Raw genomic sequence first — 115,343 nt, forward strand, 5'->3', positions numbered from 1 at the left:
TTTTCAGCGTAATTATTTTGCCCGGGGGAATTAGGTAGATACAGTTGGGCCTGATAGCCATTCGCTCTTGCGCCTCGTAAACCTGCATCTCGGTATGTTTAGCCAGCAATTCGTTCATCAGGCTCTTGTGCTCGGGAGACAGGTGCTGGATAATGACAAATGAAAATCCGGTACTTACCGGCATGTTATCAAATAATTCATTGATAGCTTCCAGTCCACCTGCCGAGGCGCCTATACCTACTACATAATTGTTTTGGGGTGTATGGTCGGGGTTATTTATTATGGATTTATTCTTCATCCGGGTATTCATTTTAAAATTTGCCGCAAAAATTCTTTCTTTACTTCTTAATTTTGGCAATAATGATCAAAATACTACTGATTGAGGACGATCTTGACGACGTCGAATTGCTGGAGGATACATTGCAAAGCAACAATGTAGCTTACATAGTTAATGTGAAGAACGATGGCAATGCCGCCATTGAATACATTAAAACGTGCGTCGACTGTCCTGATATCATCATTCTCGATTTTAATTTGCCCAAAGTACACGGAAGAGAAGTGATCAAAGAAATAAAATCATTGCCTTCATTCAGAGATATACCCCTCCTCATACTCACTACTTCTTCTGCTAAAGAAGATATGGATTATGCCTATAAACACGGGGCTGATAAATACCTGATAAAGCCAACCAGCCTGCAGCAGATAAAGGAAATGTGTGGTGTAATTGTAGATCTGGCTAAAAAATAAGATCGATCTGCAGCCGCCTAAACATGCGATTATTGCTATCCGTTTTTTGTTCAAAAAAATACCGATAAAAAACTGTGCCAACTTAAATCCATCTGAAATGCAGAGCTTTTGGATGTTTTAGGTACTTTTTTAATAAATAACAAAAGGGTGCATTCTCAACGAATGCACCCTTTTAAATTAATTGACAAATCGAATTATTTAACTGCCGAGTTTTTATATAGCACAACTCCCGCTAGTATCTTTCTGCACATTTGTTCTAGCTGTTGGTCATTTTGCAAGACAGCAAGATTTTTTGCATCTTCTATATTCCCACATTCTATGAGCACTGCTGGTACGGTGTTGTCCTTAAGTACCACCAGGTTCTTTTCTTTCAGAGATGGATTTTCGGTTGTAAATTTCCCCATAATAGCAGATGCCAATAGTCTGCTATTGTTATACCTTGGGTTGTTTTTACATACGGTTAGTTCATAGCCATTATGTGTGGGATCGTTAGAGATATATTTATTGACGTGTACGGATATAAACATGCTCGCAGTAGTGCCCACAGCAGCTTTGGCTCTGGTAGCTAAAGTCGGGTAGTTTTCCTCACGCGTTTGTATCACCTCTATGTTGTACTCCGGCGCTATGCGGGCTATAACCTTGCTTATTCGTAGGGTAAGGTCTTTCTCTTTAATACCAGCGGCATTGCTTCCACCGGCATCAGGACCACCATGCCCCGCATCTACGATGATGACTGTTTTTTCTGTTGCTTTCTGCATCGTTTTTTCCTTTACAGAAAAAGAAAGCAGGAATACTGTTGCCGCTAATACCGGCACTACTAATAGCCTGCGCATGGCGGCATATCTTGTTGGCGTTGTTTTGTGTAACATGGCTAATCTTCGTTTTATGGGTGAATGAAAAAATGGTTGAATAATTCCCGGGAACTTATTGCCAAAGTGCGATCGCAGTAACATCTCTGCAAATGCCGAAGTGTTGTTACCATCTATGCAATCCTCATCTGCCAGAAATTCATGCACCATTGACAGCTCTTTGTTGAATAGCCAATAGAATGGATTCATCCAAAAGAATGCGAGCAGAATTTGAATACATAACTTATCTACGGTGTGGTATTGTCTGATGTGAGCCAATTCATGCCGCAGAATGCTTTTGCCTGCTTCACTATTAATGTCTATTCCGTTTTTCCAGAAGATCGTATTAAGAAAGGAGAACGGTGCTGCTTGTTCTTCTGTCTCTATTATGCAAATGCCGTCTCCCCTCATCAGGACAGAGTTTCTCCTCAGCCTTTTTAAATACACAATTTTGGTTATCATCAGGTAGACCATTACTAATGCAGTTGCAAAGTATGCAGCCCATAATACGTCGCTCAAGGCAAAATGATAAGTTGTGGCTATTATCGGCTCACGCTCAGCACCAGTAGCCGAAACCACATTAAGTAGTTGAATAACGGCAGGTGTAGTTACAGCAACGTTTGTTGTCCATTCTAAATGGATGAATGGGACAATCAGGCTCACCATCATCGATGCCAGGATGTAGAATCGATTGAAAGAGTGCATCTTCTTATTGCGCAGCATTAGCTGGTAATAGCCATAGCATATACCTGCTACAACGATCGACTTGATGATGTATATAATGAATGGGTACATGCTGTTTATTTTTTCTTCATTTCATTGAGCAGTAGCTCTACGTCAGCTATCGACAACTTCTTTTCATCTACCAGGAACGACACAATGTTGCTGTACGACCCCTGAAAATATCCCCTTGCTATTTCTGACAGGGTAGAAGTGGAATAAGCATCTTTAGATACCAACGGGTGATACCTATGTATGCGCCCCAGATTCTCTATCGATACAAACTGTTTATCCACCAGTATCTTCAGCATTGTAGCTACTGTGTTTTTATGAGGCTTAGGTTCCGGCATCTTTTCCACTATCTCCATCAGTAATCCTTTGCCCAGTTGCCACAGTGTCATCATTACCTGTTCTTCTGCTTTTGTCAGCGTTTTCATCTAAAACTAATTCTTTAGTTCAAAACTAAAACTAAATATTTAGTTCAGCAAATTTTTGTTGAATATTTTTTCTGAATCAAGATAGATATCGATGCTTTTGGGTTTTCACTTTTGACTTTTAACTTCTTGTCCAGGCTTATCTTTGCGCTATGGCCGAACCACTAAAATACATGTACAATGACCGCTTTTTCAAGCAGTTGACGCGTCATTGTACAGACATGATACCGGGCTTTAATGCAGCGAAGTTCAATGCTAACTTTTCTACACCCGAGTGGGATGCCCTTGAATTGAAACAAAGGGTAAGGCACGTTGCCAATGCAATGGCTGCACAACTCACAGGCAAGTATAAGCAAGACATTAAAGCAGTTACTTTCCTCATTAAACACATACAAAAAGAGCTGGGCGATGTCAGCACTTTTCAGCACATTTTCCTGGCTGATTACATTGAGCAATATGGTATAGACCAACCTGTGGAATCACTGAAGGCAATGGAATACGCCACCATACTCAGTAGTTGCGAATTTGCTATTCGTCCGTTTATAGTTAAGTACCCCGAACAAGTAATGGCGCAGATGCTGGAATGGACCAGACATAAGCACGCATCTATTCGGCGCCTTGCCAGCGAGGGTTGTAGGCCACGGTTGCCTTGGGGTATGGCACTGGTTGCCTTTAAGAAAGATCCTACACCAATTCTACCCATACTGGAAGCGCTGAAAGCCGATCCATCAGAATACGTGCGCAAAAGCGTAGCCAACAACCTTAACGATATTGCCAAAGACAACCCCGATGTAGTTAAAGATATCATCAGGAGATGGCAGGGTAGTAGTAAAGAAACAGACTGGATACTAAAACACGGCAGTCGCACCATGTTGAAGAAAGCTGATGAACACACCCTGTCACTCTTCGGTGTAAGCGCAGTAAAGAGCGTGCAGGTAAAAGATCTTGCTGTTAAGAATGTCTCTATCGATATCGGAGGAGAGCTCAATTTTTCATTCACGCTTGCACATAAAGAACCCACGCCAACACTACTAAGAGTAGAGTATATGATCTATTACATGAAGGCCAGCGGTACACCTACAAAAAAGATCTTCAAGGTAACGGAAAATACCTTTGAGCTCAACCGCTCATACGCCATCACCCGCAAGCAATCATTCAAAGACATGACCACCCGCAAGCACTATCCCGGCATCCATCACATAGCTATTGTCGTTAATGGGGTAGAGTATGAGAAAATAGATTTTGCGGTAAAATAAGGACAACGCACTGGTCGAAGCGTCTCGCTTCGTCCTTCTTGTTGTATGCGTCTCGCTTGCGTTGTAGATTTTCTAGAATAAAATAGAATATTACGACGGATGGATATTGAGCTATTGAGCAATTAAGCCATTGAGCCATTCATTCGCTCCAGCTTCTTTATCCAACCTCTCACAACTATCAACGGAATGATCCCTATCATACCAAACATACAATCAATAACAATGTGGAACCAAGGTATGTGCCTTATCGGGCCTGCTATAAAAGCTAATGGTAGTACCGCAACACAAGCCAGCATAGCCCATTCCACTATCCAAATATTTCGCACCGGGTCGCGAAATGGCCCTATAAATGCCATGCCTATAACTATGTGCGCAAACGCCATCCAGTCATAACCATAAAACATAAAATCGTATTGTGCATTGGTAGCCTCAACACCTATCCATACCTTATAAAGCCATGCACCAAGCGCAGTGTTAGTACTGAAAAGATGCATATCCATCATCCATTTCATTTCAGTGTATACAGGGAATGCTGTAATGCCGCTCAGCATCAGCAGTACCACAAAAATCATCATCAATACCCGAATGCGGAGTAACAAACTTTTGGCTGTCATAGTGGTGGTTCTATTTTCTTGCATCGTATCCTTTGTTGATATTGATTACTGATTTATGAATGATTTGATAGGATGTGATCCCACCGCAAACCATGAACAAAATGAAAACTGCAACCGCTGTTATGAACAGATTCAGTTTCTTTTTGGAGATGCCAACCCCAGCCAGTGCTAAAGATGCAACCAGTAATATAGCAGAGAGTATGATCCAGTTTATTAACTCATTCACGATTTCAATTTTAGGGCAATATAGTAATAGGTGTTCTCATTTTCACATGTGCAAACAGTTCGTCTATCTGGCTATCCGTTACAGAGATACATCCTGCCGTCCAGTCGATTCCCACATAATCCGGTACTTTACCTTTATAACCATTAGGTATGCCATGTATCATTACATCGCCACCTGTTAGCCTATTATTCTTTTTGGCAAGCCTGCGGTCGCTTTCATTAGGGTAAGATATGCCTAGCGATTTATGGTATTTGCTGCCGGCATTTTTTACACTTATATAATAGTTCCCTTCGGGTGTTTTATTATCCCCCTCAAAATGCTTGGCACCCACCGGCTGCGCACCCAGCGATATTTTATATTTTTTCAGGAGTTTTCCTTTGTTATACACCATCATGTCTCTTGCCTTTTTGTTGACAGCAAGGCTGTCTACATCGGCAGTAAGCGCAACATTATATAGCGGATCGGAAGTGATTTTATTGTGTTGGTGTGTGTTAATATACTTGTAAACAAATACTGCGCCTGTGGTTATGCATATGCAGAAAGCAATAAGAACAAGCATGGGGAGATATCTTTTTTTGCCTTTTGCCGTCATATAGTAATGGTTATCTAAATGTACTGATGAAAAGTGTGAAATTGGTTTTACAGAAATGATAAAAAGCGTTTAATTTTATAGACCAATGTCAACTAATAAAGAACATAAGCCTGACGTTTCTCCTGTGGTAGTAGAAACAGATCTCGATCGTCTCCGTAGAGACGTCTACCGATCCGATATGGAGAAATTTAAGTTGCTAATGGATATGTTCAGGAAAAATGCATTGTTAAAGAAGGCTAAAATCACACACAAGTAACCATGGATGTACAGGATGAAGAATTGCTGCATTTCTGGAAGTGCCTTGCCCGGCATAGTGTAAGGTACATTATGATCGGCGGCTTTGCCACCCGTTTCCATGGGTTCAACAGAAGCACAGAAGATTTAGACATTTGGTTGGAAGATACAATAGTAAACAGACAACAGCTCAGAACAGCATTTATTGAAATCGGTTATGGTGATGTTCCGCAGCTGGAGACTATGGAATTTATTCCCGGTTGGACAAATTTTTACATAGCCGGGGTAGAATTGGATATCATGACCAGTATGAAAGGCTTGGAGAATATGACATTCGACGAATGTTTGCAGCAAGCCTCCATTGCAGAATTAGACGAGGTCAAAATCCCCTTTCTACACATCAACCAGCTTATCCAAAATAAAAGGACAATTAATCGTCCCAAAGACCAGATCGATGTTATAGAATTGGAACGAATAAGAGACATACGAGAGCAAAAACAATAGGAGCCGCTTTTGCGGCTCTTAAAATGCGTTTTTTCAATAATTAATCTTTCGTACTCACACCCTTAAACTGGTGTATCGTCTCCTTAAACAGTACATTAAATGTTGTCAGCGATCCATACACAGCGGTAATATATTGTTGCAACTCCACCTTATCTGCATCATCGAGTCCCTTATGGGCGTTTATCTTTTGCTCCATTACGCGTAGCTTGTCACGCACCATTACTATTTTGTGGAAAAACGTTTCGATAGGTATTTCTTTCGCCTGCATGGTAGGGTCATTAGGCTTCAATATCATATTGCCACGTTTCCATTTTAGTGCTATGGGCACCACCTGCGTATCGTGCAGGCGCTGGTCCAGTATGTTGTGCAGTGCCTGTTCTATGTCGGCAATTGTTATCGGGCCATCTGTAGGTGCACCATCTACGCCATCTACAACCTTCAGTCCTTCATAATCTTTGCTGATGCTCTTGGTGTCTTGCTGCGATTTGAACCAGATAATGTAAAACTCAGAAGCCGTATCTACTATTACGCCTTTGCCAAAGTGCATGTGGTCTACTCTCGATCCTATTCCTAGTGGTGTGCTCATGTGTATTTATTGTGGCTCCTAAAATAGCCAACTATTGGTAAAGAGCAAAATCAACAAAACGAGGCACCGAACGATAAAATTTATTGGGAGGATCATTGAGCCATTAAGCCATTACGCAACTGAGCCATTTTTTACTCATTTCCTGTCCATGGTCCTGCGCCTGCTCTCACTAACTCAGGTTGTCCACTGGTACAATCTATGACGGTTGAAGAAAGTATCTCGCCCGGTCCGCCATCGATCACAATATCTACCAGGTTCTCAAAAATATCATGCATTGTTTCCGGGTCGGTGTAATATTCCACCTCAGCATCCATAGGTAGCGATGCGCTCATCAGCGGGTTGCCCAATGCTTTTACTATCTCGTGGCATATTTTATTGTCGGGTATGCGTATGCCCACCGTATCCTTCTTTGTCTTCAGCATTTTGGGCACTTGTTTGCTTGCCTGCAGTATGAATGTATAAGGGCCGGGCAGCAGTTGCTTCAATATTCTGAATACAGGTGTGTCTACGCTTTTGGCATAATCACTCAGGTGGCTCAGATCGCAGCAGATAAACGAAAACTGCGCTTTCTTTAGTTCTATTCCCTTTATGCGGGCAATCTTGGCTATGGCCTCGGGATGAGTAATATCACAACCCAGTCCATAAATAGTGTCAGTAGGGTATATGATCACGCCACCCCGTTTCAGGCACTCTACTACCGTCTTAATATTTCTTTCCTGTGGATTGTCGGGATGTATATGTAGCAGCATGGTTGCAATATTGGTGAGGGTACATGCAATTTACGAAAAATTTATGCCAATGAATCTTTCGGCTATAATCAGCAAGTACACGCCCCTTGTCGTTCAGAGGCCTATGCCAACTACATGTCTGAAGGTGGGGGAAATGCGCTAATATCACACTCACCTCCTTTTGAAGGACGAGTACCCGCCTTTTCGGCGGGGGAGGTGGTTGCTCTACACCTGGACGTATTCGCCTTGTACTGTTAGATGCATCAAAAGCATTGCGACTTCTTGCTTTTCACCTCCCCCTCTTTTTACATATATATTAATATAGCCTCACTCTATATAATACATCCCATAAAAATGCATAATTTTGCACCACAAAAATAAAACAGGTATGAAAATAGATAAAATGCTCAGCAAACTGGGTATTGAAAAAATAAACGAAGGCGCTTCAACAGGTACAAAATGGCTTAAAGCAGGTGGCGAGATCATTGAGTCTCATTCTCCGGTAGATGGCAAAAAGATAGCATCGGTAACTACGGTTACCCGCAAAACATACGACGATGTAGTGGCTAAGTCTCACGCGGCATTTGCTGAGTGGCGCACATGGCCGGCGCCAAAGCGTGGCGAAGTAGTTCGCCAGGTAGGTGAGGCTTTAAGGAAAAATAAAGAAGCTCTGGGTACACTCGTTTCTTACGAGATGGGTAAGAGCTTGCAGGAAGGCCTGGGAGAAGTACAGGAAATGATCGATATCTGTGATTTCGCTGTAGGTATGAGCCGTCAGTTATATGGTCTTACTATGCACAGCGAAAGGCCTCGTCACCGTATCTACGAGCAGTACCATCCATATGGTGTTGTTGGTATCATCAGCGCATTCAACTTCCCTGTTGCAGTATGGGCATGGAACAGTGCTTTGGCATGGATCTGTGGCGATACCTGCGTTTGGAAGCCATCTGAAAAAACACCTTTGACAGCTATTGCTTGTCAGAATATCATATCTGAAGTATTTAAGGAAAACAACGTACCTGAGGGTGTGTGCAGCATAGTGGTGGGCAATCGCGACTGTGGTGAGTGGATGAGCCACGATACACGCATACCATTGGTATCTGCTACCGGTTCTACACGCATGGGTAAGGCTGTAGGTATTGCAGTTGCAGAGCGTCTGGGTCGTTCTTTGCTGGAATTGGGCGGTAACAATGCCATCATCGTTACAGAAAATGCTGATCTGCATATTGCTATGACAGCGGCCATCTTCGGTGCCGTTGGTACGGCCGGTCAGCGTTGTACAACTACACGTCGTCTTATCATTCACGAAAGCATCTACGATGCATTCAAGAAGAAGATAGTAAATGCTTACAAGCAATTGTCTATCGGCGACCCATTAGATCAGACCAACCACGTTGGTCCATTGATCGATCAGGATGCCGTTACAGCTTATACTAATGCGATAGTAGAAGTAAAGAAAGCAGGTGGTAAGGAAGTTGTAAAGGGTGGCATACTGACAGGTAAAGGCTACGAAAGCGGTTGCTACGTTAAGCCATGTGTGTTTGAGGCAGACAACAGCTGGCCAATTGTACAGCATGAAACCTTTGCGCCTATCTTGTACATCATGAAGTACAGCACGCTCGATGAGGCAATTGCTATGCAGAACGGTGTTCCTCAGGGCTTGTCTTCATCTATAATGACGCTCAACATGCGCGAAGCTGAAGCATTCTTGTCAGCCGCGGGTAGCGATTGTGGTATTGCTAATGTAAACATTGGTACCAGCGGTGCTGAGATCGGTGGTGCATTTGGTGGTGAAAAAGAAACAGGTGGTGGCCGCGAAAGTGGTAGCGATGCATGGAAAGCATACATGCGCCGTCAGACAAATACCATCAACTATAGCGATCAGTTACCACTGGCGCAGGGTATCAAGTTCAATATCTAATTATAATGCAATAATTTTGGTGCAGGAGAGTTTATACTTTCCTGCACTTTTTTGTTATTGCAAGCAAACATAGCACAAGCCCTGAAAAGCCTGCCTGCCGGTAGGCAGGGGCGGCATAAATAGCAAGGGGTTTCAACCCCTCGAATTAAAATGCCCCAAGTCACTAGCCCTGTAAGGGCGACATAATTTATAGTACATACTCTATTTGTCATTTTATGAATAATACACGAAAAATATTCTTGTTGCTCGCCTTCATTACTTTGTTTAATGACAGCTCCTCCGCCCAGATCAAAGATCCGCAGGTAGAGGCCATGATGACCCACCGGGTCCTTACCTGCGATGACATCTACTACAACTCCATCACACTTATTCCCCAGCTGTACCGCGCTAAAAAAGCCGATACGGCCGATGCCGTAAACGAATACTGGCAGAAAAACTGCGGCATGACCGAGGCGTCCGTAGCATTTGCAATTTTACATGCTATAGAAAAGCGAACATTCTGGGAAGGCTTGAACAATGTATACAAAAGTCCGGGTAGAGGTAGCAAGCCGGTACAGGAGGAATACTATAAGAGCAATATAATTAGCTACCTCAATTCCAACTACGATTTCTTCAATATCCAATACGAACCGTGGCAATACAAGACTTTCTATTACAGTGCTTACGTTGAATACAGCAACTTTATTCGGTCTATGGCAGGCAGCCTGCTCGATATGAAAGGTCTTTCCCCTGTAGAGCGTTTCCTGGTAGATTATTATGCCGACCCATCTCCGTTCAAACTTACTCGTCTGACAGATTCGGTTTACAATGGTACATTGATACAACACGCCTATAAAAAGGGTAGGGAATTCGGTGGCTTTAGTTATGGTATGAGTGTAGGTCAATGGCATCCATTGGGCAATCTGAGTATTCTGGGCGATCATGTTACAACCGGTTGTTTTATTGGTGGCAGAAGTAAAGGGTTTTGGTTCAATATCCCGGTCGGCCTCAGTTTTGGCAACGCTCCCAACTACTATTACACTAAAAACGGAGATTCGGTCTACAATACAAATCACTTCTTCGGTTACCTCATAGGACTAGACTTTGGTCAGGCTCTTTATAGAACCAGGCGCACAGAACTGGCGGTGATAGCAGGTATGGCATATGAAGGTGCAGAAGTGCTGTATATACAAGATGAAACAGGAGATAAAAAAGATATACTCAAAAATATAAATACACTAAACCTGAACGGTGGGTTGGAGTATAAGCTTTACCTGCGCCACGTAAGGAAAACAGATAAGTACCTCGATTCTTACCTCGCCCTGCAGGCAAGATATAATCTGGTAAATTATAAGAACACCGGCGGCACCGACCTTTCAGGCAACACACTGACGTTTTCGTTGATATGGGGTGGTTATTCCCGTAGCTATCAGAAAAAGAAGTTTGGGCAATAATGTATTCACCGATATTATTAACGTTTTAACCTTTACAGCTTCTTATCTTAATTGTAATCTATTACTTTTGACCAATCTTAATATCATACACATGAATAATAGAAAATCTATATTTGGTGCACTGGCACTTGCCGGCGTAATATTGTTTGCTACAAGTTGTAATAACCCGGGTAATTCTGCGTCCTCAGCGGTGCCTGCTGCTGTTGGTGGTGCCAAGATCGCATATGTCAATATCGATACTTTAGAAGAGCATTACGAATTACTGAAGCAGCATCGCGACGAGTTCAAGAAACGTAAGGACCAGATGGAAGGTGAACTGCAACAGAGCGCACAGCAGATGCAGGCCAAAGCTCAGGACATTCAGAAAAAGGCACAGGCACAAACACTTTCTCAGAGCGAATACGAAGCTGCTCAGAAGCAGTATATGAATATGCAGCAGAGCCTCGAAAGCCGCAACCAGGCGCTTACAGAGCAGCTGATGAAAGAGCAGGAAGAAATGAACAAAGATCTCAAGAAGAAGTTAGATGCCTATTTGGAGACGTACAATAAAGACAAACATTACGATTTCATTCTGTCTTATTCAGCTGGTGGTGGCTCTCCTATAATGTACGCCAACAAAGCGTTTGAGATCACTAAAGATGTTATTGCAGGCATGAACGCAACATCAAAAGATGAAGTGAGCAAGGGTACAAAGAAGTAATTGCCATCTTTTCTGTAAATTACCGGAGCTTACTTAATCAACTTCATACATTTGGAAAACAGCTCATCTTTTCGCCGTTCGCTTACCTTGCTCGACGGGGCACTTCTTGTTATCGGCTCCATGATCGGATCCGGCATATTTATAGTAAGTGCCGACATAGCGCGCTCGGTAGGTAGTGCCGGTTGGCTCATAGTTGTTTGGCTTATTTCCGGATTTATAACCCTGACTGCGGCATTGAGCTATGGTGAGTTAAGTGGGATGTATCCGCATGCCGGTGGCCAATATGTCTATCTCAAGGAGGCGTATGGCAAGCTTTATGGTTTCCTATATGGCTGGTCATTTTTTGCAGTTATACAAACCGGAACAATCGCGGCTGTTGGCGTAGCCTTCGGCAAGTTCGCCGGTTATCTCAACCCTGCTTTGGGCGATGAGAATATCTTAATAGGAACGGCCGCAGGTTATCACGTCAGTGCTGCTCAGCTCATAGGCATAGGCACAATTGTATTTCTAACCTTCATCAACACAGGTGGCGTTAAGAGTGGTAAGTGGATACAATTTGTTTTCACATTTGCCAAGATAGCTGCTATGGCAGGCCTTATAGTATTTGGTTTCTTCTTCTTCAAAGACCATGCTATCTGGAACATGAATTGGAGCGAAGCCTGGAACGCTAAGGTTATTGGTGGTAGTGCTACAGTAATTACCCATCAAAGCCTGGCAAACGGTGCATTGATCGTTGCTATTTGTACGGCCATGGTCGGAGCCATATTCTCCAGCGATGCATGGAATAGCGTAACCTTCATTGCCGGTGAGATCAAGCGCCCGGAACGCAATATCGGCCTTAGCCTGTTTATAGGTACACTGGTTGTTACTGTTCTTTATGTAAGTATGAATCTCATGTACCTCAATGTGATGAGTGTGTCTGAGATCGCCGGTGCTCCATCCGATAGGGTGGCCACTGCCGCAGCATTAAAGATATGGGGTGCCGATGGTGCTAAGATAATTGCTTTACTCATTATGGTTTCTACATTTGGGTGTAACAATGGTTTGATATTGTCGGGTGCACGTGTATACTTCACCATGGCAAAAGACGGCTTGTTTCTACCTGCCGCTAAGAAGCTCAACAATAAAGGTGTTCCTTCCATTGCATTATGGATGCAGTGCATCTGGGCATCTGCGCTCTGCCTCAGTGGCAAGTATGGTGCGCTGCTCGATTTCATTGTATTTACAGTATTAGTGTTTTACATACTTACTATAGGTGGCATCTTTAAGTTGCGTATGACCAAGCCCGATCATCCAAGGCCCTATAAAGCATTCGGTTATCCGTTTATACCTGCTTTGTACATTGCCATGGCAGCATTCATATGCATAGTATTACTGAAAGAAAAGCCTGAAACTACATGGCCGGGACTTATCATTACATTGATAGGCTTGCCTATATATTATTTTTTACAAAAGAGTGGTGTTAAAGGAGATGAACAAAGCTGACCTCAACAAGATTTTCAATGATATGAGTAACCTCCACGTAATGGTGGTAGGAGATGTGATGCTCGATAACTACTGGTGGGGAAATGTAGACAGGATCTCCCCCGAAGCACCGGTGCCTATAGTGTCGCTCGATAGGCGTGAGAGTCGCTTGGGTGGCGCTGCTAATGTGGCGATCAACTGCCGCGCATTAGGAGCTACTGTTACCCTTGCGAGCGTAGTGGGCGACGATGCCGAAGGAGACTCCTTGATCCGAATGGCAGAAGATGCCGGCATCGAGACCGATCTCATTATGAAGAGTTTCAGAAGGCCAACTACCACCAAGGTAAGGATACTCAGTCGCAACCAGCAAATGATGCGCCTGGATGATGAAACTACCGATGATCTTTATACTGAAGAAGAGCATCCGTTCATAGATATGGTACTGCGCTACCTGCAGAGGGTAAAACCACAGGTCCTCATTTTTGAAGACTACAATAAGGGTGTGCTTAAGGAGAATGTCATCAAGCGTATCACCGATCATTGTAACGAGATCGGCATCATCACAGCCGTAGACCCTAAGAAGAAGAACTTCCTGTCTTATAAGAATGTTACCCTATTTAAGCCCAATCTGAAAGAAGTGCGGGAGGGGTTAAATATGCCATTAGAAAATACCGGTCTCAATGAACTGAATGCGGTGCATAATAAACTCAACGAAGTGCTGGATCATAAGATCACCTTTATCACCTTATCTGAAAAAGGGGTATTCTACAACGACGGCCACACCTCGGGTATTATCCCATCTCATATCCGCGATATAGCCGATGTTTCCGGGGCAGGTGACACAGTAATCGCCACAGCCGCAATGGTCTACGCCCTTACAAAGAATGTCCACCTTATGGCCGAAGTTTCCAACCTTGCCGGTGGCTTGGTATGTGAAGATGTAGGTGTAGTATCCATTAAAAAAGATAAGTTGCTTAAGGAAAGTGAGTTGGTGTTGTGTAAGTAATTTGAACACAACAATACTCCGAATGTCACCCTGAGGCCCTCGAAGGGCTTCGCACGTGACGTACTTCTTTGAGACTCACTAAGCCAGTCATCATTGCAAGCAATGATGCAATTGACGTATCAGGACTCATTCGTTTATATCTCCATCTCTTTCCAAACACATAACAAAAAAGGATGTTCACCCGGACATCCTTTTTTATATAACAGATCATTGTTTATTTCGATAGTCTGTATCCGAGCGTCAGTCTGAAATAGCTTGTTGATAATCCCTTATTCACGTCATAGCCACCCTGTACATTCGTCTTGGTTGGGGCTTTGGTCCAGAGGGCATCTACCAGCCACCTCTTCCTTATCTCATAGCTTACGCCCAGCATACAGCCTAGTCTGAACAAACCTCCGCTCTGTACAGGGTACAACGGACCGGAATAGCTGTTGATGTTATTGCCCGCATATTGCAATACAGAACTAATTGGCGCAGGTGCTGTAGGGTATATGGTAAATGACGTGTCATTTCTTACTATAGGCCTGCTGGTGTAGGTATGTTCCTGTACTTGAATATACTTGCTGTAGTTAAGGCTTAAACCACCGTAAACAGAAAGCTTATTATTGATAGCATATTTCAGCATTATCGGTAATTCAAATTCCATATAATTGCCGCCGGTGGCATAAGACTTTACAATAGAATCGTGCGTCTCGTGATACGCAACATTTATCCTCAGCAGGTATCCTGTTGTCTGGTTATTCTGTATCACCGGTATCAGGAAGCTGTCTACATTGGTTACAGTGCCATTAGGATCTGTTCTGTAAAATGTTTGCGTTCCGCTTAGACCATTAGTTCTTGCTGCAGACGACTTGATAGAAGGCTGTGCCATTAAAGAGAACTTAGATGAGATCTGGCGTTCAATGAACGGCGAGATCACAAACTTTCTCGAAGCATCACTAGTTACACCACCTTCATAACCCACCTTTACACCATAGGTGAATCCACCAAACTTATGCTTTTGGGTGGGCGAATCTACACCCGCTGTAGCAGCGGCAGGTACCGGTAATGCCACTGTTTCTGCTGGCTTTATAGATGGGGTCTGCGCATCTTTAAATGTACTCATTACCTTTTGTGTTTCCGGTGTTACCAGCGGTTTTGTTTGTGCCACGGTAGTTGGTTCCGGCAGTTTGTTAGCCGTAGAAGTTGCGCTCAGTACATTTGGTGGTTCAGGCTTGTTATTGTTTTTGTGTTTTTTATTGTTCTGCGCGAGTGCTTTATTTGTAGCAGTCTGGGCTGTTTTAGGGGCCTGCTTTTTATTCTTGGCAACCCTGCCTACTGTTAGCTCCCCATTATCTGCCACATCATCTTTTGTATTCTTGGCTACCGCAGTCTTTACATTCTTTTTTACAACTGTGCTTGTAGTCGCCGATGCATCTTTAGAAGCAATAGTTGTTGCTCCAGATTGCGTGCCGATTACTGGAGTAGTTGCAGCTATGTACTTACCACCATGTTTCTTTTTATTGTTAACCGATGGGGTAGGTGTTACTGCAGCTATTTCATTATTGTTTACAGCTTTCTTGCCCGATGCAAGTTGTGCAACGGTAGCGGCAGTAGTAGCTTTATGTTGAGTTGTTTTGTACTCCTGCTTAGTTACTACGTCGGTAGGCTTCGTTGCTACTTGGCTCTGCTTAACAGATGCGGTGGTTGAAGTTTTGGCTACCGTCTTAACGGCAGGCACTGTTGCAGCAACTACTGGTTTTGTTTCAGTGGTTGTAGTAACTTTCTTCTTAGCTGTTTTCTTTACAGGCACATTGACTGCCACAACAGCTGTAGACTTCGTGGCAGTTGTTTTTACGACTGCTTTTTTCAGGTGGGTAGTAGTCACAGTGCTTGCAGTAGTTTGCTCAGTTTTGGTAGCTACTGGATTTGTGTTTTGTACTGGCTTGGCCGACGCAGTCTCTACATCAGTTGTTCTTGTTGCAGGTTCTGCTTTTACCGTTTTTTGCTCAGTCTTTATCGGTTTGTTAACTGTTACAGTTTTTGCTGTCGTAGCAGCCGTATTAATCCCTGCAGCTGGTTTCGTTGCAGCAGGTGTATGCGCAATTGCACTCATTGTGCCGGTGTTATTAGTAATGGAGTAGGGGTTGCTGTTCGATCCGCCATTACTTCTGCGACTGTTTCTTTTACGCGGGTTAGTGGTAACAACTTGGTTCGATGTTGAGCTTGGAGCTGGCAAAACTGATCGTCTGTTCGCGGTATGTTTTGTTGGTATACTGGTTATGCTGGTTCTGTTGCCATAATGATTACCGGCAACAACCGGGCGGCCCTCATAGCTTGCAGATGCAGCATACGTATTACGCGGTGCAGGTTCATTGTTCTCTACTCTTGGTTTTCTGCCAAAGGTTACGTTATCTTCTTCGCCATCCTCGGCGGTGTTATAAGTAGTGTTGTTGTATGCAGGTTCTGTTTCAGTTGCAACTATATTGTTACGGCTCTTGTTGTTGGTAACGTACCTTATGGGTGCATGTTCTGTGCCGGGTGTTGGTTCTACATTAACCATGGCAACTGTGGTATTGTCCAGTAGATCGGTCTTTGTAGTTCTGTTGGCCGATCCCGTTATATTACTGTTGCTGTTGTTGACGGCTACATTAGTACTTTGAGATTGCTCATTGCCAGAATTATTTTTGGTACTGTTTATATCATTGGTGCGCTTTACGTGTTTTTTGTGCGTAATTGATGTTGTTGAAGCGTTGCTCCCGGCAGATGTGTTACCCGGAGTTGTTGCCTGCTTTTCCACAGGCGGCTGCTGAATTGATGCGATGCCGGAAGCCTCCGCAACACCAGGTGTTGTACCCGAATGTCCGTTCATCTTCCAGGCGAAGAGAGAACCAAAAAGGCCTACCCCGCACAACATCACAAAAAACCATCTCCACGCGAAGGGCCGTTTTTTCTTATCATTGTCTAACCTCCGTTCCAGAGCATCCCACACATCGGGAGGCGGTACCTCGGTGTACCCACCAAGGCCTTCTCTGAAGAGGTTATCAATATTGTTTACATCTTGTTTCATCGCTATTCCTATTGCTGCATTAATAAATTTATCTTGTCTTTCAATCTTCGCCGGGCATCATTCAAATACCATCGGCTGTTATTTTCTGTTATGTCTAGTAGTCCTGCTATTTCTTTGTGCGGGTAGTTTTCAAATACAAATAAGTTGAAAACCGCCAGCTGTGCTTCCGGCAGCGTCTGTACTACCTGCATCAATTCTTTAAACGAAAGATTGCCTAGTGAGCCGCTATCTGTAAAGCCATCTTCCGGTTGCACTTCCTTGGTTACCTGGTCATTTTTCAGGTTCTTTCTTAAGTAGTCGGTGACGGTATTCACCACTATTCGCCTTATCCACCCTTCAAACGCACCCTGGAAGGAGTACTGGTCAAGCTTGGTGAAAATTTTATAGAACGAATCGTTGAGTATTTCTTTGGCCGCATCTTCATTGCCAAACATGTACCTTTTTATTATCCCATATGCTGCCGGAGAGTATAGGTCATATAGTTTTTTCTGCGCACTTCTCGACTGGGCAATACACTCTTTCACAAGTACATAAAGGTCGTGCTGATCTGCAGCCACCTTTTCTGTTGCCTGTAAAGGAATGTTTATATTTAATTGTCCGGTCAACGACTGATGTTTATTTTCTATGTTTTATTGCTAATCTATTGTACACCTACCCACTATGACGAGTGGCAGAAAGAAAATGTTAGGAAAAAGCACAAATATTATTAGCACGTGCCAGTTTTGTAAATTTTCACCTAATTATTTTTCTAAGTTACTAACAATTGCGCTTATATGAACGTCATTTATACCGGAGAAAGTGTATCTGGTAATTACGGAAAAAAAGCAGGATTTTGATTTAATACTACAATACCTGTTCTTTCTGCTTGCGCTAAACACCTATTTAAATACATTTGCCAATCAAATATTCACCTATGAAGAAACTTTGCCTGCTCATCATTTCGGCTTTTTCCTTGCTCTCCGCTGAGGCTCAAACAGTTACGTCGCTGGGACAAGATTTTAATGTTACCTGTGCTTCAGGTGGTACGCTTTACCCGCTCTACTGGTCTGAGTGGAATGTAATTGCACCTACCGCCGCCCTCGCATGGCAGTGTACCCAATTGGGCGGACGAGCCGGCACCCCCGGTATGCAGTGTAATAGTTTTTTTAGTGGCATACATTACCTGGATACAGCATGGTTGTTTACGCCTCGTCTTGATCTTACCGGTTTTACAGATAGCGTTTACCTCCGTTTCGATTCTCGTTACAACATTAGCGGCGCCCGCATGCAGGTGCTCATCAATCACATGTACAACACGGGCAATCCTCCCGATACTACCACCTGGACGGACATGGATAGTGCAAGCCGGCTTAGCCCTGTTATTGGCCCCGATGATTCTGCAGGTTGGGTTACCCATTATGTAAATCTTACTTCCTACAAGAATATTCCTTTGTATGTTGCCTTTAGGTACGCCTCTACGGCCACTACCGGCGGTTCATGGACTATCGACAACGTTTTCCTTACGCCATGGGGCTTAAGTGTAGGTGATGAAGTCAAGAAGAACATTGCCCTTACAATTCTGGGTAATAGCACTGCCGACAAAATCACCTTCTCAGGCACCTTTACTACCCCCGGCGACTATGATGTAGAGATCTATGACAACATGGGGAGAGTAGTGCACAAACAAACGATCTATGCCGCTACCGGTACTCAATCTCAAACCATTCGCAGTCTCAATCTTCATAGTGGTATGTACTTCATAAAAGTTGGCAACAGCATCAGCTACCAGGTAGCAAAGACTGTAGTAGAATAATCAAGCTTATACAATCAATTTCCAATGCTCAATGGCCCAACGGTTGTTGCGCATTGTTATTTGACTATGTCACCTCAATACCCCTGGCAACACACTTAAATACTGCCCATTATCTGTTATCCCGTTATGGCCTTGCCCGTTAAGTGTTATAAGGGTGTCTCCAGGCTTCAGCTTTTCCCTAAGCTTCACCGATGAATTATAATAGATCACTTCATCCCTATTACCATGAAAAAGAACCACCGGCATTTTGCATTGCGCCACATATTGGCACGTTGAGAATTTGTATTCTAACAGGAAGGTTGGTACGATGGGGTAGGTGTGCTGCATCATGTCGGTAAGGCTGTAATAAGGTCCCTGCAGTATCAGTTTTCTCGGATGATTTATAGAAGCCACCCATGCCGCAGGGCCGGTGCCAATAGAGTAGCCGAGTACTACTATTTTATCCTCCCTGTATCTTTTCTTTAACTCATCATATACCGTCTGTAGGTCGCTATATATTTGTTCCTGTCCACTTATTGCACCCTCACTTTTGCCATAGCCTCTGTAGTCAGTGATTACAATATCATAACCCAATGATGTATATGTTTTAGCTACCTTGCCCCACGTTCTTGCCGAGCCACCGTTACCATGCAGGTAAAAGATCACACCCTTACTGCTATCTGCTTTAAATAGTACCGAATTGATAACTGTGCCATCCTGCGTCTTTAAATTCAGTTCTTCATATTTCTCTGCAAAGCTGAACTTAAATTTTTTATCCAGTTGCTCCGGAAAGAAGATCATTTTCTCCTGAAAGAAATATAGCAGCCCACATATTAAAATGTAGATGACGCAAATAACTTTTAGGGTGTTAAACAGGAATTTTTTCATGACGTTCTCGGATTTAACTACAAGCTATCTAATGTAACCCACAAAACAAACTGCAAAATGTATTTGTCCTGTTTTTCGAATGTCATGGTGAGCCGCGCCGAAACACGACATTCGCATCGGGACGTATTCGTTTTCAGGTACATCGCGCATTATCTTATTGCATCCTGACCATCCTGATTCAGACTAACACGCAGCCATTAAAAATAACTTGAAAACCCGGCTTGGAAACCCGCCGTCTTTATCAACGGATTATTCAGTACATCAACAGTTCCGCTATACCTGTAGTTAACCCGTATAACAGTTTGTGGAGTAGGCCGCCAGCTAATTGCTGGAACCACAGCCGCATAGTAATCACCAATATCACTCCCGGTTGATTTGAACTTACCCAAATTCCAATCTACATACTCCAGTCTACATGCCACATTGATCACAGACCTGTCAAAACCAAACAAGGGCTTTTTATAAACCGGCTGCACTATGTCAATAAATCCACCTTGTTGCTTACTGGCATACTGTTCCGTATAAGTTGCAGGTACATCCACATGTACCCATGCCCATTCTGCAGTAACTGCTGTCTTGCTGCCGGGTATTGTTGTATTCATGTCTATTGCCACCACATCCACTCTTCTTTGTTTATCCAACTTTACACCATCGTCTTCAAATTTGTTGTACACGCCACCCATGTATGATAGCCCTATTTCTGCTATCTTATTGTTTCTTATAGCTGCTTTCGCGGTCAGCAAGGGCACACCATTAAAGCTCTCTTCAAATCGCTCCCTGTTTTGTTTGGCAGCAGGTAGATTGGTTCTGCCAATGTTGTTATCAATGATCTTATCATCAAATCCATTGGTCAGGTATAGCTCATAAGCCATCAGCCAGTTTTTACTGTACTTTTTACCGTACACGCCAAAGCCCACATTGCTCCACGTAGCCGGTAGCATCTGTGTAGCAGACACTGGCCGGTCTATAAATTCCCACTTCGGTCCATCATGGTTCTGATTAAAAGCTCCTATGGGGTTCATTATAACACCGCCTCTTAAATTGAACATGGGATGCAGTGTCATATCTACAGCTGCAAACTCCAGACTTATTTCTTTTGTGCCGTCTTCAAACTCTATTTCAGAGAGAAACTTTATATTTTTATAAAGGCTCGATGAGACGAACAGCGTCATTCTTCTCATCTGGAACTGGTGCCCCTCCGTTATGCCATTTGTGCCCAGGTGCTGCCAGTTAGCTTCTACATAACCGCCCAATGCCACGGGTATTTTAGTGAAAGACAAAAACGGACGGTTATACACAGCATCCATATTCATCATTGTCTTTGTTGTATCCTTCGCCGTTCTTCGCAGTAATGTGCTATCTATTTGTGCGGTTGTTGTACCTATCACAAACATTGTTGTTACTATCAAAAATAATTTCTTCATGATGCCTTCTTTCTTAGATCAATGAATAGCCTGTTGTTAGCAACAACAGCCACAGGAAACGAGCGCAGATCTTCGCCTGCAGGCGCCTGCATCACTTTCCCTTTGTTGTCAAATTCACTACCGTGCGCCGGACAAGTAAGCCTGTTGCCCGATACCTGTAGCTCCACTCCCTGATGTGTACACTGCATCAGCAATGCAGTATAATTGTCGTCAGCAGTTCTGTAAACACATATCGGGAATTTCAGGTCTTCATGCCGTACTATCACATACTCCCTGTGCCCATTCTTATTAGATTCGAATGCCAGTACATCAAGTGATATACCATTACTTTCCAGGTTGCCCGTCACATACTTCACCGATACACAACTCTGTATCAACGTCGTTAGCAACGTCACACTGGTACATGCCAGGCAGCTCGTTTTTATAAATGCCTTACGATCCATTTTTATAAAGTGCTTTCTAAAAGTTATCAACTAATAAGCCCTGTAAGGGCGGCATAAATAGCGAGGGGTTTTAACCCCTCGTACTAAATTATATCGAATACTAGCCCTGTAAGGGCGACATAATAAAATAAGCTTACAGGAAAAGTAAAATGTGCATTTGCCAAGACCTACAAACTCTCCAAAAACTTAATCAACAACTCCTTATCCCCACTCTGTAAAACCTTGTAACTATCCTTGCTTTGCAGCGCCTCACCACCATGCAACAATATGGCTGCTTCTATGCTTCTTGCCCTGCCATCGTGCAACAAATAATAACTTCCTCCCTGCGATTGCTTTGACAGCCCAAGCCCCCACAATGCAGGCGTGCGCCACTCTGCTGGTTTCGCATTGCCTTCGGTATAACCATCATTCAATCCGTCCCCCATATCATGCAGCAATAGATCGGTATAAGGATAAAAGGTAACATTGCTCAATGCTGTTATTGTAGAATATGCGGTCTTCAATATAGGTACATGGCACTTGCCGCAATTGATCTGCATAAACAACTCCTTGCCCTTCACAACATCCTTGTCCGTAGCATTTCTTTGCACAGGCGCCTTTAATGTCTTCAGGTAAAACACCACATCCAGTAGTGTCTGGTTAGTTACCTCTGGGTCAATTTCCGCGCCGCTATAAGTATCATAAGGCTCGTAGCTCGATGTTATACCCATGTCCTGATTATACGCCCCTGCTGTTTGTTGCAGCAGATCATATGCGCCCGCCTTTTTCCCAAAGCGACCTATATGTCTTCCTCCATTTTTAATACTCCCTTCTCTTGGCGTCAGGTAAGGCTTCAGTGGTGTCCAGTTGACCACACCACTTATGCCATCACCGTCAGCATCATTGGGGTCAGCCATGGCTATTATGTCCGCATCGCTTACCGCATCAAGAAAGCCCATGCCGGTATTGGCTGGGGGAGTAAACTTTGCGAATGCAGCACCAGTAGGTACCTGCTCAGGTTCATGTCCGGGTATTGCTCTGTCTTGTAGTTGTGGCGCACCCTGTTGCAGGAAATGATTGCCGGTGCTGTCTGTTTGCCCGAACCGGGTGAGGGTAGTGAAGGGGTGCCCCTTGCCGTCACCTGCATGACAACTACCGCAAGATGTGGCAACAAACAAGGGGCCAAGTCCTGTTTCTTTAGTAAAGATCTCGCCATTAAAAGCTGCATCACCTCTCAGGAACTGTTGCTTCTGTGCTGCCGTCAATCCCGCTACTGGCCCATCAAGCGTCTGGTCTTCACCAGGACCGGCTGGCTCCATTTTCTGGCACGACATCGCCAGCACAAACACGCTTACACTAAATATTATTTGCCACTTCATATTATTATTTGAAGGGCAAAGGTAAAAATAAAATTAGTCCAGACTAATTTTATTTAATTAGGTGGACAAAATGTAAGTGGCAATAGCGTAAAAGCAAAAATCCCACCAGACATTGTCTGATGGGATCTTGTAGCATGTACGGGAGTCGAACCCGTCATTCCTCCGTGAAAGGGAGGCGTCTTAACCGATTGACCAACACGCCATTTCCCGCTTTTGGGAGTGCAAAGATACGTAAGTATTTTACTCTGCCAAATTATTTCGGGAGAATCCTAAATATTTTTCATCGCCTCTATTATTCCCAGGAATTCATCGGCCTTAAGTGATGCTCCGCCTATCAAGCCACCATCTACATCGGGGCAGGCAAACAGCTCAGCAGCATTAGATGGCTTGCAGCTGCCACCATATAGTATAGGTACGTTGTTGGCTACATCTGCACCGTATTGTGCAGCAACTACGCTGCGTATATGTGCGTGTATCTCCTGTGCCTGTGCCGATGTGGCTGTGCGGCCTGTACCTATTGCCCATATTGGCTCGTAGGCTATAGTTATGTCCTTCATCTGCTCAGCAGAGAGGTGGAAGATGCCTTCCTTTATCTGCTGTTCAACATGCGCGTTCTGTGTGCCGGCATCGCGTACTTCAAGTGCTTCACCGCAGCAAAATAGTATGTGCAAACCATTGGCAAGAGCCTGGTTTACTTTCTTTGCCAGCATAGCATTGGTCTCATTAAAATACTCCCTGCGCTCAGAGTGGCCTATGATCACATAGCTCACGCCAGCATCTTTCAGCATAGCAGCAGATACTTCACCGGTATACGCGCCCGATGTTTCAGTAGAGCAGTTTTGTGCACCTGTGTGTATGTTGCTCTTGCCCGCAAGCTGTGCTGCAGTCTGTGCTATGTGCACGAACGAAGACGCAATTACCACATGTTTGTGAACTTCCAATGCAGGTAAACCGGCAAGAATGCCTTCTACAAGCTGCTTGCCTTCAGCAAGATTCAGGTTCATTTTCCAGTTGGCTGCTACTATTTTGTTACGCATAATTGAGTGTTTTATATAGTTAGTTTAAGTTTCTTTTTATTAAGTAAGGTGACATGGCATCCATGCAACAGTTGCAAGATAATTGTGCGATCCCACACTTTTTACTTTTCAGTTTTTACTTCTTATTTATTTTCAAACAGGTGCTTGTACATGGTCATTTCAGCATCGCTTAATTTGGTGCTACGGCGCGCCATCATGCGGTTGGCAGTATCCATGGCCTTGGTAAAGTCATAAATTACAATGCCCTCACTGCCGCCCCAGCTAAATGATGGTACAAACTTTTCAGGGAAATTGCCGCCATATATATTGCAAGACACGCCTACTACAGTACCCGTGTTGAACATTGTATTGATACCGCATTTAGAGTGGTCGCCCATCAGTAATCCGCAGAAGGTAAGCCCGGTTCTTATCAGCTTATTTTCCTGTTCACTCCATATCTTCACTTCATCATAATTGTTCTTCAGATTAGAGCAGTTGGTGTCTGCACCCAGGTTGCACCATTCGCCTATTACAGCATTACCTACAAACCCATCATGCCCCTTATTGCTGTTGGCAAAGAAGATCACATTGCTTACTTCTCCACCTACCTTACATCCAGGACCTATTGTAGTGGCGCTGTATACCTTTGTGCCCATTTTCAGGGTTGCATGGTCGCACAGGGTTATTGGTCCGCGGAGCATAGAGCCTTCCATTATTTCAGCATCCTTGCCTACATATACCGGGCCACCGGTAGCATTGATAATAACCCCTGCTGCTATTTTAGCTCCTTCTTCAATAAACAGATTCTCCTTTCCTGTTACTGTTACATACTCAGGTATAGGCTCGCTGGTGCGGCCATTGGTGAGTAGTTTGTAGTCTTCACGTATAGCACGGTCATTATGAGAGAAGATATCCCATACATTTTGCAGGCCAAAGCAATGGCCATCGAATTCTATGGAGGATAGGGTAGTGAGCGTAGAATAAAGATCTGCCAACGTGTTCATTGCTGCTGTGCGGGCAGCTACTACTATGGTCCCTATCACCAGCTTCTGACCTGATTGTAGTTTGTTGATAGCCTCGACCAATGAGCAGTTGCCTGCTATGCCACCATTTATATAGATGTTGTCATCCAAAATGGTACCGTTGTGCAATGGCTGCAGATAGGTAGCTGTAAGGGTGCCTGTTTTATCTTCCAGGTACTTTTCCCAACGCTCACGCATAGTAAGTATCCCGCAGCGGATATCTGCTACAGGGCGCGTATGTGTGAAGGGGAACAGCTTTTCTCTATCCTGATCAAAGAGTATATAATTCATATATAATTCGCTTGTTGCAATGTAGTTGGCAGTAACGATGAGCTCGCTGAGCTAACATTAAAAAATCCCGACAAAAGTCGGGATTTTTTGTGCTTTATGCAAGTAATGTATTGTATTACTATGATTATGCTTTCTTTGCGTAACGCTGTTTGAACTTTTCGATACGACCTGCTGTATCGATGAACATTGACTTACCGGTGTAGAAAGGATGCGAAGTATTAGATATTTCGACCTTGATTACAGGGTATTCGTTACCGTCTTCCCACATGATCGTTTCCTTGCTGTTAGCAGTAGAACGAGTTAAAAATGTTGTTTCGTTAGATGTATCCTTGAATACTACTAAACGGTAACCCTGAGGATGAATGCCTTTTTTCATTGTTGTTGTTTTTAAAACATGGGTTTTGCCATGTGTTGATTAAGAGGTGCAAAAGTAAGGGAAAAACCTATATCAACCAAACAAAATCTGATTTAGTTGGTTGCGCTGTGCTCAAAGAGCGAATTTCCTACAAAGATAGCGAACTCAAACCGCTTCAAGATTAGCCTTTATCGATCAACATCCGATACCTTCGGCATCGTTCCGCAATTTGTATGTGAATTTCTATAGACATCAGATACCTTCAGCATCATTACGGGGGTATTCTAATTCGCTACTTTACACTTTCTACCGCGCTAAGCACATGAGCTCCCGCAAACTCCACACACTTATCGGGGTTGGCGGTGGCGTGTTTGTATACGAGGTTGCGGATAAAGTCATTGTCTTGCAGGGGCTCCAGGTGGCTCTTTAAAATTTCAAGTGTTTCCATCTGTTGCTTTTTGTCGGAGAGGTAGCCCATGCCCACAAAATTGCCTTCCATTATCAGTATGCAGCTATGTTCATTTTCCTCAATGCCTTTATCTATGTAGGCAAAAGTGGGCAGCAGTTTACGCATCCACTCCATGGCTTCTTCTACGCGGGCATTGTATTCATCGGCATCGGCATGCATGCTGCACTCACAATCGGGAGAGATATTGCAGAGACGGTTACAGAGGTTGAATTCGCTGATCAGTTCGCGCAGGCGCATTTGCCCCTCTACTGCCGTATTAAATGTATAGAGCGGTTTGGCGGCCTGTCGGTTCTTTTCAATGGCCAGTCGCATAAACCCGTTGCGGTCTTCATAAGAGAAGAGTCCAAACTGCGGCAGGTAACCTCTCTGACTGCGGTTGTGTATGGGCCACAACCTGCGGATCTCGGTGCTTTCCAATATGTGTGCCATCAACTCGGTAGCGCATTGTTTGTAGCTGATACGGGCGGTTTCGCGCAGAAAATCCTGCTTCTGGCGGTTGACCTTATTATTGGAGAAGTGGCTTTTTACCCGCTTACGCAAGTTGATGGCCTTACCCACATAGATCACTTTACCCTCGGCATTGTAGAAATAGTAAACACCCGGTGTGCCCGGTAGCTGTGCTATCTGCTCTACAGGCAGGTGGGGTGGTATATAAGATTCGGCTGTGTTGCCTTTTAGTGCTGCAGCTATTGCGCCATTGGTATCTCGGGCAACTATCATAGCCAGCAGATCGGCAGTGGCCAGGGCATCGCCACCTGCGCGGTGGCGGGCACCATGGTGGATACCCAGTTGTTGGGTCAGTTTACCAAGGCTATAGCCGTTTAACCCCGGTATTACTTTACGCGCCAGGCGCACGGTGCAGAGCTTCTTTTCATCGATCTCATAACCTGCAGCATCGAGGTGGTATTTTACAAAAGAGTAATCGAAATTAACATTGTGGGCTACAAATATCTTGTCCTGCAGCAGTTCATACACCTGTCCGGCTATCTCTTCAAACGATGGCGCATTGGCTACCATGTTGTTATCTATACCAGTTAGCCGCTCTATAAAGTAGGGGATAGGCACATGCGGATTGACCAGGCTTTCATAAAAATTAAGCACTTTTTCACCATCGTGTATGACAATGGCGATCTCCGTAATGCCATTGGCTGCGGCAAAACTTCCTGTTGTTTCAATATCTACTACGGCATAAAGCATCTTCACTACAACTTGTGCTTAAAATTAAGGTTTATTAGTTGAATTCGGCAATTTGATAATTCGGTAATGTGGCAATCTGCCTACCGGCAGACAGGTTCGGCAATGAAGGGTTGTTATACATTTCAACTCTCGTGTTGCTTTACAACATATGTCTTTGCGCTGACTATTATCACAGTTTATCTTGTTGCCGTTCCCTAACTTTGCGCCCTGTTATACAAAGCCGGAAAATGAATATTAAGACTATTGCCGCAGGACTGCTCACCGTTGGTACTTTGTTTGCCCTCAATGCAACTGCACAAACCGCCGATCAACCGGCAAAAAAGAAGAAACATAGAACAGGTTCCATCTATTTCAGCTGGGGATACAACACTGAGTGGTATACCCGCAGCACGGTACATGTTACCCAGCGCGAGTTGCAGAACGATTATGACCTGGTGCAGGTAAAAGCGCACGACCACAAGGGCTGGAACGATAAGAGCATCTTTAAGCAACCCATAACCATTCCGCAGTACAACTACCGCCTGGGTTATTACTTTAACGATAAGCAAGATCTTGCTTTTGAGATCAACTTCGACCATACCAAGTATATTATTGCCAATAACCAGCAGATACGTGTAAAGGGTATAAGGAACAATGCACCGGTAGATCAAGATATCCTTTTCTCTGAGAACAACGGCTTTTACTACTTCCTTAACAATGGCGCCAACTTCCTGCTGTTCAACATTGTAAAGCGTTATGGACTGTATCATACCCCCAACCGCAGTATAGCTATAGACCTTACCGGTAAGGCGGGCATAGGCCCTGTGATACCGCACGTAGAGAACAAGCTGTTTGGTGCTACCAACGATATGGGCTTTCAGCTGGGTGGCTGGAACACCGGCTTGGAAACGGCGCTACGCGTAATGGTGATGAAGTATGGCTTCCTCGAATTTTCTCAGAAAGTAGATTATGCACGCTACAGCCATCTGAAGGTAGCCAGCGGTACCGCAAAGCAGAACTTTGGTACTTATGAGCTGATACTGAGTGCCGGTTTCATATTGCCGACTACAAAGCACAATCCTATGTTTGAAAAGAAGCATTTGGCGGATAACGCTGCAAAATAGTCAACAACGATATTTGTTTTATTTAAGGCACCCGGATCTTCGGGTGCTTTTTTATTGCGGGTAGTGGCTGAAAAAAAAGAGTGGCTTACGAGAGACGTAAGCCATTTGTTTTGATGGTGGTAAGACAAATAAGGGACGGATCATCTTACTATCAGCATGTGAAACTGATAAACCTATCTGAAAGCCAGATAAATTCGATACAATATTAGCGAAACGGAAGTGCATAAAGAACAGGTGATATAGCGGTTACGGTGGTAGGTGGCAGATGGTGAGCCGGTGACACCATCGGTTAATTATCTATATTTTTATTTGTTGTTGTTAAAGTGATGTGTAATCAACGGGTTATAAAAGTATAGTGCGTTGTAAGGTGCGTGCCTCACATGGGTTTGTATATGGTTTATATTTTTACTGGGTGGTTTTATTTAGATAACATTAACAATAACATAATGATGCAGTGGGCAATTCGATAATATGGCAATTTTGACAATTCGGCAATGGGATATTGAGGTTTTTTTGCTGATACCCGATTGAGAATTTAATTTTAATCGGGCATGGTTTGGTTGTAGTTGTTTGGTTTTCATGGTGTTGTGTTTTTGGGTGATGCCCGATTATGCCCGATATTCATTATAATCGGATGAGTTAGGGTTGCATATCCTACCTCTTGTTTACTTTCTTTACAACAGTCCCGCAATAAGCGGGATAAACTACAAGAAAGTAACAAAGAAAGCGCCGCCGCAAAAAATCGCCCTATCGCCACAAGGCTATGCGAGCTGCCGTTTTTTCGGTTAGCCAGGCTTCTTCTCATGTTGTTGTTGAAATGCCCGATGGTTTTGAGATTCTAATCGGGCATGGGGCGGTTGTAGTTGTTTGATTTTCATTGTGTTGTGGTTTTGGGTGATGCCCGATTGTGCCCGACCAGCGTGGCGGTTTCTTTGTCCAGTCGCATATTTTCTTTCTTTGTGCTGCCGCAAAGAAAGAAACAAAGAAAACGGCACTTTTGCGAATCGCTCCGCGCGCAAAAGGAGCTATGCTGCGTGTTGTTGTGGTTGGCCACACCGCTCTTCGCAAGCTCAGCCAACGCTGCCTGACCTTTGATTATTTTGTTGTAATTGTAGGTAATACCCGATGAAAATAAAATTGTAATCGGGCATGGTTTGATTGTAGTTGTTTGGTTTTCATGGTTTTGTGTTTTTGGGTGATGCCCGATTGTGCCCGATGTTTGTGTTGTGTCGGGTGGGTCTTTGCGAGCTTTTCGCGAAGCCCGCCTTAACGGCCGGCAGGCAATCTAGTATCGGGAAATGTTCGTTGTTTGATTCAGGAAAATACGGAAATTCAGGATTCCCAGCCGGTTGAGCTAAATCAGGAGTCTAGCTCAGTAGCTTAAAATGGTGGTTTTTTCGTGTTTCCGGCAGTTTTTTTTGGTGCGTTTCCATTGTATGTATTTGTGGGTAAGGTTTTTGGCGTTTCTTGAAAACCACCAGTTTCCGCAGTTTTCCGCAGTTTTTCTGCAGTTTTCCGCAGTTTTTTCCGCCAATTTCCGCCATTTTTTTAGGAGCCTCACCCCGACTCTCTCCAAAGGAGAGGGAGGTATTACCGTGGTAAACGAGTTACACATTTATACGATAATACCGGGTGTTGTTTGCAGTTTTCATGTTGATGGAGGTTTATGGTATGGGGTTATAAATCTCACAAAGGTGGGGCCGCTTTTTGATGTGCGCAAATTGAATTTACATGGTGGGACGGAAAGTGTACCATGATGGTACGAAAAGTGTACCATCATAAAAAAAAGTTGTGTGGATAACCCGGGCGCTAACATACCTCTTTACACCAAATAAATGAATCTATTTAGTATTTATATATTATATTTATACTCGTAAGATTAAAAGTTTAAAAGTTCCGATAAACTTATTCCTAACTCACTGCTTATCTTCCTTAGCAATAACACCGAAGGGTTTGTATTGCCCGCTTCAATCCTATTCATATTTGATTTATCTAAATCGCAGATATACCCTAAATCAACTTGCTTTATACCTTTCTCCTTACGTATTGTTTTAATACGCTGACCCAGTTGTTTTAAATAAATCTCATCTTCTTTTACCCGCTTATTCATTCCGAGCAAATTCAAAAAAATTACACTCAATAAGTTATCAATATTGACAACGTTTTTTTACATTAGCCGCAAATCATACAACATGAAAAAAATTGTTTGTCTTGCTGCTTTATTACTCCCTTTCCTCCTTTTCAAACGCTCAAATAGGTAGTACTTATCATAGCACATATTTTGACGGAACAACAGGCATACGGTTAGTTACTAACTACATGACTTTTACAAGCAATGCTATACCGCAACTAACTATTGAAGTGTGGCTAAAACGAGATACCGCTATTAGTAGTTACGGTGGTGGCCGTACGGAAACAATTGCTCAATTTCCTAAGTTCGGTGGCCCTGCACAAGATGTACTAAACATATCATTAATAGACGATAGTGTGGTTGCTACATACGGTCAAAACGTTAAGGTATCATGCTTATATCCTGCTGATACGGAATGGCATCACATAGCATTTGTAAGCGATACGGTTACACACATATTATCTTTCGTTCCGACAATATTTGATACGGCATTTCTTTATTTAGACGGTGTAAAAATGTCACATGGTGTAGGCAATAGAGCTCCTTTAATGGGTGCTGGAGCGGGCAGTACGATTAATATAGGGTATTCTCATTTTTCAAGTGGCTCTGACGGAAATTATTATAGCGGCAACCTAACAATGTTAGCGGTTTATGATACTGCTTTGTATGCTAATAATTTCACGCCTTCATGTGTATTTGATACGGTTAGATTTTTCAGGAATGACAGTTTATTAATGCCGTGTGACTATATGGCTCCGTTAAATGGTAATGATACGGGGTATTACAGTTTGAATCAGGTAAAGGTTAATAATGCGGTTGTTAGTGAATTAAGTTCTCCCTGTGATACGGTTGTAACAACTACGTCAATAGGTACTATTCAAAAGGACTTGATAAGCATATACCCTAATCCTGGTCACGGTACAATGTCTATTAGTAGTGATTTGCTGCTTGAAAAGATTGAGGTAATAAACTTGTTAGGGCAAACGGTATTGAGCGAGAAAACAACGGGAAATACTATGCAAATAGATTTATCAGCATTGCAAAATGGAATTTATTTGTTGCGAGTTAATGAGGGTATTATTTATAAAATCATAAAGGATTAAGGCATTTTCAAATCACAATATAAAATCAACAAAATGGCTACGTATCAATGTCAAAAATGCGGCACGAAATCAAGCAACATTTCAACAAGTATTAATTGCCCTAAAGGTGGCTCACACATTTGGAGCAACCTCGGAAGATTTATTAAACAAGTGTTTAACTGGTAAGGCAAAAGAAGTAGCGATTAATCGCTACTTCTTTATTTATAGTAAATACTTTGTGCTATAAAAAACAAAATGGATATATGATGTTATAATAGGCATGAAAAAGATTAAATGTTGGATACAGAAATTATTACTTTATTTGCTTAAAAAATTAAATATGCCGAAACCTTTTGCCGAATTTAAAAGGCGCAATATGCTTGACGTTTATCTTTTCATAGAAAAATCCTTGGTTTTTGGAGAGTTGGGATTTGAATTATACAACATACCTCATTTGTATGGTGAAAATATGACGTTCGTAACTGATAAAACAAACGATTATGGAACATTACAATACACAAATACAAAAACGGACGCTAAAGCATCAATTAACATAGACAAGGATTACAATGTATTTATTGAAGGTGTTGATAACGACACTAAAAATCGTATGGAACAATTCGTAACACAGTATTTACAGCAGGCAAAATTCCTACCTTAATAATTGCGGATAAGTATTTTTAATATTCTTTGTTTTGGTGTAAAATTCTCCTTATCTTTGGTTCATGTTTGAACTGAAACCTTTTAAGAGCATTTTAGACCTTCTCAAAGCATTTCCGACTGAACAAGTTTGTATTGCTCACCTTGAAACATTGCGCTGGAACGGCAATGTTATATCCCCGTTTGACCCTAATTCTAAAGTCTATAAGTGCGCTGGCATTAAATACAAATGCAAGAATACTGGCAAATATTTCAACGTCCTTACAGGTACTATATTTGAAAATACTAAAATCCCTTTGCAGACTTGGTTTCTCGCAATCTATCTTTTTACTACACACAAAAAAGGTATCAGTAGCTACATTATGGCTACTGAATTAAATATTACTCAAAAATCAAGTTGGTTCCTCTTATCCCGCATACGCTATGCAATGGAACACGAAAACTTTTTAAACAACTTTGACGGCACTATTGAAGTTGATGAAACCTATGTAGGTGGCAAAAATAAGAATAGGCATGACGATAAGAAGAAAGAATATTCACAAGGTGGAAAGCAAATGCAGCCTGTATTTGGTATGTTTAAAGAGGAAGTTTCAGAAGTAATTTACAGACCGAATAAAAAGAATAACGAATTAGCAGTTAGAGAGAAAGTTATTCATCAACATGCAGTAGTAAGGACGGAAGTGGTAGATAATGTTCAGAGTAAAACACTATTGCCTATGATCGCGGAGAAAGTAGAATTTGGTTCTACTATTGTTTCAGATGAGTATCATGTGTATAAGAATTTAAAGAACGCATACTATCACGAGGTTGTACAGCATAGATTGAAGAACTACGTAAATTGGGATGGATATACAACTAACAGGTTAGAGGGCTATTGGAATATCTTAAAGAAGACGTGGGGTACTACTTACATGGGTCGTGTAACAGTAAAGCATTTACATAGGTATTGCAGGGAAACGGAGTACAGATTTAATACAAGGCATTTAAACACTTCGGACACATTTAATCTGTTGTTGACAGGTTGCGAAAAGCGTTTAAGATACGTAGATTTGAAAAACAACAAATAACTCATAAACTTTTATTGCTTTCACGATATGAATAGAGGTCGCTTTCAAGCACAAGCAAAAAATATGCCTGTAAAATCTTCGGTTTGGACAACGGTAGATACAATATATAAACAGACAGGGCATAATCACATTGATAATGTTGTAGGGTCATTAACAAGAGGGGAATATGAGGAACGAAATTTAGCGATTCAGCAAGCAAGAGAGTTTGTTGATAATGCACCTGCAGAAGGCGTATTTTCTTTTATAAAGAAATCGTTTAGAAATTCTCCGCAACATCGCTCGGTACGCTTTGATGTAGATATTCTTGAAGGAGCTGCATTTGTAACATTAATAGAAGAGGAATAAGAACATGGACGATCGTAAAATATTATATAAAGACTTTTTAAACAACAAGGATGTCTATAACCTGAATGTAGGTTATTGGAGAAGGAAACTTGAAAAGTCTTTGGAGGAGAAAATCTCTTTTGATAATAAAAATCAAATAATTACTAACAAGAATAAACACGGCAAAAATTTCTATGATGGTAATCCTATTTTCAGTTATATAAATATTACTAAAGGAAAGGCAATCCGAATCATTCAAGAAAATCCTGATGATATACAACACTATTCAGACATTAAATTAATTGAAGGATGGTTTGATAATATACTCTTAGACATTGAAGTTTTAGAGTTGGTTATCTCTCTCTATATGACACAAGATACGGTTCAAAAGTGTATAAATATGGTGGGTGCGTGGTTAGCAGGAGACCTGAATGATAATAACATTGACAGGTATATTGAATAGAAATTAGAGTATAACTAAACAACTTGTAAGCAGCTTCATGCTATAATAAGGCATGAGGAGATTATTATTTAGAGTTCTTTTATTTTTTAAACTTATAAAGGTGAGATACAGTTTATTTAGAAATAATAATGGTGAGTGGACATACTTTACTTACACAGAAATTAACAGAAATATTGGTATCGGTGATGCTGTAAACGTAATATTTGAAGGTGAGGAACGACAGTATATTGTGGCATTTAGATTGCGGTTATCTAATAATGATAGTCCGCTACTTCTTGTGGAAGAAAATATAAATGTTGCACCCCGAATAGTTGAAGATAATGCAGTGGATGTGGGTAAAATTAGTTTTGCAGTAAAAGTTAGAAATTGGTTTAATAATCTATCGTCAAAAAAGAAATAATGCACAACATAAAGCGAAATAAAAAGGTATTTGATTATCTGGTACAACAAGTAAAAAGATTGAACTGGAATATGGACATAACAGACATATTCAGTCAATTTATTTTTTCAAATTTATCTGTTACTGATAGTAAGGAAGTTTTAAATTTAGTCGGAGACGGTATTAATTCAACTGTATTAGATAATGATACTTTACTTATAGAGGTTGTAAAAATGATTGGTCTAATGGAAGTATGTGCAACGGAAGATGAATTAAGGCTGCTATTGAAAAGACGTAATGAGATAAAGTACGGCAGTGATTTAACGGACTTTGATAAAATATTAAAGGCTATAATGACAGTGCCGAATAAGGAATGATAGGTAAATCTGAGAAGTTATGCACTTTTTACGCACATTTTATTATTATTGGAATAAAATATGTTATGGATGCGTAATTTTGAGAAAATAATATATTATGTCATTATCATTTAGAGGAGGTGTACTCATTCAACACGATGCAGATAACTATCTGGCAGTAGGTTACGATTACTTAGAAGAATACAATCATTTTGTAATAGAATATTCGTTGCATAATAAGAAGTTTTTTCAGCAGGAAGTAGAATATAACTATTTATGCATAAAGAAACAAGCAAACGGTGAATGGAAAATCGGTTCTGTAATTAATGATTGTTTCTACAAAACAAATGTAGAAAGTCTAAAGGAATTAGAAAAGTATATTGTTTTAGAACATTGTCGTTTTGGACGAGTTAATGCTGGTAATAAAGCAATGTTTCACAACTATATGAAAGATTTCAGGAAAATAGCATAATAGCTTTCTGAAAAGGTATTTTTGAAATAATACAACTTTCTATTTATCGTATATATAATAATTAAAATATTTTATATATGGTAAATGACATCTGCTTTATTGCAACAATTAATGCCTTAATTCAACAAGGGTTTGAATTATCAAATGATAATGTACTGAATAAGTACAATGAAATAAAAGAGGCTTATAACACACTTCTTAAGAAAAAAAGTGGTGGTCGCCCGAACACTAAAAAGGTTCAGAAAGGGATTTAAAAAAATGCACCATTGATATCAATGGTGCATTTTTTTGGTGTAAAGTGGTATGTTAGTGCCATAACCCGGGTTATGTGGTTAGTTTTGTGACGGGTATGTATGGTGTTTTTAGTGTTTTGAAAAAATGTGTGGGAGGGGATGAAAATGGGGTGTCATGCAAGGGTTTATATGGCAATCTGAAGATGGGAGACTTCTACAGTATAGCAGGGAAGACAGCGAAAAACAAAGAACTAAATAAACTTGAATGCTAGGGATGATGTTACAAGGTTATTGCATTTTTCTGTAATTGTATAATCACATTTTGCTGTTGTGGTTACCCAAAGATGGTCTAATAAATACCCTATGAACCTATTTGGATTGTATATGTGACAACAGATTTTACTGCCATTCTCTAGCTCAATTACCGCGCCTTTTGTTCCTGTAGAGGGTGTATTCCATGATTCAATGGTTGAAAGGTTGTAGATAAGGCAAGATAACAAGTGCCTGATCTTGTATTCATACATAGGGTGGCCATATGAAAGATCATATCTCAATGGATTGGTAGTTGTCAAAATATTTAGTGCATCTAGAAGACGCAATTCATTATTGGCATCATGCACACAGAGTAGAAGTGCTGATAAGATCTGTGGCAAATAGGTGTCTATAATGCTTAAGTTTATTTGACTGGCTTCTGATTCGATTTTCAAAAATGAAAAGTCCGCAATGCTATCCACATGTTTTTCAAAAATGAAGTTTGTTGGTGGTAATATAAAACCATTAATAAAGTTGATGTATTCTGATGGTATTGTTGAAGATGATACTTCATGGATTCCTCTATCGTCAAAGAGCAAATGTTCGGTGTTAGTGCTCATTACTAATTTGCTTTAGAAAGTCGCTAATGTCACCTTGTGTTGGTTGCTCTTCAGTTTCTTCAATGCCAGAATACTCGTGGTAATCATGGTCAATCTCGTTGTCCCATTTATCAAAATGGAGATCAGGAAGATTCCATTTTTTAGCATAAAACCATTCGCCTTCGATTAGCGAGGCGATAATAGCTGTCCCGATTTTATGCAGCGGTAATAGAGAAGTATTTTCAAAAACGACCTTTCCGTAGCGTTTGTAGTTAGCACCGTCACGGTAGAGGTAGCATAGCTTGATGTTCATATAGTAAATGTACCAAGTGATGATTGTGGCACATTTGCTTATAAGTCACGTTACGACGATTTGTAAACCTTAACATTTCAGAGGAGTAATGACACTCATAGTCCGTTGACTTAAATGCCACATAGGACTACCTTGTCTGCCCATGGACATCAAACTTAAGGTCGGTCAAAGAATTAAAGAATTGCGGCTTCAGCTTGGCTTATCGCAAGAAGCCTTAGCTAATAAAGCCGATGTTGACAGGACTTATATGACAGATGTCGAGAATGGTCGGAGGAATATTTCTGTAGAAGTTTTGGAAAGGATAATAATGGCTCTTGAAATTTCATATGCTGATTTCTTTAACGCTAAAGAATTTATGAAATGAGTCAAGCATACTATGGCGACAACATTAAGAATTTGTTGTTGACTGAAACAAATTCTATAAAAGGTTTATTGCATACAGGTGCTACCGAACACCCTCAAATGTGGACAATCCAGTCAACTTCTTGGGAGAGTTCTATAGATATTCTTAAAAAACAGCTTTCAGTTGTTTGTTCGCAGAATAGAGAAGCAGAAAATTGGGCTATATTTTTAGAATATGAAGTACCTCGTCTTTTGTCGCGAATTGATGCTGTGATTATAGCTCGGGATTTGATTTTTGTTATTGAATTTAAATATGATAGAAAGACGTATGAACTAGCTGATGTTAGACAAGTCGAGGATTATTCGCTCGATCTAAAAGATTTTCATCTTCAAAGTAGAAATAGAATAATTGTTCCAATCTTATTATGTCCATTAGCAAAAGGCGTTAGTCAAAAGTTGAAGAAAGACGTTGATAATCTTGTACAGCCCGTAGTTAAGGCCAACGCACAAAATTTAGCTGAGTTAATTATTTCATCCTTTAATGCAAATATTGATTCTGGTACTGTCGCTATAAACGCAAATGAATGGGGAAATAGTGTTTATAGCCCAACACCTACAATTATTCAGGCAGCACAGGCTTTATTTGCAGGACAAAAAGTTGAGGCAATTACCAACAGGGGGGCTGAGAATTTGTCCTACACGACTGACTACATAGTTGAAGTAATTAAGGCTGCGCAAATTAATAAAAACAAGATTGTATGTTTTGTAACTGGCGTGCCAGGAGCAGGAAAGACTCTTGTCGGATTAAATGTAATTCACAAAGAAGAATTCATTGAAAGCAACAAGGCAAATGCCGCATATTTTTCTGGTAACGGTCCTCTAGTGAGTGTATTGAGAGAAGCTCTGACGAGAGATGAACTTGAAAGAGAATCTGTGAAATTTAAGAACAAATTAATTGCCGCTAAACCATCTAAATCCGTAACAGAAACGAAAGTTGGATCAAAGATTCAAAATTTGCACCAATTTATTAAAGCCTGTTCAAAAAATGCATTACCTCCTGATGAGCACATAGTAGTATTTGACGAAGCACAACGTTGTTGGAATGCTGAAAATGTCTTTAGACAAGCCAGAAGAAGTAGAGTAGATGAAGATAGGAAAAATGCTGTACAAATATCAGAGGCTGAAACTATTTTTGAAATAATGGATCGCCATAGCGACTGGTCTGTTATAATTGCTTTGGTCGGGAATGGGCAGGAAATTAATACTGGAGAAGCTGGAATTGGCGAGTGGGGGGACGTATTGAAAAATAAATATACTCATTGGCATGTCCATATTTCTCCCGAATTGCTTTCTGGAAAGTCTCTAAATGCTATCAATAAATTATTTGATACAGCTCCCGATAATTTGAAAATTATAGAAAGTAACTGTTTGCACCTTTCTGTTAGCCAAAGATCATTTAAGGCAAATAATTTGAATGATTGGGTGAATGCAGTTTTAGATAATAATCCTGTTTATGCAAAAGAACTATATTCGTCTATAAATGAAAATTATCCAATCGCCATCACTCGGGATTTGGATAAAGCAAAGGCATGGTTGAAAGGCAAAAAACAAGGAAATAAGAGAACTGGGCTAGTTGCAAGTTCTGGTGCCATGCGATTACGTTCTTACGGTATTAATACGAGAGAGGAAATCGATGTGCCTTATTGGTTTCTAAATGACGAAGGTGACGTGAGATCGTCTTATTATCTCGAAGTTATTGCCACCGAATACAAAATCCAAGGTTTAGAGATTGACTGGATTGGCGTTTGTTGGGATGGCGACTTAAGACGAGATGGAGATAGGTGGGATTATAGAAAATTCAAAGGTACAAATTGGGAAAATGTACATGAGCAGAGTGATCGACAGTTTTTGTTGAATAAGTATCGTGTTTTGCTGACCAGAGCGCGAGAGGGGATGGTGATATGGATACCTCTTGGCGTTGATGATGATGTTACAAGATTGCCCACGATTTACAACCCGATTTTTGCATATTTTAAGAGTTGCGGTGTGGAAGAAATCTAATCTTCCATTGCTATAAACATAAAGCCACATTTTTGATTGTTGCAAGTATTTATCTGGTATTCTCCGTGCTCATCATTAAAGTCATCCCATTCTGTTCGCCAGCTACACATAGGGCACATCATTGGTTGATCGTGGAAAAGGTATATTGGGAGGTCTGGCATTGAGCAAAGGTATTGGGTTGTTATGCTTTTGCATTGGCTTATTAGTCACGTTGTGGTTGGGCATTTCAAAGCGAGTACGTCCGGATGTGAGATTGCTTCGTTCCTCGCAAAGACCGACCTGGCGTAGATTTTTGCAATCAATAATGTGCATGGAGATAACGACGCACAAGCATTTCGGGCTTAGTGTCCTTACTCTTTATTCGGCTCATGTTGTAGCTAAGTGTTGCTTTGCTGTGTACGTCGGCCATTGTTTAAGTTGGCAGTTGGTATTTGCAAGGTAGAGAGAAAAACGATGCCAGGTGGGGTTCGCGGGTTCGCGTGAGGGATAGTAGCGAATACCCCGCAGCGTAGCGAGGAGTAGCAGCGCCCTTCGACCGTGCTCAGGATGACAATAAACCAGACCCGTAGGGGTACGCTCAAATTTTCGATCATATTAACCTCGGCAAACTTTTTGTGGTAGTTTTATCAAAACCATTCAGATGAAAAAATTGATTTGCTCTTTGTTGTGCCTGTGTGCTGTTGCTTATGCTCATGCCCAACTGTCTTTTGGCCCCGAGGCGGGCTTGCAGTACACCAATTATACGGGTAATACCAATGGTTATAACGATGATGGTAAGGGTAGGATGGGTTTCAGGATAGGTGGGGTGGTGGAACAGCCGCTGAGCCAGCATTTTTATTTTCAGCCGGGGCTGCTGTATGTAAGGAATGGCTATAAGCTCGACTATGGAGCGACCACTTTTATTGGTAAGATAAGTACCCTGCAACTACCCGTAAATATTATGTTTAAGGCCGGGAAGCCCGGCGGGGAGCGGTTTTTTGCAGGGGTAGGTCCGTATGTGGCGTTCAACCTGGCCGGCACCATCAAGCGCACTTTATATGGTAACAGTGAGACTCAAAAGTTCAGGATAGGTGATGATACTTATAACGATGATATAAAGAGAACGGATATAGGCATAGGGGTAAATGTGGGCTACCAGCTTGTCAATGGCCTTTTTATCCGCGGCCACTATCAGCGGGGTTTTGTCAATCTTATTCCCGGTGGCAATGAAGCTAATTCCATGTTCAGTACTAATGCAGGTGTGTCGGTAGGGTATTTGTTTGAGGGGAAGGGAAAGGTAGGGAAGAAGTAGGTGGTGGAGACGCTGTCGTCGTGAGTCCTTATCGAATGGGGCGTCTACATAATAGCCTGTGTTTACCATGCTGAAGGCTGTCAAACTGCATAATTATCCATTTGCTTATTTTCTTTCTTTGTGCTGCCGTCCCGCAATAAGCGGGATAAACTCCGAAAGAAACAAACCTGCCTGCCGGCAGGCAGGGAAAACGGCACTTTTGCGAACTGCTCCGCACGCAAAAGTAGCTCAGCTGCGTGCTATTGTGGTTGGCTATGCCGCTCTTCGCAAGCTCAGCCAACGCTTCTCATTGAGTATTTCAAAGAGCTACACAACGAATACGTCCGCTTGAGGTTAATCACCTCCCCGCCGAAGAGGTGGGTACTCCTCTTTCAAAAAGAGGAGCGTGTGTTATGTGCACTACAAAACGAATACGTCCCGATGAGCCGGTCAGAAACCGGCAACCGCGCGAGCGTAGAAAGATTCTACACGGAGCATAGAGGAGGCGTCTCCACAATGGGTGAGGTATAAAACGAATACGTCCCGATACTAAATTGCTTCGTTCCTCGCAATGACCTTCCGCTTTTTTTGTTATCTGAATATCTGGAATTGAGCTATTGAGCCATTATTTTGGCAGTACATCATAATCTCTGAGGATGTCTTTCATGATGTCTTTGCGGGTTTGCATCCAATCTTTAGAGGTGTCGGAAGAAGGCATGTCGAAGTTCTGGGCGAAGAAGTAAGGGTAGTTGCGGAAGTCACTTTTGTTCATTGAGCCTTCAAGTTCCTTTACCTTCACTATCTTTTCTACAAAGCCTACTATCCAGTAGGTGGTCTTGCCATTCACTTCGCCGGTGCCGGTTTTGTAGTAGAGGTTGTAGGCAGGGGTAGCTTCCTGCAGCATCATTGTCTTTACAATACGTTGTGTACGTTCAGACATAGGCAGCTCAGCAAAGTACATTCTTTTCAGCAGTCCCATTTCTTCGTCGGCAGAGATCTTCAAGGTATTGTTGAGCCAGAAGTTGTCGATTTGGCCACCCATCTGCATGTTGCCATACTTCATGGTGTCGAGGAAGTGCTGCATACGCTTAGGGCCTACGCGGCGGGCTATTTCCTGGTAGTAGGGTACACAGCTTACCTTAAAGGCTTCGCGCATGTTCATATCCTTATCCCACTCGGGGCGGCGCACCACGCTATCCCACTTGATGACCAGCTGGTCATCTGCAGCTACAGCGGTCTCCAGGGCTACCATAGAGTTGAAAATCTTGAAGGTAGAAGCAGGTAGGAAACGCTCCAGGCATCGTGCCCTGTTGTAATAATGAACGCTCTCGTGGTTGTTATCGCGGAGTATAAAGCAGGCATTTTTAATACCCTTATTTTCAAAATATTTGCCCCAGTCTTTATGTTCTGTAATACGAACATCTTTGCAGGAAGAAATGAAAATGGCTATAAGACAAAATGATAAAACACTGATACGCATGTAAATACTGATTGAGCCGCAAAGGTAAAGAAAGAAGGCGGGTGTTTTTATTTTTTTCAATGCAGGTATATAGGTTTCAGCAATAGCCATGGTTTGACTGTGTGTAAATTGGTTTATATTTAATTGTTTAAATCTCCTTTAGTTACTCTGGTTATGGTGCGTTTGATTCTTATAATTACATTTTTTCTCTTTTTGCCTCGTATATACGCACAGCACTATACCAACCTTGCGCTGAAGGGAGGTGGTATAAGGGGTATTGCTTATATAGGTGCAGTAAAAGTTCTGGAAGAGAAAGGTATGCTTAAGGATATAGAAAAGATAGGTGGAACATCTATTGGCGCAGTGGTAGGGGTGATGATGTGCACGGGTATGACTACGGCACAGATGGAACAAAAAATGCTGGATATTGATATCTCATCGTTCAATGACGGGGAGTGGTTTTTTATAGGCGGGCAAAGGCGGTTACGTAAGCACTTTGGCTGGTATAAGGGGAAAGAGTTTGAGCGATGGGTGGGCGATATCATAAAGCAACAGACAGGGAATGAGGCAATAACATTTATGCAGCTGCATGTGCTTGCCCAGAACAACAGGAAGTACAAGGATCCATATATCACCGCAACCAATCTTACTTTACAACGGCTGGAAATATTTAGCTGGGAAACAAGCCCTAATATGCCTGTGCAGCTGGCGGTGAGGGCTAGCGTGTCTATACCTCTTTATTATGGTGCTGTTTGCATAGATAGTGCGGGGAGGTTAGTTGATGAAACTTCAGATGGTGGGCACTATAATGTTTATGTGGACGGTGGGCTGCTGGCCAATTATCCCGTAAGCATATTTAATACCGAGCAGGAAAATGCTGCAGGTATCATTAATGAACATACGCTAGGCCTTAAACTGGAACGGCCTGAACAGATAGTTTACCAGGAAAGCAATAAGGGAATTGCACCATATAATATCTATACATTCAGTAACTACATGGCGGCATTGTATAATGTTACTATGGAGCAATTGAACAAAAGGTTGTCATATGCTGAAGAACGAAAGCATACTGTTTACATAAGTACAGGGAACATCAGCCCGAGGGTGAGACATATAACTGACCTGCAAAAGAAAATACTCTTTGATAATGGATTGAATGCTGCCAAAGAGTTTTTAGTAAATACCCATTAGCGAAATATTTCTTAAACCCAGCTGCATAAACAGACATGCGATACCTTCGGCATCGTTCCACTAATTGCTAATTGATTTCTATAGACATGTTGCCTGCAGCATCATGACGTGTGGTCTCAATCCCAAAGAGTCAATAACATATTCCTAATCCGTTAAGCTGTTTTTATAAGTTTCGGGAACTGAGGTTGCGTTGACTATGATGGCAATGATGACCAAAGCCAGCGGGTAAATGAGCCCTACAAGTGGTGCGAACATAGCACCAACTATCAATGTCTTTTTCAATAGTTCGGTAATGAATGCTGTGGATCCGCCAATAACGCCATTGCCTATGTTGTAAGCAAAGCCCATGCTGGTGTAACGGATGCGGGTAGGGAATAGCTCAAGCATAAAAGCACCGATAGGGCCGTATACCATTGCTGTGGCCACATTGATAAGGAGTGCCAGGCCAATGAGTTGAATGGTGGCGGTGGTGCTGATCTCGTGTACTTCTTTTAGTTCGGCGGGGTTGCCGATCTTCAGGAAGAGGTAGAAAACAATGGGTACGAGTATGGCGCTGAGGATAAGACCGGATAGCATCAGCTTTTTACGACCAAGCTTATCGCTAAGTCCGCCAAAGAACTGGAATGACGGGCCTGCAAGGAGGATGGCTGCCGCCAATACGAGGATCGCTGTATTGGGTGATAGCATTGCCGAGCGTTGCAGGAAGAAAAGGGTAACGAACTGCGAGGTCTGCATCAAAGTAGCCTGTGCGGCACAACCACCAAAGATGGCACGGAGCATGAGGGCACCATTGCCGGGTGTTTGAAATGCCTCGCTGATGGGGGCTTGCGTGGTTTTGCCTGCTGCTTTTAGTTGGGCGTATACGGGGCTTTCGCCTAGTTGCTTACGAGCAATGTAGCTCACCACTACCAGCACTGCGCTGAACAGAAAAGGTATACGCCAGCCATATGCGGCAAAGTCGGGGGTAGACATGAGGGCGCGGGTAGCGAAGACGGTGCAGAGGCAGACAAACAGGCCCAATGGGGCGGTGCTCTGAATAAATCCTGTATAGTAGCCGCGTTTGTTGGGTGGAGCGTGTTCGGCTACATAGATGGTAGCGCCGGTGTACTCACCACTTATGGCCAGGCCCTGCGCCAGCCGGAATACCAATAGCATAATTGGTGCCAGCCAGCCCACAGCGGCATAGCCGGGAATACAGCCAACAAGAAAGGTAGCGCCACCCATTAATAAGAGTGATACAAGGAATGATTTTTTGCGACCGGTCTTATCGCCGATAGCGCCGAAGATGAGTGAGCCAAGGGGTCTGATAAGGTATGATGATAGCACTACAGCCAGGGTTTCGAGAAACTTGGTTTCACTCTTTGGGAATAGGTTTTCGGAGAGGACAGGGGCGAGGATGATCGCCAGGAAGAGATCATACCATTCTATGAGCGTGCCTGCAGCGGCGGCTACTATTACGGTGAAGAGTTGTTTGTTGGAGGTAGTGGGGGTAGTATTCATGAACTGGAATTGTGCAGGCAACAGCCGTGAATGAAAAATACAATAAATTTATGAGTCAACAGTTCAGATTGGCCACAGAGACAGCTAATTACAGCTGCTTAGGCTTCCAGGGTAGGTCAGTGAATACTTTCTTTTTGCCGAAGAAATAGTCCATAACAATGCTGCGTTTGTAGATGCCTTCTTCATTGCGAACGGTGATCATGCGCTTACATTCACGGCGGCGGGCAAACCATTTACCTATTTGTCCGTATACGTGGAAGTGGGCTTTGAGGATGGTGAAGACCTGCTTGAATTCGCCCTTTGTTAGCAGGCGACCTGCTGCTGCACCATCCAGTATAAGACGCAGTGGGAAGAGCCAGAGCAGCTTGCTGCCTTTCTCGTTCTTTATAAGCAGTATAAGGTTGTTGCGGAAGTTGTAGTAGAGTTTTTGCGGACTACCATAGCTGATAACACTGCCGCCTACATGGAACACAGTTGATGAACCTACATAGCCGATGCGATGCCCTGCATTCTTTAAGCGCCAGCAGAGGTCTATCTCTTCCATGTGTGCATAGAAATCGGGGTCGAGACCGCCAATGGTGTGGTACAAATCGGCACGCACTACCAGGCAACCGCCTGACGCCCAGAATACCTCGATGTTATCGTTGTACTGGCCGTGGTCTTTTTCCATATCGAAGAAGATGCGGCCGCGGCAAAACATGTAGCCATATTTGTCCATGAATGCGCCACCGGCACCAGCATATTCAAACTGCTCCCGTTCGCGCCAGTAGCGTATCTTGGGTTGACATGCTGCCATGTCGGGGTGGGCTTCCATAGCTGTGTGCAGCGGGGGAAACCAACCATCGGTAACTTCAAAATCGGAACTAAGGAGGATGTAATATTTCGCCTTTATCTGTTTCAGCGCTTCGTAATAACCATGTGCAAAGCCGCGGTTGATAGCGATACTGACTGTCTGAACAGTTGGGAAATTGGTGTTGACGTATTGGAGGGTGTCGTCGGTAGATGCATTGTCTACGACAATTACTTCATAGCCACTTTCGGCCTGCTCTACAATTTTGGGCAAAAACAGTTCATGCCACTTAGTGCCATTGTAGCTTAGTATTACAACAGCAGTGTCCTTATGGCAAACTATCATAAGTCAAAATTCAACAGGGAACAGAAAATAGAGGGCATATGACTATGAGGTCTCCTTGATGCAAAGAAAAACAGGAGGTACATGAGGCGTTGATCCTCATGTACCTGGCTTAATTATTTATACTTTGGCTCGTAGAGCGTATTGTCCGGAACGGTGATGTTATCGTTCTTCTTATAGCCATGTTCGTGGAGGTTGTAACAACCTGCCCAAGCGAAAATGAAGAAACCAAAGAAGCCCAAAAGGAACAAAAAGCGCGATTTTGATGGCTTATTAAGTTCAATGTCAACCGGGTTATCCAGTTCGGTACCGTGTATGTTGTGATCAGTAGTCATGAATAATTGAAAATTTCCATCGCAAAAATAATAGTAATTACTTCAAAATCATAATAATTTTATCTTGCAGAGCGTTTACTTTTGAGAAATACCATGCGGAAATATCTAAACAGGAAATCTATACTCGCTTTTGTAGCACTTTTCATAGTCAGCGCATCGCTTTTTTATACGAGTACGCTGGCAGAAAAACTGGCACAAGAGGAGAAAAAGAAGGTGCAAAACCTGGCAGATGCTATAAAAACGCTCAATAAACCTACCAGCAATCAGGAAGAGACAGTATTAGCCAGCTTTATTCTTACTTCTAATAACTCCATTCCGCTGATCATTACTACTGACAAGGTACAGATAGTAGATTTTAAAAATATAGATACCACGCAAACTAAAAACACACCCAGACTTATAAGGGATAAGCTAGGCGAGTTTAAGGAGATGCACGAACCCATAATAGCAGACTGGGGGACGGGCAGGAATTATGTTTATTATGGAGAGACGTTTTTATTGACCCAGTTGCGGTATTACCCATATGTGCAGATAGTGATCATCTTCCTTTTTCTTATAGTGGTGATCTTTGCACTGTCGGCATCTTACCGGTCTTTGCAGAACCAGGTGTGGGTGGGATTGTCTAAAGAGACTGCTCATCAGTTGGGAACGCCGCTGAGCTCTATGGAGGGGTGGCTGGAGCTGATGCGGGAAAGTGACCCGGATAGTGAGGCTGCCAAGGAAATGCAGAAAGACCTGGACAGGCTAAAGTTGGTTGCGGACAGGTTCAGCAAGGTGGGTAGTGAACCTAAGCTGCAGGAAGAGAATCTTGCAGAGCGCCTGAGCGAAATAGTGGCGTATATGCAGAAGCGTTCTCCGCTAAAGGTGGCCATATCGCTACACATAAAGGAGCGTGAGATACCGGTGAATATAAGTGGGCCATTGTTTGACTGGGTAATGGAAAACCTGATACGTAATGCGCTGGATTCTATGGAAGGCAAAGGTGCGATAGATATTACTGTAACCAACCAGCCGCAGCAGGTAATTATAGATGTGCAGGACACGGGTAAGGGCATACCGAAGTACCAGGTAAAGAAGATCTTTAATCCCGGGTTTACTACAAAGAAAAGAGGGTGGGGACTGGGATTGTCATTGTCAAGAAGGATCATAGAAAAGTACCATCATAGTTCCATATTTGTGAAGCAGAGCGAGGTAGGAAAGGGGACGACGTTCAGGATAGTGTTGAGGAGGTAAAATAAATATTGGAGCCTATTTACGCTGGCGTATGTTTGTAATCAAAACTATGTGTGAATGCGATACTATATGTTCATAGATGAAAGCGGAGAAGCTAACATTACTAACCCAGATCCTCGTTTTAATGTATTCGTTTTATGTGGAGTAGTATTTAGTGAGGACGGCTACAAGCATTTTGACGCAGAGGTCAAGAAGTTAAAAAATAAGTTCTTTGGAAATGAGGATATAATTTTTCATTCGTTTGAAATGAGGGGCAAAAAAGATGCATTTAAAATTTTCCAAGACCCTACAATAATGAAAGATTTTTATAATGATATTGGAAGCATTTTCAAAACCTGCGAATATTGGGTAATTTCTTGTGTAGTCAATAAGCAAAAATATAAAGAAATATACCCATACAAAAATCATGCTTACGAAGATGCGCTCACTTTTTTATGCGAGCGAGGGATTTCGCTTCTTGGAAAGAAAAACAAACAGCATGTCCTACATCTTTGCCTTGAGAAAAGAGGGAAATGTAAAGATTCTCAGTTAAAGAAATATTACACCAATTTTATTAAATATGGTACTGAGTATATTAGTACAGACGAATTTAAAATGTGCTATCCGCGTTTGCATTTTAGAGGGAAAGACGAGAATACTAACGGATTACAGTTTGCAGATTTAATAGCTTATCCAATTGCTAGAAAGCAATTATCACCTAATTTACCTCAGCCAACATTTGATATTTTTGACGAAAAATTTTATTCAAGAGGTGGTCGAGGTAATGAATATTATGGCTTAGGGTTGAAGCATTTTCCATAAAAGGTGAAGCCTCAAAAATAATTTGAGGCTTCCCACGGCGAGGCATACGCCAAACACGTTTTATTTCACAAAGATAATGTGTTTTGGTAAATAAAAAGATAGACTTAAACTGATCTATATTTCATAAAATTATGTGTATGTTTATGTAAACAAATCATATGAAAAAGTACTTTCCAATATTAATATCGAAGGAGGGAGAGTTAAAGGCTCTAACACATCTTTCGCAAGATGTAAAAGAAAATATATGTCCAATTATAGAGGTATTACCTGATATGTTTGCAGAAGGGCATATTGCAAAAAAGGAGAGGGAGAATGAAATTGCAAGAGGAGCCAATAAGCCTGAAAAAAAAGGACGAAAATTTGAAGACAAGTTAGTTAAAACATTAACTACACATTGGAAATTTCATGACAATCAAATATTATTGGACTTTGCTCACTGCTCAAATGTAGATGAGAAAAAAATTGAGTCGAACAATATATTGGCTATGTTGAATGCTTTAGCTGATAAAGAATTTAATGTAATCCCTGTTATATCGTATAGGAGCAGTGAGGATTATTTAGAAGTGGCAAAAAAAATCTCAGGGGGCAATGGCAAAAAAATATGTATACGATTATCGAATGCTCTAGGAAATTTTGATGGCAATATCTCTGTTGATTCGATGGCACAACGATTAAACAAACAAAAAGCGGATATAATACTATTATTTGACGTTGGTTTTATTGAACAGGTAACCTATGATACATACGCTACTAAAACTAAAACACTATTAAATAGCCTTGAAGATATTAGCCAATGGTTTACGGTAATAATTGCATCTGGATCTTTTCCCGTAGATCTATCAACAATTTCGGTGAGAGAAGAACCCCATTTTCTGACTCGATACGAATGGATGCTTTGGAATGACATCCAAAACTTAGGCTTGAATTCTGATAAGATAAAATATGGGGATTATGGTATTAAGTACCCAGTTTATTCTGACGTTGCATATTCGGGAAGTATAAGCATAAAATACACTAATGTTGATAATTTTGTAATCTACAGAGGCGGGGTGACACAGGAACATGAATTAGGACACTCTCAGTATATTATGCACGCCATAAAATTAGTTAAGAATGTAGATTGTTATTCGGGTGAAAAATTTTGTTGGGGTGATTCTCAAATTGAAGAGTATTCTAAGAAAAACCCCAAAATAGATTTAACACAACCAAAATCTAAACAAAAACCAAAACCAGGAGGGCCGGGAACGTGGGTAGCAATTGGGCAAAATCATCACATTACTTTACTTCTTAGTTTAGTATGATTAGTTCTTCCAGTGTTGTCTTTCCTTCAGTGTCTTTCTAACAACATCGGATAAAGTTGCAATGTCCAATCCACTTGCCAAAGACTCGCAAAGAAGCCAATTTCTATCTCTTTTACCGAAAGGTATATTTTGCTCTGTTAATATTTTAATTAGTTCATCATTCCATAAGAGTTTCGCAAGGTAGAATGCCTTTTTATTTTTATTTAATAAAGGCGATTTTATTTCCTTAAATTCTTCTTCACCAACGGTGTCAGAGCAAACTGCGACACCGACCCAATCAGGTACAAGGGCAATTATTTTTTCTATATATTTTTCTTCCGTAACAACAGTTAAGTAATCAAAAACCAAAGAGTAAGCCGCTATTTGGTTAGGCAATCTCTGTAGGGAATCAGATGCGCTTTTAATTTCATATGCGTGTAAAGAACCGTTAATTACAGCCATGTCAATTCGCGCGCTTGCCACAGGTAATTTCATTTCATGAACTACTTTTGAATGCGGATCATTTATGTACTTTGAAAGTTCCGTGCGCTGAAGAATTTGCCGAATATGTGGATCTTTCATTGCTTTTTCTTTTGTTTTATTGACATAAATAATTGCCTTTGAAGAAACCCAAAGAAAAAAGCATAAACACTTGTTTCTGTTAATTTACAGTAGTGTAAAACAAATACAGATATCTCGGCAAAGATAGAAACATTTGCCCAATAACAAAGCTGCTTACAAATGGCTTTGTATTGATCACCTTACACTGCTAGTGCTGGAAAATTATCTACTACTCAATGGAATAGTTTTTATAGCTGAGTATTGAATACATACAATCAATGCTATGCGTAAGGGCTATATTATTCTCGTTTTCTGTTTGGTTTTCGCTGTTCTACTAAGTTGCAAAACGCATTACCAGCTGGCCAATAAGGCGTATGCCAGAATAGAGATACCCACATCGCTGGAGCGGGGTAAAAACCTGGCCTACAATATTTGTGCAGATTGCTACTATGATAAGACTGTAAAGAAATTTATTGGAATGAGGTACCTGGCATTGCCGCGAATAGCCGGTAAGGTATATTCTGCTAATCTGACCAATTCAAAAACGAATGGTGTTATAACCGGCTATTCGGATGGAGAGCTGGCATATTTATTGAAAACTGGTATCACCCGCGATGGTAGGTTTATTCCTTACATGTTGCGCCCCAAAATGGCTGATGATGATATTAATGACCTGATCATTTACCTGAGATCGGGAGATGAAGCTGTGCAGGCCGGTGATACCAGTGTCGGGCATTCGCACTTAAATTTTATTGGTCGTATAGCGATACGTAAAATAGCCAAGCCGCAGCCATATATAACAAGTATCAAGCGCCCAGGAAAGGATGATGCGATAGCCAATGGCCGCTACCTGGTAGATAATATTGGTTGTTTTCATTGCCACTCTAAGAGCATAGCAAAGCTCAATTATCTGGATGCCGAGCAAAGCAGAGGGTATCTGCAGGGCGGAATGAAATTTAAAGATGAAAGCGGCAATAAGATACATGCGGCCAACCTTACGCCCGATAGCAGTACCGGGATTGGCGGGTTCACGAGAGCGCAATTTCAGAAGGCTATTATGGAGGGAGTGGCGCCCGGCGGAAGGAAATTACATCCGCCAATGCCGCATTTTACGCACCTTACAGATAAGCAGGTGAGCGATATTTATGCTTACTTAATGTCGATACCGGCGGTGCATAAGAGGGGTGGGATGATAAGTGATACGTACTAATTAACTCAAATGCAAAACTAAAAAGTGTGCGGATAGTGAATAAATGTTTAAATGATATAGCTCTCGATCAGCCTTCCGGACCATAAAAGGTAAGGCGGCTCTTTTAACGCAAAATTGATACCAGATGTTGAAAATGGCATGACCAGCACATTAAAGGAAAAGGCCCACAGTGCGGGCCTTTTCCTTTTTATTATGTTCGGTTGACTACTAGCAATAAGTTTCGAAAGCCTGAATAAGGTTGGCTGCGATCATTTGTGCTGGGCGACCTTCGATCATGTGTCTTTCGATCATGTGCACCACTTTGCCGTCTTTCAACAGGGCAATAGCCGGTGAAGATGGAGGATAAGGTAACAAGTACTGACGTGCCTGCTTAACCGCATCTACATCAAAACCTGCGAAGCTTGTGGTAAGACGGGTTGGTTTCTTTTCTGCATTCTGCACAGCCATCAGCACACCCGGGCGCGCTGTTCCTGCTGAACAACCGCATACACTATTTATCATGAGTAATGTAGTGCCTTCCATTTTCAGGATACTGTCTACATCGCTTGGGGAAAGTAATTCTTGAAATCCGTGATTGGTCAATTCGGCCTTCATCAGTGCAACTATTTGTTCAGGATACATCTTGATTTATTATTTATTTACACAAAGGTACGAGTAAGTAAATTAATGGAAATCATATGAGCAATTGGAAAATCTAATAGAGGTATATTTTGTTTATTTTGTCTGGCAGTCTTTAGCTGTTTAAATAAGCTTATCAAAGTATCATACCGGCGCATAGGATTGCGGATTGACGCTTGTCTTACTGATTTAACCGGTCTCAAAGAGAAACGTCTTGATGGTTGTCGGTCAGACGACCGACAACGGCGAAATGCTATCATAAAGTGCGTTTATCCGTTAGTTTTAAAGGGAAATAGCTATTTTTAATTTCAGTTTAAACCATTGAATAAATTATTTCTATGCCTTCTGTACTACTAGTTGAAGATAATGAATTGATATTAAAATCGTTAGAGCACGTTTTGGCGAAAGACGGATTTGATGTAGTAGCCGTGAAAGATGGCGAAGAGGCGATGCGGGCAGTTGCTATGTTCAACTACGATGTTGTGATAACTGACATAAATATGCCCAATATAAACGGGCTAGATCTCATTCAAAGACTAAAGGCAAGCGAGGCTACAAGTAATGTTGGTATTATTGTGGTCTCTTCGTTAGTCAATGAATCCTCGGTACTTGAAGCACTACGTCTTGGTGCCGATCTATTCCTCCCCAAGCCCATTAAACCATATGATCTGGTATTGCGCGTAAAAAAACTGGTAGCTGAGAAGATGGACTAATTGCGTGGTTAATGCACTATAACCATCTTTTCTCGTTTTAAATCCTGTTTGTCATCTTGGACAACTACTATATATAATCCGTCTGGCCAACTGCCTGAATTTATATTGAGTATATCAATTAACTGGTCCAGTTTTTCAAGATAAATGGCCCTGCCCATCAAGTCAAAAACCGATACGGTTACTGGTGCATTGCTATGGCCTTTAAGGGTCAATTGGATATTTTCATTGGCGGGGTTAGGGGCAATTGCAACCGAAGTGCCTGTGAGGCCTATATCATCGATGCCAAGTTTTATGCAGCTGATGACAGTACTGAAACTGTCGGTGCTGATATAGCTGCAATAGCCATAGGTATGGGTTGTGATAGGAATAATTGTAGTGTCCTGAAAAAAGCACTGTAGGAATTCACTTCCTTCGAAACAAAAATTATGTGGACGCATGGCCCCATTAAGCGTTCCTATGCCTTCAATGATAGTATATAGCGATGTGTAGAACGGCCAGGTGGTTGAGGTGTCGGTATTGACGGTCATTACGAGTACATTGTGGTATACTCCATTCATCATAATTGAGTCTTTCCGCACAACACTGTCAATTCTTGTTCCCGATGCATCCTGAAATCGGATCGTATCGCCCAGGTTTAGTTTGAAATTATATAGCACATGGTCCATGGTGTCAGTCCAACCGTGATAATATACTATTCCTGCGGCTGTATCTTCTCGTATATAATAAGCATAGCTGTTGAATACGTAGCCTACACAACCCATCCATGGGTCGTTTACATAAACTGTTGATGTAAGGATAGGCTCGTAGATATGTCCATGCATAAAGGTATCTGCACCAAAAGAATGATACCGCGTAAATGCACAGCCTTCCATACTAGGCGTCAAACCCTTAGTGATCCAATTATTGCGCTTGTCTGAAAAGCGTACTTTCTGAGAAAATGATGTGATAGAAAGCACTACAAAAAGCATAGTAAAAAGTAGTTTCATAAATCTTTGATTGAGGGTTTACAGATATTAGTTAGCGATGACTATCTTATCTCTCTTTAAAACACCTGTGTTATTTTTTATCAGGATCAGATATATGCCATTGGACCAATCTGTAGTATTAATTGATTCTCCATTAAGGTTTAATTCCTTTTGGTAATAGACTGTTCTGCCGGTAAGATCTGATATATGTATCGTCACTTTTTCAGTATTTTTTTTACTGCCGAAGTTTAAACTTTCTGTTACCGGATTAGGGAAGATGGTAATTTGCTGAGCGTTGGAATATTCATCGTCTATTGTTAAACGTCTACAGTCTCCGGTTGTAATTAAAATGGAATCACTTGGAAGAAATACCTCCACCGAACCGTTTCCACTAGCTATGAAATGCGAAGAAATTGGCACAGCAATACCTTTATGGTAGAAGCATTGAAGCCAATCTGGTTCTCCGCCGGAGAGATAACAAAAAGGTTGCCAATAATTTAAAACACTTCCTACCCCTTCTACAACAGTATAATGTTCCGGTCCGAAAGTTAACGTAGATGAAGTGCCGGAATAATCGCGTACAATTCTAATACCCCAAACTTTATGGTACACACCGTTTATTTTAGTTGAATCGAATAATACAACGCTATCAGCTCGTGCTGCAAGAGGATTACTATAGTGTATCGTATCTCCCAATGAAAGATTGTAGTTGTATAAGATGTTCTCAGAAGTATCGACCGTTGGGTTACTTATACAATAGACAATGCCAGTAGTAGTATCTTCTCTGATATAATACGACGGTGCGGCGTAAGGGGAATATGTGCATCCATAGGTTGTCCCTACAATGGTATTTTTTATTGGCTGATAAGTTTTGCCATTTATTATCGTGTCTGTGCCGTAATAAGTATGTCGGTAGAAATTACATGAATCGACGGGTCTGATGAACATTGTCACCCAGTAATTTGTTCTATCTGTATAATGTATCTTTTGAGAAAATGATGTGATATAAAGTACGACGAGGAGCAGCGTAAAAATAAGTTTCATAACATAGGGTTTAACATAAAGATAGAATATATATACGAAATAGTAAAACATATGTGGTTGAGTTATAGTTTCCCCCTAAGCAGGTGACAGATATCTGCTGAAAAATGCCGTTATTTACTGCAAATATTATTCATGAAGAAAGTAATACTGGCTTTTGCAATGGCCGGGATGTTTGCTGCCTGTAAAAATGGGGAGCACAAACATACCGGTGAGGGTAAGGGGAAAGAACTGGCATCGCTGCTGGATAAATACTGGCAGGAGCATTTGCAGATGTTTCCTACTGAGGCGACATCTAATGGCGATAATCGCTACAATGACCGGCTGACCATAACCATTGCTGAAAGTTTCAGAGATAGCCTGGGCAGGTTTTACAAAAGATACCTTAATGAGATAGGCAATATAGATAGTACACAGCTGCAGGGGCAGGACCTGATGAGCTATCGCTTGTTCAAGTACGAGATGGCTATGGGTATTGAAGGATTGAAATATCCTACGCACCTGATGCCCATTACACAGTTCTGGGCGTTTACGTTGGAGCTGCCACAACTAGGGTCGGGTACTGGCAATCAGCCATTTAAGACGGTGAAGGATTATGACGACTGGATCAAGCGCTTGTCGGCATTCCCGGCATGGACGGACACGGCTATTTATAATATGCGTAAGGGTATAGCAACAGGCTGGGTGCTGCCAAAATCGCTGGTAGTAAAAATACTGCCGCAGTTGAAAGCGGTGGTAGTAAAGAATGATACCGCAAGTATATTCTATGGTCCACTGAAGAACTTTCCTGAAGGGTTTAGTGTAGCTGATAAGGAAAGATTGACCAAAGCGTATGTGCAGGCTATTGATAGTATTGTGAATCCATCATACACCAAGCTGGCAGTGTTCTTTGAAAAGGAATACTTGCCGAAGAGCCGCACCACAAGTGGCTTGGGTAGCCTGCAGGGTGGCAATGAATATTACAACTACTGCATTAAGAACTGGACGACAACAAACCTGACTGCCGATAGCATTTATAAGATAGGGGAGAGTGAGGTAGCGAGGCTGGAAGGCGAGATGAATAAGGTAAAAGATGCGGTGGGCTTTAAGGGCGATATGCAAGCGTTCTTTAAGTATATAGATAAGGACAGCAAATTCTGTCCGTTCACAACTCCGCAGCAGGTGCTTGATAGTTTCTGGGCTATAAAGAAGATAGAAGATCCACAGCTGAAAAAGCTGTTTAATAACACGCCTAAAACCCAGTTCACCATCCGCCAGACAGAGGCTTTCCGTGCGGCATCTGCCAGTGCGGAATATAACCAAGGATCTGAAGACGGTGCAAGGCCGGGTATATTTTATGTGCCGATACTTGATGCGAAGAAATTTAATGCTACCGGTATGGCTACGTTGTTTTTGCATGAGGCAATTCCCGGGCATCATTACCAGGTATCGCTGCAGCAGGAGAGTAAGGGCTTGCCGGCGTTCCGCCGTTTTATATGGTATGGTGCTTATGGCGAAGGCTGGGCCCACTATTGCGAAACATTGGGCAAGGGATTGGGACTATACGATGACCCCTACCAATACATGGGGCATCTGGGCGATGCCATGCACCGTGCTATACGCCTGATAGTGGACGTGGGTATACACTACAAGGGTATGAGCAGGGAAGATGCTATAAAGTATATGATGGCACATGAGCTGATATCTGAACACGACGCTACAGCCGAGATAGAACGTTATATGGCTATACCGGGACAGGCTTTGTCATACAAGATAGGCCAGATGGCTATCTCTGGTGAGCGCAAGCATTATGAAGAAACGCTGGGTGCGAAATTCAATATTGCGTCATTCCATGACGAGGTGTTGAAAGACGGTGGCGTACCTCTGAACATACTCCATGAGAAACTGGAAGCGTGGGCTAAGGGAATAAAATAACTTATATCGACATTGCCAATAACTGACTACATCCCCTACAGAAAATTCCGCATGACAACATCGCTGTCTGTAGGGGATGTATATCAAAAAATGACTGAAAATGTCGAACAAATCAATTACCTGAATATGTTCCTGGCGAGTTACTATACCCAATCGTTTGCCGGAAGAATTACCCCCTTGGGGTTCAAGATTAATAGCGTCTATCGAAAGGGAATGGGCAGTGCGTTCATTGGTAAGGTAAGCGCCGGAAAGGGCGGAACAACAATTGATATCACTGTTCGCCCAAATCATTTGATGACGGTACTTTGGTTGTCGCCTGTAATTCTGGCATTGCGGTTCTTTCCCGAGGGGCTAGGAGTGTTAGTAATCCTTAGTCTGCCTCTGTTGGCTATTCACATAGGAGTGATAACGCTTTTTGATAAAAGTGTGGCGGAGTCAATAAATACCATTGAAAATATTGTAGGAGCAGATCATTCAGCCACTACTCAACTTTGAAGAAACCATTATCGAACTCAGCCATATAGGTTGCGTAATAAGTCTTCACTTTCTCGGCATATTTGATAGCATAATTGATCGCATGGTCCCGCCATTCGCAGTTTTGTCCGAATGCTATCAGATCATCTGCAATGGCAGATCCTTGTCTGCCTGAGCAACGGAGCTGTGCAGAAGCTGTAAGCATGGCCATATCATCAATGACCTTGTACATATCGCGATATCTGTCGCGGATGAGGTTGAAGTTGATGCTGTCTTTAACAGGCTGCATTTCCTGTATGAGAAAGGGTTCGTTGTCGAACATAGTGTGACTAAGCAGGGCGGGTGGTATATTTTGCATGCGTTGTTGAATAGAGACGATCCTTTCCGCTTCAGACATCCATTCCGGTTGTGGCACTTTTACATAGGGCGCAAGTGACGATGGCCGTGCCTGCTTCATTTCTACCAAAAGGAATTTATTGGGATCGCGCTTGCCCTTTAGCAGAAAAGCATACCGCTTCAGTCCAACGCTGCCTGTGCCAGCCAGCCTGAAAGCCACATCGCAGACATGATAATTGTAAGGGCCATCGCTGCTGTTGCTGATCCATTCTGTTATGTGATCCGTAAGCCGTTGCTTCAGCCCGAAGTCGATCTCAAAATGACGGGGATCTTCCATCATTATGGTCAGTTGATTTTGTCTGATATTGGTTCGCTTGTCGAGAAGCGCCCGCTTCTTTTTCTTACCTGCCTTTTTTAAGAATGTGGCAACTATTCCTTTAGCAGTCTTGGTTTCGATATAATAGGCCTTTCCTTTACTAAGGGTGGCGGCATATGTTTTGAGAAACAACTGTGCCATTTTATGCGCTTTTATCTTATCAATCTCGAGATGGTCGAAAGCAATAAGAATGCTGGTAACTAATCTCAGGATCTCCCACGATGCAGGTGCCAGGATGGCCTCATCAAAATCATTGAGATCGAAGTGTACTAACCTGTTGTCTGCTTTAAAGCTGCCAAAATTTTCGAGGTGCAGATCGCCACATATCCATGATAAAGGCGCCTGAGAGAAATTTTTGTGCTTACTCAGGTCTTCATAAAAAAGGTGGCAGGTGCCGCGGTAAAACCGGAAGATATTTTCGGCCATGAATTTGTACTTCAGGTCTACCATTTCGGGCAATAGACCAGTGTTGTATTTTTTTATTCTTTGTGATACGGATGACATGTGGCTGTTGTTTAGAGTGTGGTTTTTAACAACTAACTACCTGACTTTTAAAATCATGCCAATGAGGGTGAAACGACAATGCCCCCGGAAAACCAGGGGCATTGTCGTTTCATAAATTGCATTGCTATTTATTCTTTTATCAGGCGGCGGGTTACCTTGTTGTTGCCCGATGATACTTCTATCAAGTATATGCCCGATGCAAAGTTGCTGAGCGATACATTGATGGTTCCTGACCTCTGTTGTACTTTTTCTGAATAGACAACGGTGCCCGTCATATTCATCACCTTTAAATTTACCGCATCCTTCTTATTCATTGAGAAGTTGACCTTTACCTGATCTGTAGCCGGGTTTGGCAGCAGGTCTACTCTCAGGAAGTCATCCTGCGTAATTGCCTGCGGTGCATCTGTGGTCAGCTCCAGCCTTTTATTGCCCTGTGTATTGGCATCCTTAGTGATGGTGAATTTGTATTCCATACCCGGAGTTATCTCGGTGTATGTTTCCAACAACCTGTCGTGAAGGAATAACTTATTGCCAGAAGGCAAAGCAACATTGTCGGCTCTTACAATGAAATTCTGCATATACGGACTGCTAATACCCAATGGTATAGTACTACCCATTTTGTAAGGTCGTCCGTCTATTGCCATTTTCTTGTTGTCAGCAGAAAGACTATAGAAGTTAAATTCAGCACCAGACGGTTTTACTGCATCGAAAGAGTTGTCATCGCCGTCAGTAGCATCATCGCAGAAGTTGAGCGAAAGGGCATCCCACATGTGATACTTTTCATCATACACATTTAATGTTGTGTAGCGAGTTCCTGTTTTGAACAGGTATGTAGTCATGTCTGCACCCTTATTGCTTTCATTGAATACAAGGCTATCGCCATTGTGCGCTGCTCTTACCTGGAAGGCGGCATTGGCCTGCAGGTAATAAGGGTCGGGTGTAACGGTGTTGATCGTGATCGGCTGGAATGCACCTGCGGCTCCCAGAGATTGGTTCCAAACGAAGAACGCTGTTCCTGTTATGTTGCCAGAAGTAGCCGCATTAGACAATACCGTACCAATGTCTACCGGTGAGGCGTATGGGTTACCGATCATGTTGTAATCCTGATTGGCGCTACTGCCTTTTTGCAATGTTACTTTTTGTCTTCCTTCATTAAGCGTACCTGTAGTGACTATGGTGACATCATTAGGTGTGTATGTGCCAAAGCCAAGGCCTTGTCCTTTGGAGCCTCTTACAAAGATACGTATACCCTGATACCTTTTCAATGTATTGCTATCTGCAGCTGTTATTCTTATATCGGTATAAGGTTTCCATCCCGGATCGTAGCCGAGCGCAGAGTTACTGGTATAAGGATCTAATCTGAAGCAAGATGGCGCATTTGACGAGGTAGAAGTAAATCCGTTTGCTGATCCCCCCTGGCCTGTAATGTCAATATACTTTTCTACCTGACTGAGCGACATAGACGCATTGAATGGATGGCTCCAGAATCTGTATCTTCTGTAGCCGCCCTGTATATATTGCTGTACGTTTACTTTTCCGACAATATGTGTACCCGCTGCCATTTCAGCAATTCTTGCAGAATAGAGGTAATCTGAATACAAGGTAAGGCTATCGTGCGTTGTCAGTGATCCTGCTGTTAATTTCAGTGCCGTTCTGACAACAATCTGTGAGCCGGTATCGATAGTTGCCCCATTGCTATTATTGATCTCTAAAGTATTGATCATGCCGGTACCACTTACATGTTGCGCAATAGTACTGTCCAGAACTATCTTTCCTTCTCCATCTATAGTACCGTTAAGAGATAAGGTTCCCTTTACATCTAACCAGGCTCCCGGATTGACGGTTATTAATGCACCCGGCTCAACGATAAGGTTACGCACCTTATCAGATGTGGAATCCAATACAATAGGGAAGTAGGTAGCTGATGCAGGTATGGTCAAGTCGTGCGTAGCATCCGGCATAACACTACCTAACCAGTTAGTAGGTTCTGTCCAGTCTGTTTCCTGACCGGTAGCGCCACCTATCCATTGCCTTACAGCTACTGTTACTGTAATAAATGTATTAGCAGTTCCGCAGCTATTGGTAACTGTATAGTAAATGTTAGCACTGCCGGTTGTTTTTGTATGCACATTTCCTGATACATCAACGGTCATAACAGAAGTATCGCTGCTGGTCCATACACCTGCCGGAGTTGCGTCTGTAAAGGCATAAGTAACATCGAGTGGTAAAGTTGTTGCTCCGGTTATTGCTGCAACAGATGCTATAGAACTTACTATTGCTGTTGTAGACGCATCGGCCAAACCGGTGCAACCAAAGCTATTGCTATAGTTAACAGTAACCGTTTTGCTACCATTAGTCAACCAGCGCATAGTTACAGTATTATCTGTACTGCCTATACCCCCTGATATGATAGTGTAGTCAATACCTGCGGTGCCGGGCACAGACCATATGTAGGATGACTGGCCTGCCTGAGTGGTGTAGGTAACGTTTGTACCCGTACAGATAGCAGGGCCGGGATCTACCGAATAAGTAGGAACCGGGAGAGGATGAATAGTAACTGTCTGCGTTGCCGTGTTTATACAACCGTTAATATCTATACCTGTTGCTGTATAAGTTGTTGTTACCGTAGAAGAACTAATAACATTTGCTCCTGTACTTTCATCAAGGTCAGCAGAAGGCAACCAGCTATATGTATCTGCTCCGGCTGAAGTAAGCGAGGTGCTTGCGCCAATGCAGAGTGATGAGCTACCCGGGGTTAGAGTTACAGCCGGAAGCGGATTGATTGTGATCAACTGTGTAGCGATACTACTGCATCCTGCCACACTTAATCCGGTAACAGTATAAGTGGTTGTTGTTGTAGGAGAGGCAGTAACAGTAGTTCCTGTTGTTGCACTCAACCCGGTTGCCGGAATCCAGCTGTATGTATTTCCGCCGGTTGCATCTATTGTTGTTGACTCACCTGAGCACATAGTGCCAATTCCCGGTGTTGCAGTAATAGTAGGGATAGGATTTACTATGATGGTCCGGATGGCGATATCGCTACATCCTGATCCGTTAGTTCCTGTTACTGTATAAGTGGTAGTAGCGGAAGCAGTGCATGTTACCAATGAACCTGTACTTGCGCTGAGGCCAGTTGCCGGACTCCAAACATAAGTACTACCACCGCCTGCACTAAGGGTTGTTGCAAAGCCGTTACAGATAGTTGTAGTTCCACCGCCCGCTGTAATAGTTGGCAGGTTGTTTACTGTTATAGTACGAGTTGAAGTACTGCTACATCCTGCGGCACTTGTTCCGGTAACAGTATATGTTGTGGTAATGGATGGTGAGCAGGTAACAGGTGTGCCCGTAGATGCACTTAAGCCCGTAACCGGCAGCCAGCTGTATGTTGACCCGCCTGTAGCAGAAAGGGTAGTAGAGAATCCGTTGCAAATACTTGTGCTGCCGGCAGATGCACTGATGGTAGGTATTGGGTTGACTGTTATCAGCTGTGTGATATTACTTACGCAGCTACCGCCACTAATACCCGTGATGGTGTATGTAGTTGTAGTAGTAGGAGATGCTATTACCGTGGCTCCTGTCGTAGTGTTTAGTCCTGATGATGGTGCCCAAGTATACGAGCTTCCGCCGCTTGCATTAATAGCGGTTCCTGATCCTGTACAAAGATTTGGGTTGGCAGCTAAAACAGCTATGTTACTTACGGTAATAGTTCTTGTGGTTGTGCCAGTACAACCACCCGTACCGGTACCGGTTATAGTGTAAGTTGTGGTTACAGTGGCACTGCAAGTTACATTAGCACCTGTAGTTGCGCTTAAGCCTGCCGCCGGTGACCATGTATATGCCGTGCCACCCGGCACTGATGCCGACATAGTAGTGGTGGAACCATTACAGATATTGGCACTACCCACTGTTGTTGTTACAACGGGAGCCGGGTTTACGGTGAATGTTGCTATCGCATTGGCCGAGCAACCGGTTACGGTGTTTGTACCTGTAACGGTAACTGTGTTGGTAACTGCCAGACTGGTAATGTTAGTAGGAGTGGCTATAACAACCGATCCTGTTGATGCGGATAGATTTGTTGCCGGAGTCCATACGTAGGTGTTAGCACCACCGCCGGTAAGGGTAGTATTGCTGCCGCTACATACAGAAGTAGGACTGGCTGACGCGGTTACAGTAGGTAGGTTATTGACTGTAACGGTGACGGTAGCCGTTGTGACGCAAGGTCCCGCGGATGTACCTGTTACCGTATATGTTCTGGTAACTGTACCGGTAAATAACGGTGTGGCACTTGTGCTTGAAGACAGATTTGTTGCGGGATTCCAGCTATAGGTAGTGGCTCCAGATGCATTCAGCGTAGTTGTAGCGCCAACACAGATACTTGGAGAAGATGCACTTACCGCCACATTATTAACAGTTACAGTTACCGTGCCTGTATTGGCGCAGGTAGTTACCGTTGAGGTACCTGTTACTGTGTATGTTCTTGTTGTATTGCTATTGCAGCTAACTGAAGCCGATGTGCTATTTGCCAGCCCTGTTGCCGGAGACCATACATATGTATTGGCTCCAGATACAGCCAGTGTTGTTGAACTACCGTTACAAATAGTAGCAGTGGTTGGTGTCATGGTCAAAACAGGAAGTGCATTTACAGTAACTGTCTTTGTTGTGATTGCGCTACAGCCCGCCGCACTTGTACCGGTGATCGAGTAAGTAGTAGTGGCGGTGGCAGATGTAACAACAGAAGCACCTGTAGTAGCACTAAGGCCAGTGGCTGGTGTCCATACATAGGTGTTAGCTCCCGAAACACCCAGGGTAGTTGATGCCCCCCGGCAGATTGTTGCAGTGGTAGGTGTTACGGTCATTACCGGTAATGGGTTTACCGTTACCAGTCTCGATGCTGTATTGGCACATCCTGTTACTGTATTAGTACCTGTTACAGTATAGGTAACAGTTGTTGTTGGTGATGCGGTGACTGTTGCTCCTGTTGTTGCTGTTAGAGAAGTTGCAGGAGTCCACGAATAGGTATTGCCACCGCTAGCTGAAAGGGTAGAAGATGCACCACTACATAATGTAACTGTTGCAGGCGCTATGGCAATGGTAGGTTTAGGATTTACTGTTATCACCTTTGTAGCGGTATTCGTACATCCTGTTACTGTGTTTGTTCCTGTTACTGTATAGGTTGTAGTTGTTGTAGGTGATGCGGTCACGGTAGCACCTGTAGTTGCACTCAAGCCTGTTGCCGGAGTCCATACGTAAGTATTAGCACCTGCTGCCGTCATTGTAGATGATGAGCCGTTGCAAATAGCAATGGTTGTTGGGGTAACGGTTAGCACCGGCCGTGGATTGACGGTAATAGTACGGGTGGCATTATTAAGACAACCCGAACTACTTGACCCCGTGACAGTGTAGGTAGTGGAAACTGTAGGGGTGGATATGACAGTACCACCTGTTGTGACGTTAAGGAAAGTAGACGGTGTCCAGCTGTATGAAACGCCACCTCCTGCGTTGATCGTTACTGAAGAGCTTGCACAAACAGTTGGTGTGCCGACTACCGTGGTAGTTATTGTAGGCAGCGGATTTACCGTGTATTGTACTGTAGCAGATGTAGTACAGCTACCTACCGCGCTAATACCGGTTACAGTATATGTTCTGGTGACGGTGCTGGTTGTTACTACCACAGCACCTGTTGTAGCACTTAACTGTGTAGTCGGTGCCCACTTGTAAGTAGCTGCGCCCGATCCGGTCAAGGTGGTGCTGGTGCCAATACAAACAGCAGCTGTTGAAGGGCTTACCAGAGTTACCGGTACAGTCACCGCTCTCGTTGCAGTACCTACGCAGCCAGTTACGGTGTTGGTTCCGGCAATTGTGTAAGTAGTAGTAACTGTAGGGGTGCATGTTACCGGCGTGCCGGTAGTTGTTGTAAGGAACGTTGTGGGTGTCCATACATATGTATTGGCACCTGATGCGGTAAGGGTTGCCGATGAACCATTACAAATATTAGCAGCACCGCCCGCGGTGATGGTTGGTGTGCCGTTTACTGTTATAACCTTGGTTGCAGTATTGGTGCAAGTAAGGGTGTTAACTCCCGTTACAGTATACGTAGTAGTTACGGTTGTGCTTGTGGTTACAGTTGCGCCTGTAGTTGCGCTCAATCCGGTAGCCGGTGTCCAGGTATAGGTTGATCCGCCGGCGGCGGTTATCGTTGTAGATAAGCCGCGGCATAATGTGGTAGCACCAGATGTTGTTATCGTTGGTTTAGGATTGATGGTGATCAGTCTTGTTGCTGTGGCCGAGCATCCTGCGGCATTTCTACCTGTAACTGTATATGTAGTGGTAACTGTAGCCGAGCAAGTAACCGGTGTTCCCGTGGAGGCACTCAGCCCGGTTGTTGGTAACCAGGAATAAGTAGTACCGCCTGTTGCGCTCAACGTTGTGGATACACCATTACACATTGTAGATACACCAGATGTGGCGGTAACAGTAGGCACGCCATTAATTGTGATCGTTTGGGTTCTTGTACCCACACAGCCATTAGCATTTGTTCCTGTTACTGTGTAAGTGGTAGTAGTTGTAGGTGTAGCTGTTATAGTTGCTCCGGTACTGGAGCTTAACCCTGCCGTGGGCAGCCAGGTATAGGTGACAGCCCCTGTGGCAGTCATTGTTGTGGAACTTCCCGGACATACACTAGCAGAGCCTACAGTAACCGTAGGCGTAGGTAATGCGTTTACGGTTATTGCTTGTGTTGCAGTAGTGGTACACGTACCACTTACCCCTGTTACGGTATATGTTCTTGTTACTGTTGTAGTGGTTACAACTGCAGCCCCGGTGGTGGCACTCAAGCTGGTGGCAGGCGACCATCTATAGGTGGCACTGGTGCCTGTGTTAGTAGCAGTAATAGTGGTAGATGAACCGATGCAAATTGCTGCTGATGCGGCACTTACTGAAGTACGTGGTACTGTTATTAGACGGGTGCCTGTTGAAGAACAACCTGTTACAGTGTTTGTACCTGTGGCTGTGTATGTAGTGTTAACAGTTGGCGTTGCTCTTATTACAGCACCGGTAGTGGCACTCAATGCCGTATTGGGCAACCATGTATAAGTATTACCTCCGCTGGCAGTTAGCGTTGTAGTTACACCCGAGCAGGCCAGAGTAGCAGTAGTACCTACTGCTATGGTAGGGAGTGGATTTACCGTAATAGCGCGGGTAGCAGTGCTGCTGCAGCCCAGGCTAGTTCCTGTTACTGTATATGTAGTAGTGGTTGTACCACTGAAAGTTATTGGTGTACCTGTTGTTGCGCTGAGGCCGGTTCCGGGTGTCCAGCTATACGTTGTTCCGCCCGATGCTGATAAAGTAGTTGTATTACCTATACACACCGCTGCCGATCCTGATGTTGCAGTAACGGTTGGAATAGGATTTACTGTAACTGTAGCTGTAGTTGTAGCGCTACAACCTGTGTTAGTTCCTGTTACTGAGTAGGTAGTTGTATTTGTTCCTGTAAAGGTAACCGTTGCGGCAGTGCTGGAGCTAATGCCTGTGGTGGGTGTCCATACATAAGTAGTTGCACCAGTTGCGGCAATGGTTGTAGATGTACCGCTACATATTGCGGCTGATCCCGGTGTTGCTGTTAGCGTAGGAATTGCATTGACAGTTATTGTTTGGGTTGCATTGCTGCTGCATCCACTTGTTGTACCTGTTACAGAATAAGTAGTGGTAGTGGTTCCGTTAAATGTAACCGTAGCTCCGGTTGTTGCGGTAAGACCTGTTGATGGTGTCCAGCTGTAAGTTGTACCACCAGCCGCAGTTATAGTTGTGGCTGTGCCGCGGCAAACGGTAGAAGAACCGGCAGTTGCTGTTACTGTTGGTACGGCATTAACAGTGATTGTAGTAGAAGCTGTTGAAGTACAACCGGTAACTGTATTGGTGCCGGTAACTGTATAAGTAGCAGTATTCGTTCCGGTAAAAGTAACCGGAGTGCCGGTGGTTGCACTAAGATTAGTTGCCGGATTCCATGAATAAGTGTTGGCTCCCGCAGCTGATAATGTAGTGCTAGTTCCCCTGCATATGCTTGCTGAGCCCGGTGTTGCTGTAACAGTAGGTAATGCATTTACAGTAACGGTCACAGATGCAGTTGACGTACATCCTGTTACTGTGTTGGTGCCAGTTGCCGTATATGTCGCTGTAGCAGTTCCGCTGAATGTTACCGGTGAACCGGTTGCCGAGCTTAAACTTGTAGCGGGGTTCCATGAATAGGTATTGCCTCCCGTTGCCGATAATGTAGTGGTTGCGCCACGGCATATTGCCGCGGATCCTGAAGAAGCTGCAATTGTTGGCAGTGCATTGACCGTTACTGTTACTGATGCTGTGGAACTACATCCCAAAGATGTTCCTGTTACCGTATAAGTAGCAGTGTTAGTTCCGCTGAATATTGGGTTAGCTATAGCAGCATTACTGAGGTCAGTTGCCGGGTTCCAGCTATAAGTAGTAGCTCCTGCTGCAGTTATTGTTGTTGTTGCTCCACGGCAAATACTAGCTGCCGATGGAGTAGCTGTAACTGTAGGTATTGGATTTACTGTTATAGTGACTGAAGCAGTAGATGTACAACCTGTTACAGTGTTAGTGCCCGTTGCGGTGTATGTTGCAGTAGCAGTTCCGGTAAATGTTACCGGTGTACCTGTTGCCGCGCTTATGTTAGTTGCCGGATTCCATGAATAAGTATTACCGCCTGTGGCTGATAAAGTTGTTGAAGTTCCGCGGCATATAGTTGCGGAGCCGGGAGTGGCAGTAATAGTTGGCAATGCATTTACTGTTAATGTTACCGTTGCGGTAGAACTACATCCCAGGGATGTACCGGTTACTGTATAAGTAGCAGTGTTTGTTCCGCTGAATATTGGGTTGGCTATTGCGGCATTGCTGAGGTTAGTTGCCGGATTCCAGCTATAAGTAGTCGCTCCTGCAGCTGTTATTGTAGTTGTTGCTCCGCGGCAAATACTAGCTGCAGATGGAGTAGCGGTAACTGTAGGTATTGGATTTACCGTTACGGTTACTGAAGCAGTAGACGCACAACCTGTTACAGTGTTAGTGCCAGTTACGGTATATGTAGCCGTTGCAGTTCCGGTAAATGTTACCGGAGTACCAGTTGCAGCACTCAGATTTGATGCAGGGTTCCATGAATATGTATTTCCGCCTGTTGCCGATAATGTTGTATTTGAGCCGTTACATATAGATGCTGAACCTGCTGTAGCCGTAACCGTTGGCAGTGCATTGACCGTTACTGTTACAGATGCAGTGGAACTACATCCCAACGATGTTTCTGTTACTGTATAAGTAGCGGTGTTTGTACCGCTGAATATTGGATTGGCTATTGCGGCATTGCTGAGGTTAGTTGCCGGATTCCAGCTGTAAGTAGTGGCTCCAGCTGCTGTTATTGTAGTTGTTGCTCCACGGCAAATACTAGCTGCCGATGGAGTAGCTGTAACTGTAGGTATTGGATTTACCGTTACGGTTACTGAAGCAGTAGACGCACAACCTGTTACAGTGTTAGTGCCCGTTACTGTGTATGTTGCAGTAGCAGTTCCGGTAAATGTTACCGGTGTTCCTGTTGCTGCACTTATGTTAGATGCCGGATTCCATGAATATGTGTTTCCACCTGTAGCTGATAAGGTGGTGTTTGATCCTATGCATATAGATGCTGAACCGGCCGTAGCTGTAATTGTTGGTAATGGATTGACCGTTACTGTTACCGATGCAGTAGAACTACATCCCAGTGATGTGCCGGTTACAGTATAAGTTGCAGTGTTTGTTCCGCTGAATATTGGATTGGCAATTGCGGCATTGCTCAGGTCTGTTGCCGGGTTCCAGCTATAGGTAGTAGCACCTGCACCGGTTAAGGTTGTAGTTGATCCACGGCAAATGCTTGCTGCTGATGGGGTAGCGGTAACGGTAGGAATTGGATTAACAGTTACAGTGACTGACGCTGTGGATGCGCAGCCTGTCACGGTGTTAGTCCCCGTTACGGTGTATGTTGCCGTAGCAGTACCTGTAAATGTTACCGGTGTTCCTGTTGATGCGCTAATATTAGTTGCAGGATTCCATGAATAAGTATTACCACCCGCAGCCGATAAAGTTGTTGAGGTTCCCCGGCATATTGCTGCAGAACCAGGAGTAGCAGTTATAGTTGGTAGGGCATTGACGATTATTCGTACTGCCGTAGGGCTGGTAAGGCTACCTGAAGTATTACAGCTACCTGAACCTGTCCATGTTAACTTACAATAATAATAGAAAGTATCGGCTGATGCGACCGGCGCAGTAGTTGGAGGCGTAAATGAAAAAGTACCTGTAGCCGGAAATGCTGACGTTGCAGCCGTCGTAGTTACTGAAGTTCCCCCTACAATACTATTTGTAGTGTTTTTGAACCAGGATACCGTTAGTGAGACGCCAGATTGCGCTCCTGATGCTCCTTGCACACATGTGTTATAGGTAAAAACAATTGGGCTTGCAGTTGCTCCTGCACAATACACTGAGGATGTAGTAGTAGTGGAGCTTCCAGTTGCAAGTGGTGAGTAAACTCTGACAGCAAAAGCACTGGAAAATGACAATACAGATAAAAGCGAAAGTAAAAAAGTCCTCATTAACTTAATTTTTGGGTTACTAAGCAAAAGTATATGCAAATTACAATTTGTGTATATTATTAAATTGTAAATAAACGCATCTGTAAATGCATGAATTTTTTGGGATAACACCCTTTTTCGTGCGTTTTAGCTGCGCTGTTTTTGCGTATTTTACAGTCGTTTAGTAGTTGTGAAGTAGTTTGCTCAAATTTTTTATTGGGCGCGGCAAAGATACAGTGTATGTACATTGATAGTAATAGCTTCCTTGCACACACTTGTTAATGATAGATTAACGGTCTTATTCGCATGTTCAGTTTGTAAATTTGTTTTCCAAAATTTGCATTTATAATTAATATTTTAGTAGTCGATTAGTAGTGTATTAATTTATAAGTAGCTTTTTTTTTAAAGTAATTATATTTTAAATATGTATATTTTGGTAAAACATGTAAATAAAAACAGAATTGATAAAATATAATAAGTTAGTTTTGGCGGAACTAATGTTTAATATTATGATGGTTTTGTTAGACGTAATAAAGCTGTAAAAAACAGCGCTTGGTCCATGCAGATATCTAATGCCATTTAATTTAAAAGGTAGTCTGCAAGGTGAAATGAGCAGCCATTTTGTAATTTCCACCCACTTCACACATTTATCCTAATTTCGGCCCCATGCATTATATATGGCAGCACATTCGCACTATAATTGATACTTATGACGGCAGCCTGCCACTGGCTCACTTTCTTAAAAATTATTGCAAAGGTTTTCCGCAACTAGGTAGTCGCGATAGGCGTATCCTTAGCGAAATGGCGTATTGCTGGTATAGGTGTGAAAAAGGAATTGAGGGATACGAAGTATCGGATTTTGAGGGGAAGATGCAAGGGTGTTTGAGGAGGTGTGGTAATATGTCGATAGTAGGCAGGTTACTCAGCAGCGAAGGGGCCGTTGACCATGTAGTGCTTGAAAATAGCAGACTGTTTCCATTCGAAATACCTTTTTCTGAAGGAATTAGCAAAGATGCGTGGCTGTCATCACTATTGGTACAACCATCGTTATTTATAAGAATACGCAAGCAAAAGACACAGATCGTGAAATTGCTGGAGGCGCAAAATATCCCATATCAGTTTATAGCGGAAGACATTATGTCTTTGCCCAACGGAGCTAAGATAGATGCCCTGCTACCACCCATAGCTTATGTGGTACAGGATGCCTCATCTCAGCAAACTGCGAAATGGTTTCAGCCAGAAAAACATGAGCGTTGGTACGATTGCTGCTCCGGGGCAGGTGGAAAATCACTGTTGCTGAAAGACCTGGAGCCTACGGTTCAACTTACGGTTACCGACATCAGGCAGTCAATATTGCATAATCTACAGGAGCGTATTCGTAATTATGGGCACACAGCCCCTTCGGCCTATGTTACAGATGTAACCGATAAAGAAAAACTGGAAAAAACACTAAAGGGTAAATTGTTTGACAATATTATCTGTGATGCCCCATGCAGCGGATCCGGTACATGGGCAAGAACACCTGAGCAGGCTTATTTCTTTGATCCTTTATCCTTAAAGAGGTTTACGGACCTACAGGAGGGAATTGCTACAAATGTTGCTCAATACCTAAAGCCAGGTGGAAGACTTTTATATATAACCTGCTCGGTATTTGAAGCGGAAAACGAAAATGTGGTTGGTCGTGTGACAACTAATACCGGATTACAATTGATAGAATCAAAGTTGATAAACGGGGTTGAAAGTAAGGCCGATAGCATGTTTGTGGCTGTATTGCAGAAAGTATAATGTTCTAAGCAATGCTATAAAGTATCAGTATATGGATAAGATAAGCATCGATGAAAAGCTAGCCCTTTTTTCAGATCACTGGAATCCCAGGATAATTGGTGAGTTGAATGGCCAGCATGTAAAGCTGGTGAAACTGAAAGGTGAATTTGTGTGGCATAAGCACGATGAAGAAGATGAGCTGTTCCTGGTAATTGCCGGCGTTTTACAGATGGAGTTCAGAGATAAGACCGTAATCATTAATGAGGGTGAATTGATAATTGTGCCCAGAGGGGTAGAGCATAAGCCTGTGGCTAAAAATGAAGTAAGTGTTATGCTGTTTGAACCTGCATCGACAATAAATACCGGAGATGTAAGGGGCGAATTGACCAGAGATACACTGAACCGGATCTGAGCTGATTTTTCTGGGAAAGCATTCCTGCTCTCCCGCCAACTGGGTGATATAATATCTTTAATATTCCTGCTACATTTGCTGCGGGTTAATAGATCCCTTAAAGTTCGATGAAATACTGTTTTTTAATATTGTCATTTTTACTGTGTGCAGACCTGTCGCACGCGCAACGCAGGCATCGTAGATCTGCGAATGCCGATACCGTTCAAAGAGTGATGCTGGATACACTGGAGATCACAGCCAAAGCTGGTAAGCCGCCTTATCAACCCTCAGCTCCAAAGCTGTGGGAGATAAACAATACACGGGTGGCTCTTTCCTTTAACTGGAAGGAGAAGACGGCTGATGTAAAAGAGTGGATAAGTCTGCACCCCTATTTTTATGCGTCAGACAGTATAGTGCTGGATGCAAAGGGCATGCAGATAGATAGCGTAGAGTTGGTGACCAAGACAGGCAACAAGCGCTTGCAGTATAGCTATAATGATGATAGGCTATCCGTGCACTTCGATAGATTTTATATCTCTGCTGATAGTGTGACTTTGTACCTGAAGTATAAGGCTATGCCCTATGCCAAACAATCGGGCGGTAGCGCAGCTATAGTTGATGATAAAGGCTTGTACTTTATCAATACAGACGGAAAGATCCCGCATAAGCCATCGCAAATATGGACGCAGGGAGAAACAGAGTCCAATTCTCATTGGATGATCACCCTTGATAAACCTAATACGAAATTCACGTCGCAGATAGAACTGACAGTGCCCGATACAATGACCACCCTTAGTAACGGTGCACTCATTAAACAGGTAAAGGGCACTAACGGCATGCGCACCGATATCTGGAAACAGGATATGCGCATACAGGCATATGCTGTAATGTTTGCCATTGGTAAGTTTAGCATAATAAAGGACAAGTGGAAAGACAAAGAAGTTAACTATTATGTGGAACCTGAGTTTGCCCCTTATGCCCGTCAGATGTTCAATAACACAGGCGAGATGATGGACTATTATTCACAAATAACAGGTGTGTCCTACCCATGGAATAAATATAGCCAGGTGGTGGTACGTGATTATGTTTCCGGTGCGATGGAGAATACTACGGCATCTTTGTTTGGCGATTTTATGAACCAGACCACACGTGAAATAGCTGATAAGAATTCTGAAGACGTTGTATCTCATGAGCTCTTCCACCAATGGTTTGGCGACTATGTAACAGCCGAATCATGGACTAACGTGACAGTTAATGAATCTTTCGCCAACTATGGCGAGCAGTTATGGCGCAGGCACAAGTATGGTAAGGATGCCGGTGATGAACTGGCCTGGAATGACCTGATGGGATATGTTTATTCCTCGTCGTTAAAGGATCCTCAGTTGGTGAGGTTCAATTATGATAGTCGTGAAGAAGTGTTTGATGCTATCTCCTACAACAAGGGTGGGGCAATACTCCATTACCTTAATACGTTAATAGGTGATGATGCATTTAATAGGTCGATGAAAATATACCTTACCAAAAATGCATTAGGTACAGGTGAAGCACATAGCTGGCGTATGGCAGTAGAGGAAGCGACAGGACAGGACTGGAACTGGTTCTTCAACCAGTTTTATTTTCATGCCGGTCACCCTCTGTTGAAGGTGAACTATAATTATGATGATTCTGCTAATAAGCTAACCGTGATCGTTAACCAGGCACAGTCGGATAGTATGATGGACTATACACTGCCATTGAAGACGGCGGTTATCTATGGTGATCAGAAGACGGTTATAGACTGGAACATTAATAAGCGCAAAGACACGTTTATTTTCGCCTATAAGAATGGTGTTAAACCTGTTATCATCCCCGATTGTCAGCACGTACTGCCCGGTGAGATAAAGGAGAATAAGAGATCAGCGCCGTGGCTTATTCAGTACAGAACTGCAGATGATTATGTGAGCCGCCGCCTGGCCATAGGCGGGGCCGGTAAGTCAATGTCTGACAGTAGCGCGCAGGAGCTGCTGACGTTTGCATTAAGTGATGCCAACGGAACGCTTCGCCGATTTACGTTATCGCAAATGGAAAAGGCACAGAGTGATAAATACCGCCGCAGATGGACACCTAAGATAGTAGAGATGGCTAAGAGCGATAACGACAAATTAGTTCGTTCTGACGCCATTGACGTGCTGGGTAGCTGGAAGGTTACTACCGCGAAAGGCATCATGATGGATGCTCTTTACGACAGTTCATACGCAGTGGCAGGTAGCGCATTGGAAGCCCTTGCGGAAATTGATGCTGATACAGCATACATGATGGCTAAAAAGCTTTCACTTACACAACCCCGCGCTTCTTTGCAAAGTGTTATATGGAATATAGTCGGCAAGAACGGAAAGGAAGAAGATGCTGCCTATTTTGAAGCACAAGCGCCTTACGTACAGGGCACAAAGAAGTTTGCATTGGCAAGGGGTATGAGCAGTTATCTGAAACATGTAAAATCTGATGAATCTTTCATTCGCATCACTAATTCTTTTACTGATGTGATCGTATTGGAAAGTATGAAGAGCTATCGTGGTTCATTGGGTGGTTTCTTCTTCCAGGTAGCTGCAGAACAAAAAGAAAATATTAAGTCAGACAAGCCGGAAGAAGCAGCTAGCGCTACTAAAAGATTGGCTATTGTAAAAGCAGCAATAGAAAAAGTTATAGCTGCCGAAGATGATGCCGAGCAACTTGATGACTACAAGAAAATGATGAAGGAAACCTTTGAAAAGGAATAGACTAAAGTGATAGTCAAACAATAAACCCTCCGACTGTGGAGGGTTTATTGTTTGTGGTAACTACTTTTAAATTATTCTTCAGACTTATTCTTTAGAGACATGAGCAACGCATAGGCATTGGTGGTCACAAATACTTTGCCGGCAAAACGTTCAGCATTCAGTATTTCCACAAACCCTTTTTCTGAGTTTCCCGTGGTCACTTCGGTTATCTCAAACTGGTGTTCATTTTTTTGAATGAAAGCATATTGTTTGTTCTCAAATCTTACAATTGCTGCTTCCGGCAATGCCCACGCGGCGGCATTTGATACCGGTATCTCTGCATTCATATACATGCCGGGCAGCAACTTTTTGTCGTACTCTTCAAAATGGCAATGTATATCTGCAGTACGGTCGGCCGACAGATCTCGTGAAATGAGGATGATCTCGCAATCGTATTTTTTGCCCGTTTCGTTATTGGTGAATGCAACTACCTTTTGGCCAACAAACAACTTATCCAGGTCTTTTTCAAACACTTTCAGTGCCAGGTGAATATCGGTAGGGTTGATCAGCTCAAACAGTACTTCGGTAGGCGATACATACTTGCCTATGTTCACATTTACTTTCGATACATAGCCACTGATAGGGGAGTAGATATTTACAGTCCGCGATATATTGTTTTCGTTTAGTCTGTCGGGGTTGATACCCACAAGTTTTAGTCTTTCAGAAAGTGCCGATATCATGACCTTCTGGGTCTTAAGGTCTGCTTCAGCCTGCTGATATACTTTGTCACTGCTTGCTTTACTCAGGTTCAGTTCTTTCTGGCGGCGGTACTCGTTTTCTATAAATACCAGTCGGGCTTTTGCAGTAAGATAGTCTTGCTGTAATTGGATGTACTGCTGGTCTTCTACTATGGCAATTGTCTCTCCTTTATTGATGTGCATACCCGGAAGCAGGTGCGTACTTTTAAGGTAGCCACCAAGGGGTACACTCACTGATAGTATGTTCTGCGGAGGCACATCTATCTTTCCATTCAGCTGCAATGTAGCAGAGACGGTGCGGCGCTCCATGTTGCCTGTAACAATGCCCGCATTCTTTTTCTGTGCATCGGTAAATGAGGCAATGTTTCCGGCTACTTCTTCAACTTTCTTTGCTTCTTTTTTCTTGTCGGTACCGCACGATGCTATCATCAGTGCAGTAATTAGTATGATTATGTTTTTCATTGTCCGGATGTTAGTTGTTAGTGAAATACTGCAATTCAATTATGGCATCATCGAGTTTGATTACCGCTTCAATATGGTCGCTTTTTACAGTGGTCGCATAGTTGACGAGCTGCACCCATTCCAGGTAGTTGATACTACCTGCAGCCAGCTGTTGGTTGGCAGTGCGAGTTATCTTGTCTGCATTAGGTAGCGCCTGTGTTTCATAGTACTGTACAGTAGCCTGGTATTGCTTGTACCTTGCCAGTGCGGCTGTTTGTTCTTCATGCAGTTGTTGCGCCCCGGCCTTGTAGCTGTTGGTTGCTATAGTTTTTTGTAACCGCGCGCTTCTTATTTTTGCCAGTTGTGCTGTTGGGAACAGGGGTATACCCAAGCCAACCTGGAAGGATGAAAAACGAGTAAGTCCATCATACATTCTTTCATCGGCACCAACACCTTTTATAGTTGTGTTGTTATAGGTAAAAGACAGGTCGGGCAGTATGCGTGCTTTTTCTGCGGCTATAGCTGATCCTGCAATTTTGGTGTCCTGTTCCAGTAGTCGCATGGCGGGGTGTTGGTCAATACTCGTTGTCTCAGAAACCACAAATGATGTTCTGTTTGCTGGTTCGGGCGTAAGATCCCTGGCGGTGTTCAGTAATAGCCTGAATCTCAGCAATTGTATCTTCAGGTCATTCTCTACCTGCTGCAGTTGCATAGCTATTTGTCCTCTCTGCGTCTCTGCAGTTACCTGCTCCAGTATATTCGTTTCACCTGTATTCAGTCTCAGTGTAGCCTTGCGTAGAAACTCTGCATACAGCGTGTCGGTTTGTTGTAGCAATGCTTCTTTCTTTTGTAAGTACAGTATGCCGTAGTACGATTGAGACACCAGCTTTTTCAATAGTAACTCTTGCATTGTTGCAGCCAGTTGTCCACGAGCCCATTCGTCCTTTAGAAATCTACGCTGTGTGGTGTATACCGATGGAAAATTGATGGACTGTGTGATACCGAATTTATTGTCGCGGTAGGCGCTGTTTATCTGGCCGGTTTCTCCAAACAAAGTTGCCTGTGGGATATTTATACCACTGCCCGTAAGTGCATGCAGGTATTCGGCCTTGAGGTGTTCATTTTTGAGTTTTAGATTATTATGAATGGCAGTATCTATAGCAGCTTGTAGAGAGATACTTGTCTGCGCGTTGCCGGTATTGGAGCAAGTAAATAGCAGCAGCACAATTGCTGCGCCTGTCAATTTACTATTCACATGCATTGATCTTTTTTCGACAAGAATATATAGTATAGGCAATACAAAAAGAGTAAGGAATGTGGCTATCATGAGCCCACCTATTACTACCGTAGCTAAAGGACGCTGCACTTCTGCGCCGGCGCCATTGCTCAATGCCATAGGCAGGAAGCCAAGTGAGGCTACGAATGCTGTCATCAGCACAGGCCTCAATCTTACTTTTGTTCCTTTGAGCACTATTTGTTTCAGATCGGTCATGCCTTCTTCTTTTAATTGATTAAATTCTGCTATCAGCACTATACCATTAAGCACGGCTACACCAAAGAGTGCTATAAAACCAACGCCTGCACTTATGCTGAATGGCATACCTCTTAGCGCCAGGAATAAGATACCGCCAATAGCTGATAAGGGAATAGCAGCGTAGATAAGCAATCCTTGTCTTATGGATTTGAACGCGAAGAACAATAGAAGGAATATGAGTATCAGCGATACAGGGACAGCCACCAATAATCTTTGCTTTGCTGCATTCAGATTCTCAAAAGCGCCACCATAAGTGAGGTAGTAGCCTGTAGGTAGGTGTAGTTGTTTGTTTACTTTTTGTTGCAGCTCGGTAACTATGCTTTGCACATCACGGCCCTTTACGTTGAATCCGGCTACTATTCTGCGTTTGGCATCCTCCCTCTGTATCTGGTTTGGGCCATCTTTTATGGCTACATCTGCCAATTGGTACAATGGTATCTGTGTGCCGTTGGGGGTAGGGATGAGCAGATTCTGCACATCTGTCAACTCTTTTGTAGTAGCCCCTGCCAGCCGCACAACAAGATCAAATCGCCTCTCACCTTCAAATACCATTCCTGCTTTTTGTCCTGCAAATGCGGTGTTGACCACACGGTTAATGTCAGATATGTTCAACCCGTATTGAGCAATTGCATTTCGTTTATAGGTAATGATGATCTGTGGCATACCTGCCACGGCTTCCACATAAAGGTTCTTGCTACCCTCAACCGTATTTATTATGCCTCCCAGTCGTTGAGCATATAGCGCGAGGGTGTCCATATTTTCGCCAAAGATCTTGCATACCACATCCTGCCTGGCACCCGTCATTAGTTCATTAAAACGCATCTGCACCGGAAACTGAAAGCCAGTAGTGATACCCGGAACTTCTGCCATAGCTGCACCCATTTTTTCAGATAGTTCATTAAATGTTTTTGCCGAAGTCCATTGTTTTTTGTCTTTCAGTACAATGATCATGTCACTTGCGTCCATAGGCATAGGGTCGGTGGGGACCTCACCGCTACCTATTTTGGTCACTACCTTTTCTACCTCCGGAAACCGGGTCAATAGTATATGAGCGGCTTGCTGTGTGCTGGCCATAGTAGTGTTAATGCCGCTGCCCGTAAGCACTCTTGTTTCTACGGCAAAGTCGCCCTCTTCCAGTGCCGGTATGAATTCACCCCCAAGAGTAGTAAGTACAAATATCGCAGTTGCAAAAAGTACCAGTACAGAAGCCAGAATTGCTTTAGGGAAGTCAACTACTTTTCTTAAAGCTGCCTGGTAGTAGTGTTCCAGTTTGCTCATCAATTTATCTGAGAAATTGGGTTTGTGCTTTGCTTTTTTACTCAGGAACAACGCGCTCATCATAGGTACGTAGGTGAGTGATAGCAGAAAAGCACCCACCAAAGCAAAAGCTACCGTCTGCGCCATTGGTTTGAACATCTTCCCTTCTATCCCTTGCAATGTAAATATGGGTAGGTATACTATAAGAATGATGATCTGGCCAAATACCGCACTATTCATCATCTTCCCGGCCGATCTACCTACTGCCAGGTCCATTTCTTGTTGCGATATGTTTGCAGCACCTTTATGGCCTCTGTTATGGGTCAGTTGATGCATGACTGCCTCCACAATGATCACAGCGCCATCCACAATCAGCCCGAAATCAAGTGCACCGAGACTCATCAGGTTACCGCTTACGCCAAACAGGTTCATCATTATGACCGCAAACAACATAGCCAGAGGAATTACTGACGCAACTAATAACCCTGCCCTGAAATTGCCAAGGAAGAGTACCAGCACAAATACTACTATCAAGGCTCCTTCCTCCAGGTTCTTCTCTACGGTGCCTATAGCGTTGTTCACCATTTTGCTTCGGTCCAGAAATGGCTCTACTACCACGCCTTCGGGTAGTGTCTTCTGTATCTGGGCCATGCGGTCTTTCACGGTTTTAATTACCTCGCTGCTATTACCGCCTTTTACCATCATCACCACTGCACCGGCTACTTCGCCTTTGTCATTATAGCACATAGCTCCGTAGCGTGTAGCTGCTCCTATTTTTACATCGGCTACATCTCTAATGAACAGGGGAGTGCCGTCGGCCAGGCTCTTCACTACAATGTTATTAATATCCTCAATGCTGCCCACAAGTCCTTCGCTGCGTATATATAGAACTGAGGGGCCTTTTTCAATATATGCGCCGCCTGTATTCTGATTGTTACTTTCCAGTGCTTTGAACACCTCGTTTACCGTGATGCTGTGCGACAGTAATTTCCCCGGATTCACCTCAATTGAATATTGCTTGAGATTGCCACCAAAACTGCTTACCTCTGCTACTCCCTTTACACCCAGTAGTTGTCTGCGCACTATCCAGTCTTGTATGGTGCGTAGTTCTGTTGCCGTGTATTTGTTTTCGTAGCCGGCTTTGGGGCGCACTACGTATTGGTATATTTCTCCCAGTCCTGTCGTCACAGGCCCTAGTTCCGGTTTGCCAATGTCAGCTGGAATATCAGATTGAACTTCTTGTAGCCGCTCGGCTACTTGCTGGCGTGCCCAGTATATATCGGTTTCGTCGTCAAATACTATAGTTACCAGCGATAATCCGAACCTCGAGAAACTTCGTATTTCTTTCAGCCCTGCTATATTGTTGTTCACCTGCTCTATAGGAAAGGTAACCAGCCGCTCTATATCAGTTGCGCCGAAAGATGGGGCGATGGTAATTACCTGCACCTGGTTATTGGTAATGTCCGGCACTGCATCTATGGGCAGCCGGGTAAGTTCATATGTGCCATATCCTATAAGGGCTACGATAAATAGTCCTATTATAAGTTTGTTTTTTATGGCAAACCCTATTATTGCGTTAAGCATAATATTCTATTGTTAGGTATATTGAATTGATTGTGTTGCGGGATTATGAGCCCCGGCCATCGTTAACGAAAATACATTCAAACCAGACATGATGCCTAAGATTTAGGGACACCCGGAAGTGAGGGTAAGATAGCCGTTAAGTTTAATGGGATAAATTTCTGACACTAAAATAGATGCAGTCTCCCTTAGATCATTTTAAAAGAATGTACCTAATGATTGTCTGCAAAAGGTAGTTACCTCTCACCTCAACTCATGCAAAACATGCATAGGTTTGTGTGGGTACCACCAACTTTAGTGTCAGCTTGATCAGCAACTGCGGGGAGGTTGCCAAATACTGGCAAGGAAGGATGATTGCAGGCATTCCTGCTTGTGAAAATGTTCTTTCTTTTCTGAAAAATAAATCGCTTTAATAGTTTCTTCGGGTATCGAAGCAACTACAGGGGCTACATAAATGGCCGTAATAAAAGACATACAGCCATCGTCTGTTTTGAATGGCAGCTTCATATCCTGGTCATGATCTGCATCATGGTCATCGGGCTGTGAGTAGTGCATGCTCATAAACTGCCAGAAGGTGATATCGCTATCTATTTGTTTATGTTCCTGATAGTGATGTAACAGCACAGGTAGTTTTAACAACTGGTGCAGTTCAGTTGTTGTGAATAGATAAACTATCAGGCACGATATGGCAATGATGCGATGCAACACCACAAAAGTAAATCAATTAATGACAAACAAAATTAAAACTCTATTATAAATCCTAATGTGGGTATAACTACAGCACTGGCGTTATCCAGTAGCAGTGGTATGCCATTGCTGCCGTCTGCCTTCAGTGGTTTGCCATCGGTGGTAAGGAAGTCTTTATTGTCTTCTGTACGTTTGAATGTGAAGGTTGGCGACGCAGGTTGTTTGCTTGCATATGCATTGGTTATGTCCATATACAGGTCGAAACTCCATTTCTTGCGGTTCCATTTTTTGTCCAACCTTATATCCATAGAGTTAAATGCCTTTAGCCTTAGTGTATTAAATTGACCATAGTCTATTACTCCCGTTCCTAGGGTGCTGTAGTTGGCCTGCGATGCAGCGATGTCAAAAGGGGAGTAGGGTGCACCACCCTGGTAGCGGAATTTCACACCCAGTTCTATGTTGTGTTTGAACTTGTAGCCGCCAATAAATGAAAGCAGGTTGCCGTTATCCCACGATGCAGCTATATATTTATTATCGCTGTTGGTGAACTCACTCTTATATAAAGTATAAGATAGAATCACAAAAAAGTTCTTTGTCAACTTCTGTTGAAACTGAAACTCCAATCCATAGCTGCGTCCTTTGCCGGTAGAGCTTATCGGTTCGTTGCCCAGTACGTTAAAGTCTCCGCCCTTATTGGCAAGCGATATTCCGTCGAGTCTTGAAATAGGGTAGTTGCCATATTGTTTGTAAAATCCTTCAAGTGTAAGTCTTGCGCCCTGCCACTTTGGTAACAGCTCCAGTCCTGCCACGTAATGGTTACTGCTTATGTAGTCTGCTGTTTTATTTATGTACTTACCGGTGCTGTCGGTATAGCCAAGTATGGTGTAGGTTGGTATTTTGTAGTATCGGCCAACAGATGCATTGAATTTCAGTTGATCGGTGATGGTGTATGATGCGGATAGCCTTGGCGACATTTGTTTGGTAATGTTGTTGCCGTCTGTCATAAAGGTATTTCCATCAGTGCGCAGACCAAGAGATATGTTCAGTTTTGACTTGAAAAAGTTCGCCGCAATCTGCCCGAACAGGCCGTACTTAAAGAAATTAACGCTGGTGTTGCCGCGGATAATGACAGCTGGCTGCACTAAGTTGCCAACACTGTCTGTAACAGCATTTCTGTATTTCAGGTAAAGCTCATTTTTATAATCGTCATTCTGTACCATTGCGCCATAGCTATAACTCCACCTGCTATAGAATTTATTTACTTCAAATCTTAGCTTGGTCTCCCCTTCTGTAGAGTGTATTCTCAGTGTGCGGTCTGCTTCAACAGGGTTTTGGTTGTCCAGGTATTTGTCGAGCTGGTTGTTCAGCATATTGCGGCTAAAGGTGAGGTTAAAGTAGCCCTTGTCTATTAGTTTCTTCAAGCCATAACCATTTGTATAGCTCCATTGTTTGATCAAAGGGTTTGAATGGAGAATGTATACATTCTCCGGGGTCAGGTTGTTGGGAGTCAGAAAGCTGAATTTATCTATTGCGCCGATAGCTAAAGTATAGAATGACAACTTCTTGCTGATCTTGTAGTTGACTTTGTACTGAAAATCCCAGTAAGAGGGTTGTATGGGTATCTGTAGCGCCTGAAACAGGAATTGAAGGTAAGATCGTCTTGCAGATGCCTGGAAGGATATTTTGTCGTTGATCGGACCATCTGCGGAATAGGCAAGTTCTGTGGCACTTAGTCTTACATTGTGTTGCACTTTATCTGGGTTGGCATCCTTCATTTTCAGTTGTAATACACCCGATAGCGGATTGTCATACTTTGCGGGAAAGGCGCTGGTATAAAGGTTTACATCCTGAATGAATGATATATTGATGATGCCGGTTGGTCCGCCTGCAGATCCCTGAGTAGCAAAGTGATTGATAACAGGTACTTCTATGCCATCGAGGTAATATACGTTCTCATTTGGTGCGCCGCCCCTTATGATCAGGTCATTTCTGTATCCGCCTACAGAGCCAGATGTGCCACCCACTCCAGGAAAGGCCTGTATCACGCGCGATACGTCGAAATTACCGCCAGGGTTACTTTTTATTTCCTGTGCCGATAGGTTTTGCAGCGATAGGGGTGTCTCCGCATTTTTTGCAAATGGGTTGCGGCGAACAACTATTTCCTTTAAAGAGGTATTGCTGCTATTGTCCATCTCTATTAGCAGTACCTGCTCATTGCCCGATGATATAACAATGTTGTATAAAATTGTTGGGTCATAACCTATTATCGATGCCTTTATATTGTAAGAGCTGGTGGGTATGTCTTTTATTGAAAATCGCCCGTTACTGTCTGATACAGCACCGAGCGTGGTGCCTTCCAGAACTATGGTAGCGTCGGAGATGACTACTTCAGTTTTCTTATCTTTCACAACTCCGCTTATCTTGCCGGTCTGGCCAAAACATGCGGTAGAGATCAATAGAATAATGGTTAGGAGTAATACTCTGTTTATCGCCATTTGTTTATTTATTTGTGCAAAAATATAAACAGATTTAATGCGGAATGATTTTTTTTCTGCAAAAAGTTAATACCTGCATTATATAAGCTAATTTCCTGCACAAAAGGCTCAACTTGTTAGGTGGCAATCTAATTGTGTGTATATTAGCGATTATAAATTAGTTATTAACTGCTTATGATTTAAGTTAAAGGAAATACTTCAGTTTGTGAAGTAAACTATAACTAATTTTGCTGCATTACGCTTATGATCAACCCCACAATACCAAAAAACGAGATCCAAAGGCTTTCAAACCTGAAAGATTACATGATCATGGATACTATCCCCGAAAGTGATTTCGATGAGATTACCATGCTCGCTTCTCAAATTTGTGATACCCCTATTTCTCTGGTTTCTTTGGTAGATGACAAACGGCAATGGTTCAAATCCCGTCACGGTCTTGATGTATTGGAGACACCTCGCGATCTTGCGTTTTGCGGCCATGCTATTAATCATCCCAGGCAAGCCTTTATCGTTCCCGATTCCCGTCTGGATAACCGTTTCCACGATAACCCTTTGGTAACAGGCAGTCCTCATGTAGTGTTTTATGCCGGTATTCCGTTGCTTACACCCGAGGGGAACGCGCTGGGTACTTTGTGTGTAATAGATAATCATCCTAAGGAGCTGAATGAAAGGCAGATTACATCATTAAAGGCGCTGAGCCACCAGGTAATGTGTCAGCTGGAATTAAGAAGGAAAAACACGCAGCTTAGCCTTACTTACCAGGAGTTGATCAATAACTATAACGATATTGAGCAATTTGCCTCTATAGCGGCTCATGACCTGAGAAGCCCGTTACATAACATCACAGCGTTAATCGATTATTTTCTCGATGAGAATGCAGCGAACGTTACTCCGGATGGGGTAGAGTATCTTAATCATATCAAAACCTCTTCATTACAGCTTACAAGACTTATTGATGCAATATTGGCTTATTCCAAATCTACTCAGGTTATAATTACCAGTAAAGAGCGCTTTAATCTCACTGAATGTATTGCTGCAATCATACAGCTACTCAAGCCGCCCGCACATATTGCTATTAATTATCCTCAAGACGATGTTTATATTACCACATCACGTGTGGCTATAAAGCAGGTATTATTGAACCTCATTAATAATGCAGTTAAGTATAACGACAAGCAGGGGGCTACTATAGATATTACGTTTCATGAATCGGAAGAAGATTATCATTTCACTATAAAAGACAACGGCCCCGGTATTCCCGAAAAACACCTGGACTCTATATTTGATCTGTTCAAGACGGTTAAGACTAACGCCAACAGCGGAACCGGTATTGGGTTGTCGATAGTGAAAAGGCTCGTTAAAAAGCTTCACGGAGATATAACCGTTGTATCGAAAAAAGATATCGGTACGCAGTTTACTTTTAATATAAAGAAGTAACAACCTGGTCAGTGCCGAGGGCACATTATTGAGGAATATCAGTAAACGCCTGATCTATTTCTTAAACAACAATGGTGTGAGTGCGTCGTCCCTAAAGGCGATTTTTTCGAGATACAGGCCATTGCCACTAACGTCAAAAAACGCCTTGGTACAGTCATTGGCCTCAATAACCTGTCTGAAACCATCAACAGACATTTTTCCCCGTGCTACCTGTAATTGAGTGCCCACAAGTCCACGAACCATTCCTCGGAGAAAGCGATTGGCACGCACTATATACTGCAATTCATTGCCTTCCCGTTGCCAGTAACTTTCCATTATTGTACAGGTATGGGTGTGCGATTGTGCATTGCGCTTACAGAACGACTCAAAATGTGTATACTCTTTTATAATTGCTGCTGTTTCATGCAGCACTTCTTCATTAATAGGCAGGGGAAAGAACAATGCCCGCTCGTGTAGGAACGGATCTTTATGGGAGTAGATACGATAGCGGTATTGGCGGCTTATGGCATCGAACCGCACATTAAAATCTTCGGCGGCAGTAAAGGTCTTCTTTACGGCTACACCTTGGGGCAGTATAGCGTTGATCCTGTATAGCAGGTCGAAATTAACAGGCGCATCTAGGTCGAAGTGGTAATAGTTGCAGAGCGCATGCACGCCCTCATCGGTTCGGCTGGCGCCATATGTACTAATAGGTATCCTGAAGATGGTACTTAGCGCAGTATTCAATGCCAGCTGCACTGTTACCTGCATTCCCTGTACCTGCGAACCATGGAACTTGGCGCCATCATACATTACTTCCAATATATACCGTTGCATAGTCCTTATTACTGGGATAACCTGATACTAACAAAATAACCCCGCATGGAGCGGGGTTATCTCAATATGGGATAAGCCTTTGAAAATTATGCCATAGCATTAACTCTCTTCTGGATACCTGATTTCAGGTTTCCGGCCTTGTTCTTATGAATTACATTACGCTTAGCCAACTTGTCGATCATAGAGATTACTTTGCTCAGGTTCTCGCTTGCTGCTGCTTTTTCAGTATTAGCTAATAATGTACGTATAGCGTTACGTGTGGTTTTGCCATAATAACGATTACGGTCACGACGTTTTTCGCTTTGGCGGACATCCTTTTTGGTAGCTTTATGATTTGCCATTAATCTTTGTTTTTTTAAGGACTGTAAATGTACGAAGAATAATCAAAAATCAAAAATAAAATTAGATTTCTGAAATATTTTCAAACAGACCTGTTTTTTAATAAGTGTTTGAGCGGCAAAGATAGGGAAAAATGCGACCCTGCTGGCGTGGTTTTTACAGTATTTAATAATAGAAATCGGCAGAAAGCGTTATATTGTAGGTGAATAGACCCTAAATGTCGGTAAAACGATAAATAACACCCTGAGTATGAGAAAGATAGTGTTTGTGTTCCTGTTATTGACAAGTGTACATGTTATGTGTATGGCGGTTACACCTGCCGATAGATTGCTCGCATTGGTGAAACTTTCACCCGAAAGTGTAACCCGGGATAAAGTAACGTCTATCCTGGGAAAGCCTACCAGGATTGCGGAATCTAGAAAGGGTAGTACCTGGTATTATAGCCTGGGTACTACAAAACTCACACTGCAATGGAGTAAAGGGTCTGGCATGGCCGAACAATTTTCCTATTCCTGCGGCAAAGGCACAACATGCGGCCAGTTCGATAAAAAGAAAGAATGTAAGCTAAAGGAAGGAGCAATGAATATGCAGCAAGCGTTGACACTTCTTGGTCCACCAAAAGAAATGACAGTAAAAGAGGGGAAGCAGATCATGTATTACAACTACCAGGGCAATATGCTGCGCCTTTTTTTCCGCAACCGTACTTTGGTAGATTACGCTTTAGTGGAAAATCGCAGGGAGTAGTATAGCGCCATCACTATCACATTTACTTTGATGATACATTGTTCCATTCTGCACTTTCATTGTTTTAAAATGTTACCTGGAAATTGTATTTTGTGCTGGAATCACATAAACTAATTCATCATGTCATTTTATAAGTTTCTCCTTTCCCTTACTTTGGCTGCCGGTAGCATTTGTGCCACACATGATGCACAGGCACAAACGGTTTTTTCCGTAAAGTATAAAGGCGATGCGCAGGTAAAAGTATATGTAGCCTCGTATAAAAGTGATGCTGACCTGGTGGTGTATAAGGCCGGGTACAAGAGCGACGCGGGCGATAATAAAGGCATATGGTATTTTTGTGACTATGCCAGCGATGCGAAAAAGAAGATTTTTTTCGTTGACTACAAGAGCGATGCAGACCTGGTAATTTTCTTCAGCGATTATAAGAGTGATGCAGGCTGGCAAAATAAGAGTAAGCAACACCTGATGTATTAAGTTGAAACTAATGTTTATGGCGTTTCAAGGGGATAATTATTCTATAACCCATTAATCTCTTTAACTTTTTGCCTTATTAACTTACTTTTGCCCCCGATGCTTCCAAAAGAATTATTGCTCAAGGCCTACAGGTTAATGATGACCGCTAAGGCTATGGCTGAAATATACGATGCCAACAGGCCCATATGTAAGTATGTGCACAGTACATCCCGGGGTCACGAGGCTATTCAGCTGGCTACCGGTTTTCTCCTGAAATCATGCGATTTTGTTAGTCCTTATTACAGGGACGAGAGTATTATGCTGGGCATGGGTTACCGCCCATATGAGCTAATGCTGCAATTGCTGGCAAAGGGTGGCGACCCGTTCACTGGTGGTCGTGCTTACTATAATCACCCCAATATTAAAAGAGAAGGTTTCCCCGGTATCATACACCAGAGCAGTGCTACGGGTATGCAAGTCATACCTACTACAGGTATAGCCCAGGGTATACAATACAGGGAAAAGGAAAAATTATCCAATTACGAATTGCCCCCGGTTACTATTTGTTCATTGGGCGATGGTAGTGTTACCGAGGGTGAAGTGAGTGAAGCATTCCAGTTTGCCGTGCTAAAGGGCTTACCTATAATATACCTTGTTCAGGACAACGACTGGGGTATATCTGTAAGCAGCGATGAGGCCCGTACTATGGATGCATACGAATATGCGGGTGGGTTCAAAGGTATGGAGCGGGTAAGGGTGAACGGAAGTGATTTCGTGGATTCTTATAATACCATGCAGTATACTATTGATTGGGTGCGCGAACATAGAAAGCCTATTTTAGTGCATGCAAAGGTTCCTTTATTGGGCCACCACACATCAGGTGTGCGCAAGGAGTGGTACCGTACGGCTGAAGATCTGGCCAAGCATGGCCTGGACGATCCTGCACCTAAACTGAAGAAAGTATTATTAGGTATACGCGGAATAAAGGAAGCAGACCTGGATAAGATAGAGCAGGAAGAAGTAGCCTACGTTAAGGCTGAATTTGATATGGCTGTTGCCGCACCTGACCCTGACCCGGCAACTGTTGCAGACCATGTATTTGTTCCATCAAAAGTAACAGGCGAGGTTGGTAACCGTACCCCTGAGGGTAGGGAAAAGGTAGTAATGGTGGATGCCGCGCTTCATGCTGTGGAAGAATTATTACAAGATCACCCTGAAGCCTTGTTTTACGGACAGGATGTGGGCAAGCGCCTTGGAGGAGTATTCCGTGAAGCGGCAACTCTGGCCGATAAGTTTGGCGATAACAGGGTATTTAATATGGCCATTCAGGAGGCATATATCGTTGGCTCAACCATTGGTATGAATGCTGTGGGTCTTAAGCCAATAGTGGAGGTTCAATTTGCAGATTATATTTACCCGGGCTTCAACCAGCTGGTTACCGAGATCAGTAAGTCATGCTACCTCAGTTGCGGTAAGTTTCCGGTATCTATGATATTAAGAGTGCCGATCGGTGCTTACGGTGGTGGTGGTCCATATCATAGCGGAAGTGTGGAAAGCACTTTAGCTACTATTAAGGGCATCAAGATAGTGTACCCAAGTAATGCAGCCGACATCAAAGGTCTTATGAAAGCCGCCTTTTACGATGGTAATCCGGTAGTAATGCTGGAACATAAGGGCCTTTACTGGAGCAAGGTACCTGGCACAGAAGAAGCTAAGACCATAGAGCCGGACAGAGATTACATATTGCCACTTGGCAAGGGTACGGTAGCATTGGCGCCGACACAGGAGAATATTGACAATGGATCATCTTGCTGTATCATTACCTATGGTATGGGCGTGCATTGGGCCAGAAATGCGGCTAAACAATATCCCGGACAGGTAGAGGTAATTGATATTCGTACAATCTATCCATTGGATGAGGAACTTATATACCACACTGTCAAGAGGCACGGCAAGTGCATAGTATTGACAGAGGAGCAATTACGTAACTCCTTCTGCGAAGCACTGGCAGGACGTATAGCCCAGAATTGTTTCCAACAGTTAGATGCTCCCGTACAGACAATTGGCGCACTCGACTTGCCTGCAGTACCTATGAACATGGGTCTGGAGGCTGCAATGTTGCCTAACGCAGATAAGGTAGCCGACAGGATTGGGCAATTGCTTAGTTGGTAATTTTTAGGGTACTATGGTAAACTATTTATTGTTATGGTTTTCGTTTACCAATAGTTTTTATAAATTTGGAAGATTAAGTAGTAATTTGCTGCTCGGCTTCCTTGTTTAGAGTAGTCACAGCATTAGTTTGTAAATTATTGTATATGAAGAAATTTATTGCGGCTTTATTTTTATTTGCAGCTACCGGCTCTTCTATGGCGCAGGTAATGAAACATAACAATAAATTCCCGTCTCCTGAAAGTGCTACTTACGACAATAATGGTAACGATCTGAGAGGCTTTATCAATACAAATAAGATCGCTTTAATGAGCAAAGGGGGATTGGTAAACGATGCGTCTGCCAATACCTGGGGCTATGTAATGATGAAAAATGTGAAGATTCCCGGCCAGAGCAAGAAAGGGGAGCTGAACTACTATGAGTCATTCGATGTAAGCCTACTGCTTTATAGGTCTGCCGATGGTGCTAAGGCTACATGGTGGGCGCGTGAGTACAACAACCCTAAAGGACCAATGCTCTATTACAAGGCAGGTGATCCGGGAATGCTGAGTATCGAGAACGTAAAGTATTCTGAAATTATTACCGACCTCAGACCTAAGAAGTTTACTCTTGTTGAATTCTACGATTCAATTTTCAGCTATAAGGACATTGATGTTGTACTCAATAACACCATAGCTATGCGTGGTGGCACTATGAAGGAAAATAGTGATTATACTGCATTGGTTGATTTCTACAACGGTTTCCTTGGTAAATTCTCTTCTGTTAATGATGCAGTACTGGACGATAAGTCATTCATTACCTTCTTCAAGAACGGCAGCAATAACTACATCGGTTACTTCAATGTGATCAATGGCAAACTTTCAGGAACAGTAGAATTGATAGATGCTCCGTTTGAAAGAGACAGGATCAAGTTGGTGAATGATGTATTTAAGAAGCTTACCGGCAGCTACGTTTATGTTTATGGCGATGATAGCTTTGGTTTCGACAGAATGATCAAAACGCGTGCTGACAAAGGCAACCTTAAAATTGACCGCAGAATGACCACCATGTCTTCAAAATTCAATCAGGACCAATAGTCGACTACAATCAACACTTTTAATACTAAAGAGACACAGCAATGTGTCTCTTTTTTTATTGGGTATTGATCTTTTAACATCGTGGGCAATCTCTGGAGGTTGCCCTCATAAGTCGGGGGGCTTCCTTGTGTAAACCAGATGAATGCCTGCTGTCTGTCTCAGACCGAGTGTGCTCTGGTCGATTCTCTTTGAGGGCAGCACTTGCATCCTCCTTTTCCTTCAATCCTCACGATCCTGATTCAGACGAAGAACCACACAAAAAAAGAGACGCTCGTTTCGGAGCGTCTCTTTTGCAACAGTAACGGAAGAATTACTTCTTCTTAGTTTCTGTTTTTGTTTCAGTCTTCTTTGTTTCAGTCTTCTTAGTTTCTTTCTTACCGTCAGTTTTAGTTTCTGTCTTGGTAGTTTTCTTAGTTTCTTTCTTTTCAGTTTTTGCATCCTGTGCAAAAGCTACTGAGCCCATAAGCAACAGAGCAGCAACGGTAGTTACGATTTTTGTCATTTTTGAATGGTTTTGTGCAAAGCTAATCAGTAATTCCATTAAATGCAACAGTTGGGGTAATAACATTTTATACTTAATGTAATCTTTACAGAAGGTGCATATTCCTAAAGCTATGATAATAACGATCAACAATTAGTAAAATACCCTTCAGCCAGTTAACTTTGCAGCCTTATGTTAATGTCATTACAGAATCTTTCCTTCTTTTTCGGTGCAAGGCCGATATTAGAAAACTCCAACTGGCAGATAAATACAGGTGAACGTATTGGTCTGGTAGGTAGCAATGGTGCCGGTAAATCTACACTGCTACGCCTTATGACGGGTGCTTATACGCCCAATGAAGGCTCAATAAACAAGCCCAAAGATGTGTCTCTTGGTTTCTTTAACCAGGATCTGTTAAGTTTTTCAACCAACGATTCTATTCTTAAAGTAGGTATGCAAGCCTATGAAAAGGCCCATGAGGTAGAGAAGAAGATGGATAAGATCCTTAAAGATCTGGAGTCAAAGCCCGATGACGAAGACCTGCTCGACGACTATAGTCACGCCCTGCATGATTTTGAAGTAGCGGGTGGTTATGAAATGGAGCATAAGACTGCCGAAGTGTTGGAAGGCCTTGGTTTCACCACTGCCGATCTGCAGCGCCCATATGATCAGTTCAGTGGAGGATGGCGTATGCGCGTGTTGCTGGCAAAGATGATGCTACAGGCACCGGAATTACTACTGTTAGATGAACCTACGAATCACCTTGATCTTCCGTCTATTGAGTGGTTGGAACGTTACCTCATCAGCTACCCGGGTAGTGTGGTTATCGTTTCGCACGATAGGTACTTCCTCGACCGAATGGTAACGAAGATAGTAGAAGTATGGCAGCGCGACCTGATACAATATACCGGTAACTACACCTTCTTTATAAAAGAGAAGGAAGAGCGCATGGTACTACAGCAGCGTGCTTTTGAAAACCAACAGGACTACATAAAGCAGCAGGAACGTTTCATTGAGCGTTTCCGTGCACAGGCTACCAAGGCCGCACAGGCGCAGAGTGCTATCAAACGTCTGGACAAGTTAGATATGATCGAGGCTCCGGATAGCTCTATGCCTACCATGAACATCAACTTTGATGTTGGTACACAGCCAGGCAAAATAATAGTAGAACTTAAGAATATAACCAAGAAATATGGTCCGCTCACTATACTTGATAATGCGCAGGCAGAGATTAACCGTGGTGATAAGATCGCGCTGATCGGCGCCAATGGTAAGGGTAAGTCTACCTTGCTGAGGATAATAGCAGAGCAGGAAGGCTTTGAAGGCGACCGTAAATGGGGCCACAATGTGGAAGAAAGCTTCTATGCACAGCACCAGCTCGAAGCACTGAACGTGGAGAACGAGATACTGGAGGAAATGAAGATGTGCGGTAGTGGCAAGAATGAACTGGAGCTCCGCCAACTGTTGGGTTGCTTCTTGTTTAGCGGAGATGATGTGTTCAAGAAGATCAAGATACTTTCGGGTGGTGAAAAGGCAAGGGTAGCATTGGCAAAGGTAATAGCCGCTAAGGGCAACTTCCTGATGCTGGATGAACCTACCAATCACCTGGATATGCAGTCGGTAGATATGCTTATCGATGCCCTGAATAAATACAAGGGTACTTTGATACTGGTATCGCACGATCGTTATTTCATCAGCAAGACGGCTAACCGTATCTGGAATATTGAAGATGGTAAGATCAACGACTTCCCGGGCGATTATACAGAATTTACGGTATGGCAGCAGGACAAGGTAAAGCGCGAGCAACTAGCTAATGCCACAGCAAAAGCAGCACCTGCAGCAAAGAAGGAAGAAAAGCCGGCCCCAAAGCCGAAGAATAACCTAAGCAACGAGCAGCTTAACAATCTTAGAAACGAGCACAAAAAGCAGCAGAAGGCATTCCAGAAACTGGAGGAAGAGATCAATAAACTGAAACAAGATGCACAGGCATTAGAGTTGAAGTTGGCTGATCCTGCAGTATACAGCAACAAAGACGAATTCAAAAAGGTAGATGATTTGTACAAGTTGTCGTCTAACCGCTTGGCTCAGCTGAACAAAGACTATGATAAAGCCTTCGAGCAGATCATGGAGCTGGAAGAAAAAATGGGATAATGTATTTAATGGCTGAAAGGCGCAATTGCTGAATTGCTCAATGAAGTTGATAAAATATAGCGGGCTATTCTTTGTATGAGAATAGCCCGTTTTTTTTGTTCTGTTATTTGCCCGCATCCGCAGCTGTTGCGTCTCCTTACCAATAGCCGACAGGTCGGTTCAGTCGTAGGGGCAATCCCTTGCGGTTGCCCTGCGTAAGGCTGTATTCGCTTTGGTGGATCTGTGAAATCTGAGCAATCCTCTTAAAATCCGTGATTCAGACAATCATTGCACCACAATATACTCCAACCTTTCAGACACTCTCTTCCCAATGGTACATCTTTGTATATCTTCCTCTTTAAAACCTATACGATACAAAGAGTCCCTGAAATCTCTGAAATCCCGACCAATCAATAAACCTCCCTTCCTTATTTTCGGCAACCATCTTTGAATCATATCCCGGTGGAAATCGGACATCGAGCTGCATTGCAGATCATAGAAGATAAAGTCAAAAGTTCCGTCCTCTATTTCTTCTGCTATTTCCTTTGCATCGCCCTTTATCAGGGTTGTTCGATTGGAGAAGCTATTGAGTTTTCGCCGGCATTTTGTCTCGTTTTGTGCGTTCTTTTTGTAAGCACTACCATCCATTGGTATCCACAGATCAATGCCGGTAAGATGGATATCTTTATTGGTCTTCAACACCCGATACATGCTTCTGCCGCCTTTTGCACCCAGCTCCAATCCGTTTTTAAATTGCCGTTCTTTAATGAAGTAGGGGAGGTCGAAGATGAACCAGCCTTTGAATTTTATCCATTGTATGAGGCCCATTTCGTCCTCATTAAGCTCCTTTACGGGCTGTAGGGTTTCTGATATCATAGAGGGTTTATTAGTGATGCTTATGCGTAATCAACTAATATACAACGTATCTTTTCCCTGTTTAGTATTTATTATTCTTATTTTGTTGGGGCAGAATTGATTTAGTTCCTCAACTTTCAAACCGCTACCTTATTATATGGAAAGATTCACACCACAGCCACATACTTCCTCTTGCGCTTTCGTCCTATCCATATAAGTGTGCCGGTCACCGGCAGACTGGCTGCTACCAAGCTGCCTACAAAAGCCATTATCTTCCCCGGCAGTCCCAGTACAGCACCTACATGTATGTCATAGTTCATCCCTATCAATTGCTCTCCGCGGTTCTTTGGGTCATAGTTACGCCTGTACAGCAATTGCCCACTATATTGATCATACCGCAGTTCATCAAAGTTGTAGTACGTTTCCTTCCCTCTGTAGCCAAGTATAGAGTAGTAGCCATCTTTGCTGCCCGGCAATGACACGCCTATGCGTTCTTCTTTTTTAAACAGCCTCGACGCATGGTCAAAGGCTATATCTAAAGGCGATGTGGTATTTACCGCTGTTGCCGTAGATTTTGTGGCCACATATACCGGCGGTGTTACACTTTGGGTAGCCACCACATACACTGTTTTCTGAAACCAATCAAGCGCCCACACCATACCGGTCAGGGAGATAATTAAGGCAATACTCATGGCATAAAATCCGGGCACTTTATGCAGGTCATACACCAGGCGTTTAAAGGTAGCATTCCATTTTATCCGCAGGCTGTTGTTTATGTTGGTTTGGTTCCATTTCTTGGGCCACCAGAGTATCATGCCCGTTATCAGCATGATCACAAATAGCAGTGTGGCATAGCCCACTATGGGTTGTCCGTAACAGGTATTCAACAGCAGGCTCCAGTGCAGGTATTTTACCATGTTGAAAAAATTGTACTTGTAGTCAATAACACCAGTCACCTTTCCGGTATATGGATCTACGCACGCAACCTGATGGTACGTTAGTGCACCAAAGTAGGTCAATGCGCTTTTGTCGCCTTCTTTGTATGCCCCAAACTCCCACGCTCTATCGGCTTGCCGGTGGCAGGTTATAAAGTTCACCGGTTTGTCTTTGCCCAGTGTTGTTTGGGCGCTACTCAGTAATACTGACAGCGGGAGTGCAGTAGTGTTCCGTTTTTCTATGAAGAATAACTCTTCATAATAGCTCTCATTGATCTCTTTCTGAAATACATAGAGGCATCCGGTAATGGCCACTATAAACACCACCAGCCCGGACGCCAGTCCGAGCCAGAGGTGTATTTTTCTTACTGCTTTTTTGAAATTGGTCATTCTAGAATTTGTAAGTGATGCTTAGCCTGCTGTTACGTGGTGCTTCTGCCTGCCAGTAGTAAAATCCGCCGTAGGCGTAGTAAGATCCGCTATACAGATAAGTGTTCAATAGGTTAAACACATTGGCCGTAAGTTTCAGGTTGCCTTTCTCCCAAAACAGGCCACCATCCAGCCTGAAGTAGTCGGGCAGATTTTTGGTCCCCGCTGTTCCCCAGCTCCATGTATCCCTGTCGGCCTGGTAGTTAAACCCGGCAGATACACCTACTCCGCTTAGCGCACCACTTTGTATTTTGTAGCTCAACCATGCGTTTATATTGTGCATGGCATATCCCGGTATGCGGTTGCCGGCCTTCATTTCTGTTATACCAGTGGCCACGCTTGTTACTCTTGAATCTGTATAAGCATAGTTAACGATCAGGTTCAGCCCTTTAGCCAGCTCTCCTTTCATGTCAAATTCCACACCCTGTGTTACTTTTTCGCCAAGCACTACAGAGAACCCTTCTGCTGCCGAATTGTTGGGGTCCGTTGTCAGTTCGTTATTTTTCATTATCCTGTACACAGATAGGGTAGTGTTCCACTTGCCATTCATCCATTCTTTCTTAACGCCGGCTTCTATGTTATCGCCTGTTATTGGCTTCACCTTTGCGCCATTTCTCATCACGCCTGTTTGCGGAATAAAAGCTTCGTCAAACAAGGCATAGAAAGACGTCTGGGTGTTCAACGAATAACTCAATCCTACTCTTGGTGTAAACTGTTTGCCAATGTCGGGCTTACCACCATAGGCCGATTGGCTTACATAGGTGTAGCGGCCTGCAAGTGTAAGGCGTAGTTTATTATCCATAAAGCCTAGCTCGTCCTGCAGATATAATCCTGTTGATCTTTGATTTATAGTTCCATAGGCCGCATTGGCTCTTTCTTCCAGCGATCTGGTTCTGTCAAATACCGGGTATCCATTTACTGGTGTACCATATACCGGCTGATAAGTGTTGAACTCCGCGCCCACCGAGTCCAAGTCATGGCTCTGGCTCCAATCGGCCATATAGTTTTTGGTAGACATATCCAGCCCACCCAGTATTCTGTGATGGATGTTCCCGGTATTCATATCGCCATTCACATATGCCTGCCCCGATTTGATCTCGCTTGCAGCATCCCATATGCTCACATTGCGTATCATAGTGCCATCATCATTCACTTTTGTTGGCCACATAGATGATCCTGTCTGGTCATACTTCAGGTAGGCGGCTTGTGCTGTTATTTTCCATTGGTCATTGATCTTGTGTTGCAGGTTAAGGAAACTGCTGTGGTCATTGATAATTGTAGGGTCCAGGCCCGGTTGCGCCACAGTAAAGTCTATCGGCAATTGCGCATAGCCTTTTGTAGAATAGGCATAGTAACTACCCACGTTCGACATCTTTACATGTTGCAGTGTGTATTCAAATGTCAGCGTAGTTAGGTCGTTTAGTTTGTAAGATAGTACTGGTGCTATGCTATACCTGTTGTTATATTCATAGGGCCTGAAAGAGTTCTTGGTCTGGTCCATCAGGTTAAGCCTGTAAGAGAGTTTACCGGCTTTGTCCAGCCTTCCGTCCACATCTACGGTTGCGCGGTAGAGGTCGTAACTACCCATGGTTAATGAGGCTTCACCACTGGTGGTGTTGCCGGTTGGTTTCTTGGTCACTACATTATACATTCCGCTTGGATCTCCATTGGCCATCATAAACCCTGCAGGGCCTTTTACAAATTCTATATGGTCTGTAAAGCTCATGTCTTCTGTAAGTGGCCCCCATGATGAGTTCACCACATTTACCCCATTGCGGAAAGCGGCTATCTGCGAACCGCGCATATTGATGCGCGCATAAAGATCGCCCCAGTGTTCCAGCTTAGTTGCTCCGCTTACGTTTCTTATGGCCCCGTCGCTCATGCTTATCACCTGCTGGTCGGCAAGTGCCGCACCAGATACTATCTGTATGTTCTGCGGTACATCCTTTAGTGGCTCGTTAAGTCTCAGGCTGTTCGATGCCTTATCTGCCTTGTATTTATTTTTGGTAGTGCTCACCACAACTTCCTTAAGTTGCTGTGCGGAAATATGCAGCGATATATATATCGCTGCTACCTTATCAGCCTCCACAAGTACTTGCTGTTTTATAGTGTCGTGGCCGGGATAGAATGCCGATAGCGAATAAGTGCCAGGTTGCATTTTTATTATTAAAAAGGAACCGTCATTGCCCGTATGCTTTGTGATGTTGCTGATCATAATAACAGCATCAGGTACTGGTTGATTATCGGTAGTAGTTATAATTCCTTTTATGGTGCCGGTTTGCGCCATACTGCTCGCAAACGATAAAACTAAAAGGCATAGGAATGCTGACTGAAGGATATTTTGCTTCATGATTGTTGTGTTAAGATGAATTGAATGTGCATTGTATGGTGTCAGCTCCGTTAGCATTGCTCATATGCATACCTTCTTGCTCCCGGCAAGCACATGATAGTGCAGGCTAACGGAGCTTACGCCACGTTAAGTACACAACGGCACAGGCCGTTATTAAAAAGTTATTGTTCAGATAGATCTCTGTGGATCTACCTCTGTTGGTGGGAGCAAGAATTACCGGGGCAAAAGTAGGGAGCGCCGCAAACTAAGGCTTGCAGAATCAGGAAAAGTGTTTGCGTTTTCAGGAAACAAAAATTATTGGATGTATATCAGCTCACTACCTTCTTCACCAGGTGCTTACCCAGGCTGCTGATCACCAGTATTGGTAACAGTAAAATAAAGAGGGGATTCAATTTCACCAGTTTGCGATATGCCCGTATCTCGCCCTTGCGCATAGCCCATTTATTACTGCTTACACCGCCTCCTGAGGTAATAGGCCGGAACAGTTGGGTCAACGGAATATTGATGAAGTGTAACTTGTACTTGTAGCCTATACGCAACCACAGATCATAGTCTTCGGTGTAGCGCATGTTAGTATCAAACCTGAAGGTTGGATCATTTTTAATTACCGTACAAGGTGTAGCAATAAGGTTAGCAGGCAACAACTTAACAAAAGGCAGCCTGAAGAGTTTTATATCTTCGGGAATTCGCTTATTGGCTATTGGTTCAAGTGTATAAGGGTGATACAGCAGATGTATTGATGGAGCCGCAGTCACAATAGTATTCATCAGGCTCAGCTTATCTGGGTGCCAAGTGTCATCGGCGTCAAGAAAAGCTATGTAATCTCCCGTGGCCACATCCATGCCAAAATTTCGTGCTACTGATCCACCGGAGTTAATGACCTTCTGAATAAGTATTATCTGGGTGCCGTAGTTGGTTTGCAGTATCTCATTGGTCTTGTCAGTACTGGCGTCATCCACCACAATTATTTCGTAGTTCTCGTACGACTGTGCCATCACAGAATCCAATGCACGCTGTATTGTTGCAGCTCCATTGTATACAGGTATCACCACACTGAATTTCAGTCCGTCATTTAGATGCGTCTTATCAGTAGCGTTGCTCATCAGTCAAATTGTTTATACACGCTTACCAATGTTTTAGCTTCTTCCTGCCAGCAATACTTTTCCCTTGCCTGCATGCAGTTTTGTTGCAGCTTGTTGTAGTAGTCTGCATCGTCTAATAATCTCTTAAGAGCCGAGGCTATGTTTTGCGGCGTTGCACTATCTATAAGGCTGGCGATCTCATATTGTGTGTTGATGCGCTCGTACTCTGGGTACTTGATACACAATTGCGGTACACCATTGTGCATGTAGTCAAAGAATCGGTTTGCGAGCGATAGTCTGTTACTCAGGCTGGTGTCTTCAAACAGGGTTATGCCTACCCATGCCTTTATAGTATAGTCTCGTAGCTCGGCTGGCGGAATATATCCTTTAAAGATCACTTTGTCTTCTAGTCCCAGTTGTTTGGTCAGTGCCATAGCTTCTTCCGAAAAGTTGCCCTTGCCGCATATGATCAGTCGGGCATTCACATCCTTCATTGCAGGTATGAGTTGCTCAAAACAACGACCCACGTTCACCGCACCCTGGTATAAAATGAATCGTTCCGTCTTTTCAGGTATAGTTACGGGCCTTAGTATTGTAGCATTACGCACTATCTTATAGTCTACACCATACTTAGCTTTAAAATCTTCTGCATAACATTCACCAATGGTATAGCCAACAGGGAAGTTGGGTACAGTATGCTTACCTATCCACAGCCACATTTTATGCACAGCCGGGCGGTCTATAACTTCTTTTAATTCTGTAAATATTTCATGCGCATCATATACGCGCTTCTTGCCCCTCAACTTTGATATATAGTACACCGGCATTATTGTATCCAGATCTATGGCGCAGAGTATATCTACTTTTCTGAATAGCAGGAAGAAGAATAGCTTGATCCAATAATGCAGGTACATGATCTTACCCTGCTCGGCTATTATAGATAAACGCACCTGCTTAAAAGGGCGGGGTATTATCGGTTGACTTGTTTTTCTTTCAAAACCTATCAGCGTTACATCATATCCGGCTTCCGTCAGCGATGTACAAATGCGTATCATTCGCTGATCGTAATTCAGGTCATTAGTTACCGTGCAGACTATCTTTTTGGGTTGGCTCATTTATCAGCCTGCAAAATAACCAAAAAGCACTTCTTTGTCTAAACTCGCGAGATAATGGTGAATTTTAAAATAGAGAATTGCCAAAGATTGTCACGGTGAGGCTCTCGAACCGCGGCAATCTTTGGCTTATCGGGTCGGTTCGCTTTTAGTCCCTAATCACACCCTCTAAGGATACTTATCAGTCAATATAGGATCAATTTCATGTTATGATGTTGAAGGCATCAAATATCTATAGAAAATGGAAAATAATAATGGAACGATGCCGAAGGTATCGCATGTCTGTGTAAGCAGCCTTCTAAATGTCTACAACCAATCTAAAATGTCAATTCTCACTTATTCCTTCGGCTTCTTCAACACCGCCACGGTCAGTCTGCTTACACACACCAATTTATCACGCTCGTCGGTAATTCGTATATCCCAAACGTGAGTTGTAGCACCAATGTGCAAAGGTCTTACGGTGGCCGTAACCAGCCGGTCTTTTTTACCTCTCACATGGTTACAGTTGATCTCGATACCCACACATATCTGCCTTTCGCGGTCTATCGTAGCCCACGATGCCACACTACCAACCGTTTCAGCCAGCGCAGCCGATGCGCCACCGTGCAATAGTCCATAAGGTTGGTGGGTATTATGATTCACCGGCATGGTCGCTTTCATATAGTCATCACCTACTTCAGTGAATTGAATATCAAGTACTTGCGACATAGTATTTGCCGATAGTTGATTTAAAATGTGTATATTTACAGTCTCTTTATCCCAGCCCATGTGTTACGTGTATTTTAAATCTCTGTTCTATTAAATTATTGGTAAAATATTAACGTTGAGAAACTAAGCAATACTATTACTTTTGGCGAACTTTTTAATAATCTTTTTGCACATACTATGCATACTATTCTGGTTGCCGGAGCCGGCAAATCATCCACCTATCTGATTCAATATTTGCTTACGCACGCCGCCCAGAATAAATGGAAGGTAATTGTTGCGGACGGAGATGCTAATGCCATCGCAGAAAAAACAAACAACAGCCCTTTTGCGGAACATGCGGTTATTGACATAACGGACATCACACAGCGCGAGCCACTGGTTAAGCGTGCCGATATAGTTGTGTCACTGATGCCGCCGCATTTGCACATTCACCTCGCTAAAGATTGCCTGGTACACAAGAAAAATCTGATCACTTCATCTTACGTTTCTGAAGAGCTGAAAGCAATGGATGCTGCAGTTAAGGAAGCAGGCCTGATGTTCATGTGCGAAATGGGTCTTGATCCGGGTATCGACCACATGACTGCCAGCAAGATCATTCATAGCATTCATCGTGTCGCGGGTAGCATTTATAGTTTCAAGTCATATTGCGGTGGTTTGATCGCTCCCGAAAGCGACAACAATCCATGGCACTACAAGTTTAGCTGGAATCCTAAGAACATTATTACTGCCGGTGTAGGTGGTGCTAAGTACCTTGCTAATGGCAAGGAAGTAGAAGTGCCTTACGAGAAGATATTTGAAAATAATAAGAAGATCAAGGTAGATGGTTTAGGCTCATTGGCTTATTACCCTAACCGCGATTCATTGAAGTACCTGGAAACTTACGATATCCCCGATATCAAAACTTTCCTTCGGGCTACATTGCGCTATCCTTCATTCTGCATTGGTTGGGATGCGCTTATCACGCTGGGTATGACCGCGCAGGATGATAGCTTCGATAAAAAAGGCCAGACCTTATCTTCATGGCTGGCAGCAAAAGTTGGCTGCACAGATCATGCAGATCTGAAAGCATTTGTAGCTAAAAAACTGGGCGTAAGCATAGATAGCACCGAGATAGAGTTGTTGGGTTGGTTAGGCTTGTTCGAAGAACTGCCTCTAAAACCGGGTACAGCATCTTCAGGCGAAATTCTGTTGGAGCTTCTCCTCGAAAAGTGGAATATGGCATCTGCTGAAAAAGACATGGTAGTAATGCAGCATGAGATAGAATACATGCACAAAGGCAGAAAGACCAAGCTTACCAGCACAATGGTGATAAAGGGCGAGAACCGCGAGCTTTCAGCAATGGCAAAGACCGTAGGTATGCCAATGGGTATCCTAGCCCGCATGGTATTGAACAAGAAGATCGTTCCACCTACAGGTGTATTGATACCCAACATGCAATCCGTTTACCGACCGGTTCTCCAGGAACTGGAAAACTATGGCATAGAGTTCAAAGACGAAATTGAATAAAAACCACTTCAAATATGTATCAAAAAGCCTTGCAGATGCTGCAAGGCTTTTTGATTTGGTCACCTCGTAACAGATGATAGCTACATTTCATATAGCATCGCCAAAGTATGTCACCGTGAGGTTCTCGAACCGCGACATATTTTTGCCACCGGGACGGTTCTCTCTTGGTCTCGCTAAGCTGTCACTTCGAGGGGTTTTCGGGTTGCCCCGCAATCATATCCAATGACAGCGACCACGCGATAGCATGGACTTTAGCGCTTCCTTCTCCTTTGGAGAAGGGCTGGGGTTGAGGCTCTGTCATTGGCAGCTTGCCTGCCGGTAGGGAACGAAGCAGTCTCGGATCGGGAAGTATTTGTTATGAATCTCTCCATTAGCACAATCTCGATATTCATCTTGTACCCACCCACAAACCCTACACCTGCCGGTCCCTTTTTAAAAACAATAACTAAAACAAACTGGCATTTTCTTTGTTAAGGTAAAACCAGGTAATGTTACCTATGCACTGCATTTATATTATGAAAAACATACTACTCGTTTTGTTTGTCTGCATTGGCCTTAGCTCCTGCAAGGAAGGCATGTTCTTAAGCGAAGTGTTTTATAATATTAACGTCTTCAACAGATCAGCCGGCACTGTATATATGTGGCGTAGCTACAATTATCCCGACACTTCCTTGCCTTTAGATAAACCGGCATTAGTAAAAATAAGACCCGGTAAAGACTACAGTATTAGCTCCTCACAAAAATGGGAAAATGAGTTGAGGTCAAAACCTTCACAAACCATGTCCATTTTTATTTTAGATTCTGTAGTTTACATCGGCCAGAACTGGGACTCTGTAAGGGCAAACGATCGCGTATTGCACCGCTACGATCTGCGGGCTGAAGACTTGGTGAACATTAACTACACGGTTAACTACCAATAGTTGGAACCGTCAGTTCTCCGGCAATGTTTGATTAATTTCAGCTAACTTTAATTAAACATCCCCCATGCACCGTTTCTTACTCACCATCGCACTCATTATCTGTTTTTCCACTCTTGCCCATGCACAAGGCATGAGCAATAGCATACCACAGGTAAAACTGGCCAATGTCGACTCCGCCCACACCACTTTTGCTACCATCCTTACCAATCCGCGATTAACTACTGGCTTACCCAACTGCAAGGTCACAGAGTTCACCATCTCCTTCACCATAAAAGACGGCAAGACCTTTGGCCCATATCCCACACATGGCAACATGCTTACCGATGAACAGAAGATCGTACTTAAGAACATTCGCAACGAACATGTCCGCATCCTCGTAGAGCGCATCAACATCCGTTGCGATGAGCAGGACTTTCAGCCGAAGAATATTGTGTTGGATTTTTGAGTGGCTCTACTAATCCATTTACAAGCACTTAGGAAGACGCCGTACTGTTGCACGTGAAGAACAGCAACTGTCTTAGAAATATATTTATAGATCTTTATGCTAAATCTGTAATTGCAACATGAATTACTCCATCCACTATCTGCAAGGGGCGCATAGTCGCTCATCCAAAAATAAGCCAGGACTGACGTTAAGTAAAAACTGTGGATGTTTTTATTGTTTGAAAATTTATGATGCTAAGCAGATAATCAACTGGACCGAGGAAGAAGAAACAGCTCTGTGTTTATATTGCGGTGTGGATACGGTAATTGGCGATTCAACTGGTTTTCCTGTTGAGGATCCCGATTTTTTAAAGGAAATGAATAGTAGATATTTTTGACTAAGTAGAAGATTCTGGAAGCAATTACAGGATAGCCAATTTTTAGTTGAGTATCGCGGATATACTCAGGAAAATTCGTCAATATCCCCACTTCAATTACCCCTTCCCAACTAATTGCCAATCAACCATCTAAATAAAGATGTTCACATTTTTGTGAATATCTTTATTTTTCCAAGTCATTTTACTCATATTAATTTGCACTCGCTTTGTCTAAAAAACTGAGATCATGTCCCTCATTTGATCAGGTAAATCATGCTTGCCTGCCGGTAGGCAGGGTTCAGGCAATGCAAGCTGATCTTTGACATATGAACCCTTATCAAAACATCACACCCCCCACGTAGGGGCTGAAGATCTTCAGCCCTGCACCATCCCAATAAAAATAGGCAAACATCGGGCATCCTGTTTTCCTTTTATCCTTTGAACAACTGTTTCAGAGAAAATAATGGCGAAAATTGGCGGAAATTGGTGGAAAAACTGCGGAAAACTGCGGAAACTGGTGGTTTTTCAAAACCGCTGAAACCATTACCCGGCGTAGCATCTACAGGAAACGCGCCATAAAAAACTGCCGGAAACGCGAAAAAACCACCACTGGCGGAAATCTGCAAAAACCACACTGGTCCTCGTTTGTAACGAGGATCCCCCGGCGTGGCGTTTGTAACGCCCGACACACACTATGCCGTTGTTGGTCTGCTGACAAACAGCAATCGGGTACGATCGGGCATTGGCTAATTTTACAATAGTTTGATTTTCAGTATATTATGTAGTTTTCATGCCCGATCCTATTTTTATTTTCATCGGGCATTCTGTGAATTCTTAAATTCTGGTCATTCTGATTCAGACAAAAAACATCAGGCATCCTCCTTTTCCTAAAATCCAGACCATCTTGATTCAGACAAACCACCCGTGTGGAAAACTCATTTTCCACCCCTCCCCATAATTTCGTTACTTTGTAATACGCTGAAAGAGTGCCGCAAAAATTGGCGCAAGTGCACAAGAAAACATGAAATTCTCCCATTTACATAACCATACTCAGTTCTCCCTACTCGATGGGGCTTCCAATATTTCCAAGCTCTATGAAAAGGCTCGTAATGATGGCCAGCCCGCTATGGCCATTACCGATCATGGTAATATGTTCGGCGCTTTCGATTTTGTGGCAGAGGCCTGGAAGAAGACAAAAGTTATAGGGCAAACACCTGAGGGCAAGGATATTCTGTCTCCTATAGTCAAGCCTATTGTGGGGTGCGAGTTTTACCTGGTGGAGAACAGGCACAAGCGCTCATTTTCTAAAGACGATAAAGATGTGCGCTATCACCAGCTCATGCTGGCTAAAGATGAGATAGGGTATAAGAACCTGGTGAAGCTTTGCTCACTGGGCTATATAGAAGGCTTGTATGGTAAGTATCCGCGTATAGATAAGGAGCTGATCATGCAGTACCACGAGGGGCTCATAGCAACAACATGTTGCCTGGCAGCATCTGTACCCCGCACTATTTTAAAGAAGGGAGAGGCCGAGGGAGAAAAAGAATTCAAATGGTGGTTAGACCTCTTTGGCGACGACTATTATATTGAGCTACAGCGCCACGACATTGCCGACCAGATAAAGGTAAATGAAGTGCTCATGCGCTTTGCCGCCAAGTACAATGTACCGGTAATAGCCAGTAACGATAGCCACTATGTAGATCAGGGCGATGCCAATGCGCATGATATCCTGCTGTGTATCAACACCGGTGCCAAGCAGAGCGACCCTAAGTGGAAGGAGATGAGCGATGATGAAGAGAACCCGGTAAAGGGTGGCCGTTTCGCCTTCCCAAGCGACAGGTTCTACTTCAAGACACAGGCCGAGATGACCGATCTTTTTAAAGACGTGCCACAGGCTATCGACAATACCAATCACATTCTCGATAAGATAAAGCCGCTGAAGCTGGAGCGCGATATATTGCTGCCTCACTTTGTGGTGCCCGATGAGTTTCACGATGATCAGAATGCCTTCCTCGAGCACCTCACATGGATGGGTGCGAAAGAAAGGTATGTAGAAATTACGGCCGAGGTAGAAGAGCGACTGAAGTTTGAGCTGTTCACCATCCGCACCATGGGTTTTGCGGGTTACTTCCTTATCGTATCCGACTTCATTAAGGCTGGCCGCGATATGGGTGTATTCATTGGCCCCGGCCGTGGATCGGCCGCCGGTAGTGCGGTAGCATTTTGTATAGGTATCACCAATATAGATCCTATCAAATACAAGCTCCTGTTCGAGCGTTTCCTTAACCCCGATCGTAAGAGTATGCCCGATATCGATACCGATTTTGACGACGTTGGTCGTCAGAAGGTTATCGATTATGTGGTAGATAAATATGGTAAGCGCCAGGTGGCACAGATCGTTACCTATGGTACCATGGCCGCCAAGAGTAGTATCAAAGACGTAGCTCGCACGCTCGATCTGCCGCTTTCTGAAAGTAACCTGCTGGCCAAGCTGGTACCTGAGCGTCCGGGTATCAATCTTAAGCGATTGATACTGGCCGATATAAAGGGAGAGGGTGGACTGGAGCAGAAAGAAGGACTTGGTGCCGATGAAATGGAAGGAGTGAACAGGCTCCGTGCTATTTACAATGAACCTACCCTTCATGGAGAGGTGCTGCATGCCGCCGTAAAGCTGGAAGGCTCTGTACGTAACACCGGTATACATGCCGCGGGTATCATCATTGCCCCAAGCGATCTTACAGATCTTTTGCCTGTATTTATGGTGAAGGATGTAGATGCGCTCATCACTCAGTACGAAGGTAATGTGATCGAGAACGCAGGTGTTATCAAGATGGACTTTTTGGGGCTAAAGACCCTTACAATTATCAAAGATGCACTGGCCCTCATCAAGAGAAATTACAACATTGAAATTGATATAGACCTGCTGCCACTCGATGATGAGCTGACCTATGAGCTCTACCAGAATGGAGAGACCAACGGTACGTTCCAGTTTGAAAGTGCCGGTATGCAGAAGCACCTTATCGCGCTCAAGCCAGATAAGTTCGATGACCTTATTGCCATGAACGCCCTGTATCGTCCGGGTCCTATAGAGTACATCCCTAACTACATCAAGCGTAAGCACGGGCAGGAAGAGATAGTCTATGATGTGCCCGACATGGAGGAATACCTCGGAGATACTTATGGTATCACCGTGTATCAGGAGCAGGTGATGTTGCTGTCGCAGAGTCTTGCCGGTTTCAGCAAGGGCGATGCCGACGTACTGCGTAAGGCCATGGGTAAGAAGCAGAAGGCAGTACTGGATAAGATGAAGGGGCAGTTCATTGAGGGTGGTGGCAAAAAAGGTCATCCTGCCGATAAGCTCCAAAAGATCTGGACCGACTGGGAAGCCTTCGCACAATACGCCTTCAATAAATCGCACTCTACCTGCTATGCTCTGGTGGCCTATCAAACGGCTTACCTCAAAGCGCACTATCCGGCCGAGTATATGGCTGCGGTACTGAATAACCAGGGTAATATTGAAAAGATAAAGTTTTACATGGAAGAGTGCCAGCGCATGGAATTGCAGGTACTTGGTCCGGATGTAAATGAAAGTTTAAAGGGCTTCGCCGTGGCCAAAGAGAACGTAGTTCGCTTCGGTATGAATGCCATTAAAGGCGTAGGTGAGGCAGCTGTTGAAGACCTTATAGCAGAGCGCGAAGCCAATGGTCCATTCGTCTCTGTGTATGACCTCATCAAGCGCGTCAACCAACGTACCGTAAATAAGAAATCACTGGAAAGCCTGGTACTTGCCGGTGCATTAGATTGCTTTACAGACATGCACAGGGCGCAGTACTTTTATGCACCTGCAAATGATCCTATCACAGGTATGGATAGGCTGGTGCGCTTTGGCAACCAGTTCCAGGCTAGTTCTTCAGTGGCTACCAACAGCTTGTTTGGTGAGTCTGCTATGCCGGAAGTGAAGCCACCTATAATGCCTCCTTGCGACAAGTGGGGCTTGCCCGAATTGCTGGACAGAGAAAAAGAAGTGGTAGGTATTTATCTATCCGCCCATCCGCTCGATGGCTTTAAGTTCGAGATGGATAACTATGGCATTACACAGGTCCGCGATCTGGAAGAAAATAAAGGCCGTCCGTTGCGCATAGCGGGCTACATCACAGATGTTGGCCACATGACCTCTAAAAAGGGGTCTAAGTTCGGTAAATTCACCATCAACGACTACAGCGGCAACTACGAGATCATGCTGTGGGAAAAGAGCTATGTGCAGTATGGTAACTACCTCGTCAACGGCCAGAAGCTACTCATACAGGGCACTTACGATGAACATAAATACCGCCCCGGCGTTATGGAGTTCTCCATAAGCAATATGCTCCTGCTCGATGAGATCCGTAAAGTATGGACCAAGAAGGTGAGCATCTACGTTCCTATGGAAAAGGTAGATGAGTTGTTCGTAAGCTTTATAGAAAAGAACGTAAAGACATACCCAGGCAATACGGAACTATACATATATATATCCGATGCCGAGACCAACTATGCCGTAAAACTCAGATCACAGACACTCAAAATGGAGCTCAACGATGAAATGATCCAATTCCTCCAGGAAACAGATTATATTAAATATGCGCTTGATAAGGTGTAGATGTTAACCTGATCGGCGACTCAAGTAATAGCGTTGCGGTGCAAAAGTTAAATTGTTAGTAACTATGTGAATACCTTATAGTGCTATTATACCAAACTATTTACAAGCCGTTGATTAATGAATTAACTTTGTGCTTTCAAAACAACATAAACAATTTTAAAAACATAGAATATGGCAGCAGTATATACCGATTCGAATTTCGAAGCGGACGTATTAAAGGCAGACAAATTGACCGTAGTAGATTTCTGGGCACCATGGTGTGGTCCGTGTTTGCAGTTAGGCCCAACCATCGATGCTTTGTCTAAAGAGTATGAAGGCAAGATCAATGTAGGAAAGCTTAACGTAGATGAAAATCCTAACGTATCAGTTAACTACGGTATCACCAGCATACCATGTGTATTATTCATTAAAGATGGTAAGGTTGTAGACAAGCAATTGGGTGCAGCACCAAAGAATGTATTTGATAAGAAAATACAGAAGCTCATCGCTTAATCGCATGAGATGTCTCTAAAAATAGAGTACTAATATTGAGTAAGCCCTCCTATAAATTTATTGTATGGAGGGCTTACTAGTCTCTTGTCGTGATTGCGTCCATTTTAAATTACGCTATCTCGGCCGGTAGTGAAGTATATAAATTACGTTGTTGAATGCTCACTAACTTATAGTTAAAATAATGTAAAGCATAAATATGTTATCATTAAGTAGTTTTAAATTAATGCTTAACAATAAAATTATTTTGTGTTATTGACAGGTTATTCACATTTTATAATTTCGGCAACAACAAGGCCAAAGTATTGTTAATACTGATTTCTGTCATTTTTTTTGCAGATATTGCTATAGTGTACACGGGCAACCGAAGGGTAAGAATTCCGCTATGATGCCCGATGCAAGCCTATTTTTATAAATTTTCTTTACTATTCCAATTTCATTATTTATCTTTACGGCAACTAGGGTAGGTAAGCAACGAAAACAGAGTCCTGTTTTTGTTTGGTTATTATTGTTTTAACGGTGGTAGTGGGTGTGTTTTCAGGTTAGTTTTATCAATATTCCTTCCTTATTTAAAGGACGCTAAACCTTTGATTATATTGTGTTTCTGGCGTTTTTATTTTCAAATACGAATTAGATATAAAATCTTTACTAAATAAAATTAGTATGAATATGAAGAGTACTTATTTTGCATTGTCATTATTCCTAACGGCATCTTCCTTGTCTCATTACGCCAGTGCACAGCATACCGAATCTCGCATTCGCCCTGTTGTGCCATATGAGCAATCAAAGCTGTCCGCGCCTCCGGGAATGGTGTATGTTCCGGGTGGTACGACCATTATTAAGTATAGTCAGCAGGCTTCAGACAGCAACTCTGTTAAGAAAGTGAGTTTGAGTTCTTATTTCATAGATAAGACCGAGGTTACCAACCAGCAGTACAGGCAGTTCATTGAGTGGGTAGTTGATTCAATTGCAATTACTAAGTACTTGAAAGACGAAGACAAATTCTTTAAGGATAGTAAAGACGAGCCTAAGACAGCCGAAGTAAAGCCAGGCGATTCTACAAGTCCTGCACCAGCGGCTCCGGTTAGCAATGGTCCGCAAAGACGCATCAACTGGGCTCATGTAGATCATAAATCATTGTTTGAGAACGATGATTATAAAGAAAGACTTAAGCCAATGCTTGATGAGAAAGGTCAGGTAAAGAGAGATTCAATTTTCTTTAGCTTCAGGTTCCTCAGATCATCTGGTACAAACCCTAAATTGAAAGTAGGTACTTATGCTACTTCTACAGTTAATGTTTATCCTGATGAAGAGATATGGGCAAAAGATTTTCCTAATGCGCAGACCGACATCCTGGTTGAAAATTACTTTACCAGCGAGCCGTATGAAGATTATCCTGTTGTAGGTGTAACTTGGCCACAAGCCAACGCATTCACTTACTGGAGGTCTCAGAATGCAAGCAGTTTCAGCAATGTTGCTGATTATATGAAGAGCTACCATCTTTCTTACAGCCTCCCATCAGAAGCACAGTGGGTGTATGCTGCTCAGCAGGATATGAAGGCAGTAGCTAAGACGGCTCCTGTAGAAGATAAAAAAGAAGATGCTAAGGAAGAGAAGAAAGGCAAGAAGAAGAAAGCAGCTGCAGAAGAAAAGCCTGCTACTACTGATGCCGGTACTACTCCTGCTGTGAATGATGATCCAAATTCAAGTTGGACATCAACTGCCGCTAAGACAGTAGACAATTCAGCAGCACTTCAGGTAGATAGCAATGCACTGTTTCTTGACCCGGTTATTGCCGACGAAAACAATGTTGTTGGTTCTGATAGGAGAGGTCTTACTGCAAACTTTAAGCAGGATGAAGGTGAGTTGACAGGTGATGGTTCTGCGTTTACAGTTCCGGTAATGTCTTACACTCCTAATGAGTTCGGTATTTATTGTATGAGTGGTAACGTTGCTGAGTGGACAAAAGATGCATACAGCCCTTCTACTTTCGCTTTCGTATCTGATGTAAACCCGGTATTGTCTTACGATGCTGATTCTACAGACGGCGAGCCAATGAGGCGTAAAGTAATTCGTGGTGGTTCATTTAACAGCCCTGCGAAAGATCTGGGACCTTATGCACGTGCATACGAACTTCAGGAAACAGCTCATAGCTACATAGGATTCAGGTGTGTAATGGGTGCTCCGGAAATTCTGAGCAAAATGACCGCTACACGTAAAAAATCTAAAAAGAAATAAATCTCAACTAAGTACAATAACCTTTATTACATCCTCTAAAATTAAATTAATCCATTAAAATTTATTGAATTATGAGCAGTAATCCTCAAAAAAGCAAAAAAATAGGTCTTAATTCAGTCATCTCATGGGGTGCGAGCGTCGTTATCGTTGGTTTGATGTTCAAGATCCTTCACTTGAAGGGTGGTGAGATCATGATCGCGGTTGGTCTTTTGACTGAGTCAGTATTGTTCGCAATAATGGGTTTTGCGGCAATAGGTTCAGATGCAACTCCTGATGCTCATGATGATAAGAAGAAAGATTCAGGTCTTGATGATCTGTTGGCTACTGCTATCAGTCCTGCTGTAATACAGAAGCTTAGCAAAGGTTTTGAGCAGTTCAACAAAACAGTTGAATCAGTTAATGCAGTGGCAAACACTGGCGCAATAGCTCAGAACATGTTCAAGGAAATTGAAGCTGCTACAGGAGATATCAAGAAATTCCGTGATAACGTTTCTGCTATCGGTACAAGTTTCGATGCATTTGGTAAGACTTTGCAGTCTATCAATCAGATGTCAGTAGCTTCTTCTACAATGTTGAAGGATTTCGAAACTGCAAGCAAGGGTATGCAGGTTTATGCTAAGAACATGACAGAAGTGAATGCAAGCTTCGATACATTCAGCAAAACACTTCAGGCTATCAATTCAATGACAGTTTCTTCTCAGTCAATGTTGAAAGAATTTGAAGCTGCTACCAATGGTATGAAGGCTTACAACAAGAACATCACTGATCTGAGCAAGGTTTACCAGGCGCAGCTTGATGCTTTCAGAAAGAACTAATCTAATCCCATTATTTCAATAAAACTAATTATAAAGCATGGCAGGAGTAAATGAAACCCCCCGGCAAAAAATGATGGGTATATTGTATCTAGTATTGCTTGGTCTTGCAGCTACTACAGTAACCGAAAAAGTTCTTCAATCATTCAGAAACCTTACTGTAGGCCTTGAGGCATCTACCAGCAATGTTCAGACGTCTATTGATAAAGCTTTTGCATCATTTGCAGCATCAACACTTAAAGATGACCCAACGCGTGCAAAACCATTCTGGGATAAAGCACAGAAAGTAAAGGCAGCAGTTGCTGACCTGGATAAGTATATTACCGATACTAAAGCAATATTTGAAAAAGAGTGCGGTGGTTTTGACGAGTCTGAAGGTGATTATAAGCAACGTGATAACGTTGAAATTTCTCCAAACGTCATGATCCTTCACGGTCGTGCTAAGGAACTGAAAAAGAAGATCGCTGAAACAAAAGCATTGATCCTTGCTCAGTTGGATGAAAAAGATCGTCCGGGCTTTAAGATGGCTTTGAATGCAGACGATCCGCTGAAAAGAAAAGGTGAATTGCAGAAGGAATGGGCCGACACTTATTTCGGTGATGGTATTCCTTTGACAGCGGCGTTCACTGCATTGACCAAGATAGAAGCTGATCTGAAGACTACTGAGTCTGAAGCGATCAAAAAAATACTGGGTGATGTAACTAAGACAGACCTCGTATTGGACCAGTATGCTGCACTTGCTGTACCTACAACCAGCAGTTATGTATTGGTAGGTCAGCCATATTCTGCTGAAGTTTTCCTTACAGCATTCAGTAATTCATTGAATCCTGATATCACTGTTGGTGGTCAGAAATTGAATGTTACCGGTGGTAAGGGTACTTATACAGTTAACACTTCACACGAAGGTGAATTCAAATGGTCTGCTACGCTTCATATGAAGAAAGCTGATGGATCAATTGGTGAGTGGAAAACTCCTGAAGTATCGTATCGTGTTGCTAAGCCATCTGCTGTAGTTTCTCCTGATAAGATGAATGTGTTCTACATTGGTTTGGACAATCCGGTTTCTGTTTCTGCACCGGGTACACCAGCTGAAAAGTTGAAAGTAACAATGAGTGCCGGATCTGCTAAGAGTGCTGGTACGCCGGGTAAGTTCCTCGTTAATGTAACTACCTCAGGTGTTGTTAAGGTGAGTATCTTCGGTGAAGATGGTTCCGGTAAACAAGTTAAGTTGGGCGAATCAGATTTCCGTTGCAAGCGTTTGCCTTCTCCACATGCTAAGTTCGCAGGAAAGGGTGGTGGTAATGTTCCACGCGCTCAGTTGACTTCTGCAGACAGAATATTCGCAGCCTTGGAAGATTTCGAATTTGATACAAAGTTCGTTATCGGTCACTTCAAGTTGTACGTGCAGAAGCCACGCATGGATCCACAAATCCTTGAGTCAAGCAATATGTTGCTTACAGCACCAATGAAGGCGGCTTTGACAGGCGCGACAGCGGGTACGAAGGTTTATTTTGACGAAATTTTTGCAACAGGTCCTGACGGTATCAAACGTCCTTTGGAGCCGATCATATTTACTGTGCAGTAATTGAATATTAAATTATTTTTTATGAAGAAGAGTATAATCTTTGCAGTTCTGGTTCTTTTATGTGTTGGCATCAGCTCTGATGTGATGGCTCAGAAGAAGAAGAAAAAGAAGCCTGCTAAAACTGAAAAAACTACCCCTGGCGCATCTACAACTGATGCCACTCCGCCTCCACCGGCTCCTGTCGCCGACGCGGGTATTCCACCTGAGGATACAGGTGTAGCTACCTCTGATGCAATTGTTGCTGAAGCAGATTCTTTCGACTTCACGGCAATAGTTTTGGATACTGCAAAGCCAACAGATGGTTATTTGAAATTGTCAACGCTAAGAGGCGCTAAGCCTTTCCCTTTTCCTAAGGAAGATAAGAACAGTGTGAAGTTCTACAAGCGTATCTGGAGAGAGATCACTACTACTGATTCTGAAAACAGGATCTTCTCTATTCCTAACGAAACTTTGATACAGTTCATCATGGACGGTATCAAGGCGGGTAAGTTGGTTGCTTATGAAGATGAAAACTTCAAAAAGAAATTGAGCTACGTTAAGGTAATGGGTCGTTTCCGTGACAGTTCTATCGTTACTGATATTGATACTGCTACAGGTGAAATGAAAGGTACACACACCGTTGCCAATGATTTCAATCCGGATTCAGTTACTAAGTTCGAGTTGAAAGAAGATATCTTCTTCGATAAGGTTCGTGGCCGTGTTGTTACTGAGATCATAGGCATAGGCCCATTGAAGAAGAACAAGACTACTACCGGTGTTGACATCGGAGACACGCATCCTTTCTACCTTAACTTCAAGCAGTGCCGTGCTTTGTTTGCAGCAAGAGAAGTTGTTGATCCGCAGAGAGATATCTACAACATCAGCTTTGATGATATCTTTATTCAGCGCGCATTCAAATCTGTTATTACTAAGGAGTCCAATCCTGCTAATATGAGGATCAAGGACAAGTATCCGGACAAAGAGCGTCAGATCAAGGAATCTAATCGTATCGAGCGCGAGATCGCCCGCTACAAAAGAAACCTTTGGAAATTCTCTTAATTCTGAAACGTTTTTTATAAAAGGTGTGTCTGAAAAGACACACCTTTTTGTTTTGGCGTAATAGTTGCTTGCAACTACAATATCCACACAGTGTTATTAAATACTTTTGCCGCTGTTTTTATTAATGTCGATATTGTACCGGTATCTTAAATAATATAGATGAACAAACTACTTATTACTTTTTTATTGCTGGTGCAAGGAGTTTGCTTACAGGCTCAGTCTACTTTCAAGTGTGGTTGGACAACCTACAAAACAGCAATGATCGTTCATGAATTTACTTACAGTTACACCTATTCAGATAGTTTCAGACTATACCTTGCAGATAGCACAAAAACGTTTATAGCACCAGACAGTGCCGCAACATTGACAATTTCTTACCCATTCAGAGATAATAATAAATACCAGACTGCTAACTATTATAACGCTAAAAAGAAGCTGGTAAAGACTGAAGAGTATAAGGACAACCTTGTACAGGTGATGAAGGAGTATAAGTACGACGATAAGAACAGGAAGACTTATCAGTACGAAGACAATAGGTTGAACAGTAATAATTTTAAGAAGACGTATGACTACTCAACCGATAAAAATGGCGATTTCATAGTTAGTGAGGTTTCTTATTTCAATGGCAGGGTAGAGTTTTATACAAAGACATACTATGATAAGAACAATGTGCGCTACAAGGAAATAAGGCTAAATGACAATAATAAGGACGTGGTGCACGTTGAGAATTTTTACTATAATGCTGCCGGTAAGCTGAAAGAACGTACCGTATTCTTTCCGGAGTTTAAGGTGACCAAAAAATTTCAGGAGCCGGGTGGAGATGCGCCAGTAAAGTGTTTCAGATCGCAGGTGATAAATATCCCCGAAAAACCATCGCTCAGTACCAAGATATCTTACCTGAAAAAGCTGCTATACAAAAACAATGGTGCTTTGCTGGACCAGGATTGTCATGAATTTGAATACAGATTTTTCTCATCGGATTGTGAAGTGATCATTGGTACTACCAAGGTAAACAACATAAAGCAGGTTATCTTCCGCTATAAGGAGCGGGTTAATGGATAATTGATAGGCTACTTTCATTTCTATACGCTCAGTTTTTTGATTTATTGCTAACACTTTAATCAGTAACTTGCATCATCATTTTGATACGGGTTATTACATAATATTATTTTCTTCATGTTAAAGGTAGGAGTACTAGGTGCCGGTCATTTAGGTAAGATACACATCCAGCAATGGCAGGAAATAGAAGGTGTGGAATTGGTAGGATTTTATGATCCAAGTGATGTACAGGCAGCTTCAACAATATCTCAGTATCAGGTGCCAAGGTACACCGATCTTGATGCGTTAATAGCTGCTGTGGATGCGATAGACATTGTTGCCCCAACTACCTCTCATTACGAATTGGCTAAGCGCTGCCTGCTATCGGGAAAGCATCTTTTTATAGAAAAGCCGCTGGCTCACAACCTTGAGGAAGGTAAGGAGCTGGTAAAGCTGGTGAAAGAAGCTAACGTAAAATGCCAGATCGGCCATGTTGAAAGGTATAACCCGGCTTTCCTTGCATTGGGTGACATAAACGTGCAGCCCATGTTTATAGAGGCACATAGGCTGGCACAATTCAATCCACGTGGTACTGACGTTTCGGTGATCTTTGATCTGATGATCCATGATATTGATATTGTTCTTTGTCTGGTAAAATCGCCCGTGAAGCGCATATCGGCAAGTGGCGTATCAGTATTAAGTGAAAATGCAGATATTGCTAATGCCCGCATAGAGTTTGATAACGGCTGTGTTGCCAATTTGACGAGTAGCAGAATATCATTGAAGAAAATGCGTAAGGTGCGCCTTTTCCAGCGCGATGCCTATATTGGTATCGACTTCCTGGAGAAAAAGACAGAGATCATAAGGCTGAAAGA

At 43.0% G+C, this 115,343-nt stretch carries 98 protein-coding genes and 1 tRNA gene (2 of these 99 only partly in view); 52 read left to right on the forward strand and 47 right to left on the reverse strand.

Going from position 1 to position 115,343, the window contains the following annotated elements; all coding sequences use genetic code 11:
- Positions 1–298, reverse strand: partial view of a chemotaxis protein CheB gene (locus tag CJD36_RS15390; RefSeq protein ID WP_161499329.1) — the start only. It extends 3,350 nt beyond the left edge of the window; 298 of the gene's 3,648 nt are visible here — the first part of the coding sequence; its start codon is at positions 296–298; its stop codon lies off the left edge, out of view.
- Between the two features lie 62 nt (positions 299–360).
- Here CJD36_RS15390 and CJD36_RS15395 point away from each other — a divergent pair, with 62 nt between their 5' ends.
- Positions 361–747 carry a response regulator gene (locus CJD36_RS15395; protein ID WP_105040089.1) on the forward strand — a complete coding sequence of 129 codons (387 nt, stop codon included), beginning with the start codon at positions 361–363 and terminating at the stop codon, positions 745–747.
- A 194-nt stretch (positions 748–941) separates the two neighbouring features.
- Here the strand turns inward: CJD36_RS15395 and CJD36_RS15400 are convergent, their stop codons facing one another.
- Positions 942–2,390 carry a M56/M15 family metallopeptidase gene (locus CJD36_RS15400; protein WP_105040090.1) on the reverse strand — a complete coding sequence of 483 codons (1,449 nt, stop codon included), beginning with the start codon at positions 2,388–2,390 and terminating at the stop codon, positions 942–944.
- A 5-nt stretch (positions 2,391–2,395) separates the two neighbouring features.
- The gene (locus tag CJD36_RS15405) at positions 2,396–2,752 is read right to left on the reverse strand and encodes a BlaI/MecI/CopY family transcriptional regulator (protein WP_105040091.1); all 357 of its coding nucleotides are present in this window, start codon (positions 2,750–2,752) and stop codon (positions 2,396–2,398) included.
- 149 nt (positions 2,753–2,901) lie between these two features.
- Between CJD36_RS15405 and CJD36_RS15410 the strand changes: the two genes are divergently transcribed.
- The gene (locus CJD36_RS15410) at positions 2,902–4,005 is read left to right on the forward strand and encodes a DNA alkylation repair protein (protein WP_105040092.1); all 1,104 of its coding nucleotides are present in this window, start codon (positions 2,902–2,904) and stop codon (positions 4,003–4,005) included.
- Between the two features lie 122 nt (positions 4,006–4,127).
- Here the strand turns inward: CJD36_RS15410 and CJD36_RS15415 are convergent, their stop codons facing one another.
- From CJD36_RS15415 to CJD36_RS15425, 3 genes are read right to left on the reverse strand one after another with little or no spacing between them, the layout of a single operon-like run.
- Complete coding sequence (locus tag CJD36_RS15415; protein WP_105040326.1) at positions 4,128–4,619, reverse strand: hypothetical protein; 492 nt, start codon at positions 4,617–4,619, stop codon at positions 4,128–4,130.
- Between the two features lie 10 nt (positions 4,620–4,629).
- Positions 4,630–4,845 carry a hypothetical protein gene (locus CJD36_RS15420; RefSeq protein WP_105040093.1) on the reverse strand — a complete coding sequence of 72 codons (216 nt, stop codon included), beginning with the start codon at positions 4,843–4,845 and terminating at the stop codon, positions 4,630–4,632.
- 10 nt (positions 4,846–4,855) lie between these two features.
- Entirely contained in the window at positions 4,856–5,404 is a 549-nt protein-coding gene (locus CJD36_RS15425) for a L,D-transpeptidase family protein (protein ID WP_161499330.1), read from the reverse strand.
- Positions 5,405–5,522: 118 nt separating this feature from the next.
- Between CJD36_RS15425 and CJD36_RS23275 the strand changes: the two genes are divergently transcribed.
- On the forward strand, positions 5,523–5,693 hold the full coding sequence (locus tag CJD36_RS23275; protein WP_161499331.1) for a hypothetical protein: 171 nt from the start codon (positions 5,523–5,525) through the stop codon (positions 5,691–5,693).
- Between the two features lie 2 nt (positions 5,694–5,695).
- Positions 5,696–6,175 carry a hypothetical protein gene (locus CJD36_RS15430; protein WP_105040095.1) on the forward strand — a complete coding sequence of 160 codons (480 nt, stop codon included), beginning with the start codon at positions 5,696–5,698 and terminating at the stop codon, positions 6,173–6,175.
- 40 nt (positions 6,176–6,215) lie between these two features.
- Here CJD36_RS15430 and CJD36_RS15435 read toward each other — a convergent pair whose 3' ends face one another.
- Positions 6,216–6,761: a hypothetical protein gene (locus CJD36_RS15435; RefSeq protein ID WP_105040096.1), complete on the reverse strand. Its 546-nt coding sequence runs from the start codon at positions 6,759–6,761 to the stop codon at positions 6,216–6,218.
- A gap of 131 nt (positions 6,762–6,892) precedes the next feature.
- The gene (locus CJD36_RS15440; RefSeq protein WP_105040097.1) at positions 6,893–7,510 is read right to left on the reverse strand and encodes an L-threonylcarbamoyladenylate synthase; all 618 of its coding nucleotides are present in this window, start codon (positions 7,508–7,510) and stop codon (positions 6,893–6,895) included.
- 367 nt (positions 7,511–7,877) lie between these two features.
- Here CJD36_RS15440 and amaB point away from each other — a divergent pair, with 367 nt between their 5' ends.
- From amaB to CJD36_RS15465, 5 genes are all read left to right on the forward strand, one after another.
- Entirely contained in the window at positions 7,878–9,410 is a 1,533-nt protein-coding gene (amaB, locus tag CJD36_RS15445; RefSeq protein WP_105040098.1) for an L-piperidine-6-carboxylate dehydrogenase, read from the forward strand.
- A gap of 215 nt (positions 9,411–9,625) precedes the next feature.
- On the forward strand, positions 9,626–10,843 hold the full coding sequence (locus CJD36_RS15450) for a hypothetical protein (protein WP_105040099.1): 1,218 nt from the start codon (positions 9,626–9,628) through the stop codon (positions 10,841–10,843).
- Between the two features lie 91 nt (positions 10,844–10,934).
- Positions 10,935–11,543 (forward strand): OmpH family outer membrane protein, encoded by a 609-nt coding sequence (locus CJD36_RS15455; RefSeq protein ID WP_105040100.1) that lies wholly within the window; start codon positions 10,935–10,937, stop codon positions 11,541–11,543.
- A 51-nt stretch (positions 11,544–11,594) separates the two neighbouring features.
- Positions 11,595–13,028 carry an APC family permease gene (locus CJD36_RS15460; RefSeq protein WP_105040101.1) on the forward strand — a complete coding sequence of 478 codons (1,434 nt, stop codon included), beginning with the start codon at positions 11,595–11,597 and terminating at the stop codon, positions 13,026–13,028.
- A 22-nt stretch (positions 13,029–13,050) separates the two neighbouring features.
- Positions 13,051–14,013, forward strand: a complete 963-nt coding sequence (locus tag CJD36_RS15465; RefSeq protein ID WP_240609364.1) for a bifunctional heptose 7-phosphate kinase/heptose 1-phosphate adenyltransferase — start codon at positions 13,051–13,053, stop codon at positions 14,011–14,013.
- A 214-nt stretch (positions 14,014–14,227) separates the two neighbouring features.
- Here the strand turns inward: CJD36_RS15465 and CJD36_RS15470 are convergent, their stop codons facing one another.
- Positions 14,228–17,062 (reverse strand): hypothetical protein, encoded by a 2,835-nt coding sequence (locus CJD36_RS15470; protein WP_105040103.1) that lies wholly within the window; start codon positions 17,060–17,062, stop codon positions 14,228–14,230.
- Positions 17,063–17,070: 8 nt separating this feature from the next.
- Positions 17,071–17,667 carry an RNA polymerase sigma factor gene (locus CJD36_RS15475; protein ID WP_161499332.1) on the reverse strand — a complete coding sequence of 199 codons (597 nt, stop codon included), beginning with the start codon at positions 17,665–17,667 and terminating at the stop codon, positions 17,071–17,073.
- Positions 17,668–17,975: 308 nt separating this feature from the next.
- On the opposite strand from CJD36_RS15475, the gene CJD36_RS15480 reads away from it, so the two are divergent.
- On the forward strand, positions 17,976–18,854 hold the full coding sequence (locus CJD36_RS15480) for a T9SS-dependent choice-of-anchor J family protein (protein ID WP_105040105.1): 879 nt from the start codon (positions 17,976–17,978) through the stop codon (positions 18,852–18,854).
- Positions 18,855–18,923: 69 nt separating this feature from the next.
- Here CJD36_RS15480 and CJD36_RS15485 read toward each other — a convergent pair whose 3' ends face one another.
- From CJD36_RS15485 to CJD36_RS15525, 9 genes are all read right to left on the reverse strand, one after another.
- Positions 18,924–19,721 (reverse strand): alpha/beta hydrolase, encoded by a 798-nt coding sequence (locus CJD36_RS15485; protein WP_105040106.1) that lies wholly within the window; start codon positions 19,719–19,721, stop codon positions 18,924–18,926.
- A 197-nt stretch (positions 19,722–19,918) separates the two neighbouring features.
- Positions 19,919–21,145 (reverse strand): hypothetical protein, encoded by a 1,227-nt coding sequence (locus CJD36_RS15490; protein WP_105040107.1) that lies wholly within the window; start codon positions 21,143–21,145, stop codon positions 19,919–19,921.
- Positions 21,142–21,588, reverse strand: coding sequence for a Rieske (2Fe-2S) protein (locus CJD36_RS15495; protein WP_105040108.1), 447 nt, complete (start codon positions 21,586–21,588; stop codon positions 21,142–21,144). Before CJD36_RS15495 ends, CJD36_RS15490 begins: the two co-directional genes overlap by 4 nt.
- A gap of 167 nt (positions 21,589–21,755) precedes the next feature.
- Positions 21,756–22,946, reverse strand: a complete 1,191-nt coding sequence (locus tag CJD36_RS15500; protein WP_105040109.1) for a di-heme oxidoredictase family protein — start codon at positions 22,944–22,946, stop codon at positions 21,756–21,758.
- A 130-nt stretch (positions 22,947–23,076) separates the two neighbouring features.
- Positions 23,077–23,148 (reverse strand) — tRNA-Glu (locus CJD36_RS15505).
- Positions 23,149–23,215: 67 nt separating this feature from the next.
- Positions 23,216–23,983, reverse strand: coding sequence for a triose-phosphate isomerase (gene tpiA, locus CJD36_RS15510; RefSeq protein WP_105040110.1), 768 nt, complete (start codon positions 23,981–23,983; stop codon positions 23,216–23,218).
- A gap of 122 nt (positions 23,984–24,105) precedes the next feature.
- Positions 24,106–25,275 carry a GlmU family protein gene (locus CJD36_RS15515; protein ID WP_105040111.1) on the reverse strand — a complete coding sequence of 390 codons (1,170 nt, stop codon included), beginning with the start codon at positions 25,273–25,275 and terminating at the stop codon, positions 24,106–24,108.
- A 124-nt stretch (positions 25,276–25,399) separates the two neighbouring features.
- Positions 25,400–25,651, reverse strand: coding sequence for a type B 50S ribosomal protein L31 (locus CJD36_RS15520; RefSeq protein ID WP_105040112.1), 252 nt, complete (start codon positions 25,649–25,651; stop codon positions 25,400–25,402).
- A gap of 271 nt (positions 25,652–25,922) precedes the next feature.
- A complete protein-coding gene (locus tag CJD36_RS15525) occupies positions 25,923–27,296 on the reverse strand; it encodes an exonuclease domain-containing protein (protein WP_105040113.1) in 1,374 nt (457 codons plus the stop codon).
- A gap of 227 nt (positions 27,297–27,523) precedes the next feature.
- Between CJD36_RS15525 and CJD36_RS15530 the strand changes: the two genes are divergently transcribed.
- Positions 27,524–28,399 carry a hypothetical protein gene (locus CJD36_RS15530; RefSeq protein WP_105040114.1) on the forward strand — a complete coding sequence of 292 codons (876 nt, stop codon included), beginning with the start codon at positions 27,524–27,526 and terminating at the stop codon, positions 28,397–28,399.
- Positions 28,400–30,278: 1,879 nt separating this feature from the next.
- Here CJD36_RS15530 and CJD36_RS15545 read toward each other — a convergent pair.
- On the reverse strand, positions 30,279–30,509 hold the full coding sequence (locus CJD36_RS15545; RefSeq protein ID WP_105040117.1) for a helix-turn-helix domain-containing protein: 231 nt from the start codon (positions 30,507–30,509) through the stop codon (positions 30,279–30,281).
- Between the two features lie 209 nt (positions 30,510–30,718).
- Between CJD36_RS15545 and CJD36_RS15550 the strand changes: the two genes are divergently transcribed.
- The 9 genes from CJD36_RS15550 (at position 30,719) to CJD36_RS23280 (ending at position 35,587) form a co-directional block, all read left to right on the forward strand.
- Positions 30,719–31,633 (forward strand): T9SS type A sorting domain-containing protein, encoded by a 915-nt coding sequence (locus tag CJD36_RS15550; RefSeq protein ID WP_105040118.1) that lies wholly within the window; start codon positions 30,719–30,721, stop codon positions 31,631–31,633.
- A 319-nt stretch (positions 31,634–31,952) separates the two neighbouring features.
- Positions 31,953–32,273, forward strand: coding sequence for a hypothetical protein (locus CJD36_RS15555; protein ID WP_105040119.1), 321 nt, complete (start codon positions 31,953–31,955; stop codon positions 32,271–32,273).
- Between the two features lie 64 nt (positions 32,274–32,337).
- Positions 32,338–33,339 (forward strand): IS1595 family transposase, encoded by a 1,002-nt coding sequence (locus CJD36_RS15560; RefSeq protein WP_105040120.1) that lies wholly within the window; start codon positions 32,338–32,340, stop codon positions 33,337–33,339.
- Positions 33,340–33,366: 27 nt separating this feature from the next.
- A complete protein-coding gene (locus CJD36_RS15565) occupies positions 33,367–33,684 on the forward strand; it encodes a hypothetical protein (RefSeq protein ID WP_105040121.1) in 318 nt (105 codons plus the stop codon).
- A gap of 4 nt (positions 33,685–33,688) precedes the next feature.
- The gene (locus tag CJD36_RS15570; protein WP_105040122.1) at positions 33,689–34,126 is read left to right on the forward strand and encodes a hypothetical protein; all 438 of its coding nucleotides are present in this window, start codon (positions 33,689–33,691) and stop codon (positions 34,124–34,126) included.
- Positions 34,127–34,226: 100 nt separating this feature from the next.
- Positions 34,227–34,526, forward strand: coding sequence for a hypothetical protein (locus CJD36_RS15575; RefSeq protein WP_133162660.1), 300 nt, complete (start codon positions 34,227–34,229; stop codon positions 34,524–34,526).
- Positions 34,526–34,882 (forward strand): hypothetical protein, encoded by a 357-nt coding sequence (locus CJD36_RS15580; protein WP_105040124.1) that lies wholly within the window; start codon positions 34,526–34,528, stop codon positions 34,880–34,882. The genes CJD36_RS15575 and CJD36_RS15580 overlap by 1 nt, the downstream gene beginning before the upstream one ends.
- 97 nt (positions 34,883–34,979) lie before the next feature.
- Entirely contained in the window at positions 34,980–35,333 is a 354-nt protein-coding gene (locus tag CJD36_RS15585) for a hypothetical protein (RefSeq protein WP_105040125.1), read from the forward strand.
- 77 nt (positions 35,334–35,410) lie between these two features.
- Entirely contained in the window at positions 35,411–35,587 is a 177-nt protein-coding gene (locus CJD36_RS23280) for a hypothetical protein (protein WP_161499333.1), read from the forward strand.
- Between the two features lie 230 nt (positions 35,588–35,817).
- Here the strand turns inward: CJD36_RS23280 and CJD36_RS15590 are convergent, their stop codons facing one another.
- Together CJD36_RS15590 and CJD36_RS15595 are read right to left on the reverse strand one after the other, a co-directional pair.
- Positions 35,818–36,438: an HpaII family restriction endonuclease gene (locus CJD36_RS15590; protein WP_105040126.1), complete on the reverse strand. Its 621-nt coding sequence runs from the start codon at positions 36,436–36,438 to the stop codon at positions 35,818–35,820.
- Positions 36,428–36,730: a hypothetical protein gene (locus CJD36_RS15595; protein WP_105040127.1), complete on the reverse strand. Its 303-nt coding sequence runs from the start codon at positions 36,728–36,730 to the stop codon at positions 36,428–36,430. Before CJD36_RS15595 ends, CJD36_RS15590 begins: the two co-directional genes overlap by 11 nt.
- A 142-nt stretch (positions 36,731–36,872) precedes the next feature.
- Between CJD36_RS15595 and CJD36_RS15600 the strand changes: the two genes are divergently transcribed.
- The gene (locus CJD36_RS15600) at positions 36,873–37,094 is read left to right on the forward strand and encodes a helix-turn-helix domain-containing protein (RefSeq protein WP_105040128.1); all 222 of its coding nucleotides are present in this window, start codon (positions 36,873–36,875) and stop codon (positions 37,092–37,094) included.
- On the forward strand, positions 37,091–39,133 hold the full coding sequence (locus CJD36_RS15605; RefSeq protein WP_105040129.1) for a DNA/RNA helicase domain-containing protein: 2,043 nt from the start codon (positions 37,091–37,093) through the stop codon (positions 39,131–39,133). Before CJD36_RS15600 ends, CJD36_RS15605 begins: the two co-directional genes overlap by 4 nt.
- A gap of 298 nt (positions 39,134–39,431) precedes the next feature.
- Here CJD36_RS15605 and CJD36_RS23845 read toward each other — a convergent pair whose 3' ends face one another.
- Positions 39,432–39,542, reverse strand: coding sequence for a hypothetical protein (locus tag CJD36_RS23845; protein WP_105040130.1), 111 nt, complete (start codon positions 39,540–39,542; stop codon positions 39,432–39,434).
- Positions 39,543–39,773: 231 nt separating this feature from the next.
- On the opposite strand from CJD36_RS23845, the gene CJD36_RS15615 reads away from it, so the two are divergent.
- Positions 39,774–40,424 carry a porin family protein gene (locus CJD36_RS15615; RefSeq protein ID WP_105040131.1) on the forward strand — a complete coding sequence of 217 codons (651 nt, stop codon included), beginning with the start codon at positions 39,774–39,776 and terminating at the stop codon, positions 40,422–40,424.
- Between the two features lie 604 nt (positions 40,425–41,028).
- Here CJD36_RS15615 and CJD36_RS15620 read toward each other — a convergent pair.
- The gene (locus tag CJD36_RS15620) at positions 41,029–41,973 is read right to left on the reverse strand and encodes a penicillin-binding transpeptidase domain-containing protein (RefSeq protein WP_105040132.1); all 945 of its coding nucleotides are present in this window, start codon (positions 41,971–41,973) and stop codon (positions 41,029–41,031) included.
- Positions 41,974–42,075: 102 nt separating this feature from the next.
- Here CJD36_RS15620 and CJD36_RS15625 point away from each other — a divergent pair, with 102 nt between their 5' ends.
- Complete coding sequence (locus CJD36_RS15625; protein WP_161499334.1) at positions 42,076–43,053, forward strand: patatin-like phospholipase family protein; 978 nt, start codon at positions 42,076–42,078, stop codon at positions 43,051–43,053.
- A 144-nt stretch (positions 43,054–43,197) separates the two neighbouring features.
- Here CJD36_RS15625 and CJD36_RS15630 read toward each other — a convergent pair whose 3' ends face one another.
- The 3 genes from CJD36_RS15630 to CJD36_RS15640 all read right to left on the reverse strand — a co-directional run bounded on the left by CJD36_RS15630 (position 43,198) and on the right by CJD36_RS15640 (position 46,020).
- Entirely contained in the window at positions 43,198–44,553 is a 1,356-nt protein-coding gene (locus tag CJD36_RS15630) for an MFS transporter (protein WP_105040134.1), read from the reverse strand.
- Positions 44,554–44,641: 88 nt separating this feature from the next.
- Positions 44,642–45,688, reverse strand: coding sequence for a glycosyltransferase family 2 protein (locus CJD36_RS15635; RefSeq protein WP_105040135.1), 1,047 nt, complete (start codon positions 45,686–45,688; stop codon positions 44,642–44,644).
- A gap of 113 nt (positions 45,689–45,801) precedes the next feature.
- Positions 45,802–46,020 carry a hypothetical protein gene (locus CJD36_RS15640; protein WP_105040136.1) on the reverse strand — a complete coding sequence of 73 codons (219 nt, stop codon included), beginning with the start codon at positions 46,018–46,020 and terminating at the stop codon, positions 45,802–45,804.
- A 93-nt stretch (positions 46,021–46,113) separates the two neighbouring features.
- Here CJD36_RS15640 and CJD36_RS15645 point away from each other — a divergent pair, with 93 nt between their 5' ends.
- From CJD36_RS15645 to CJD36_RS15655, 3 genes are all read left to right on the forward strand, one after another.
- Positions 46,114–47,253, forward strand: coding sequence for a sensor histidine kinase (locus CJD36_RS15645; protein ID WP_105040137.1), 1,140 nt, complete (start codon positions 46,114–46,116; stop codon positions 47,251–47,253).
- Between the two features lie 69 nt (positions 47,254–47,322).
- Positions 47,323–48,054, forward strand: coding sequence for a DUF3800 domain-containing protein (locus CJD36_RS15650; protein WP_161499335.1), 732 nt, complete (start codon positions 47,323–47,325; stop codon positions 48,052–48,054).
- Positions 48,055–48,212: 158 nt separating this feature from the next.
- Complete coding sequence (locus tag CJD36_RS15655) at positions 48,213–49,355, forward strand: beta family protein (RefSeq protein ID WP_105040139.1); 1,143 nt, start codon at positions 48,213–48,215, stop codon at positions 49,353–49,355.
- Here the strand turns inward: CJD36_RS15655 and CJD36_RS15660 are convergent, their stop codons facing one another.
- Positions 49,356–49,916 (reverse strand): sce7726 family protein, encoded by a 561-nt coding sequence (locus CJD36_RS15660; RefSeq protein ID WP_105040140.1) that lies wholly within the window; start codon positions 49,914–49,916, stop codon positions 49,356–49,358.
- Between the two features lie 262 nt (positions 49,917–50,178).
- Here CJD36_RS15660 and CJD36_RS15665 point away from each other — a divergent pair, with 262 nt between their 5' ends.
- The gene (locus CJD36_RS15665) at positions 50,179–51,105 is read left to right on the forward strand and encodes a c-type cytochrome (RefSeq protein ID WP_105040141.1); all 927 of its coding nucleotides are present in this window, start codon (positions 50,179–50,181) and stop codon (positions 51,103–51,105) included.
- Between the two features lie 207 nt (positions 51,106–51,312).
- Here the strand turns inward: CJD36_RS15665 and CJD36_RS15670 are convergent, their stop codons facing one another.
- Complete coding sequence (locus tag CJD36_RS15670) at positions 51,313–51,726, reverse strand: BrxA/BrxB family bacilliredoxin (RefSeq protein WP_105040142.1); 414 nt, start codon at positions 51,724–51,726, stop codon at positions 51,313–51,315.
- A gap of 335 nt (positions 51,727–52,061) precedes the next feature.
- On the opposite strand from CJD36_RS15670, the gene CJD36_RS15675 reads away from it, so the two are divergent.
- Positions 52,062–52,436: a response regulator gene (locus tag CJD36_RS15675; protein WP_105040143.1), complete on the forward strand. Its 375-nt coding sequence runs from the start codon at positions 52,062–52,064 to the stop codon at positions 52,434–52,436.
- 8 nt (positions 52,437–52,444) lie between these two features.
- Here CJD36_RS15675 and CJD36_RS15680 read toward each other — a convergent pair whose 3' ends face one another.
- A complete protein-coding gene (locus CJD36_RS15680) occupies positions 52,445–53,422 on the reverse strand; it encodes a T9SS type A sorting domain-containing protein (protein ID WP_105040144.1) in 978 nt (325 codons plus the stop codon).
- Positions 53,423–53,449: 27 nt separating this feature from the next.
- Complete coding sequence (locus tag CJD36_RS15685; RefSeq protein WP_161499336.1) at positions 53,450–54,349, reverse strand: T9SS type A sorting domain-containing protein; 900 nt, start codon at positions 54,347–54,349, stop codon at positions 53,450–53,452.
- 228 nt (positions 54,350–54,577) lie between these two features.
- On the opposite strand from CJD36_RS15685, the gene CJD36_RS15690 reads away from it, so the two are divergent.
- Entirely contained in the window at positions 54,578–56,356 is a 1,779-nt protein-coding gene (locus tag CJD36_RS15690; RefSeq protein WP_105040146.1) for a DUF885 domain-containing protein, read from the forward strand.
- 51 nt (positions 56,357–56,407) lie between these two features.
- A complete protein-coding gene (locus CJD36_RS15695; RefSeq protein WP_133162661.1) occupies positions 56,408–56,851 on the forward strand; it encodes a hypothetical protein in 444 nt (147 codons plus the stop codon).
- On the opposite strand, the gene CJD36_RS15700 is transcribed toward CJD36_RS15695, so the two are convergent.
- Positions 56,838–58,046 carry a DUF2252 domain-containing protein gene (locus CJD36_RS15700; protein ID WP_105040148.1) on the reverse strand — a complete coding sequence of 403 codons (1,209 nt, stop codon included), beginning with the start codon at positions 58,044–58,046 and terminating at the stop codon, positions 56,838–56,840. The two genes, CJD36_RS15695 and CJD36_RS15700, sit on opposite strands and share 14 nt — an antisense overlap.
- 128 nt (positions 58,047–58,174) lie before the next feature.
- Complete coding sequence (locus CJD36_RS15705; RefSeq protein ID WP_105040149.1) at positions 58,175–68,668, reverse strand: T9SS type A sorting domain-containing protein; 10,494 nt, start codon at positions 68,666–68,668, stop codon at positions 58,175–58,177.
- 645 nt (positions 68,669–69,313) lie between these two features.
- Here CJD36_RS15705 and CJD36_RS15710 point away from each other — a divergent pair.
- The 3 genes from CJD36_RS15710 (at position 69,314) to CJD36_RS15720 (ending at position 73,558) form a co-directional block, all read left to right on the forward strand.
- Positions 69,314–70,432, forward strand: coding sequence for an RsmB/NOP family class I SAM-dependent RNA methyltransferase (locus CJD36_RS15710; RefSeq protein ID WP_105040150.1), 1,119 nt, complete (start codon positions 69,314–69,316; stop codon positions 70,430–70,432).
- Positions 70,433–70,463: 31 nt separating this feature from the next.
- Entirely contained in the window at positions 70,464–70,823 is a 360-nt protein-coding gene (locus tag CJD36_RS15715) for a cupin domain-containing protein (protein WP_105040151.1), read from the forward strand.
- A 128-nt stretch (positions 70,824–70,951) separates the two neighbouring features.
- Complete coding sequence (locus CJD36_RS15720) at positions 70,952–73,558, forward strand: M1 family metallopeptidase (RefSeq protein WP_161499337.1); 2,607 nt, start codon at positions 70,952–70,954, stop codon at positions 73,556–73,558.
- 71 nt (positions 73,559–73,629) lie between these two features.
- Here CJD36_RS15720 and CJD36_RS15725 read toward each other — a convergent pair whose 3' ends face one another.
- The 4 genes from CJD36_RS15725 to CJD36_RS15740 all read right to left on the reverse strand — a co-directional run bounded on the left by CJD36_RS15725 (position 73,630) and on the right by CJD36_RS15740 (position 82,290).
- Positions 73,630–74,757: an efflux RND transporter periplasmic adaptor subunit gene (locus CJD36_RS15725; RefSeq protein WP_105040153.1), complete on the reverse strand. Its 1,128-nt coding sequence runs from the start codon at positions 74,755–74,757 to the stop codon at positions 73,630–73,632.
- 10 nt (positions 74,758–74,767) lie between these two features.
- Complete coding sequence (locus CJD36_RS15730) at positions 74,768–79,111, reverse strand: CusA/CzcA family heavy metal efflux RND transporter (protein WP_105040154.1); 4,344 nt, start codon at positions 79,109–79,111, stop codon at positions 74,768–74,770.
- Positions 79,112–79,417: 306 nt separating this feature from the next.
- Complete coding sequence (locus CJD36_RS15735; protein ID WP_133162662.1) at positions 79,418–79,813, reverse strand: hypothetical protein; 396 nt, start codon at positions 79,811–79,813, stop codon at positions 79,418–79,420.
- Between the two features lie 35 nt (positions 79,814–79,848).
- Positions 79,849–82,290 carry a TonB-dependent receptor gene (locus CJD36_RS15740; protein ID WP_105040156.1) on the reverse strand — a complete coding sequence of 814 codons (2,442 nt, stop codon included), beginning with the start codon at positions 82,288–82,290 and terminating at the stop codon, positions 79,849–79,851.
- 243 nt (positions 82,291–82,533) lie between these two features.
- Here CJD36_RS15740 and CJD36_RS15745 point away from each other — a divergent pair, with 243 nt between their 5' ends.
- Positions 82,534–83,727: a GAF domain-containing sensor histidine kinase gene (locus CJD36_RS15745; protein ID WP_105040157.1), complete on the forward strand. Its 1,194-nt coding sequence runs from the start codon at positions 82,534–82,536 to the stop codon at positions 83,725–83,727.
- A 54-nt stretch (positions 83,728–83,781) separates the two neighbouring features.
- On the opposite strand, the gene CJD36_RS15750 is transcribed toward CJD36_RS15745, so the two are convergent.
- Complete coding sequence (locus CJD36_RS15750) at positions 83,782–84,543, reverse strand: tRNA pseudouridine synthase A (protein ID WP_105040158.1); 762 nt, start codon at positions 84,541–84,543, stop codon at positions 83,782–83,784.
- 86 nt (positions 84,544–84,629) lie between these two features.
- Positions 84,630–84,884 (reverse strand): 30S ribosomal protein S20, encoded by a 255-nt coding sequence (gene rpsT / locus CJD36_RS15755; RefSeq protein ID WP_105040159.1) that lies wholly within the window; start codon positions 84,882–84,884, stop codon positions 84,630–84,632.
- A gap of 247 nt (positions 84,885–85,131) precedes the next feature.
- Between rpsT and CJD36_RS15760 the strand changes: the two genes are divergently transcribed.
- From CJD36_RS15760 to CJD36_RS15775, 4 genes are all read left to right on the forward strand, one after another.
- Complete coding sequence (locus CJD36_RS15760; protein WP_133162663.1) at positions 85,132–85,626, forward strand: hypothetical protein; 495 nt, start codon at positions 85,132–85,134, stop codon at positions 85,624–85,626.
- Between the two features lie 120 nt (positions 85,627–85,746).
- On the forward strand, positions 85,747–86,100 hold the full coding sequence (locus CJD36_RS15765) for a DUF6150 family protein (RefSeq protein WP_205685622.1): 354 nt from the start codon (positions 85,747–85,749) through the stop codon (positions 86,098–86,100).
- A gap of 96 nt (positions 86,101–86,196) precedes the next feature.
- On the forward strand, positions 86,197–88,251 hold the full coding sequence (locus CJD36_RS15770; RefSeq protein WP_105040161.1) for an alpha-ketoacid dehydrogenase subunit alpha/beta: 2,055 nt from the start codon (positions 86,197–86,199) through the stop codon (positions 88,249–88,251).
- Positions 88,252–88,394: 143 nt separating this feature from the next.
- On the forward strand, positions 88,395–89,324 hold the full coding sequence (locus tag CJD36_RS15775) for a hypothetical protein (RefSeq protein WP_105040162.1): 930 nt from the start codon (positions 88,395–88,397) through the stop codon (positions 89,322–89,324).
- A gap of 310 nt (positions 89,325–89,634) precedes the next feature.
- On the opposite strand, the gene CJD36_RS15780 is transcribed toward CJD36_RS15775, so the two are convergent.
- The gene (locus CJD36_RS15780; RefSeq protein WP_105040163.1) at positions 89,635–89,826 is read right to left on the reverse strand and encodes a hypothetical protein; all 192 of its coding nucleotides are present in this window, start codon (positions 89,824–89,826) and stop codon (positions 89,635–89,637) included.
- Between the two features lie 177 nt (positions 89,827–90,003).
- Here CJD36_RS15780 and CJD36_RS15785 point away from each other — a divergent pair, with 177 nt between their 5' ends.
- Entirely contained in the window at positions 90,004–91,956 is a 1,953-nt protein-coding gene (locus tag CJD36_RS15785; protein ID WP_240609365.1) for an ABC-F family ATP-binding cassette domain-containing protein, read from the forward strand.
- A gap of 264 nt (positions 91,957–92,220) precedes the next feature.
- Here CJD36_RS15785 and CJD36_RS15790 read toward each other — a convergent pair whose 3' ends face one another.
- The 6 genes from CJD36_RS15790 to CJD36_RS15815 form a co-directional block, all read right to left on the reverse strand.
- Positions 92,221–92,811, reverse strand: coding sequence for a class I SAM-dependent methyltransferase (locus CJD36_RS15790; RefSeq protein WP_105040165.1), 591 nt, complete (start codon positions 92,809–92,811; stop codon positions 92,221–92,223).
- A gap of 146 nt (positions 92,812–92,957) precedes the next feature.
- A complete protein-coding gene (locus tag CJD36_RS15795; RefSeq protein WP_105040166.1) occupies positions 92,958–94,115 on the reverse strand; it encodes a PepSY-associated TM helix domain-containing protein in 1,158 nt (385 codons plus the stop codon).
- Position 94,116: 1 nt separating this feature from the next.
- Complete coding sequence (locus tag CJD36_RS15800; RefSeq protein ID WP_105040167.1) at positions 94,117–96,504, reverse strand: TonB-dependent siderophore receptor; 2,388 nt, start codon at positions 96,502–96,504, stop codon at positions 94,117–94,119.
- 308 nt (positions 96,505–96,812) lie between these two features.
- On the reverse strand, positions 96,813–97,607 hold the full coding sequence (locus tag CJD36_RS15805) for a glycosyltransferase family 2 protein (protein WP_105040168.1): 795 nt from the start codon (positions 97,605–97,607) through the stop codon (positions 96,813–96,815).
- Positions 97,607–98,701 carry a glycosyltransferase gene (locus CJD36_RS15810; protein WP_240609366.1) on the reverse strand — a complete coding sequence of 365 codons (1,095 nt, stop codon included), beginning with the start codon at positions 98,699–98,701 and terminating at the stop codon, positions 97,607–97,609. The genes CJD36_RS15805 and CJD36_RS15810 overlap by 1 nt, the downstream gene beginning before the upstream one ends.
- A 333-nt stretch (positions 98,702–99,034) precedes the next feature.
- Complete coding sequence (locus CJD36_RS15815) at positions 99,035–99,406, reverse strand: hotdog fold thioesterase (RefSeq protein ID WP_240609367.1); 372 nt, start codon at positions 99,404–99,406, stop codon at positions 99,035–99,037.
- Between the two features lie 177 nt (positions 99,407–99,583).
- Between CJD36_RS15815 and CJD36_RS15820 the strand changes: the two genes are divergently transcribed.
- The 4 genes from CJD36_RS15820 to CJD36_RS15835 all read left to right on the forward strand — a co-directional run bounded on the left by CJD36_RS15820 (position 99,584) and on the right by CJD36_RS15835 (position 102,653).
- Entirely contained in the window at positions 99,584–100,912 is a 1,329-nt protein-coding gene (locus CJD36_RS15820) for a saccharopine dehydrogenase C-terminal domain-containing protein (RefSeq protein WP_105040170.1), read from the forward strand.
- A 515-nt stretch (positions 100,913–101,427) separates the two neighbouring features.
- Entirely contained in the window at positions 101,428–101,832 is a 405-nt protein-coding gene (locus CJD36_RS15825) for a hypothetical protein (protein ID WP_133162664.1), read from the forward strand.
- A gap of 64 nt (positions 101,833–101,896) precedes the next feature.
- Positions 101,897–102,277, forward strand: coding sequence for a hypothetical protein (locus CJD36_RS15830; RefSeq protein ID WP_133162665.1), 381 nt, complete (start codon positions 101,897–101,899; stop codon positions 102,275–102,277).
- 118 nt (positions 102,278–102,395) lie between these two features.
- The gene (locus CJD36_RS15835) at positions 102,396–102,653 is read left to right on the forward strand and encodes a cytoplasmic protein (RefSeq protein WP_105040173.1); all 258 of its coding nucleotides are present in this window, start codon (positions 102,396–102,398) and stop codon (positions 102,651–102,653) included.
- Positions 102,654–103,063: 410 nt separating this feature from the next.
- On the opposite strand, the gene CJD36_RS23020 is transcribed toward CJD36_RS15835, so the two are convergent.
- Complete coding sequence (locus CJD36_RS23020; RefSeq protein ID WP_133162666.1) at positions 103,064–103,321, reverse strand: hypothetical protein; 258 nt, start codon at positions 103,319–103,321, stop codon at positions 103,064–103,066.
- Positions 103,322–103,653: 332 nt separating this feature from the next.
- Between CJD36_RS23020 and dnaE the strand changes: the two genes are divergently transcribed.
- The 8 genes from dnaE to CJD36_RS15875 form a co-directional block, all read left to right on the forward strand.
- Complete coding sequence (gene dnaE, locus CJD36_RS15840; RefSeq protein ID WP_105040174.1) at positions 103,654–107,268, forward strand: DNA polymerase III subunit alpha; 3,615 nt, start codon at positions 103,654–103,656, stop codon at positions 107,266–107,268.
- Between the two features lie 171 nt (positions 107,269–107,439).
- Positions 107,440–107,760 carry a thioredoxin gene (trxA, locus tag CJD36_RS15845; RefSeq protein WP_105040175.1) on the forward strand — a complete coding sequence of 107 codons (321 nt, stop codon included), beginning with the start codon at positions 107,440–107,442 and terminating at the stop codon, positions 107,758–107,760.
- Between the two features lie 666 nt (positions 107,761–108,426).
- Positions 108,427–109,995, forward strand: a complete 1,569-nt coding sequence (locus CJD36_RS15850; protein WP_161499338.1) for an SUMF1/EgtB/PvdO family nonheme iron enzyme — start codon at positions 108,427–108,429, stop codon at positions 109,993–109,995.
- 71 nt (positions 109,996–110,066) lie between these two features.
- Positions 110,067–110,810: a GldL-related protein gene (locus CJD36_RS15855; RefSeq protein ID WP_105040177.1), complete on the forward strand. Its 744-nt coding sequence runs from the start codon at positions 110,067–110,069 to the stop codon at positions 110,808–110,810.
- Between the two features lie 37 nt (positions 110,811–110,847).
- Positions 110,848–112,392 (forward strand): type IX secretion system motor protein PorM/GldM, encoded by a 1,545-nt coding sequence (porM, locus tag CJD36_RS15860; protein ID WP_105040178.1) that lies wholly within the window; start codon positions 110,848–110,850, stop codon positions 112,390–112,392.
- A gap of 21 nt (positions 112,393–112,413) precedes the next feature.
- Positions 112,414–113,430 (forward strand): type IX secretion system ring subunit PorN/GldN, encoded by a 1,017-nt coding sequence (porN, locus tag CJD36_RS15865; RefSeq protein WP_105040179.1) that lies wholly within the window; start codon positions 112,414–112,416, stop codon positions 113,428–113,430.
- A gap of 159 nt (positions 113,431–113,589) precedes the next feature.
- Entirely contained in the window at positions 113,590–114,492 is a 903-nt protein-coding gene (locus CJD36_RS15870; RefSeq protein WP_105040180.1) for a hypothetical protein, read from the forward strand.
- Positions 114,493–114,606: 114 nt separating this feature from the next.
- Positions 114,607–115,343, forward strand: the 5' portion of a protein-coding gene (locus CJD36_RS15875; RefSeq protein ID WP_105040181.1) for a Gfo/Idh/MocA family protein. The gene runs 250 nt beyond the window's last position; 737 of the gene's 987 nt are visible here — the first part of the coding sequence; it begins with the start codon at positions 114,607–114,609; its stop codon lies beyond the right edge, outside the window.

The sequence above is a fragment of the Flavipsychrobacter stenotrophus genome (genome assembly GCF_002954265.1).
Lineage (GTDB): Bacteria > Bacteroidota > Bacteroidia > Chitinophagales > Chitinophagaceae > Flavipsychrobacter > Flavipsychrobacter stenotrophus.

Coding starts and splice junctions, on each gene's coding strand:
- CJD36_RS15395 (WP_105040089.1), top strand. CDS start 361: ATGATCAAAATACTACTGATTGAGGACGATCTTGACGACGTCGAATTG.
- CJD36_RS15400 (WP_105040090.1), bottom strand. CDS start 2,390: ATGTACCCATTCATTATATACATCATCAAGTCGATCGTTGTAGCAGGT.
- CJD36_RS15405 (WP_105040091.1), bottom strand. CDS start 2,752: ATGAAAACGCTGACAAAAGCAGAAGAACAGGTAATGATGACACTGTGG.
- CJD36_RS15410 (WP_105040092.1), top strand. CDS start 2,902: ATGGCCGAACCACTAAAATACATGTACAATGACCGCTTTTTCAAGCAG.
- CJD36_RS15415 (WP_105040326.1), bottom strand. CDS start 4,619: ATGACAGCCAAAAGTTTGTTACTCCGCATTCGGGTATTGATGATGATT.
- CJD36_RS15425 (WP_161499330.1), bottom strand. CDS start 5,404: ATGCTTGTTCTTATTGCTTTCTGCATATGCATAACCACAGGCGCAGTA.
- CJD36_RS23275 (WP_161499331.1), top strand. CDS start 5,523: ATGTCAACTAATAAAGAACATAAGCCTGACGTTTCTCCTGTGGTAGTA.
- CJD36_RS15430 (WP_105040095.1), top strand. CDS start 5,696: ATGGATGTACAGGATGAAGAATTGCTGCATTTCTGGAAGTGCCTTGCC.
- CJD36_RS15435 (WP_105040096.1), bottom strand. CDS start 6,761: ATGAGCACACCACTAGGAATAGGATCGAGAGTAGACCACATGCACTTT.
- CJD36_RS15440 (WP_105040097.1), bottom strand. CDS start 7,510: ATGCTGCTACATATACATCCCGACAATCCACAGGAAAGAAATATTAAG.
- amaB (WP_105040098.1), top strand. CDS start 7,878: ATGAAAATAGATAAAATGCTCAGCAAACTGGGTATTGAAAAAATAAAC.
- CJD36_RS15450 (WP_105040099.1), top strand. CDS start 9,626: ATGAATAATACACGAAAAATATTCTTGTTGCTCGCCTTCATTACTTTG.
- CJD36_RS15455 (WP_105040100.1), top strand. CDS start 10,935: ATGAATAATAGAAAATCTATATTTGGTGCACTGGCACTTGCCGGCGTA.
- CJD36_RS15465 (WP_240609364.1), top strand. CDS start 13,051: ATGAGTAACCTCCACGTAATGGTGGTAGGAGATGTGATGCTCGATAAC.
- CJD36_RS15470 (WP_105040103.1), bottom strand. CDS start 17,062: ATGAAACAAGATGTAAACAATATTGATAACCTCTTCAGAGAAGGCCTT.
- CJD36_RS15480 (WP_105040105.1), top strand. CDS start 17,976: ATGAAGAAACTTTGCCTGCTCATCATTTCGGCTTTTTCCTTGCTCTCC.
- CJD36_RS15485 (WP_105040106.1), bottom strand. CDS start 19,721: ATGAAAAAATTCCTGTTTAACACCCTAAAAGTTATTTGCGTCATCTAC.
- CJD36_RS15490 (WP_105040107.1), bottom strand. CDS start 21,145: ATGAAGAAATTATTTTTGATAGTAACAACAATGTTTGTGATAGGTACA.
- CJD36_RS15495 (WP_105040108.1), bottom strand. CDS start 21,588: ATGGATCGTAAGGCATTTATAAAAACGAGCTGCCTGGCATGTACCAGT.
- CJD36_RS15500 (WP_105040109.1), bottom strand. CDS start 22,946: ATGAAGTGGCAAATAATATTTAGTGTAAGCGTGTTTGTGCTGGCGATG.
- tpiA (WP_105040110.1), bottom strand. CDS start 23,983: ATGCGTAACAAAATAGTAGCAGCCAACTGGAAAATGAACCTGAATCTT.
- CJD36_RS15515 (WP_105040111.1), bottom strand. CDS start 25,275: ATGAATTATATACTCTTTGATCAGGATAGAGAAAAGCTGTTCCCCTTC.
- CJD36_RS15520 (WP_105040112.1), bottom strand. CDS start 25,651: ATGAAAAAAGGCATTCATCCTCAGGGTTACCGTTTAGTAGTATTCAAG.
- CJD36_RS15525 (WP_105040113.1), bottom strand. CDS start 27,296: ATGCTTTATGCCGTAGTAGATATTGAAACAACAGGAAGTTTTGCCGCA.
- CJD36_RS15530 (WP_105040114.1), top strand. CDS start 27,524: ATGAATATTAAGACTATTGCCGCAGGACTGCTCACCGTTGGTACTTTG.
- CJD36_RS15545 (WP_105040117.1), bottom strand. CDS start 30,509: ATGAATAAGCGGGTAAAAGAAGATGAGATTTATTTAAAACAACTGGGT.
- CJD36_RS15550 (WP_105040118.1), top strand. CDS start 30,719: ATGACTTTTACAAGCAATGCTATACCGCAACTAACTATTGAAGTGTGG.
- CJD36_RS15555 (WP_105040119.1), top strand. CDS start 31,953: ATGCCGAAACCTTTTGCCGAATTTAAAAGGCGCAATATGCTTGACGTT.
- CJD36_RS15560 (WP_105040120.1), top strand. CDS start 32,338: ATGTTTGAACTGAAACCTTTTAAGAGCATTTTAGACCTTCTCAAAGCA.
- CJD36_RS15565 (WP_105040121.1), top strand. CDS start 33,367: ATGAATAGAGGTCGCTTTCAAGCACAAGCAAAAAATATGCCTGTAAAA.
- CJD36_RS15570 (WP_105040122.1), top strand. CDS start 33,689: ATGGACGATCGTAAAATATTATATAAAGACTTTTTAAACAACAAGGAT.
- CJD36_RS15580 (WP_105040124.1), top strand. CDS start 34,526: ATGCACAACATAAAGCGAAATAAAAAGGTATTTGATTATCTGGTACAA.
- CJD36_RS15585 (WP_105040125.1), top strand. CDS start 34,980: ATGTCATTATCATTTAGAGGAGGTGTACTCATTCAACACGATGCAGAT.
- CJD36_RS23280 (WP_161499333.1), top strand. CDS start 35,411: ATGGTAAATGACATCTGCTTTATTGCAACAATTAATGCCTTAATTCAA.
- CJD36_RS15590 (WP_105040126.1), bottom strand. CDS start 36,438: ATGAGCACTAACACCGAACATTTGCTCTTTGACGATAGAGGAATCCAT.
- CJD36_RS15595 (WP_105040127.1), bottom strand. CDS start 36,730: ATGAACATCAAGCTATGCTACCTCTACCGTGACGGTGCTAACTACAAA.
- CJD36_RS15600 (WP_105040128.1), top strand. CDS start 36,873: ATGGACATCAAACTTAAGGTCGGTCAAAGAATTAAAGAATTGCGGCTT.
- CJD36_RS15605 (WP_105040129.1), top strand. CDS start 37,091: ATGAGTCAAGCATACTATGGCGACAACATTAAGAATTTGTTGTTGACT.
- CJD36_RS23845 (WP_105040130.1), bottom strand. CDS start 39,542: ATGGCCGACGTACACAGCAAAGCAACACTTAGCTACAACATGAGCCGA.
- CJD36_RS15615 (WP_105040131.1), top strand. CDS start 39,774: ATGAAAAAATTGATTTGCTCTTTGTTGTGCCTGTGTGCTGTTGCTTAT.
- CJD36_RS15620 (WP_105040132.1), bottom strand. CDS start 41,973: ATGGCTATTGCTGAAACCTATATACCTGCATTGAAAAAAATAAAAACA.
- CJD36_RS15630 (WP_105040134.1), bottom strand. CDS start 44,553: ATGAATACTACCCCCACTACCTCCAACAAACAACTCTTCACCGTAATA.
- CJD36_RS15635 (WP_105040135.1), bottom strand. CDS start 45,688: ATGATAGTTTGCCATAAGGACACTGCTGTTGTAATACTAAGCTACAAT.
- CJD36_RS15640 (WP_105040136.1), bottom strand. CDS start 46,020: ATGACTACTGATCACAACATACACGGTACCGAACTGGATAACCCGGTT.
- CJD36_RS15645 (WP_105040137.1), top strand. CDS start 46,114: ATGCGGAAATATCTAAACAGGAAATCTATACTCGCTTTTGTAGCACTT.
- CJD36_RS15650 (WP_161499335.1), top strand. CDS start 47,323: ATGTTCATAGATGAAAGCGGAGAAGCTAACATTACTAACCCAGATCCT.
- CJD36_RS15655 (WP_105040139.1), top strand. CDS start 48,213: ATGAAAAAGTACTTTCCAATATTAATATCGAAGGAGGGAGAGTTAAAG.
- CJD36_RS15660 (WP_105040140.1), bottom strand. CDS start 49,916: ATGAAAGATCCACATATTCGGCAAATTCTTCAGCGCACGGAACTTTCA.
- CJD36_RS15665 (WP_105040141.1), top strand. CDS start 50,179: ATGCGTAAGGGCTATATTATTCTCGTTTTCTGTTTGGTTTTCGCTGTT.
- CJD36_RS15670 (WP_105040142.1), bottom strand. CDS start 51,726: ATGTATCCTGAACAAATAGTTGCACTGATGAAGGCCGAATTGACCAAT.
- CJD36_RS15675 (WP_105040143.1), top strand. CDS start 52,062: ATGCCTTCTGTACTACTAGTTGAAGATAATGAATTGATATTAAAATCG.
- CJD36_RS15680 (WP_105040144.1), bottom strand. CDS start 53,422: ATGAAACTACTTTTTACTATGCTTTTTGTAGTGCTTTCTATCACATCA.
- CJD36_RS15685 (WP_161499336.1), bottom strand. CDS start 54,349: ATGTTCATCAGACCCGTCGATTCATGTAATTTCTACCGACATACTTAT.
- CJD36_RS15690 (WP_105040146.1), top strand. CDS start 54,578: ATGAAGAAAGTAATACTGGCTTTTGCAATGGCCGGGATGTTTGCTGCC.
- CJD36_RS15695 (WP_133162661.1), top strand. CDS start 56,408: ATGACAACATCGCTGTCTGTAGGGGATGTATATCAAAAAATGACTGAA.
- CJD36_RS15700 (WP_105040148.1), bottom strand. CDS start 58,046: ATGTCATCCGTATCACAAAGAATAAAAAAATACAACACTGGTCTATTG.
- CJD36_RS15705 (WP_105040149.1), bottom strand. CDS start 68,668: ATGAGGACTTTTTTACTTTCGCTTTTATCTGTATTGTCATTTTCCAGT.
- CJD36_RS15710 (WP_105040150.1), top strand. CDS start 69,314: ATGCATTATATATGGCAGCACATTCGCACTATAATTGATACTTATGAC.
- CJD36_RS15715 (WP_105040151.1), top strand. CDS start 70,464: ATGGATAAGATAAGCATCGATGAAAAGCTAGCCCTTTTTTCAGATCAC.
- CJD36_RS15725 (WP_105040153.1), bottom strand. CDS start 74,757: ATGAAAAACATAATCATACTAATTACTGCACTGATGATAGCATCGTGC.
- CJD36_RS15730 (WP_105040154.1), bottom strand. CDS start 79,111: ATGCTTAACGCAATAATAGGGTTTGCCATAAAAAACAAACTTATAATA.
- CJD36_RS15740 (WP_105040156.1), bottom strand. CDS start 82,290: ATGGCGATAAACAGAGTATTACTCCTAACCATTATTCTATTGATCTCT.
- CJD36_RS15745 (WP_105040157.1), top strand. CDS start 82,534: ATGATCAACCCCACAATACCAAAAAACGAGATCCAAAGGCTTTCAAAC.
- CJD36_RS15750 (WP_105040158.1), bottom strand. CDS start 84,543: ATGCAACGGTATATATTGGAAGTAATGTATGATGGCGCCAAGTTCCAT.
- rpsT (WP_105040159.1), bottom strand. CDS start 84,884: ATGGCAAATCATAAAGCTACCAAAAAGGATGTCCGCCAAAGCGAAAAA.
- CJD36_RS15760 (WP_133162663.1), top strand. CDS start 85,132: ATGAGAAAGATAGTGTTTGTGTTCCTGTTATTGACAAGTGTACATGTT.
- CJD36_RS15765 (WP_205685622.1), top strand. CDS start 85,747: ATGTCATTTTATAAGTTTCTCCTTTCCCTTACTTTGGCTGCCGGTAGC.
- CJD36_RS15770 (WP_105040161.1), top strand. CDS start 86,197: ATGCTTCCAAAAGAATTATTGCTCAAGGCCTACAGGTTAATGATGACC.
- CJD36_RS15775 (WP_105040162.1), top strand. CDS start 88,395: ATGAAGAAATTTATTGCGGCTTTATTTTTATTTGCAGCTACCGGCTCT.
- CJD36_RS15780 (WP_105040163.1), bottom strand. CDS start 89,826: ATGACAAAAATCGTAACTACCGTTGCTGCTCTGTTGCTTATGGGCTCA.
- CJD36_RS15785 (WP_240609365.1), top strand. CDS start 90,004: ATGTCATTACAGAATCTTTCCTTCTTTTTCGGTGCAAGGCCGATATTA.
- CJD36_RS15790 (WP_105040165.1), bottom strand. CDS start 92,811: ATGATATCAGAAACCCTACAGCCCGTAAAGGAGCTTAATGAGGACGAA.
- CJD36_RS15795 (WP_105040166.1), bottom strand. CDS start 94,115: ATGACCAATTTCAAAAAAGCAGTAAGAAAAATACACCTCTGGCTCGGA.
- CJD36_RS15800 (WP_105040167.1), bottom strand. CDS start 96,504: ATGAAGCAAAATATCCTTCAGTCAGCATTCCTATGCCTTTTAGTTTTA.
- CJD36_RS15805 (WP_105040168.1), bottom strand. CDS start 97,607: ATGAGCAACGCTACTGATAAGACGCATCTAAATGACGGACTGAAATTC.
- CJD36_RS15810 (WP_240609366.1), bottom strand. CDS start 98,701: ATGAGCCAACCCAAAAAGATAGTCTGCACGGTAACTAATGACCTGAAT.
- CJD36_RS15815 (WP_240609367.1), bottom strand. CDS start 99,406: ATGTCGCAAGTACTTGATATTCAATTCACTGAAGTAGGTGATGACTAT.
- CJD36_RS15820 (WP_105040170.1), top strand. CDS start 99,584: ATGCATACTATTCTGGTTGCCGGAGCCGGCAAATCATCCACCTATCTG.
- CJD36_RS15825 (WP_133162664.1), top strand. CDS start 101,428: ATGAAAAACATACTACTCGTTTTGTTTGTCTGCATTGGCCTTAGCTCC.
- CJD36_RS15830 (WP_133162665.1), top strand. CDS start 101,897: ATGCACCGTTTCTTACTCACCATCGCACTCATTATCTGTTTTTCCACT.
- CJD36_RS15835 (WP_105040173.1), top strand. CDS start 102,396: ATGAATTACTCCATCCACTATCTGCAAGGGGCGCATAGTCGCTCATCC.
- dnaE (WP_105040174.1), top strand. CDS start 103,654: ATGAAATTCTCCCATTTACATAACCATACTCAGTTCTCCCTACTCGAT.
- trxA (WP_105040175.1), top strand. CDS start 107,440: ATGGCAGCAGTATATACCGATTCGAATTTCGAAGCGGACGTATTAAAG.
- CJD36_RS15850 (WP_161499338.1), top strand. CDS start 108,427: ATGAAGAGTACTTATTTTGCATTGTCATTATTCCTAACGGCATCTTCC.
- CJD36_RS15855 (WP_105040177.1), top strand. CDS start 110,067: ATGAGCAGTAATCCTCAAAAAAGCAAAAAAATAGGTCTTAATTCAGTC.
- porM (WP_105040178.1), top strand. CDS start 110,848: ATGGCAGGAGTAAATGAAACCCCCCGGCAAAAAATGATGGGTATATTG.
- porN (WP_105040179.1), top strand. CDS start 112,414: ATGAAGAAGAGTATAATCTTTGCAGTTCTGGTTCTTTTATGTGTTGGC.
- CJD36_RS15870 (WP_105040180.1), top strand. CDS start 113,590: ATGAACAAACTACTTATTACTTTTTTATTGCTGGTGCAAGGAGTTTGC.